This is a genomic window from Amycolatopsis sp. NPDC004368, assembly GCF_053602515.1.
In genome coordinates, this window is record NZ_JBSGDT010000015.1 from 1 (window position 1) to 114,022 (window position 114,022).

Consider the following 114,022-nt stretch of genomic DNA (forward strand, 5'->3'; position numbering starts at 1 on the left):
TCCCCCCCTCCTTTTTTGGGCTCTCGTTCTTGGTCGATCACACCCCCCCCACAACCCGTTTTCCCGCCTCAAACCCCTGGGTTCCCTGACGTTCCGGCGCGGCGGCAGGTGCACCTGCCGCCGCGCCGTCGGTTTGGGGTGCGCTTCATGACTGGACTGGGGCCGGTTGCCTGGCCGCCACGTCGGATCGAGACCGAGCGCCTCGTGCTCCGCGCCGCCGAGGCCGGCGACCGGGCGGCATTCATCGAGTTGTTCAGTTCACCGGAGGTGCACACCTACCTCGGCGGACCGCAGTCACGGGACGAACTCGAACACACCGCCCCCACGGTGCCCGGCCGGCGCCCGGGGGTCTTCGTGGTCGAACTCGACGCCGCGATGATCGGCACCATCACCTTTGACCGGCGCGACGCAAACCGCCCGGGCCACCTCGGCCCCGACGCCCCCGGGATCGAACTCGGCTACCTGCTCCTCCCGCACGCCTGGGGGCGCGGCTACGGCACCGAAGCGTGCACCGCAGCTCTCGACTGGGCCGCCGACGCCTTGCCCGGCGAGCCGGTCGCGCTCTGCACCCAGACCGCCAACGCACCCTCGATGCGCCTCGCCGCGAAGCTGGGCTTCATCGAGGTGGCGCGGTTCGAGGAGTTCGGCGCTGAGCAGTGGTTCGGCGTGCGCTGAGGAACCTTCAGCGAACCGGGCACTCCAGCACCGCGTGCAGCAGCACCGTCAGCTCCGCCTCGAAATTCGGCCGCCCGCTCACCCGCCGCGTCCGCGTGAGGTCGTTGGCGATCGTCAGCGCCGCGTGCACCCGGATCTTCGCCTCGCGCGCGGGCAGGCCAGGCGAGATCGTCGCCAGCAGGGCTACCCACGAGTCCACGTAGTCGCGCTGCACGCGCAGCAGGTCGGCCTTGTCGCGCTCCGGCATGGTGACGCGGTCGGCGGTGAAGGAGACCAGCAGCTCGGGCGTGTGCAGCAGCGTGTGGACATACGACGCCGCCAGCCGGCGCAGGGCGGAGAGTTCGTCCGGAGCCCGCAGGGCCTGCTCGGCGGCCAGCGCGAGCCGGTCCGCCGCGCGGTGGCCGATGGCGACCATCAGCGCCGCCTTGCTGGGGAAGTGCCGGTAGACGCTGGGGCCCGCGATGCCGGCCGCCGCGCCGATGTCCTCCATGCTGACCGCGTGGAAGCCGCGTTTGGCGAACAGCGCCGTGGCCGCCGCCAATACCTGCTCACGGCGGGAAGGCGTGCCCAGACCGTCGGGCATCGGCTCCGCGACGCCGGCCGACGGCAGTGTGGTGTTCAGCACAGCCAGCGCCAGTTCGACGAGCAGCGGGACGAACCGGCGGCGCGCCACCGTCGTGTGGTGCACGGCCACACTGCCGAACACCGACAGCGCGCCCCAGCACAGGAACTCGGCTTCGTCGAAGGTCAGGGACGGGCGGAGTTCCAGCAGGGCCTTCGTCCACGCGTCGAGCACGGCGCCCGAGCGGCGGCGGATCTCGCGGCGCTCGTCGCGGGGCAGGTGGGGGCCTTCCCACCGCCACAGCGCGGCGATCTCGCGCCGCTCCACGGCCTGCGTGGCCAGGCCCGTGAGCAGCACTTCCAGCTGGTCGGGGTCGCCTGACAGCGCCGCCGCGGTCACGGCTTCCATGTCGTCGATCCCGGCGAGCACGACGTAGGCCAGGATCGCCTGCTTGTCCGCGAAGTGCCGGTACAGCGCGGGTCCGGTGACGCCCGCCGCGGCGGCGATGTCGTTGATGCCGACGCCGTGGAAGCCTCGCGCGCGGAACAGCCCGGCCGCGACCGCGGCGAGCTGGGCCTTGCGGTCGCGGGGGCGCGACCCGCGGGCTGGAGTACTCATGGTGAACCGACGATAGCGCCAATGGGAACCGGGGCAACCCATTGACACCATCGGGTTCTGGGGGATTATGTTAATGGGCATTAGCATCACGAGCGTCGTACGATCGAAGACGAGATACACCGAAGTGTCCAACCATGCCGCTTCGCGGAGGAGTGTTCAGTGACTAGCGAGGCCTACATCTACGAGGCGATGCGCACGCCTCGGGGCAAGAACAAGGGCGGTGCCCTCCACGGCACCAAGCCGCTCGACCTCGTGGTCGGGCTGATCGAAGAGCTCAAGGTCCGCCACCCGAACCTCGACCCGCAGGTGATCGACGACGTCATCCTCGGCGTCGTGTCCCCGGTGGGTGAGCAGGGCGCCGACATCGCGCGCACCGCCGCCCTCGTGGCCGGCCTGCCGGAGACCGTCGCGGGCGTGCAGCTCAACCGCTTCTGCGCGTCGGGCCTGGAGGCCACGAACACGGCGGCCCAGAAGATCCGCGCGGGCTGGGACCAGCTGATCATCGCCGGTGGTGTGGAGTCGATGTCGCGCGTGCCGATGGGCTCCGACGGCGGCGCGCTGTTCATGGACCCGACCACGGCCTACGACGAGTACATCGTGCCCCAGGGCATCGGCGCGGACTTGATCGCGACGATGGAGGGCTTCAGCCGCGAAGACGTCGACCGCTTCGCGGTGCGTTCGCAGGAGAAGGCCGAGGCGGCCTGGTCCGGTGGTTACTTCGCGAAGTCCGTGGTGCCGGTGAAGGACATCAACGGCGTGACGATCCTCGACCACGACGAGCACCGCCGTCCCGGCACCACCGTCGAGGGCCTGGCGAAGCTCAAGCCGGCGTTCACCACGATCGGCGACATGGGTGGCTTCGACGCCGTCGCGCTGCAGAAGTACCACCAGGTCGAGAAGATCGACCACGTCCACACGGGGGGCAACTCCTCGGGCATCGTCGACGGCGCGGCCATCGTGCTCGTCGGCAGCGAGCAGGTCGGCAAGACGTTCGGCCTCACGCCGAAGGCGCGCATCGTCGCCACCGCCGCCATCGGCTCGGAGCCCACGATCATGCTCACCGGCCCCACGCCGGCCACGCAGAAGGTGCTCAAGACCGCGGGCCTGACCCCGGACGACATCGACCTGTGGGAGCTCAACGAGGCGTTCGCGTCCGTCGTGCTCAAGTGGCAGAAGGACCTGCACCTGCCGGACGAGAAGGTCAACGTCAACGGCGGCGCCATCGCCATGGGCCACCCGCTCGGCGCCACCGGCGCGATGCTGGTCGGCACCGTGGTCGACGAGCTCGAACGCCGCCAGGCGCGCCGCGCCCTGGTGACCCTGTGCATCGGCGGCGGCATGGGCGTCGCCACCATCATCGAGCGGGTGTGAGGACCTCCTGTGTCTGACGAAAAACTGGCTGAAAGCAAGACCATCCGCTGGGAGAAGGACGCGGACGGCATCGTCACCCTGACGCTCGACGACCCGAACCAGTCGGCGAACACCATGAACGCCGACTTCCGCGAGTCGCTCGGCGTGACCGTCGACCGGCTCGAGGCGGAGAAGGACGACATCGCGGGCGTGGTGATCACGTCGGCCAAGAAGACCTTCTTCGCCGGCGGCGACCTGCGTGACCTGATCAAGGCGACGCCGGAGCAGGCTGAGGCGTTCACCGCGTCGAGCACGCTGATGAAGTCGCAGATGCGCCGCATCGAGCAGCTCGGCAAGCCGGTCGTCGCGGCCATCAACGGCGCCGCGCTGGGCGGTGGCCTGGAAATCGCGCTGGCGACGCACCACCGCATCGCGGCCGACGCCAAGGGCAGCCAGATCGGCCTGCCCGAGGTCACCCTGGGCCTGCTGCCCGGCGGTGGCGGCGTCGTGCGCACCGTGCGGCTGCTCGGCATCCAGAGCGCGCTGCTGAACGTGCTGCTGCAGGGCACGCGCCACAAGCCGCGCAAGGCGCTGGAGCTGGGCTTGGTGCACGAGGTCGTGGACACCGTCGAGGAGCTGGTGCCCGCCGCGAAGGCGTGGATCAAGGCCAACCCCGAGGGCGGCGTGCAGCCGTGGGACGTCAAGGGTTACAAGATCCCGGGCGGCACCCCGTCGAACCCGAGCTTCGCGGCGAACCTGCCCGCGTTCCCGGCGAACCTGCGCAAGCAGCTCAAGGGCGCGCCGATGCCCGCGCCGCGCGCGATCCTGGCCGCGGCCATCGAGGGCGCGCAGGTCGACTTCGACACCGCGATCAAGGTGGAGACGCGCTACTTCGTCAGCCTGGCCACCGGTCAGGTCTCGAAGAACATGACAAAGGCGTTCTTCTTCGACCTGCAGTCGATCAACTCGGGCGGCTCGCGTCCGGACGGCTTCGAGAAGTACACCGCTCGCAAGGTCGGCGTGATCGGCGCCGGGATGATGGGCGCGGCGATCGCGTACGTGTCGGCGAAGGCCGGCATCGACGTCGTGCTCAAGGACGTGTCGCAGGAAGCCGCCGACAAGGGCAAGGGCTACGCGGTCAAGCTCGAGGAGAAGGCTCTTTCGCGGGGCAAGACCACGCAGGAGAAGTCCGACGAGCTGCTCGGCCGCATCAAGGCCACGGCCGACGCCGCCGACTTCGAGGGCGTCGACTTCGTGATCGAGGCCGTGTTCGAGAGCGTGGAGCTCAAGCACAAGGTGTTCGGCGAGATCGAGAGCATCGTAAACTCCGACGCCGTGCTGGGCTCCAACACCTCGACCCTGCCGATCACCACGCTCGCCGAAGGCGTGAAGCGGACCGAGGACTTCATCGGCATCCACTTCTTCTCGCCCGTGGACAAGATGCCGCTCGTCGAGATCATCTGCGGCGAGAAGACTTCGCCCGCGACCCTCGCGAAGGTCTTCGACTACACCCTGCAGATCAAGAAGACCCCGATCGTCGTCAACGACAGCCGCGGCTTCTTCACCTCGCGCGTGATCGGCACGTTCATCAACGAGGCCGTCGCCGCACTGGGCGAGGGCGTGGAGCCGGCGTCGATCGAGCAGGCGGGTTCGCAGGCCGGCTACCCGGCGCCGCCGCTGCAGCTCATGGACGAGCTCACGCTGACGCTGCCGCGCAAGATCCGGCTCGAGACCCGCAACGCGGTCGAGGCGGCCGGCGGCACCTGGACGCCGCACGCGTCGGAAGCTGTCATCGACCGCATGCTCGACGAGTACGACCGCAAGGGCCGCAGCAGCGGCGCGGGCTTCTACGAGTACGACGAGAACGGCAAGCGCACCGGCCTCTGGCCCGGCCTGCGCGACGCCTTCAAGTCCGGCACCGGCGAGGTGCCGTTCGAGGACCTCAAGGAGCGCATGCTCTTCGCCGAGGCGCTCGAAACGGTGAAGTGCTTCGACGAGGGCGTGCTGACCACGGTGGCCGACGCGAACATCGGCTCGATCTTCGGGATCGGGTTCCCGGCGTGGACGGGTGGGGTCATCCAGTACATCAACCAGTACGAGGGTGGGCTGCAGGGGTTCGTCGACCGGTCGCGCGAGCTGGCGGCGCGGTACGGCGACCACTTCCTGCCGCCGGAGTCGTTGGTGGCGAAGGCAGCCAAGGGCGAGATCTACGAATAGGTTCTGAACGCTGATCGAGAGGGGCTCTTTCCCGTATTTTTCGGGGAGGGGCCTCTTTCGTTTCGGCGACGGAGTCATTGCTGGGGACCAAGTCAAGGTGCGCGAGCGGTCAGCAGCTGTCCCGTGCTGCTCGGGAACAGGACCTGAGCTTCCTCGCGGACGTTGCCGCGCGGTGCTCGGCTCCTTCACCGAACAGGTCGGCTCGCATGCCGTCGCCGAGTGAAACATCGAAATGAACGACATGGTCCTCGCCGCCGATCGGTACGAGTTGCCGTACGGATGGCCCGCCGACTGACGATCCCCTGGTGTGACGTCAGAAATACCGGGAGCCCTCCGACCCGTCGCATGTGAAACTGGTTCATGACCACGATCACGTCCGCCGAGGAGCGGCAGGACCCGTTGGCGTTCGCGGGGTCCGACAAGCTGGTGAAGCTCGTCGGGGCGTTGTACCAGCGGCCGCGGGTGGGGGATCTGCCGCGGTCGTTGCACGCGGCGAACGTGGAGTGGGAGGCGGGCTACCAGCAGGAACGCGCGGGCCGCAAGGGTCTGCCGATGGTGTGCCTGGTGGGACCGGACGCGGGCGCGGGCGTGCTCGAAGCGTTCAAGCGCCGGCTGGCCGGCGCGCGGCCCAGCGGGGGCGTCCGCTACGCCTACCTGCCGCTCGATCGGCAGAAAGCCGCGGAAGGCGCCGAGGCGAGTGTGCGCACGATCCGTGATCTCCTCTGGGAGGCGCGCACCGAACTGCTGCGCAGCCCGCGGTCGCGGGGTTCCGGCCTCAGGTTCAACCTCTTCACGCTCGTCGTGCAGCTGATGGCGGAGAAGCTGCCCGCGTCGGATCCGCCGGAGCGGACGTTGCTGCGCAAGCTGCAGGACAACGGGCTGCTGGTGCGGTTCCGCTCGGCGATCGAGAACGTCGGCAAGGAGCTGGTGCCGTCCAACGACGCGTGGAAGTTCCCGTTGCTGGTGCTGCGGTTGCTGACGATGGCGACGTTCCGGCTGGCCGTCACCGGGCGCGTGCCGCTGCTGTCCGGGCGGTACCGGTGGTTCCTGCGCCAGCCGCACCTCGCGCCGGAGATGTCGGGCAGCTTCGTGCGCTTCGCGGTGCGCCTGACCGACGGCGAGTGGCAACAGGAGTCGCCGGAGTTCGTCGCGCGGCTGCTGGTCAACGCGTTCCTCGAGGACCTGCGCCGCGGCTACCGGCTGCAGTTCTTCCGCCGCCGGCGCATGACGTACCCGGTGTTGCTGCTCGACGACGTCACCACCGCCAACGGCGGCTACCGCCTGCTCGAACTGATCAACGACGTCCGCAACCAGACCGGCCTGTTCGACCCGCTGCTGGTGGTCAGCACCAGCGACGCGCCGCCGCCGGACGACCGGCCGAGCGCGGACCGTCCACGGTGGACCGCCGCCGACGCGGGTGACGCGTACCGCTCGTGGCAGCACGAGCTCCTCAGGGACCGCCGCGCCCGCGACGCCGCCGCCTGGTACCTGCCGATCGGCCTCGAACCGGGTTCGCCCGAGCAGCGCAGCAGGGCGCGCAAGCACTTGCAGTCGATGGGGGAGACGTATGTGTTGCGGCGCCGGCAATCCCGCCCGCCGTGGTGGGCGACGCGGTGGATGCGGCTGGGGGTGCCGCTGGTGATCGTCGCGCTGGTGGCGAGTGTCGTCGGCGTGCGGTACCAGGACTACCGGACCAGCCACTGCGGCACGACGAGCGAGTGGCTCACCTGGACGGGTACGGAGTGCGTAGGCGTGTCCGACGGTTCGTTCTCGGTGTATCAGCCCGCCGACGACACGATCCGGCAGGTGCTTTCCGTGGTCACGGACCAGAACCGGCGCGCGGCTGCCCTGCACGAAGCGCATCCGGAACGCCCGTACATCACGCTCGTCGACTTCGAAGCGCTGACCTCGTCCAACGGCACCGCCGACGGCCTCACCGCGGAACGCGAGTCGCTCGAAGGCGTGGCGGTGGCGCAGCTGCGGCAGCTCACCGCGACGGCGTCGGCCGAGCCGATCGTGCGCGTGCTCGTGGCGAACGGCGGGCTCGGGATGCGCCAGGGCGTGGCCGTCGCGCGGCAGCTGAGCCGGATGGCCGAGCAGGACCGCAGCATCGTCGGCGTGGTGGGCCTGGACATGAGCAGCCTGCCGACGCAGCAGACCATCCGCGCGCTCGGCGACGCCGGCCTGCCTGTGGTCGCGTCCACGCTCTCGGCCGACGGCCTGGCCGACCAGAACCCCGTGTACTTCCAGGTGGCGCCGCAGAACCGGCGCGAGGCGGCCGTGGCCGCGGCCTTCGCCGCCACCCGGCCGGGCCCGCGGGCGCTGCGCGTGTACTACTCCGACGACGATTCCGACACCTACAGCACCAACCTGCGCGACGACGTCGTGAAGTCGTTCACGGACAAGGGTTTCACGGTGGACGCCCGGGCGTTTTCCCCGGACGGCGGGCAGCAGGCGACCGCGTCGCACGACCGCTACGGCGAGCGCCTGGTCGGCAACGCCGCCGCCGCGGGCCGGGACACGTGTTCCTACAACGGTTTCGTGCTCTTCGCCGGCCGCGGCGTGCCCGACTTCGGCGATTTCGCCACCGGCGCCGCCCAATGCGGCAGCACCGCCACGATCATCGGCGACGACGACGTGTCCCGCCACGTCGCCGACCAGGTCGCGCGCGAGCAGAACCGCGCCCTGCCGTACTACTACCTGTCCTTCGCGAGCGAGCCGGCCACCGACCCGCAGGGCCTCGCGCGCGACTTCTACACGACGCTCGACCGCACTCTGTTCCCCTTCGAACAAACCGAACGCGGCCGCTCCTTCGACGGCCACGCCGCCCTTTCCTACGACGCGTCCCTCGTGATGATCACGGCCACCGCCTACCTGCGCGAGACATCCGCGAACATCCCGGTCACGCCGGGTGCGGTATGGCGCGAGATCACCGCCATCCACACCTCCCGCCCGGACGACCGCCAGACCAACAAGTACATCGAAGGCGTCAGCGGCACCATCGACTACGGCGGCGACATCGGCCGCCACGTCCCGGAAGCCAAGCCGGTCTCGATCCTCCGCGTCGAGGGCGGCGAGGTGGTGCGTGGCCTGCAGGGCTTCTGCGGGATGGCGGCGGGGCGGACGTCGGACGCGTGGTGCCCGGCGGATTCGTGAGGCTGGATCAACCCGACGGCCAGCGGCGGACGGAAGACTCGGGCAAGGCGGTGCCGCCGCGGAGTTCGAGATCGTGGATGTTCAGGACGGTGCTGCTCAGTCCATAGCCCTCGGTCACCAGGTCGACCGTGTCGAGCACGCAGTCGATGAGCCAGATCATCCGCTCGTGAGCCCAGTACGAGGATATTTCCCAGTGGCACCGGGTGAATCGCACGTCTTCGAAAACGATCCGTGGCCGGCGATCCTTTTCCGACCATGGATCCTCGAGGGAGGCAAAGTCCAAGCGCGTGTCGGTGAACTCGATCTTCTCGAACCGGACGTCACCCGGGTTCAGCCGCATCCCGTCGAAATTCACCAGCTTGCCCAGGAAGCGGCAGCGGAAGAAGTCGATCGGGCGGTCACCGACTTCCCAGCCGGAGCAGTCCAGCTCCGTGCCGGTGAACTCGGTGCCGACGAATTCGGCACCCCCGTCGAACTTCGCTGACCTGAACGTCGAACGGTCGGACTCGAACAAGGTGCCGTGGCAGCTGAGCTTGCCCTCGAAGCGGGTCCGTTCGAAGGTGGTGAGCTCACCGGTGAACTTCGCGCGGTCGAACACCGCCGAGCCTGCGAAGTGCAGATCCGAGAAGTCGGCGTTGTGGAATCGGACGTCGGTGAAATCGAAAGTGAGTGGTTCTTGCCGCCTCCACGTGCCGGCGGCACCCACTCGCTCTCGGAACACCCGCAGGATTGCCCGCAGCACCTCGGCTTCCTCCGTCGAGACCACCTCCGGGGCCAGCCGGAGGTAACCGCACAGGACGTCGACGCACACCTGGCGTTTGTCGAGCCAGTCGTCCGCCAGGCCGGCGAGCGAGTACACACCGGTCAGCCGCACCGCCGGGCTTTCGTGGGCCAACTGCTCGGCCGCTTTGCCGAGGCGTTCGTTGAACCGCTGGACCATCTCGCGTTCGTCCTTGTCCACAGCGAGCTGGTGCTCGTCCTCGGTCACGCGTTGCTTGCGGTAGTTGACCGCCAGCAGCACCACGCCACCGAATCCCGCGACCACCGACAGGGCGATCTTCGTGAGGTCGAGGAACTGGTCGACGCCGAACGCGGACGTGCCCGGCAACCGCGGCCAGCCGAGAAACCACAGCAGACCGCCGAACGTCGCCGCGGCCACGGCGAGCCCGATGACCAGCCACGCGACCACCGACAGCGCGATCCGGCCACGTCCCCGCCTCAGCGACGGCACGAGGAACTCCGCGAACTCCACCAGCGCAGACCGCACTGAGCGGCGGCGGGCGAGAACCGCTGCTCCCACGAGAGCAAGCACGGCGATGAGCGTGTAGCGAAGCCAATCCGGCACAAGGGCCGAGACTAGCCACCACCTCGCGGACTTGCCCCGCTCACCTCACCGGACGGTAAACGAGGTCCACGGCCAGCGCCGGATCATCGTCGTGGACGCGGGCCCAGCGGACGGGTGCCGTGCCCGGGCTGTCGAACACGCGGATGCCCGAGCCGAGCATCACGGGGGCCAGGTGGACGCGGAACTCGTCGAGCAGGCCGCGATCCAGGCATTGCCGGGCGATGTCCTGGCTGTGGATCTCCAGGTCCTTGCCCTTCGCGGCGGCCAGGCCGATCTCGACGGCCTCGGCCAGATCGCAGTCGAGGAAGGTGACGCCGTCGTCCGGGATCGCGTCGGCCGGGTGGTGGGTCAGCACGAACACCGGGCCGTGCCAGGTGCCGCCGTAGGGCTGACGTCCGGCCTGGCCGGGGAAGCGTTGCGCGAGGGCGTCGTAGCCGCGGCGGCCGCCCAGGATCGCGCCGAGGGTGGCGGTGGCTTCCTGGTGGACGTCGGGGCTCACCTTGGTCCCGGCCATCCAGTCCATCGCATGGCCAGGACCGGCCGCGAAGCCGTCGAGCGACATCATGAGGTGCCAGCGCACGTTGCCCATGGGGGTCTCCGATCGTTTTCGGTGTGCTCGTACTGACGGGCGAGCACCCGAAAACTCATCGGTCGACCCGGGTCAACGGTGGTGCGTGGTCGTGGAGTGGTGGCTGGTCGAGTGGGTGTTCGACACCGAATGCGACGACGACCCGGTGCTGTGCCCGCGGATCGCGACGAAGTAGACGATCGCGGCGATCACGATCAGCGCGAGGAGGGCCGCGATGGCGATCTTCGCCTTGCTGTACGGGCGTTCGCCCCGGACTTCGCCGGTGCGGCCGTTGACGAGGATCCGCCAGTTCTTGCCGGCGTAGACGTAGGTGGCGACCCAGACGGGGAGCAGCATCAGCTTGAAGGTGACGTCGCGGTGCTGCGTGTTCATCGACTGCACACGCTGCTCGTCGCCGCCGATGTCGTGGCGGCAGTCGTCCTCGATGACCGTCGCCATGCGGCGTTTGGCCTCCTCGAAGCCGGATTCGGCCTCGATGTCGTAGCGCAGCGCGAAGTGCCCGGCGAGGAACTGCGGCTGGTACGGCTCCGCCTGCTCCAACGGCCACGGGGCGAGCTTGTCGAGCTCCTTCGACGGCAGCTGCGTGCTGCCCGGCACCAGCACGTCGTCGAAGAAGCGGCCCACGCGCCCGCCCGCCGGGTACCAGCGCGTGTGCCGCACGCGGCGGGTTTTCTGCTGCCCGTTGTCGTAGTAGGTCTCGGTGACCCAGTAGTGTTCGCCGCGCTGTCCTGAGTAGACGGTGTCCGTCTGCGAATCGTAGGTCCAGTGCGGGATGTAGGTGGCTTTGGTGGACTCGGCCGTGCCGACCTTCTTCAGGGCGTTGGGCGCGAACCAGCGCGAGTTCGTCCACTTCTTCAGGTGCGTGCTCACCGCGCCCTTGTCGAACTGGAACGGCAGCACGCCTTCGGGCACGAGCTGCCCGGACGCGTGCGCGTCGATCACCAGGGGAGCGCCGCAGAACTGGCACAGGCTGGCTGTTTCGTTCGTCTCGGTGGTGGCGCCGCAGCGCTGGCACTTGAAGACGTACCGGCCGATCGTGGCGATCGGTTTGCGGGCCAGGTTGGTGAGGTCGGCGAAGGCGATCTCGTGGATCTGCCGGTCGCCGGCCGTGATCTCCTGGCGGAACCCGCAGTACGGGCACTGCATCGAGGTCGAACCCGGGGCGAACTCCAGGCGAGCGCCGCAGCCGCCGCACGGGTAGGTGGTCGCGGCCGTGTTCGCCGGTGCGAAGGCGGGTGGCGGGCCGGACTGGACGGGACCGCCGGGCATGGGCGCCCCCGGCATCGGGCCGCCGGGCATGGGCGCGCCCGGCATCGAGCCGCCGGGCATGGGCGCGCCCGGAATGGGCATTCCCGGCATGGGCCCGCCGGGCATGGCGCCGTTCGGCATGGCGCCGCCGGGCATGGGCATTCCTGGCATGGGCACGCCGGGCATGGCGCCGTTCGGCATCGGTGCCCCCGGCATCGGGCCGTGCTGCGGGTAGTTCGGGTTGGTCATGGCGGCTCCCCCTCCGCTGGACGTTTCGGGACGGCTCAGGCCTGCGGCGGCAGCGGCGGCGGGGTCGCGCCGAACAGCGGCGAGACCTCCGGCACCTGCGCGGCCGGCGTCCATTGCGGCATCCCGGACTTCCACACGAGGGTCTCCCGGTTCAGCGTGCCCGAGGAGATCTGCTGCCCGAGCTGGGCCCGGTCGAACGGGCCCAGCTGCTGACCGTTCGCCCCGAGGAACCACTGCTCGGCCTGCGGCAGCGGCGGCGGCATCTGCGGCGTCGGCGCGGACGGCGGCTGCTGCTGGTACTGCTGAGGCTGCTGCTGGTACTGGGGTTGTTGGTACTGCTGCTGGTACTGCTGCGGCGCGCCTTGCTGCCCCGCGGCCCGCTGGCCGAGCGCCATGCCGAGGCCGATGCCCAGGCCTTCGCCCGCGCCGCCCTGGTTGTTCGCGGCCGCCTCGATCGCGTTGGCGGACTGGAACTTGGTGTACTGGTCGAGGTCGCCGACCACGCCCATCTGGGTCCGCTTGTCCATTGCGGCCTCGACCTCGGGCGGGACCGAGATGTTCTCGATGATGAACTTCGAGATCTCGATGCCGTTGCCGTGCAGTTCGAGGGTGAGCGCGTTGGCGATCGCGCCGCCGATGCGGTCCTGCTGGGTGACCAGGTCGAGCATCGGCACCTTGGCCGCGGCGATGGCAGGGCCGAGCTTGCCGATGATCATCTGCCGGAGGTACTCGGAGACCTCCTCCGTGCGGAACTGCGGATCGGTGCCCGCGAGCTCCCTGAGCAGCGCGACCGGCTCGATCACGCGCACCGCGTACCCGCCGAACGCGCGGAGCCGGACCATGCCGAACTCCGGGTCGCGCAGGATGATCGGGTTCTGCGTGCCCCACTTGAGGTCGGTGAACTGCCGGGTGTTGACGAAGTAGACCTCGGCCTTGAACGGCGAGTTGAAGCCGTACTTCCAGCCCTTGAGCGTGGACATGATCGGCATGTTCTGCGTCTGCAGCGTGTGCATGCCCGGCGCGTAGGCGTCGGCAACCTGGCCTTCGTTGACGAACACCGCAACCTGCGACTCACGGACCGTGAGCTTGGCGCCCATCTTGATCTCGTTCTCGTAGCGCGGGAAACGCCACACGATCGTGTCACGGCTGTCATCGGTCCACTCGATGATGTCGATGAACTCGCCGCGGATCTTGTCGAAAATCCCCACCTACCGGCCCCCGTCGCCTCCGTCGGTTCCGAGCTCTCCCCGGCCCGTCGACACAGTACCGTGCGGTCGGTGGGGCCGTGGCCGGAACCGGTCAGCGGCCCAGCATCCATCGGATGAAATCGAAGAACTTCTTGGTATAGAGGTGGGGTTCGTTGGCCACCGCGACGACTTGACGTGGTCGGAGACCCAGCAGGATTGCAAGGGCGAGGTCGCCCGCTTGGTCCTGCACCGCCGAGCCGTGGGGAGAGCTGTTCACGGACGCGCGAGTACACCGCGTCCGCACCGACGAGGCCCTCGCCGTTTCTCGCCGGACGATATGGAACTCCTCGATTGAACGTCTTGCGTGACAAGAATTGTTCGCAAGACCGAGCGCTGCCAACGCGATCGCGCGACACAGTCCTAGTCAGGACGCCGGCGACCGCGGTGCTCATCCCCCCGCACCACGGCGAGGAACCACCACCGACCAACGCGAGGAACTTCCTCCCGACATCGCAACGGGAATTACCAACCGAGGCCGCATGCACCCAGCCCGTTCCCGGCACCCCGATCCGAAGCCTCCTTGCGGCCCACGTCACCGGCCGTCAGCACAATCCAGCTTCGGGGTGCACGCCCAACACAAGCCGCCCTGCGAGGACCGTCTCGATCAAACCCACGCCGCCCCGCGAGGACAGCAGCGCAAAACCCAAGCTCGCCCGCGAGGACAGAACCCCTCCACCGGGCCGGAACCGGATAACCCCGCACGGCACCCCTGTCCGATATGACTGCTCCATTCAGCCCAATCCCCAAAGTCGGATCAATCACGAACCTCCCGTAACGCTCCCCGCACCCGGTACCGTCCCTTCCGGTATCGCGTACGACAAACCGGGGGCGCAGCGTGGCTCAAGCAGGCGGACGGGCGATCGTGGTGGTGCTCGCCTCGTGCGGGCTCGTCGCGTCGTTCATGCAGACGTTGGTGGTGCCGCTGATCCCGGCGTTTCCGCAGCTGCTGCACGCGAATCCGGCCGACGCGTCCTGGGTCGTCACCGTCACCCTGCTCGCGGGCGCGATCATCACGCCGGTCGCGGGGCGGCTCGGTGACCTCTACGGCAAACGCCGCGTCCTGCTCGCCAGCCTGGGCGTGCTGGTCGCCGGCTCGGTCGTCTCGGCTCTGACCAGCGAGCTCGCCCTCATGGTCGTCGGCCGGGGGCTGCAGGGCTGCGCGATGGGCGTGATCCCGCTGGGCATCAGCATCATGCGCGACGAGCTGGCGCCGGAGAAGGTGAGCGGGGCCGTGGCGTTGATGAGTGCGACGCTGGGGGTCGGCGGGGCGATCGGGTTGCCGCTGGCGGCCGTGGTGGCCGAGAACGCCGACTGGCACGTGCTTTTCTGGAGTTCGGCGGCCCTCGGCGTGATCTGCGCAGCCCTGATCCTCCGCTACGTCAGCGAATCGCCACTGCACACACCCGCACCGTTCGACTACCTCGGTGCACTCGGGCTCGTCGTGGGCCTCACCTGCTTGCTGCTGCCCATCGTCAAAGGCTCCGAATGGGGCTGGACCAGCGCAGGCACCCTGACCACCGCAGCGGCGGCGATCGTCGTGCTGCTGGCGTGGGGCTGGTACCAGCTACGCCGCCACGACCCACTGGTCGACCTCCGCGTCTCCGCTCGCCGGCCAGTCCTGTTCACCAACCTGGCGTCGATCCTGGTCGGGTTTTCCATGTACGCCATGGCTTTGTCGTTCCCGCAGCTGCTGCAGGCGCCGTCGGCCACCGGCTACGGGCTGGGCCAGACCATGGTCCAGGCCGGCCTCTGCCTGGCGCCCAACGGCCTTGTCATGATGGCGCTCTCACCCGTCTCCGCGCGCCTGACCAACCGCTACGGCGCCCGCGTGACCCTGATGACCGGCGCAGTCGTGATCGCGGTCGGGTACCTGTTCGCGATCGTCCTGATGGACAACGTCGCCGAGCTGATCACGGCATCGGTCATCATCGGCGCGGGCGTCGGTATCGCCTACGCCGCCATGCCCGCGCTCATCATGGGTTCGGTGCCGGTGACGGAAACCGCGTCCGCCAACGGCCTCAACTCCCTCATGCGCTCGGTCGGCACCTCGACGTCCAGCGCGGTGATGGCCACGCTGCTCGCCAACCTGACCATCACCGTCGGCGCGTTCACGGTCCCCTCGCTCACGGGGTTCCGCACCACGTTCGTGGTGGCGGCCCTCGCCGCGGTGGTCGGGCTGGGCCTCACGGCCCTGGTGCCCCGAGTCCGCGCGAAGACGGCCACGCCGGAGCCCGCCGCGGTCTAGAGCAGGGGCGGCACCGAAGCGTCGATCAGGTGCGGGCCGGGTTCCGCGAGCGCGCGGGAGAACTGCTCGGCCAGCTCCTCGGCCGTCGTCGCGCGGCTGGCCGGCACGCCCATGCCCTCGGAGATCTTCACGAAGTCGAGGTCGGGGCGGCTGAGGTCGAGCAGGTCCTGTGCCTTCGGGCCGCCCGCCTCCGCGCCGACGCGCTGCAGTTCGAGCCGCAGGATCGCGTACGCGTGGTTGTTGAGGATGACGGTGGTGACATCGAGGTTTTCGCGGGCCTGCGTCCACAGCGCGGAAATCGTGTACATCGCGCTGCCGTCGGCCTGGAGGTTGATCACCGGGCGCGACGGCGCGGCGATCGCGGCGCCCGTGGCCACCGGCATACCGTAACCGATGGCGCCGCCGGTGAGGGTGAGCACGTCGTGGCGCGGGGCGCCGGCCGTGGCGCCGGGCAGCAGGAGACCGGACGTGTTGGTCTCGTCGGCGATGACGGCCTGCTCGGGCAGCAGCGCGCCGATCACCTCGACCCAGTTCTGGGCCGTGAGCGGACCGCTCGGCAACGCGGGGCGCGCCGCTTCCTGCAGCACGGGCTCGACGTCCGTCGCGACGATCTCGGCCACGTCGGAAAGGGCCTTCACCACGTCCTGCCCCACGTCGGCGAGCGTGTGCACCTTCGCGCCCTCGGGCACGAGGACACTCGGCTTGCCGGGGTAGGCGAAGAACGACACCGGCGCGCGCGTGCCGGCCACGATCACGTGCTTGATGCCGTCGAGCTGGTACATCGCCTGCTCGGCCAGGTACCCGAGCCGCTCGATGTTCGGCAGGCCGGCGCCGCGTTCCAGCCGCGTCGGGAAGGTCTCGATCAGTGCCTTCGCACCCGTCGCCGCGGCGATGCGGCTGGTGGCCAGCAGCCCGGCCTCGCGGCACGCGGCGCCGCCGATGAGCAGCGCCACCGGTTCGCCGCCGCGCAGCACCTCGGCGATGTTCTTCACCGTCGTCGCGTCCACGGCCTGCGGTGCGCGCGGCGGGATCGGCGCGCAGGTCTCGCCGCCCTCGCCCCACGACGCGTCGGCGGGCAGGATCAGCGTGGCCACCCGGCCCGGGGCATCCTGCGCGGCCGCGACCGCCGCGGCGGCGTCGGCACCGACGTCCTTCGTGTGCGTCGAGCGGCGCACCCAGCCTTCGAGCGAACCCGCGATCGCGTCGATGTCCGACTCGAGCGGCGCGTCGTACTGCTTGTGGTAGGTCGCGTGGTCACCGACGACGTTGACCACCGGCGTGTGCGCGCGGCGCGCGTTGTGCAGGTTGGCCAGGCCGTTGCCCAGACCCGGCCCGAGGTGCAGCAGGGTGGCGGCGGGTTTGTCGGCGATCCGCGCGTACCCGTCGGCCGCGCCGGTCACCACGCCCTCGAACAGCCCGAGCACCCCGCGCATCTCCGGCACGGAGTCGAGCGCGGCGACGAAGTGCATCTCCGACGTGCCGGGGTTCGAGAAGCAGACCTCCACCCCGGCGTCGACGAGGGTGCGGATCAGGGACTGGGCGCCGTTCATGCTGCTCACTTTCTGGCTCAGGCTCAAAGCTTCAAGAGAAGAGGACACCGGGGTTGAGGATTCCGGCGGGATCGAAGCCCTGCTTGATCCGCCGCAGGAGCTCGAGCTTCGCCGGGTCTTCGAGTTCCTTGTGGTACTTGGTTTTCGTGCGGCCGAGGCCGTGCTCGCCCGAGATCGCGCCGCCGAGGTCCATGGCGCAGGTGAAGATGTCGGTGAGCAGCTTCGTGCGGACTTCGGAGTCCTTGCAGAAGATCGCGAGGTGCACATTGCCGTCGCCGGCGTGGCCGCAGCCGATCGCACCGGCACCCGCGGTCTGCGCCAGCTCGCGTGCCTTCGTGAGGAAGGGCGACATCGCCGAGCGCGGCACCACCACGTCGATCACGTCGTCCGCCCCGGCCGATTTCGCCGACCAGAACGCCTTTTCCCGCGCCTCGATGAGCCGGCGCGCGGAACCGCCTTCGAGCACGTACACGTCGATCGCGCCGAGCTCACCCAGCAGTTCGCCGAGCGTCTCCACGTCTTCGGCGAGCCGGCCCGTGTCACGGTTTTCCAGCGCCACCACCAGGTAGGCCTGCACCTTGTCGCGGATCGCGTCGGGCACACCGAGCTCGAGCTTCTCGTTGTAGACGATCGCGGCCATCGTGAGGTTGTCGATGTACTCGAGGATGTGGGGCGCGAGCCCGCTCGTGACGATCTTCGGCACTGCGGCCATCACCTGGTCGAAGTCGTCGAACGGCGCGAGCACGGTGGCGCCGTGGGGCAGCCGCGGGTGCAGCTTCACGGTGACCTCGGTGGCGAGCGCGAGCGTGCCCTCCGAGCCGACGATCAGCTGCGTGAGGTCGTACCCGGTGGAGATCTTCGACGTGCGCCCGCCCGTGCGGATGATCTCGCCGGTCGGCAGCACGGCCTGCAGCCCCAGCACGTTGCTCCGGGTGACGCCGTACTTGATCGCGCGCATGCCACCCGCGTTGGTGCCGACGTTGCCGCCGACGCTCGCGCTCAGCTCACCGGGGTACACCGGGTAGGTGAGTCCCGCCTCGGCCGTGCGCTGGTCCAGCTCCGCCAGCGTGACACCCGGCTGCACCACCGCGACGTGGTTGACGGTGTCGATCTCGAGCACGGAGTTCATCCGCTCGAACGACACGAGCAGGCCGCCCTCGACGGGCCGGGCGGCGGCCGACAACCCGGTGCCGGATCCGCGCGCCGTGACGGGCAGCCTCGCTTCCGACGCCGCCTTGAGCAGCTGCGCGACTTCTTCGGCGCTGTGCGGCTTCGCGACGTACGCCGGCTTCTGCTGCTGCACGCTCAGCGCTTCGTCGTGGGCGTAGTCGTCGGAGATCGCTTCGCCGACCAGCAGGTTTTCCGTCCCCACGATCTCCGCCAACCGTGCCGCGACGGTACCCATCAGCTGCCACTTCCTCACGCGCCGGTGTCTGGTTACCGAAGCGTAGTACGTCGCGTGGAGCGCTCGCTATGGATCTTCTTCACGTTCGCGAGAGGGGTGTCGCGAGAGGACCGTTCGCGCCGTGGGGCGACCGACGGCCGTTGCGGCCAGGTCGCCGTCGTCGCGGAACAAGAAACGGCCATTTCGGCGACGCCCCGCGAGCCGCCGAAAAATGGCCGAAGAATGGAAGAAGGCCACGCCGTGGCCCGTGTTCAGGAAAACGTGGTGGCAATTCTGAGCGAGGGGACCGGCCCGCGCCAACAGGCCGGCCCCCGGTGAAATCTTGCCGCCAGATCAGACAAGCCAGCCGAGCACGTGCGCCAGGTGGGCGAGCAGACCCGTGATCAGGTCGTGGCCGTGGTGCACGTGCTGGGTGAACATCTGCATTGGAGGGGCTCCTTGTTCTGATTTGTGTTCAGTTGTGCTCTCGCGAGGAGCGAACGAAGATTTTCATCGCCCTGGCGTGGTGTCAAAAAGCCATTCGCCGGACCGGGCGGGCGTCACTAATCTTCCCACCATAAACGTGTAAGGCTTTCGTGTTCTTGGGCGGGGTGTCACTGTGGACGGACGGCCACGGTCGGTAGCCGATCGGCAAGTTGATCACTCTCGGTAGCAGACTTCCGTTGCGACAACCGGGCGGCGCCGCTACCCGAACCGGTGATGAGGTCGCCACGAATGGTGAATTTCCGAGGTTCACACGCTCGGGTGACGGCAGGCCGTGTCAAGGCCCGCGACGGTCGCGTCAGGACTTCGTCAACGCCTTGGTTTGCCTGCGCCGGACCGCTTTAGCGTCGCGGCCGAAGGAGGTGTGCCGTGCCTGGACCGCTGCACGTGACCGGTTATCGCAAGGCTGTCGAGGTGATCGACGTGCTCACCGAGGGTGAAACCGCGTTCACCGAGCTGCGCAAACGCACCCGACTGTCGCGTCAATGGCTGGGCCGGGTACTGCGGGTGCTCGCCGCCGAGGGGCTCGTGCGCGGCACCGGTTCGTGGGACACGCGGCCCGCGCCCGGCACGAAGTTCGCGCTGACCACCGAGGGTCGTTGCCTGGCCGACGAGCTGGCCGACCTCGAACTGTGGACGGCGCTGTACGAGAACTACGTCAACGGCGCCAACTGAAGACGGGAGGTCTCCGCGCCCGACCGGGCGGACGCCGGACGCGGAGGCCTCCCGAAGGCGTTTACTCGGCCCGAGCGTAGGTGAGCGTCTCGCCTTCGACGCCCCGCAGCCACAGGTCCTGTGCGGCCGCCGCCATGTCGGCCAGGCCTTCCTCGATCGTGGCGAACACGTTGCCCGGCACCCAGCCGGCGTCGCCGTTGATCAGCAGGTTGTTGCGCCCGTAGAAGATCGCGAGGTCCGTGGCGCCCTGGTCGCCGTGGGCTTCGCTGTCGTCGTCGTAGCCGTACGCGGGGTTGCCGATCTCCCACGCCTCGAACCCGAAGTACACGACATCACCCGGGATCGGTGTGATCGTGGGGTTTTCGCGCCCCGGCTTGGGGTTCGCGAAGGGCGGCACGAGCGTGTAGACCTCGTTGCGCGCGTACTTGGCGTGGTAGGCCGAACCGCTCTGCGGCAGTGCGTCCCACACGGCCTGGCAGGTGCGCGGCGCCTCGGCGTCGAGCAGCCGCGCGCGGCAGGAGACGCCCCGCTTGTCGAGTGTGATCGTGATGTAGCGCGCCATTCCTCAGCTCCCCGCGGTGACGGAAGCGACCACGTCGCCCCAGATCTTCAGTGCGTCGTCGACCTGCTCGGCGTTCACGACGAGCGGCGGGACCATGCGCACCACGTTCGAGTAAGCACCGCAGGTGAGCAGCAGCAGGCCGTTCTTCGCGGCCGTCTGCTGCGCGGCGGCGGCCGTCGCGGTGTCCGGAGTGCCGTCGGCGGCGGTGAACTCCGTGCCCACGAGCAGGCCGAGGCCGCGGACCTCACCGATCCCCGGCGTCTTGTCCGCGATCAGCCGCGCGCCCTCGACCAGCTGACGGCCGCGTTCGGCGGCGTTCTCCACGAGCTTCTCGTCGCGGATCACGTCGAGCGTCGCGACCGCCGCGGCGCACGACACGGCGTTGCCGCCGTACGTGCCGCCCTGCGAACCGGGGTACGCCTTCGCCATCAGCTCCTGCGAAGCGGCGATACCCGAGAGGGGGAAGCCGCTCGCGAGGCCTTTCGCGATGAGCACGACGTCGGGTGTGATGCCGAAGTGGTCGTGGCCCCAGAACTTGCCCGTGCGGCCGAACCCGGCCTGGATCTCGTCGACCACGAGCACGATGCCGTGGCGGTCGGCGCGCTCGCGCAGACCGGCCATGAACTCGCTGTTGGCCGGCACGTAACCGCCCTCGCCGAGGATCGGCTCGACGAAGATCGCGGCCGTCTCGCTCGGCGCGGAGACGGTCTGGAACAGGTAGTCGAGCTCGCGCAGCGCGAACTTCGTGGCGGTCTGCTCGTCCCAGCCGTAGTGGTAGGCGTAGGGGAACGGTGCCACGTGCACGCCGCCCATCAGCGGGCCGATGCCCGTGCTGAAGCGGGTGCCCGACGTGGTCATGGTGGCTGCCGCGACCGTGCGGCCATGGAAGCCGCCCTGGAACACGATCACGTTCGGGCGCTTGGTCGCCTGGCGCGCCAGCCGCAGCGCCGCTTCCACGGCTTCGCTGCCGGAGTTGGCGTAGAACAGCGAGTCGAGACCTGTCGGCAGCACCTCACCGAGGCGGCTCGTGAGCTCCAGCAACGGCTTGTGCATCACGGTCGTGTACTGGCCGTGGATGAGCTTGCCGATCTGGTCGCGCGCGGCCTCGACGACGCGCGGGTGGCAGTGGCCGGTACTGGTCACGCCGATCCCCGCGGTGAAGTCGAGGTGACGTTTCCCGTCGACGTCGTAGAGGTACACCCCTTCACCGTGGTCGACCACGACGGGAGTTGCCTGCTTGAGCAGCGGGGAAAGCTCGGCCATGCGGCGCTCCTGGTTCTTGGTGTGAGGTTCCGCCTTCAGCGGTTGTCGATTGTTGACAATATCCATAGCATGGCCCTCGGGACAACACGGAGGAGCAAGCTGGATGAGCGCGATCACTGAAGCCGGCGTCGTCGGCGCGGTCGACAAGGACCTCTTCATCGGCGGTAAGTGGGTGCCCGCGAAGAGCGGGAAGACCTTCGAGGTGCAGGACCCGTCCACCGGCACCACCCTGTGCGAGGTGGCCGACGCCGGCGCCGAGGACGGCATGGCGGCGCTCGACGCGGCCGTCGCGGCGCAGGCCGGCTGGGCCGCCGTCGCGCCCCGCGAGCGCGGCGAGATCCTCCGCCGCGCCTACGACCTGCTGATCGAGCGCCGCGACGAGCTGGCGTTGCTGATGACGCTCGAGATGGGCAAGCCGCTGGCCGAGGCCGCCGGCGAGATCACCTACGCCGCCGAGTTCTTCCGCTGGTTCGCCGAAGAGGCCGTGCGCATCGACGGCGGCTACGCGGTGGCGCCCAACGGCGTCGGCCGGTTCCTGATCACCAAGCAGCCCGTGGGTCCGACGCTGCTGATCACGCCGTGGAACTTCCCGATGGCGATGGGCACGCGCAAGATCGGCCCGGCCATCGCCGCCGGCTGCACGATGGTGATCAAGCCGGCCGCGCAGACGCCGTTGTCGATGCTCGCGCTGGCCGCGATCCTCGTCGAAGCGGGCTTGCCCGAAGGGGTGCTCAACGTCGTCACGACCACCGACGCGGGTGGCGTGATGGAGCCGCTGATCCGCGACGGACGCGCGCGCAAGCTGTCGTTCACCGGCTCGACCGCGGTCGGGCGCAAGTTGCTGGAGCAGTGCGCGGAGAAGGTCCTGCGCACGTCGATGGAGCTGGGTGGCAACGCGCCGTTCCTGGTCTTCGAAGACGCGGACCTCGACGCCGCCGTCGAGGGCGCGATGCAGGCGAAGATGCGCAACATCGGCGAAGCGTGCACCGCGGCCAACCGGTTCTACGTGCAGCGCGGTGTGGCCGAGGAGTTCTCGCGACGGCTGACCGAGCGCATGCAGGCGCTGGCGATGGGCCGGGGCACCGAGGACGGCGTGGTCGTCGGTCCGCTCATCGACGAAGCCGCCGTGCGCAAGGTGACCGAGCTGGTCAAGGACGCCACCGACCGGGGCGCGCGGGTGCTCACCGGCGGCGGGACCGTCGACGGGCCGGGGCACTTCTACCAGGCCACGGTGCTCACCGACGTGCCCGTGGACGCGCGGATGGCGTCGGAGGAGATCTTCGGCCCGGTCGCGCCGATCACGCCGTTCGACACCGAGGACGAGGTGATCGCGGAGGCCAACAACACGGAGTACGGCCTGGTTTCGTACGTGTTCACCAACGATGTGAAGCGTGCGCTGCGGGTGTCGGAGCGGCTCGAGGCCGGCATGATCGGGCTCAACCAGGGGATCGTGTCGAACCCGGCGGCGCCGTTCGGTGGCGTCAAGCAGTCTGGGCTCGGGCGTGAAGGCGGCACGGTGGGCATCGAGGAGTTCCTCGAGACGAAGTACATCGCGGTGAGCCTGTGAGCGAGTACCGCATCGCGAGCATCCCGGGCGACGGGATCGGCGTCGACGTCACGATCGAGGCGCGCAAGGTCCTGGACGCGGCCGCGGCGAGGCACGGTTTTTCCCTGTCGTGGACCGAGTTCGACTGGAGCTGCGAGCGCTACACCCAGTCCGGCGCGATGATGCCGGACGACGGCGTGGCGCAGCTGGCCGCGTTCGACGGCATCCTGCTGGGTGCCGTCGGGTTCCCGGGCGTGCCGGACCACGTTTCCCTGTGGGGCTTGCTGATCCCGCTGCGGCGCGCGTTCCAGCAGTACGTGAACCTGCGGCCGGTGCGGCTGCTGCCGGGCACCACGTCGGTGCTCGCGGGGCGGTCGGCCGACGAGCTGGAGATGGTGATCGTCCGCGAGAACTCCGAGGGTGAGTACTCGTCGATCGGCGGCCGGCACAACTCCGGCCGGCCGGACGAGTTCGTGCTGCAGGAATCGGTGTTCACGCGGGTCGGTGTGGAGCGGATCATCCGGTACGCCTTCGAGTTGGCGCGCACGCGTTCTTCGCGCGTGACGTCGGCGACGAAGTCCAACGGGCTGATCCACTCGATGCCGTTCTGGGACGAGATCTTCGCCGAGGTCGCGGCGAAGTACCCGGATGTCGAAAGTGGACAGATGCACGTGGACGCGCTCGCGGCGCGGATGGTGCAGGCGCCCGAGAAGCTCGACGTGGTCGTGGGGTCGAACCTCTTCGGCGACATCCTGAGCGACCTGGCGGCCGCCATCACGGGCGGACTGGGCATGGCACCGTCCGGAAACATCAACCCATCGGGTGACTTTCCGTCGATGTTCGAAGCGGTCCACGGCAGTGCTCCGGACATCGCCGGCCAGGGCATCGCCAACCCGGTGGCCCAGATCCTGGCGGGCGCGATGCTGCTCGAACACCTGGGCGAACCCGGTGCCGCGCAAGCGATCCGCACGTCCGTCGACGAGGTTCTCACCGCGGGCGCCGAGCTCACCCCCGACCTCGGCGGCACCGCTACCACAACTCGCCTCGGCACGGCGGTGGCCGAAGCGCTCCGCTGATTTTTCGTCGGTGCTCCCCGCTTCACTTCTCCTCGACCGACCGGCACCCGCCGGTCCGCTTCACGAGGGGGACCACCGATGTGCGAGCAATGCGAAGACAGACCGCGGTACCTGGCGGAGATCATCGACCGGATCGAGGAGTTCGGTTGGTGCGTCCAGGGCGTGCTGGGAACGGGTTCCCGGCCGCCCTGGGCGTACACCGTCGGGCTGACCGCCCACGGGCTGCCGGAACTCGTGGTCACCGGCCTGCCTCCGCACCCGGCCGTCCTGGTGCTGAGCGCGCTCGCCGACCGGTCCTTCGCCTCCGGCCCACCGCATCCCGGTGAGGTCTTTTCCTTGCGGGGCTTGCCTTCCATCGAGGTGGTCGCGCTCACCTCGCCCGCCACGCACCTGTCGATCGCGGCGTCGCTCTACGGTTCGGACGTCCGCGCGCTCCAGCTGGTCCACGCCGACGAGGCCGGCCGGTTCCCGTGGTCACCGTCCTATCGCGACGGTCTCGGTGGGCAGCCGGTGCTGGGGGAGCGGGCCGATGGCTGAACCCTTGTGGCGGCGGGTGGCGTCCCGCCTGCGCCCGCGCTTCGCCTCGCCGGTGTCAGGCCGGTGCCGGCGCTTCGGCCTCGCCCTCCGTCAGGCGGGTTCCCGGCACCAGACGGCCGATCGCGTCGTCCATGTGGGCGTCCAGCAGACGCAGCGCGGCTTCCGCGTCGCCGGTGCGCAGCGCGTCGATGATGCGCGTGTGTTCGTCCACGCGGTCTTCCACGCCCTGGTACGTGCTTTGCAGCAGTGTCAGGCACATGCGCGTCTCGATGAGGAGCGTGCGGGCCATGCGGACGAGCCGTTTGCTGCCGGAGGCGTTGATGAGGGCCTCGTGGAAGGCGAGGTCGGCGGTCGAGAGCGCCGTCGGGTCGTCGTCGTTCGCGGCGGCGGCCATGGCGGCCACGGCCTGCTCCAGCACGTTCGCGATGTGCTCGCGGTCGCCGCGCAGGGCGCACAGCAGGGCGGCGCGCTCGACGGCGGATCGCGCCAGGTAGATGTCGAACACGTCGCTCGGCTCGAGGTCGATCACGAACAGGCCGCGGTGGCGCTCACTGCGCAGCAGGCCTTCCGACACGAGGTGCTGCATCGCTTCGCGGAGGGGGCCGCGCGAGACCTGGAAGCGGGAGGCGAGATCGGTTTCACCGAGCTGGGTGCCGGGAGGCAGCGCGCCGGTCATGATCGCGTCGCGCAGCTGGCGCGCGATCACGGCGGCGGTCGACTCGCGGCTCACGGGTTCGATGTCGGGCAGCACCACCACGGCTCAGCTCCTCACCCGGAACAGCGCGCCCAGCGAACGCACCAGCCGGGTCGTGCCGGTGAGGCGCAGGCCTTCCCAGATCGTCACCTGGTTGGCCGTGAGCACGGGCTTGCCGAGCGCGGTCTCGATGGCGTTGATCTCGCCGAGCGTGCGCATCGCGGTGTCGGGCACGAGCACGGCGTCGGCCTCCGGGTGGTCGTTCTCCACGGCCAGGCGCACCACGGCCTCGGGCTCGAGCCGGCCGACCTCGGCGGCGGTGTCGATGCCCGCGCTGGCCATCGTCAGCACCTCGATGCCGCCGGCCGCGAGGAAGTCCACGAACAGGCGCGCCACGTCGTCGGGATAGCTCGCGGCCACCGCAACCCGCTTCACGCCGAGGGCCTGCGCCGCGTGCACGAAGGCGAACGACGTGCTCGATGCCGGGACCCCGGACACCGCGGCGAGGCGGTCGGCCTGGTCGCGCGCCCCGTCCCAGCCGTACACGAAGCTGCCGGACGTGCAGGCCCAGATCACCGCGTCGGGCTCGTGCTTGGCGAGCAGGGCGGCGCCGTCGGCGAGGCGGGCCTCGCTGCCGAGGTCGAGCAGCTCGGGCACGGCGTGCAGGTCAGTGCCGTAGATGTGCTCGACCGGCAGCCGGATGTCGCCTTCGTCGGTGCCCGAGCCGCCGAGCAGCTGCTCGGCGAGCGGGTAGTCGTCCTCGGCCGCGTGGTCGGGGTAGATGAAGCCGATCGTGGTCACGAAACCTCCGGGATGAGCAGATTGTCGACAATCTTAGCCAGGTGCGTCAAGAGACCTCCCGCAGCCACTTGCCGGGACCGACGATCGGCAGGTTCATGCGGCGCAGGCACGCCCACATGGTCAGCTGGTTGGCCGTGAGCACGGGCTTGCCCAGCGCGGCCTCGAGAGGCTCGATCAAGTCGAACGTGGGGAGGTTGGTGCAGCTGACGAAGATCGCTTCGGCGTCGCTGTGATCGGCGGCGAGGATGCGCTCGGCGATGGTGCGGTAGCTGACTTTCCAGATGCCGCCGCCCAGGCCGAGGTGGTCGCTGGACACCGTGGTCACGCCGAGCTCGGCGAGGAAGTCGTGGAGCTTGCCGGTGAGGTCGGCGTCGTAGGGGGTGAGCACCGAGATCCGGTGCAGGTCGAGCTGCTGCAGCACCTCGGCCAGCGCCCCCGAGGTCGTCACGGCGTCGGGCGCGCCCGCGTCGCAGATCGCCTTGGTGAGGGAGCGTTCGTAGTCGATGCCGTTCACGAAGCTGCCCGACGTGCAGAGGTAGGCGACCACCTCGGGCTCGACGTGCAGCACGTCGCGCGTCGCTGCCGCGAGGTGGCGGCTGTCGCTCACGAGCTGCGCCATCTCCATGCTCACGGGCACGGGCTCGTACGGCGTGCGGGCGAGGTGGAGGGAGACCTCCATCGGCACCCACCGCCAGAGTTCGCGTTCGAGGGCGAGGTCGAACGGTGCGATCACGCCGATGCCGCGCTGGGCTAGCGGGCCCTCGAACGCGAGGATGTCCAGATCCAAGGTTCAGCCTCCGGAATACGCCGGTGCAGATGACACGTCCGGTGCTCCGGGGGTCGTCCTCGGATTGTTGACAATCATACGAGCCACTTTTACGGTGTCAATGTGATCGCCTCGGAATTTCCCGTACTGGCGGTGCTGTGCGGGTCGGCTCCACCACCGGACATGGCCGCTATCGAAAAGGCGGCGGTGGTTCGTTACACCGACGCGGGAGGACTGACCGAAGCGCTTACCGGAGCACAGGGGCTGTTCGTCTACGACTTCCTCTCCACGGCTGTGCCCGGCGCCTGGCACGCGGCCGGTGACCTGCGCTGGCTGCACATTGCGAGCGCGGGCGTCGACCCGGTGCTGTTCCCCGGGCTGATCGAGAGCGACGTGGTGCTCACGAACTCGCGCGGGGTGTTCGACGACGCCATCGCCGAGTACGTACTGGGCGTGGTTCTGGCCTTCGCCAAGGACTTCGCGCGTTCGCTCGACCTGCAGCGCGCCGGCACGTGGCAGCACCGGGAGACCGAACGCGTCGCCGGGCGGGAGGTGCTCGTGGTGGGCACGGGTCCGATCGGCCGGTCGATCGCGCGGCTGCTGAGGGCGGCCGGGCTGCGCGTGTCCGGGGCCGGGCGGCGTCCACGCTCGGGCGACCCCGACTTCGGAGAGGTACACGACTCGGCCCAGCTCGCGAAGCACCTGCCGGCGTTCGACTACGTGGTGGCCGTCGCGCCGCTCACGGAACAGACGAAGGGCATGTTCGACGCGGCGGCGTTCGCGGCGATGAAGCCGTCGGCGCGGTTCGTGAACGTGGGGCGCGGTGAGCTGGTGGTCACGTCGGACCTGGTGGCGGCGTTGCGCGGCGGCGAGATCGCCGGTGCGGCCCTCGACGTGTTCGACACCGAGCCGCTGCCGTCCGACAGTCCACTCTGGACGATGCCGAACGTGCTGCTGTCGCCGCACATGTCGGGGGACTTCCTGGGCTGGCGCACCACTCTGGTAGAGGTGTTCGCGGCGAACTTCCGCCGCTGGGTGGCCGGGGAGCCGTTGCACAACGTCGTGGACAAGCGGCTCGGATACGTGCCGTCGGAATCTCAGTCGGAATCTCAGGGAGCAGCCGGATGAGCCACCGGGAACTGACCGCCAGCGAGCTGGTCGCCGCCTACGCCACCGGTGAGGTCTCGCCGGTGGAGGCGACCGAGGACGCGTTGCAGGCCATCGAGGAACGCGACGGCGACCTCAACGCGTTCTGCCTCGTCGACGCCGACCGCGCGCTGGCACAGGCGAAGGCGGCCGAGCTCCGCTGGCGCGACGGCAACCCGATCGGGTGGCTGGACGGTGTGCCCTCGTCGATCAAGGACATGTTCCTCACGGCCGGCTGGCCCACGCGGCGGGGCTCGACGAGCATCCCGGTGGATCAGCCGTGGGACGTGGACAGTCCCGTGATGGCGCGGATGCGCGAGGCCGGCCTGGTGGTGCTGGGCAAGACCACCACGCCCGAGATCGCGTGGAAGGGCGTGACCGACAGCGAGCTCGTCGGCATCACCCGCAACCCGGTGAACCCGGCGATGACCGCGGGCGGGTCGAGCGGCGGCAGCGCGGCGGCCGTCGCGGCGGACATGGGTGCGCTGTCCGTGGGCACCGACGGCGGTGGTTCGGTGCGGATCCCGGCGTCGTTCTGCGGGATCGTGGGGATGAAGCCGACCCACGGGCGGATTCCGCTGTTCCCGGCGAGCCCGTTCGGCCCGCTTTCGCACGCCGGCCCGATGGCGCGCAGTGTCGACGACACCGCGCTGCTGCTCGACGTGATCGCCACCCCCGACCCGCGCGACCCGGCCGCGCTGGCGCCGCCCGTGTCCACCTTCCGCGAGGCCGTGCGGCGCGACGTGCGCGGGCTGATCGCGGCGTTCTCGCCGACGCTCGGTTACGTGGACGTCGACCCGGAGGTGGCGGCGATCGTCGCGGCCGCCGTGAAGGCGCTCGACGACGCGGGGCTGCAGATCGAGCAGGCCGACCCGGGGTTCGAGGACCCGAAGCCGGCGTTCGACGTGCTGTGGTCCACCGGCGCGGCGAAGCTGCTCGACTCGTTCCCGCCCGGCAGCGAGGACCGCGTGGACCCGGGCCTGCGCCGGGTGTGGGAGAAGGGCAAGACCTTCAGCGCGAGCGACTACCTCGACGCCACCGCGGAACGCGCAGCGCTCGGCATCCGCATGGGCGAGTTCCATACGCGCTACGACGTGCTGATCACCCCGACCATCCCGATCCCGCCGTTCGAGGCCGGGTACGACGTGCCGCCGGGCAGCGGGCTGAGCGAGTGGCCGGAGTGGACGCCGTTCACCTACCCGTTCAACATGACGCAGCAGCCGGCGATCAGCGTCCCGGCGGGGCGGACGTCGTCCGGTTTGCCCGTGGGGCTCCAGATCGTGGGCCCGCGGCACTCCGACGACCTCGTGCTGGCCGTGGCCAAACTGCTCGAAGAGGTCCGCCCCTGGGTGGCGCGCTGACGCGACCCACGTTGGGGTGAACTCCGGCCGCGACCACCGGAAACTGTGCCAGGGTCTCCCGCGTGCATTCCACGGGCTGGCGCTACGAACAGGCGATCCCCACAGTCGACATGACCGGTCAACCCACCCGCGTGATCGTGGGCCTCATCGAGCACGACGACCGTCTCTCGGCCGCCCTCCGCATCGACGACGGCCCCGCGGCGCTGGTCCCACTGGAAACGGGCGGTGAGCTGCTCAAGGCGCTGCGGCAGACCCTCGAGAGCTGGTGGAAGCTCGACGGCCACCGCGACGTCGCGCCCGAGCCGCGCTCACCCGGCCGCTAGCTACCGGAAACCCCAGCGGGCCAAGTGGTCGTGACCGGTTCGGGTGATCCGCAGGGCTCGTCCGGTCGGGCGGCGGCGCAGCCAGCCCGCGTCGAGCAGTCCGCTCAGCAGCGCTGTGCCGAGGGCCCCGGCGAGGTGGACGCTGCCGTGTGACCAGTCGAGGCAGGCGCGGACAGCTGGGGCGCCCGTGGTGCCGGTGATCTCAAGCGCGACGAGCAGCGGATGGCGGAAGGTTCGCACGGCGCCGGTCTCGCCGGGGTCCAGCGTGTCGACAACACCGTCTTCGCGCAGCCGCGTCGCGATGGTGACACCGAGCCGGCCGCCGAGGTGGCCGTAGCAGGCGCGGGCCTCCAACAGCTCGTCCGTCGGCGGTTCGGGCTGCAGCCTCGCCGGCAGTCGGGGCGGGGCGAGCGCGGCGAGCGCTTCCACGAGCTGGGCGACCTGCGGTCCGGCGAGGCGGTGCAGCCGTCGTCGGCCGGACTCCGTCGCTTGCACCAGACCCGCGTCGCACAGCCGGTGAAGGTGTGCGCTGGCTGTGGACGGAGCGATGCCCGCGACGGTCGCGAGGCTGCGAGCCGTGTGGGCGTCGCCGTCCATGAGCTGCAACAACATTGCCGCACGTGCGGGTTCGCCGATCGCCTGCGCGACGAGCGCGATGTCCGGTTCGGCCGCCATCGGCCGAGAATAGCCCGCTGACTGTTCGCTGCGGAGCGAACAGTTGCTGTGGTTAGCTGCCAGCCATGACCGAGTTCACGACGCCGATCGACGACCGCTGGTTCGAGGACTACCCGCAGGGCGCGGTGTACGAGTTCGGCGAGGCGGTGGTCACCGAAGCGGAGATCATCGACTACGCCCGCCGCTTCGATCCGCAGAGCTTCCACACCGACCCGGTGGCGGCGGAGCACGGGCCGTTCGGCGGGCTGGTCGCCAGCGGCTGGCACACCTGCGGCGTGATGATGCGGATGTTCGTGGACCACTTCCTGTCCTCGGTGTCCAGCCTGGGCAGCCCCGGCATGGACGACCTGCGCTGGCCACGGCCCGTCCGGCCCGGGGACAAGCTCCGCGTGCGCGCGACCATCGAGGAGGCGCGGCTGTCGAAGTCCAAGCCGGACCGCGGGCTGCTGCGCACGCACATCGAGCTGATCAACGCCGATGACGAGGTCGTGATGAGTGCGCACGCCGTCAACTTCATGGCAGTGCGCCCGAAGTAGCGGCCACCGGTTCCCGGCGGACCAGGCCACGGATCTGGCGGCTGGTCAACGCGAGCATGGTCGCCACCACGATGAGCACGCCGCACCCCACCAGGACCGGGGTGCGGCCAAGGTGATCGACCAGCGGGCCCGCGGCGATCTGGCCGATCGGCATCGCGGCCAGTGAGCCGAGCATGTCGTAGGAGTACACGCGGGCGAGGCGATCCTCCGGGATGTTCTCCTGCAACGACACGTCCCACACCACGCTGAACTGCTCCAGCGCCACTCCCGACACGATCATCGCGACCATGAACGGCACGACGGCGGGCCAGAGACCGAGGCTGAGCACCGGCATGGCCTCGATGGTCACCAGCACCACGCCGACGAACAACGCGCGCCGCGGCTGCCAGTGGGCGGCGATGACGCCGCCGAGCACGGAGCCGGCCGTGCCGAGGGCGAGGGCAAGGCCCCAGGCGGTGCGGCCGAAAGTCTCGTCGGCGACGACCGGGCCGATCACGGTGAGCGTGCCGAGGCCGGCGGCGTTGACGAAGGCGAACTGCACCACCACGATCCACACCCAGGCGCGCGAGCGGAACTCGTGCCAGCCGGCCACCAGCTCGGCGATCGGGTGGCCGGCGGAAATCCGGGCGCCGCGAGGCAGCCGGATCCCGCGGTAGGCGACCGCGGCCGCCAGGAACAGCAGGGCGTTCACCGCGACCGCCCAGCCCGAGCCGGCCACCGCGACCACGATCCCGGCGACGCCGGCGCCCGCGATGCGGCCGGTGTTGGTGAACAGGCGGATCAAGGCGTTGGCCTGACCGAGCTGCGTCCGCTCGACGGTCTGCGGCGTGATGGCCGCCGCGGCGGGCAGGGAGATGGCGGCGACGGCGCCGTTCACCGCGCTGAGCCCGACGAGGAACGGGATCGAGGCGAATCCACAAAGGACACTCACCGCGAGCACACCCTGCGTGACCCCGGCGGCGACCTCGGTGCCCTGCATGATCACCGAGCGCGGCAGCCGGTCGGCGAGCACACCACCGAACAGCAGCAGCGCGATGTTCGCGATCGAGCGCACGCCCACCACGAGCCCCAGGTCGACGGCCGAGCCGGTGAGGTCGAGCACGGCGAACGCGAGCGCGACCGGGGCGAGGGCGTTGGCGAAGGTCGCGAGGGTCCGGCCGGTGGCGAGGGCGCGGAAACTGCGTCCGCGCAGGGGCTCGAGGAGGCTCACGGCGAGCGAGTATCCGATCATCGGGACACCGCGCACAACTCGATATCCGCTGGCCGGGACGCCCACCTGCGCGGCGGCGGGCCGTGTGTTCTGCTGGGGCTCATGCGGACGACGATCCTGGGCAGGAGCGGTCTCGAGGTGTCGAGGATCGCCTTCGGCACGTGGCAGCTCGGCGGGCAGTGGGGCGCTTTCGACGAGGACACCGCGATCGCGGCGATCCGCCACGCGCGGGAACTCGGCGTGACCCTCTTCGACACCGCGCAGGCCTACGGCGCCGGCAAGTCGGAAGCACTGCTGGGCAAGGCCCTGCGCAGCGCGCTCGACCACGACCGCGACAGCGTCGTCATCGCGACCAAGGGCGGCACGAAACCCCGCGCCGAACGCGCCCGCGACTCACGGCGCGAGTGGCTCACCCGGGGCGTGGACGACAGCCTGCGCCTGCTCGGCGTCGACCACCTCGACCTGTACCAGATCCACTGGCCCGACCCGCTCACGCCCGCAGCCGAGGTCGCCGAGACGCTGCAGGGCTTCGTCGACGCAGGCAAGGTGCGCCACGTCGGCGTCTCGAACTACACCGCTGCCCAGCTCGCGGCGTTCGACGAGACGCGGCCGGCGGAGACACTCCAGCCGCCGTACCACCTGTTCCGCCGGGGCATCGAAACCGACCCGCTGCCGTACGCGCGTGAGCACAACGTCGGCGTGCTCGCCTACAGCCCCCTCGGCAGCGGCCTGCTCACCGGCACCTTCACGGCCGACTCGGTGTTCGAGGAGTCCGACTGGCGCTCCAAGTCCTCGGCCTTCCAGGGCGAGAACCTGCGGCACAACCTGGGGGTCGTCGACCGGCTCGCCAAGTTCGCCGCCGAGCGCGGCGCGTCGGTGAGCCAGCTCGCCATCGCGTGGACGCTCGCGCAGCCCGGCGTCCACGTCGCCATCGTCGGCGCCCGCAACCCCCGCAACATCGAGTCCAGCACAGCGGCGGCCGACCTCGACCTGACGCCCGACGACCTCGCCGAGATCGAGCGGCTCACCGCTGACGCCATCCCGGTCGGCGGCGCGAGCCCCGAAGGCATCGCCTGACGGGAGCCGCGAGGTTGGTGAACCTCGACCGCGGTCAGGCGCCAGCTGCGGTCGAGGTTCCGGGCGGGTGGGAAAAGGGCCGCGCAACTACGTCATTCGGTGAGCGAGGCGTGGTGTCGGTGTCTGCGAATCCCGCAACATCGAGGCCGGCACGGCGGCCGACCGATGGCCGACGCCCGGGGGCTTGGCTGAGATCGAGCGGCTCACCGCCGACGCCATCGAGGTCGGCCGAGCCCCGGACCCATCGCGGGACTACTTGACCCCCGTCGCTCCTTCGAGTTCCGCCAACGCCGTGTCCAGGTGCGTCAGGATCCGCTGCAGGTGCGGCACACTGCGGCGGCACCCGGTGATCCCGAAGTCGAGGTTGTCCCCGTTGCTGGTCAGCGTGATGTTCAGCGCCTGGCCGTCGAGCAGGACCGACGCGGGGTAGATGCCGTCGAGGGCCGCGCCGTTCCAGTACATCTGTTTGCGCGGCCCCGGGACGTTGGAGATCACGAGGTTGAACGGCGGGCGCGTGTTGTTCACGACGCCGGGGATCGGCGACGCGCCCAGCTGCGCGACGTTCACGCCCGAGAGCAGCAGCGTCTGCAACGGCGTGAGCTCCGAGAAGAGCTTCTTGCCGTTGGTCATCGACGTGTGGATCGCGGCCAGGCGCAGCGCCGGGTCGGGCAGGTCGGTGCCGAGGTTGCACAGCAGGGCGCCGATGTTGTTGCCGCTGGCCTCGCCGGCGTCGGCCTTGCGCCGCAGTGACACGGGGACCATCGCGATCAGGGGCGCGTCGGGCAGGGCGCTCTGCTCGATGAGGTAGTCGCGCAGGGCGCCGGAGCACATGGCGAGCACCACGTCGTTGCGGGAGACGCCGGCGGCGGTCGCGACGGCGCGCACGCGGTCGAGCGACCACGACTGCGCGGCGAAGCGGCGGGCGCCGCCGATGGGCACGTTGAGCATCGTCTTCGGCGCCTGCATCGGCAGCGTCAGCGTGTGCTCGCGGAACGCCTCGCGCGCCACCTTCGCGGCGGCCGGCGCGATGCCCGCGACCTGGTCGAACGTCTTGCCCGCGAGGCTGAACAGCGACGGCGGGGCGTGGCCGTTGCCGTTGGTGCCGTTGCTCCGGCTGCCCCAGGGCGGCGGGCAGTCGAGGTCGTTCGGGTCGTCGGACAGCGTGCCCTGCAGGTGGCGAAGCGCGGAGACGCCGTCCATCAGCGAGTGGTGGATCTTCGAGTACATCGCGAACCGGCCGTCCTGCAGGCCCTCGATGAGGTGGATCTCCCACAGTGGCCGGTGGCGGTCGAGCAGCGTGCTGTGCCAGCGCGACGTGACCTCGAGCAGCTCGCGGATGCGGCCCGGCTGCGGTAGCGCCGAGTGGCGGAAGTGGTAGTCGAGCTCGAGCTCGCCCTCGGTGGCCCAGCGGACGTACCCGGCGGTGTTCACGGGACGGCTGGGGCGGCGCCGGAAGACGCTGCGCATGTTGTCCGTGGCGAGCATCTTCTGGCGAAGGTCGCTGAGGTAGTTCTCGCCCGCGCTCTCCGGTTTGCGGAACAGCTGCAGGCCGCCGACGTGCATGGGGTGTTCGCGGGTCTCGACCATCAGGAACATCGAGTCGGTCACGGGCATCAACGGCATTTTCCGACCACCTTCCGCCACGCCGGGGGCATCGGCGCTCCCCGGAGCCCGAGTCTACGCACGATGCGCCGTTCTCTGCCCGGCACCACATAATTGCTGGTGACAAACGGTGTCCGGTGACGACCGTGCGGTGCTTTCCGCGCGGTGGATACAGTGACAGCCGTGGCAGGACGGACTGGTGCTCAGCATCTGGGCGACGCGCTGAAGGCACTCGGGACCGAAGTCGTGTTCGGGCTCCCGGGTGTGCACAACCTGCCGCTGTGGGAGGCGTTGGCGGAAACGGGAATCCGGATCGTCGGTGTCCGGCACGAACAGACCGCCGGCTACGCGGCCGACGGTTATGCCCGCGCCACGGGAAAACTCGGGGTCGCGCTCGTCACGACCGGGCCGGGCGCGGCCAACACACTCGGCGCCGTCGGCGAGGCGATGGCCTCGGCCGCGCCGATCATGGTGGTCGCCACCGACATCCCGTCCACGCTCAAGCGCCCCGGTGTGGTGCGCGGTGTACTGCACGAAACCTCGGACCAGCAGGCGATGTTCGCGCCCGTGACCAAGGCCGGGTTCACGGTGCACCGCGCCGACCAGATCGGCACCACCGTGCACCGCGCGTCGCGGCTCGCGCTGATGCCGCAGACGGGCCCGGTGTACCTCGGCATCCCGACCGACTACCTGCGCGAGACCTCGGAGCCGAGCGGGCCGCCGAAGCCGCTGGCCGAGCGGGTGCTCGACCTGCCGGACCTGGCCCGCGCGGCCGAGTTGCTGGGCAACGCCCGGCGTCCGCTGATCTGGGCCGGTGGTGGTGCGCTGCGGTCGGAGGCGGGCGAGGCCATCGGCAACCTGGCCGAGCGCCTGGCCGCGCCGGTGATCACCACGTTCGCCGCGCGCGGGCTGCTGCCGCTCGATCACCCTTGCCTGGCCCCGAATCCCGTCCACGCGCCGGAAGTCGGCGAGCTGTGGGACGAGGCCGACGTGGTGCTCGCCATCGGCACCGACTTCGACGGCCTGATGACGCAGAACTGGCTGATGCCCGCGCCGCGCAAGCTCATCGCCGTGAACGTGGACGCCTTCGACGCGGCGAAGAACTACAAACCGGACATCACGTTGGTGGGTGATGCCCGCCGGGTCGTCGAGTCGCTCAAGCCCGCGAGTCGTTCCGGCCTCGACGAGCTGACCGTGCGGCTCGCGTCGATCGGCCGCCGCGTGCGCCAGCGCGTGCGCACCGAGGAGCCGCAGGCCGCCGATTTCCTGTCCACTTTGGAGGAAGTGCTCCCGGAGACTTCGATGCTGGTCACCGACATGTGCGTGGCCGGGTACTGGGTCGGCGGGTTCCACCGGGTGCGCGCGCCGCGCAAGCTCGCCTACCCCATGGGCTGGGGCACGCTCGGCTACGGCTTCCCCGCGTCGCTCGGCGCCGCCGCCGGCGGGAACGGCCGGATCGTCTGCGTGACCGGCGACGGCGGTTTCCTCTACGGCGTGGGTGATCTCGCCACACTCGCCGAGGAGCAGCTGCCCGTGACGGTCGTGGTCGTCGACGACGGCGGGTACGGCATGCTGCGCTACGACCAGGGCCAGGAAGGTCTGCCGCACCGCGGGGTCGACTGGGACAGCCCGGATTTCGTCGGGCTGGCGCGGTCGTTCGGGGTGCATGCCGACCGCGTGTCCGGTTTCGGGCGGGCGTTCCGGCGGCTGCTGAGCGAGTTCATCGAGTCCGGCGAGCCCAACGTGCTGGTGGTGCGCGCGAAGCTGAAACCGCCGGTCAACACCTCGCCCCGGTGGCCGCGCAAGCCTCGCTGAGGGGCCGCCGGCGGATCACGCCGAAGGGACCGTCTACACCGGACTGGAGCGAGGCCTACGGCGCTCGCCACGGCCGCGAGCTCGACGCCGTGGCGGTTCGACGGGCGCGGTGCTGTCGAACCACCTGGGCATCCGCTGAACCTCACGCCGGCGGCTTGATCGCCGGTCCTCCGTCGCCGAGCTTCTTCCTCCGGGCGAACCAGCCGTCGCGCAGCTCGCCGGTGAGTTCCTCGTGCCGGGTTACCAGCACCCGCACAGCCTCCTCGTCGGGAACGTCGTAGGGCGCGATCTTGTACAGGTACGCCGTCGCGTCGCGTTCCAGGGAGAAGCGCAGGCGCACGTACTCGATCCAGTCGTCGTGGAAGCCCAGCACCGTGCGGATCGTCGTCGCGATCAGGACCAGCGCGCCGGCGATCGCGCTGAACGCCACGTCCCACCGCAGCGCCGCGAACACCGGCACCGCCGCGGCGCAGGCCACGCCGACGAACTCCGTGGTCACGTAGTGGATGCGGCTGCGGCGGGCGTGGTCGCAGAACCACACCCACCGCCGCACCACCACTTCCGGCAGCGGTTTCCCGTTGCGGGTCGCGGTGATCATCCAGTGTTCGGCCGGCAGGGCCTCCGTCGACGCCATGCCGTATTCTCCCGCGACGGCGTGGCGCGGGGGAATGGTTCGGACCGAGTCAGCACGTCACCGTCGCGTCGGCCCAGTCGGCGTGGTCGGTGTTGTTCCCGTCGCCACCATCGGTGACCACGAGGTCCAGCGCCTGTACCCCGTTCACCGGCACGTCGAGCGGCTGCGCGGCGGTGCCGTGGCGGAAGACGTCGGTAGTGGACAGCGTCTTTCCGTCACCGCGCACCTCGAACGTCACGCTGCCGGTGGCGAATTCGTCGTCGAGGCCCACCACGGCGTGGAACGTCTGGCATCCGCCACCCAGGTACACCCGGACCAGCGACGGCGCGTGCGCCCCGAGCCCATCCGCATACACCTGCCCGTTGATCGTGATCGGGTTGCCGTCACCCGCCTGGTTCTCGCCGTTGCTGGTGCCGCGCTCCACCGGCCCCCAGCCGTTTTCGGTCAGCAGGAACGGTGCCTTCGACATCGGCGTCACCCCCGGCGCGAACGGCGTCACGACCGGTCCGCTCGCGCCGGCCGACAAGGTGCGCCGGCCCCAGCCCGTGAAGTACGTGGCTGTCGCCGACATCGCGACCTGCGCACCCGGCTTCACGGGCTTCACCGTCACCGACTTTTCCCACGCCTTACCAGGTGCGACCGCAGGCACACTCACGTCGCCACGCCCTTCGAGCTGCCACCCCGAAGGTGCCGACACCGTGACGTGTGCCGCAACCAGGGGCGTGCTTCCGTCGTTGGTCAGGCGCAGCTTCGCCGTGAACGGCTTGCCTGCTGGAAAGTAGGAGCCGGCGTCGAGCGACAGCGTCGCCGCGGGCGCCGCGGCCGGGAACTTCGCGGGCCACACCCGGAACACGGCCGACCCGTGGCTCGGCACGGTCGCGCGCAGCGTCCCGGCACTCTCCGTCTCCGCACCCGTCCACAGGTCCCGCACCCGGAAATCCCGTCCGGACAACCCGATCTCCGCCGCGCTGCTCGCCATCGTCGCCGCGGAGATGCCCCGGTTGAACAGCACCACGGCGGCCGAACCGTCGGACATCGGCTTGGTCCACACCTCGGTGTCGCCGTCGTCGCGGACCTTGTGGCCCTGCACGCCGGCCCAGTCCTGGTCGAGGGCGATGATGTCCTTGTTCGCCAGGATCTGCTTCGTCGCGGCCGGCATCGAGCGCACGTCGTTGCCCGCCAGCAGCGGCGCGTTCATCAGCGACCAGAGCGCGAAGTGCGAGCGGTACTCGGCGTCGGTCATGCCGCCGTTGCCGATCTCGAGCATGTCGGGGTCGTTCCAGCCGCCGGGCCCGGAATACTTCTCGAGCCCCACCTGCTGGTCGAGGATGCCGGTCATGCTGGTCCAGTTGTCGCTGATGTCGCCGGTGGTGCGCCACAGCTGCGCGCCCGACGTCTTACCCCACAGCCACGGCTGGTTCTCGCCCCACTCGCACAGCGCGTAGATCATCGAACGGCCGGTTTTCTTGATCGCTTCGCCCATCTTCGTGTAGCGCTCGATGGCGGGGCGGCCCTCGTTGTTGCAGTTGTCGTACTTGAGGTAGTCGACGCCCCAATCGGCGAAGGTCTGCGCGTCGACGTCCTCGTGATCGAGAGCGCCGGGCATGGTCTTCGCGCAGGTCTGGGTGCCGGCGCTGGTGTAGATGCCGAGCTTGAGGCCCTTGGCGTGCACGTAGTCGGCCAGTGCCTTGATGCCGCTGGGAAAGCGTTCGTGGTTGGGCTCGAACTTGCCCTCGGCGTTGCGGTTCTGCTCGGCCCAGCAGTCGTCGATGTTCACGTACTGGTAGCCGGCGTCCTTGAGCCCGGTGGCCACGATCGCGTCGGCGGTCTCGCGGATGAGCTCTTCGTTGATGTCGCAGCCGAACTTGTTCCAGCTGTTCCAGCCCATCGGCGGCAGTGTGCCGGACTCCTGCTGGGCGGCGAACGGGCTGGGCGCCGCTTCGGCGCTCGCGGTGGTGAGGACGGTGGCCAGGCCGGTGGTCAGACAGGCTGCCGCCAGCAGGCTCACAAGACGACGCATGGATTCCTCCTGAACTACTCAAAGCAGCACAGATTTACTCAGAAATCAACAGGAGTGAACGCTTCACGTCAATGGGCCGTTGGTAGGTAATCCATTGGCCGGGAGGTAGAAAGGGAGGCGTAGGTCCGCGACGACGCCCCGAGGAGCCGCCCATGCCCGAGGTCCGCCCGCTCGACGGTCTCAAGGTCGTCGACTTGTCCCGGATCCTGGCGGGGCCGTACTGCACGCAGTACCTCGGCGAGATGGGTGCCGACGTCGTCAAGGTCGAGCCGCCCGGCCACGGTGACGACACGCGCCTGTGGGGCCCGCCGTTCGTCGGCGACGAGGCCGTGTACTTCCTGGCGGCCAACCGCAACAAGCGCGGGATCGTGCTCGACCTCAAGTCCGAGCGCGGCCGCGAGGCGGTGCGCCGGCTGGTGGCCAACGCGGACGTGCTGGTCGAGAACTTCCGCCCGGGCACGCTGGAGAAGTGGGGCCTGTCGTACGCCTCGCTGTCCGAGCTGAACCCGCGGCTGATCCACGTGTCGATCACGGGCTTCGGCCAGACAGGCCCCTACCGCGACCGGCCGGGGTACGACCTCGTCGCGCAGGCGCTCGGCGGCGTGATGGGGCTGACCGGCGAGCCGGACGGCGCGCCCGCCAAGGTGGGCCTGCCCGTGGCGGATCTGAACGCCGGCACGTGGGCGATCATCGGCGTGCTCATGGCGCTGCAGGCCCGGCACACGACCGGGCGCGGCCAGTACCTCGACGTTTCGCTGCTCGACGCGCAGCTCGCCTGGCACAGCTACGCCGCCGGCGCGCACTTCTACGACAAGCCGCGGCCGCGCCGGATGGGTTCGGCGCACCCGAGCATCGTGCCGTACCAGGCCTATCACGTGTCGGACGGCTGGCTCGTGATCGCCGTCGGCAGCGAGAAGCTGTGGCGGGCGTTCTGCGGTGTGGTGGGGCTCGACATCGCTTCGGACCCGCGCTTCGTGACGAACGCCGCCCGCGCCGCGCACCGGGACGAGCTCAACGCGTTGCTGGAAGAAGTGCTGATCACGCGCACGGTCGACGACTGGATGAAAGCGCTCGACGCGGCGAGCATCCCGGCCGCGCCGATCAACGACATCGACGACGTGTACGCCGACCCGTGGACCGCCGCGCGCGACCAGGTCGTGCGGCTACCGCACCCGACCATCGGCACCTACCTCGGCACCGGCTTCCCGGTGAAGGCCTCGGACACGCAGCCGCGGCCGACGTCGGCACCGCCGGTGCTCGGCCAGCACACCGCCGAGGTGCTGGCGGAACTCGGTTACTCGGAAGCCGAGATCGCGGAATTTTCGTCGTGACAAGGAGGATTCGCATGGAAAACCCGCTGTGGCACCCGTTCGCGGACATGGGCGCCGTGGACGGCGACCGCTTCGTGATCACGCGCGGCTCGGGCTCCTACGTGTGGGACGACGCCGGCCGCCGCTACTTCGACGCCACGGCCTCGCTCTGGTACGCGAACTTCGGCCACGGGCGGCCCGAGATCACCCAGGCCGTGACAGCGCAGCTGGAAAAACTGGACTCCTACAACCTGTTCGGCTACTACGCGAACGAGCCGGCGCTGGAGCTCGCGGCCCGGCTGTCGTCGCTCGCGCCCGTGCCCGGCTCGAAGATCTTCCTCGGCTCCGGCGGCGGTGACGTCGTTGATACGGCGGTGAAGATCGCCCGCGCCCACTTCGCCCACACCGGACGCCCGGAGAAGACCCACATCATCGGCCGCACGCAGGGCTACCACGGCACGCACGGTTTCGGCACCGCGGTCGGCGGGATCGCCGTGAACGCCGAAGGCTTCGGGCCGCTGGCGCCGGGCTTCTCGCACGTAGCCTACGACAGCGTCGCTGACCTGGAAGCCGAGATCCTGCGCGTCGGCGCCGATCGGGTCGCCGCCTTCTTCTGCGAACCGGTGATCGGCGCGGGCGGCGTGCTGCTCCCGCCGCCCGGCTACCTGGAAGGTGCGGCGGAGGTCTGCCGGCGCCACGGCGTGCTCTTCGTCGCCGATTGCGTGATCGCCGCGTTCGGCCGCCTCGGCACCTGGTTCGGCATCGACCGCTGGGACGTCCGGCCGGACATGGTCACCACCGCCAAGGGCCTCACCGGCGGCACGATTCCCTTGGCCGCGCTGCTGGTCTCGCCGGAGGTCGCGGCGCCCTTCTTCACCGGCTCGCCGGGCGCGCCGGTGCTTCGGCACGGAGCCACGTATGCCGGGCACCCCGTCGCGTGCGCCGCGGCACTGGCCACTTTGGACATCTACGAGAAGGACGCCCTCATCCTGCGCGGGCAGGAACTGGAGAAGCCCCTGGCGGACGCGCTGGCGGAGGCGGCTTCGCACCCGTTGGTGGGGGAGGTCCGAGCCGGCCTCGGGTTCCTGGCGGCGGTGGAGCTTTCGGCCGACCTGTTGGCTGTTGACCCGGGTGCGCCCGGGCGATTGCAGCGGCTGGTGCGCGAAGAGGGTGTCTTGGTGCGGCCGGTGGCGAAGGGGATCGTGGTGTCTCCGCCGTTGGTCGCGGAGTCGGCGGAACTCGATCTCCTGGCGGCGGCGGTTCCCGCGGCGCTGGCTCGGTTGCGGGGCTGAGGGTTCGGTTGCGGCGGTCTCGGTCACCTTGTCGAGGTGCCCCAGACCGTGCGGGCCGATGGGTGCGGCTTCCGTCATGGCCGGGCGGTCAGGTACAGGACGGCGTAGCAGGCCGGCCAATGCTCGACCAGGTAGTCGCTCCCACTGACGTGGTCGAGCTCCGGCGTGGCGTGGGTTTCCGCGGCGGCGCGCATGAGCGGCACCCGTGGGTCCTGCGCGGGCAGACTGTCGGCGAGCCGCAGCCAACACCAGGCGCGGCTGAGGTTGAGGCCGTGCAGGTGGGCGAGCTGGCCGTCGCTGTCGTCGGAGGTGGTGGCGGGGGTGAGGAGCGCGTCGGGGAGATCGGGAAGGAACCGGTCGAACCAGGCGACGAACTCGGCCGGCTGCAGCAGGGCCGCCTGCAGCTCGGCTTCGGTGAGGGCGGCCGACAGGAAATCGGCGCCGGAGGGTTCCCACTGCCCGGGGTAGTCGGCGTCGCTGCTGAACCACCGCTCGGCCGCGTCCCCGATGGCGGCCAGCAACTTGCCGTCGCCCGCTTCGGCGCGGCTTCTGGCGTAAGGCAACGCGCGCGAGAGGCCGAAGGCACTGTTGTTGTGCGCGCCGGTCCGCACCGGGTAGATCTGGTTGGGCAACCAGCGCAGGAAGGCCTCGGTGACCGCTTCGGACAACGGTTCGAGGTTCGCCGCCCACGATCGAGCGGCAGGGTCGTCCCAGGTTGCGATTTCGTGGTGCAGCATCAGGGCCCAGCCCCAACCGTACGGCCGGGCCCGCGATCCGTGGGTACGAAACGATTCCGCCTCGCCCGCCAGCGCTTCGGCGGTGAGGTGCTCGTCGAGCGCGGCGGTGATGTCGCCTGCGGGGATGGCGTCCGGGGTGGTGCGGAGCAGGCGGACCAGGAGCCAGTGCATCTCCACGCAGGAATGCCAGTCGTAGCAACCGTGGAAGGCGGGGTACAGGTCCCTCGGGCGGTTCGGGAAGTCCCCGGGAAAGCGCATCGTGGTGCGGATGTCGCTGGGGAACTCGGTTTTGATGGTGCGCAGTGCCACAGCACTGAACTCGCCGGCTCGGGAATTCAGCTGGGTCGCTCGCGTGGACGTCATGCCGTACGGTCCCTCCCACCACCGGACAGATCGCACCGGCGATCACCGGCCGACCTCACGCATCCCCCCACACCCACCTCCAGGACGGCAAGTGAGTTCTCGCCGCGACGGGCCATCGCCTTGCATGGCCTCACGTGACAAGACGCCGACGCGATTGGCAAGATCCCGCACTCACTGGCATGGCCCGAACGTGACCGGCAAGATCCCGCTACGAGTGGCAGGTTTTTCGCACTCCTCGCATGAAACTTGCCGCCCTTGTGGGCAAGACTCAGTTCCGAGTGGCAAGACTTCGACTTCAGCGGCAAGCCGAGCTCTTGGCCGGCAGGATCCCAACGTGCCTGGCAAGACCCAACGCATCTGGCAAGACCCAACGCACCTGGCCACACCGCCAACTCGCCTGCCGTAACACCGATGTGCCTGGCATGACGCCGACCCGAGTGGCAAGGCGCCACTCGGCGTGGCAAGTCGCGTCGCGCGACGGCAAGGTCGGGTGCGGAGTGGCAAGTCTCGGCGTCGCCAGCCATCCCGATGTTGCCCCCGGCCTCGGCCCCGAGGGGGTGACGGTCAGCCCGCGGTGGCAAACCAACCGGCCCAGCCCCGTCACCCGATGCAGAACTCGTTCCCCTCCGGATCCGCCAGCGTGATCCACCGGTTCGGTCCCTGCGACCCCCGGTGCAGGAACGTCGCACCCCGGGCCTGGAGTTTGGCGAACTCCTCCTCCATGTTCTCCGCCCCGCCCACGCGGACGTCGAAGTGGAGGCGGTTCTTCACCGTCTTCCCCTCCGGCACCTCCTGGAACAGCACGCGCCGCGAAGTCTCCGGGTGGGAGATCGCGGCGCCCGAGCGCCAGACCAGGGTGCCGCGGTGCACGGTGGTGTCGTCCTCCGACGCGTAGCCCTTCGCGATCATCTCGCGGATGAAGGCCTCGTCGCTGGGCTCGACGGTCCAGCCGAGGGTCTCGGCCCACCAATCGGCCTGGGTGTGCGGTTCCGCGGAGTCCACGGTCACCTGGAAGTCATACGCCATACCGGCACGTTAACCACCGACCCCGACATTTTCGGCAACCCAGGCAGCCCAGGCACCCCAGGCAGCCCAGGCACCCCGGACTCGCCCGTGACATCGGTGAACGCCCACTTGTCGACGCCGCCGCCCATGATTTCGGCGTAGCGGCGGGCGCCGTCGGCGTTGGCGAAGCGCACCTGCTGGCCGTTGGTGAGGTGGGTGATCTTGACTGCCACGCGTGCCTCCATAACGCAGAAAACCCCTGGTGCCGGCCCGCGGAGCTTCCCCCTCCGGGGCCGGCCCGACCAGTAGAACACGTGTTCGAAGCCGCCCGCAAATCGGGTCCCCCTGCTGGGCGACGCAAGTCCCCCGGAGGGGTAACGGCGCTGGTCAGCGGATCATCGCGACGCGCGGCCAGCGGTCCAGCCCGCGGGCCGCTTCGGCGGCGCGGATGGCCCGCAACGACGGTCCCCACGCCGCCGCCGGTAGCTCCCGGAAGCCGAGTCGCTCGTAGTACGGCGCGTTCCACGGCACGTTGCGGAAGGTCGTCAACGTGACCGCCGGCAGGCCCCTCGCCGAGGCCCACGACCCGGCCACCGCCAGCAGCTCCCGACCCAGCCCGCGCCGCGCGAAGGACGGCAGCACCGACACCTGCTCGACGTGCGCGTTGCCGTCCACGACGTCCGCGATCAGGTACGCCACCACGAAGCCGAGCGAGACCACCCAGCACCGCCCGTCGGCCTGGTACGGCTCCAGCTCAGCCACCGAAAACGGTTCGTCATCGGCGACCGGCGCCATCCCGATGTCCCGGAACGGCTCCCCGGCGGCGACCTCGATCGCACCGAGCACGGACAGATCCTCGGGCCGGGCGAGTCTGATCATCCGCCATTCCTACCCGCTACACCGAATACGACGAAACTGCTTTCTGGATACGCTCCGCATACACCTGCAACGCACTGATCGCCTCGGCTCGCGCCGCGTCGCTGATGCGCGCGGCAGGCCCGACGAGCGACAGCACGCTCGGCCGCGCCCGCCCCGTTTCCACGGGAACCGAACACGCCCACACGCCGTCTTCGATCTCGCCCCAGCTCTGCGTGTAGCGGTTCGCCAGCGCGAGCTTCAGCTCCTCCCGCACCTCGATCCCGTGTTCGCGCGCGATCTCCGCGACGCGCTGCTCGCGTTCGACGTCGGGCAGCAGGGCGAGCAGCATCTTGCCGGTCGCGCCCGCGCCGAGGGGGATGGAGTGCCCGGGCTGGAACGTGAAGCGCATCGCGCGGTCGCACTCGACCCGGTCGGTGCACACGGCCAGGTCGCCGAAGTGCTGGAACAGCAGGATCGTCTCGCCGAGCTCGCGCGAGGCCTCCTCCATGGTCGGGCGGGCGATCCGGGCGACGTCGTTGGCCAGCCGCGCGGCGCGCGCGAGCGGCATGACCTGGCTGGTGACGTGGTAGCGGCCTGAGCGAGCCTCTTCGAGCAGCTGCAGTTCCTTGAGGAGCTGCACGTACCGATAAGTGGTGGCGACCGGGCTGCCGATCACCTCGGCCAGTTCGGCGACGCTCGCTTCCCACCGGTGCTCGGAAAACGCGAGCAGCACTTGCAGAACCTTGCGCGAACTACTCGTGCCTGCCGTTCGGCGAGGCCCGGCCGAGCTTTCTTCCGACGGCGGCATTCGAAATCCTCTTCGTGGTCTGCGACCCGACTCGCGAACACGACAAGTCAGCAAATTACCACAGCGCCACAACAATCGCCCGCGCTCAATTCACCGCGGGTGATCGGCACCTTTCGCGACCAGGAACGGCGTGAGCAGTCCCGGCACGGTCGCGTCGACGAGCGCGAGGCCGTCGCTCTCGCCGACGTCCACCACGTGGTAGCGCCCGCGGCCCGCCGCGATGGGCGCCACCACCGTGACGAGCCCGGCGCGCCGCTGGAACCACGAGCGGGACACGACGATCCCGGTGAGCCCGTCGCGCCGCACGGCCACCGTCGTGCGCGCCAGCGAGCCCGAACGCGTGACGAGGTAGCGGCCGGTCAGCGCGTGGCCCAGCGTGCGGTAACGATCCCAGCCCACCAGCACCGCGAACGGCACCAGCACCAGCGCCAGCTGCCACGGCCAGTCCGGCAGCGCCCCGGCCCACGCCAGCAGGAACAGCGCCGCCGCCGGCACCAGCACGCTCGTCAACGCCCGCGTCACCCGTCGGTTCAACGCCTGCCTCGGGTGCCGCACGAGCGCCGCGCCCGCCACGTCCTCGCCCAGCACCTCACCCGCGACCTCACGCACGCGGGCCACCGGCGCGGGCGGCAGCAACAGCCCGCCACCCTTGTCGGCGCCCTTGCCCTCGCGCAGGCCGGCGGCCACCGCCACGCACTTCGCGCCCCCGGCCAGCCGCAACGGCAGCGGCTCCTTCAGCTCGACGCCCCGCAGCCGGTCCTCCTCGATCGACACCGACCGCGTGGTCACGAGCCCACGCCGGATGTGCAGCGTGCCGCCCGGTTCACGGGTGAGCCGGAAGTTCCAGAACGACAGCACGTAACCGCCGACTGACAGCACCGACACGAGCACCAGCAGCCCGATCGCGGCCGAAAGCACCGTGAGCCACAGCGGCTCCTGGGCCACGCGGTCGGCGAGGTCGCGCAGCGGTCCGTAGCGCACCGGGTCGAGGTTCAGCTCGTGCGCGAAGTGGTAGACGGTGCCGAGCATCGCGCCCACCACCGCGATCCCGGACAGCGTGAACGGCGCGTACCGCAGCCACTTCCGGTCCACCGCTGCGACGAGCTGCTCCGGCGGGGCGGCGACGTCGGGCGTTTTCCGGTGCAGCAACAGTGTGCGCAACCGTTGCGCTTCCTCGCGCCGGACCGCGTCGAGCACCAGCTCGTCCTTGCCCGGCCCCTTGCCCTGCGAATGCCGGCCGGTGCCGATCCGCACCGCGGCCAGGGAGAACAGCCGGTGCTTCGGTTCCGAGACCACGTCGACGGTGCGGATCCGGTCGCGCGGCACGGCCCGTTGCTTGCGCAGCAGCAGCCCGGTGCGCCATTCCACCTGCGTCGCGGTGACGCGATAGCGCGAGGTGAGGCAGTGCGAGATGCCGGCGGCGATCGTCAGAGCGGTGAACCCCAGCCCGATCCACTGCCAGCTGTTGCCCGAGCCCAGCACGAGCGCGCCGACGAGCACGGGCAGCGACCGCACCAGGTCGAGCACCGGCCGGATCAGCAGCATCCGCAGGTCGAGCCGGTGCCACGGGGCTTCGGCCGTGCCCTCCGCGGAGTCCTCGGTGAGCGGCAACGCCGTGCTCACGTCGCATCACCACGCACGGCCTGCGTGGTGCGCGTGAGCTCGTCGGCCAGCGCCACGGCCCGGTCGTGGTCGAGGCCGGAAATCCGCAGCGGCCCGGCGGCCGACGCCGTGGTCACGGTGATCCGGGCCAGCCCGAACAGCTGCTCCAGCGGGCCGCGTTCGATGTCCACGGTCTGGATCCGCGAGATCGGCGCGATCCGCCACTCCTGTTTCAGCCAGCCGGCCTGCGTGTACACGGCGTCGGCGGTGACCTCCCACCGGTGCACGCGGTAGCGCCACTGCGGCATCACGAGCAGGTGCAGCGGCCCGAGCACGCAGCAGACCACGAACGTCACGGAGAGCCACGACGGCGGGTCGTCGCTCGTCGCCACCACCACGGTGTGCACGCCGATCACCACGAGCCAGCCGATCGCGGCCGACGCCGTCCAGTGGCCGATGGCCTTGCGGCTCACCCGGTGCTCGGGTGGCCGAAGGCTCAGGCTCAGCGCGGTCCGTTCTTCTGCGGTCACCTGCTCAGCGTGCCCGAACCGCCGTGATCCTGGCCACGACAGGTGTCACTGCGCCCCGATCCGGGTCCCCGGTGAGTGCGGGAGCGTTACCAACCGGCCAGAAGCAGGCCGGCCCCCACACGACACGTAACCGTTGCCGCGAAGCCAATCGGCCGTGGCTGTGGTCGGTTGGTAACGATCGGCACAGTACTATTTCGGCCGCGGGCGGGATGGATTCACGGCAGTGCCGCGTTCCACCTGAGGAGGCCTGTGCACGACAGCTATCAGCAGGAGGATCCGGTGGGATTCGATCCCGAGGAACTGTACGAGGTGGACTCGGACGTCCCCGACCTGGACGGAGCCGTGCTCCTGCACTTCTTCGACGGTTTCATGGATGCGGGCTCCACCGGCAGGCTCGTCGCCGACCACCTGACCAGCGAGGTCGAGAACCGCGTCATCGCGCGCTTCGACGTCGACCGCCTCATCGACTACCGCTCCCGCCGCCCGCCGATGACCTACGCGGTGGACCACTGGGAAGACTACGAGGCTCCTGAGCTGGCCGTTCGCCTCCTCCACGACACCGACGGCATCCCGTTCCTGCTGCTGTCCGGCCCCGAGCCCGACCACGAGTGGGAGCGTTTCGCCACCGCCGTGAAAAGCCTGGTCGAGCGCTGGGGTGTGCGGCTGACCGTCGGTTTCCACGGCATCCCGATGGGCGCCCCGCACACACGCCCGCTCGGCGTCACCGCCCACGCCACGCGCGAAAGCCTCATCGGCGGCGACCACCAGCCGCTGCCCAACCGCATGCAGGTGCCCGGGAGCGTTTCCGCGCTGCTGGAGTACCGCCTCGGCGAATGGGGCCACGACGCGATGGGCTTCGCCGCCCACGTGCCGCACTACCTCGCGCAGTCGGCCTACCCGTCGGCGGCGCTGCTCGTGCTCGAGTCCGTGGAGCGCGCCACCGGCCTGCACCTGCCGGACGGCGAGCTGCGCGTGGCCGCCCAGGTCGCCACGGCCGAGATCGACCGCCAGGTCGCCGAGTCCGACGAGGTCGCCGACGTCGTGCGGGCGCTGGAGCGCCAGTACGACACGTTCGTCGAGGCCTCGGGCCGCGACAGCCTGCTGGCCGAGTCGCAGGAGCACATGCCGACGGCCGAGGAGCTCGGCTCGCAGTTCGAACGTTTCCTGGCCGAGCAGGGCGGCGGGGACTCACCGGAGCGCTGAGCCTCGGGGTGGGTCAGTCGTGGGCCCGCCTGCGCCCGGTGCGGTACGCGATCGCGGCCGAGCGGACCGTCTGCCAGGCCCACCACATTCGGTTCGTCATGGTCGCCACCATCCCATGGTCGGGTCCGGGGGTTTCGGGCAAGCTGCCAACCGGGGTGCGGCGGGTGACGTTCGGAGCACGGGCAGCCACCAGTCCGCTCATCGGTACACAGTGGACGCTTGCCGTTACCCGCCGGTAAACCCGTCGGGTCGTTGTGGTGCCCGGTTGACGTATATCGTCCCGGGATGACCCAGCCGCACGAAGATCGTTTCACGGCAAGGACTCTGGGCGAGGCTCTGCGGCGGAGAGCCGCTCTGGTGCTGCGCCGGGTCGCCACCCGTCTGCACGACCCCTACACCGATCAGCTGAACCGGATGCGCGACGAGCTTCGCGAGGAGATCGTCCGCCAGGGTGACCGATTGCTCGATCGGGTGGTGGAATTCGAAATCCGCAGCCGCCGCGACATCGTGTACGCCGGCGACCAGGACGCGGCGCTCGAGAGCAACGTGTTCGCCCGCGAGAACCTCATCGGCGCTCGACATTTCGGCAGCCCGCCCGAGACGCTCAAATTCGCGTTGTCGCTGGCTCCGACCGGTGGCATGGCGCTGGAGTTCGGCGTCGCGTCGGGCAACACGCTGCGCACCATCGCGGCCGCCCGCGGCGGTGTCGAGGTCTACGGCTTCGACTCGTTCGAAGGCCTGCCCGAGGCGTGGCTCAACGGCATGCCCGCCGGCGCCTTCGCCCGCGACGACCTGCCCGACGTGCCGGGCGCGGAACTCGTCGTCGGCCTCTTCAACGACAGCCTGCCGGGATTCCTGGAAAAGCACCCGGGCCACGTCGATTTCCTGCACGTGGACGGCGATCTCTACAGCTCCGCGAAAACGGTGCTCGAAAACGTCGGCCCGCGCCTGCGTCCGGGCAGCATCGTGCACTTCGACGAGTTCTTCAACTTCCCCGGCTGGAAGCGCCACGAGTACCGCGCGTGGATGGAACACGTCGAGAAGACGGGCGTCGAGTTCACCTACGAGGCCTACACCTACAACGACAACCAGGTGACCGTGCGCATCACCGGGGTGCCGGGGTACCAGGCGCCTTAACGCGAAAAACAGCCGTCCTCGTTCACGGGCCCGATCGAGGGCAGGACCAGACCGCACAGGTACCCGTCGACCCAGTGGCCGTTGCCGGTGAGGTTCGTGCCGAGCCGCAGGAGCGGCGCGAGCGCTTTCACCCCGCGGGCGAGGGAATCCTGGTTGCGCTGCAACAAGGACGTGAGCCGGTCGAGGTCGGCCAGCGTGGGACCGAGTGTGCGGTCGTTGTCGGCGACGAGGCCGGAGAGCTCGGTGGCGAGGCGCCGCGAGCCGTCGAGCAGGGTGGAGATGGCGGACTCGCGTCGGGACACCTCGGCGAGCAGGCGGTTGCCGTCGGCGAAGAGCCGTTGTACTTCGGCGTCGCGGTCGGCCAGGGTCGAGGAGACGGTGCGGGTGTTGGCCAGCAGCGACGTCAGCTGCGCGTCGCGAGAGGCGAGGGTGTCGGACAGGCGCGAGAGGCCGCTGAGCGCCACGCGGACGTCGGCGGGGGTGTCGGCGAAGGTGGTGGCGAGGGCGTCGAAACTGTGCGCCAGCTGCGCCGTGTTGATGCCGTCGACGGTGGCGGAGAGCTCGCGGAACGCGTCGAGCACGTCGTAGGGCACGGTGGTGCGCGAGCTCGGGATCGGCACGTCCGGGTCGAGCGAGCCGGTGCCCGCGGGGTCGAGCGCGAGGTACTTCTGGCCCAGCACGGTCTTCAGCTTGATGGCCGCGGTGGTGGCGTCGCCGAGCCAAGCGTGACTGACTTCGAAGGCCACGCGCACGCGGGCGCCGTCGAGCGTCACCGCCGACACGCGACCGACCTCGACGCCGGCGATGCGCACGTCGTTGCCCTCGCGCAGCCCGGCGGCCTCGGTGAACTCGGCCGCGTAGGTGGTGCCGTCGCCGAGCACCGGCAGGTTCCGGGCGTTGAGCGCGGTGACGACGCCGAGGGTCAGCACCGTGAGCCCCACCAGCGCGGTGCGGACGGGGTGGTGGGCGTGCATGGGTGCACCGTGCCGCAGACCGCGGGGTGAGGCCAGTCACACAACACCATCGGCGGACGCGGGGTGGGTTCGGCCGGGAACGGCGGCGGGTACTTTTCGGCGGAACGTTCGAACCCCGGCGGAAGGTGGCACGACGTGGCGCACACGCGGGTCTACCGCGAAGGCGTGCTGGTCGACGAGGACTTCCCGGTGGAGGAGATCTCCGACCACCTGCGGGACCCGGCCACCACCGTCTGGCTCGACTTCTGCGAGCCGACCGAAAGCGATCTCGAGGCGATCAGGGACGAGCTCGGCCTGCACGCGCTGGCCATGGAGGACGCGGCCGAGGAGCACCAGCGGCCCAAGTTCGACCGCTACGACACGCATTCCTTCCTCATCGCGTACTCGGCGCACTTCGACGTGGACACCGGCGTCGTCACGAAGTCGGAGCTCGCCGCGTTCGTCACGAAGCAGGCGCTCGTGACCGTGCGCAAGGACGACGGGTTCGACATCGATGCCGTGGCCCAGCGCTGGGACTCCTCGGCCGACCTCGCGAAGTCGGGCGTCGCGTTCCTGCTGCACGGCCTGCTCGACTACATCGTCGACGGGCACTTCGACAGCGTGCAGGCGCTCGACGAACAGATCGAAGCGCTCGAGGACCTCGTGTTCGCCGAGCGCCCCGACCAGCGCGAGCTGCAGCGCCGCTCGTTCCTGCTGCGCAAGAGCCTCACGGCGCTGCGCCGGGTGGTGCTGCCCATGCGCGAGGTCGTGAACACGGTGATGCGGCGTGACCAGCACCTGGTCGACAGTGTCATGATGCCGTACTTCCAGGACGTCTACGACCACGTGCTGCGTGCGTCGGAGTGGACCGAGTCGTTGCGCGATCTGGTGGCGACCGTGCGCGAGACGCAGCTGAACCTGCAGGGCAACCGGCTCAACACGATCATGAAGAAGGTGACCAGCTGGGCCGCGATCATCGCGGTGCCCACGGCGGTGACCGGGTTCTACGGGCAGAACGTGCCGTACCCGGGGTTCCAGACCAGTTCGGGGTTCTGGGTGTCCACAGTGGCCATCGTGCTGCTCTCGGTGGGTCTCTACGCCTCGTTCAAGCGCCGCGATTGGCTGTGATGGCGTTTGGCCCCGCGCGCACCCGGGTAGATCGGGACCGGAAGGGAAATTCACCCGGCTGGGAGGGAAGGCATGCGTGATCTCGGCGCCGGACTGCACCCGGCGGCAGACCTCTTGACCGACGAAAGCGTTGCGCAGCACGAAGAAACTCGGCGCAAGGCGGCTCTCGCCGTCGCGTCGAATGCCCGGGACACCGACGACTGCGCGCTGCTGCTGGAGATGCTGGGGCTGCACGAGGCGAAGAGCCGGCGAGTGGCCTGAGCTCAGCGAGCGGACAGCTTCTGGGCGGCGGCTTCCTGGTCCCGACACAACGTGCACACGAGCTTGCGGCCGATGCACTGGCCTTCGGGGGTCACGAGATGGGCGACGTGCAACGTGGGGTAGCCGCACGTCTCGCACGGGATCGCGGCACTCTCGTGGCTGATCAGTACGCGGATCGGCATCGGGCTCTCCTCTGGCGGAGTCGGGTGGCGTTCGGCTAACCCGTTCGGCCGCACCTCAGTCCTGACAACGCCCGATGTCACCCGTTCGGCCGACAAGATTTCACCCTGGGTGGTCGGCACCTTCGGCTGTCGGTGTCAGGTCCGATACACCTCGACGCCGTCCGCATAGGTGCGCACCACCCGCGTCTCGCCGATTTCCCGGCGCGGGCCGTCGAACGGGTCGCGGTCGAGCACGACCAGGTCGGCGGCGAGGCCGACGGTGAGGGAACCGGTGGTGTCGTCGAGGTGGTTCACAGCGGCGCTGCCCGCGGTGTAGGCGCGCAGGGCCGTCGCAAGCGGCAGCGCTTGGTCCGGCCCGAGCGGCGGCGTCCGCGCGCCGGGCAGGACGCGGTTCACCGCGACGTGGATGGCGGCGAGCGGGTCGGGGCTGCTCACCGGCCAGTCGCTGCCCATCGCGAGTGCGGCGCCGGTCCGCAGCAGATCGCCGAACGGGTACTGCCAGCCGGCGCGCGGAGAGCCGAGGAAGGGCAGCGTGAGCTCGTCCATCTGCGGTTCGTGCGCGGCCCACAGCGCCTGGAGGTTGGCCGTGGCGCCGAGGCGGTGGAAGCGCGGGACGTCGGCCGGGTGCACCACCTGCAGGTGGGCCAAGTGGTGGCGGTGGTCCGAGGCGCCGTTCACGGCGGCGGCGGCTTCGAGTGCGTCGAGCACTTCGCGCACCGCCCGGTCGCCGATCGCGTGGTAGTGGATCTGGAAGCCGGCGGCGTCGAGGGCCTGGGTGACGTCGCGCAGCAGCTCGGGGTCGAGGAAGCCGAGGCCGCGGTTGCCGGTGGGGTGGCCGTGCGCGTCGAGGTAGGGCTCGAGCATGGCGGCGGTGAACGTCTCGACCACGCCGTCCTGCATCACCTTCACCGAGGGTGTGCGGTAGGTGCGGCACTGCTCGGCGGTGGCGGCGCGGATCGCGGTCAGGCTCGCGACCTGGTCTGCCACGCCTTCGGGCGGGCACGAGCGGTCCCACCACAACGCGCCGGTGACTTTCGCGGTGAGCGTGCCGGCGCGGTCGGCGCGCAGGTAGGACGTGTGGGCGTTCGGCCCGGCGCCCGGCACCGCGACCCAGGCGTCCTGCCAGTTCGTGATCCCGTGGGAGTGCAGGTGGCGCTGGGCTTCGGCGAGGGCGGCGTCGAGGTCCTCCTGCGTGTCCGCCGAGGCGAAGCGGGCCACGAGATCGGCGGCACCTTCGTGGAGCAGGCCAGTGGGCTCGCCCTCGGCGTCGCGCTCGATGCGACCGTCGGCCGGGTCGGGGGTGTCGCGGCCGATGCCGGCGAGCGTGAGGGCGGCGGTGCTGACCCAGCTGGAGTGGTGGTCGCGGTTGGGTAGCAGCACGGGGCGATCACCGACGACGGCGTCGAGCGCGGCGCGGTGCGGGCGTCCGCCGGGGAAGGCTTCCATCGCCCAGCCACCGCCGAGGATCCACTCACGGTCGGGGTGCGCCCGGGCGTACTCGCCGATGATGCGCGCGTACGCCTCCGCGGTCTCGGCGCCGGAGAGGTCGCAGCGGATCCGTTCGAGCCCGCCCAGCACGGGGTGCACGTGGGCGTCGCCGAACCCGGGCAGCAGAAGTGCGCCGGCGAGATCCACCACTTCGTCGGCTTTGCGCAGGAACGGCTCCACCGCCCTATCGCCGCCGACGGCCGCGATCCGGCCGCCGGACACGGCGAGGGCCGAGCAGATCGTGCCTGCCGCGTCGGCGGTGAAGACGCGGCCTCCGTGGAACACCGTGGTCGTCATTGCCGAACGGTAATCGTGGTCATCGGTGTGTGCTTGCGTGCCGACCGGTCGTTACGGGAACCGGCGTTGCCCTGCCGAACCAACGTTTACCAAAAGGTGGACGGACCTGGAGAACTGACCAGCGCCGTGACCACATGGGCGAGGGTGGACGTTTTGTCCGAGCTGCTGTCTGGCGTGTCGTCGATCTTGCCCGAAGGTACTCCGTTCGGCCGGTTGGACGGGCAAGATTGCCGTTCTGTGAGCACACTTCGTGACTATCAAACTTCTAACGGAGGAAGGGGTTGGGGCATTCGATGTATCTGGCCTTCGGTCGTAACATCCTGTGTAGCGGAGCAGTCGGGTGAAAACCCGGCTGAGGGGAGGGGTTTCGGTGAATGTGAACACGATTCATTTGCAGAACGACTACCTCACGAGCCAGCGGCGGGCGCTGGCCGAGGCGGTGGAGTCCGACGGTGGCGCCGGCGAGGGAGGCCGCAGCTTCCGGATCGCCGAGCACCTCGCGGCCGAGGGTGGGGTGCACCGCTCCGACGTGCTGGCCGCGACGGCGCTTTTCCTGGCCTACACGGCGTTTCGCGAGGGCAACCTCGACGCGGCGCAGGGTTTCGCCCGGCGGTTGCGTGGCCTGGACCCGAGCAGCGTGGAACTCGTGATCCACCTGATGCGGCTCGAGGTCGGGCGTGAGCAGGGGTGGCTGCCCCGCGCCCAGTACGACGACCTGCTGGCCTACGCGTGGCGCGAGGACCGCTTCGACATCGCCCAGCGCGCCGGCGACATCCAGGCCCGCGACATCGACCCCGGCGCCGCACCGGTCGGCTCGTGGGCCGAGCTCGAGCGCACGCTCTGCCCGCTGCTGGCGTAACGCGTTTTCTCTTGCTCAGCGCGGCTTTTCCGGCGCGTTGCGCGCCATGAACGTGCCGGCGTCGCCCTGTGCCGGGTCCACGAAGACCACGTCGTCGGGGCGGCGCCGCGGCACGTCCACCGACAGCACCACGAGCGGGTGCTCGCCGATGCGCGGAAAACCGTGGACCTTCGTTTTCTCGAAGTGCAACAGCAGGCCCGGCCGGGCTTCGAACTCTTCCCCGTCGAGGTGGAACGTGCCGCGGCCGCTGAGGATGTACAGGTGCTCGTCGCACTCCGTGTGGTAGTGCAACGGCAGTTCGCGGTAGATGCGGAAGATGCGCGCGCTGGCCGTGGGTTTGTCCACAAAGTACTCGTCGACCAGCATCGTGTCGGCTGATTCGGGCAGCCGCTCAAGGGCGGCGAGGACGTCGAAAACGTTTTCCATGGCTCAGCTCCAATCGATGCGGTCGAAGAGCTCCTTCAGCTTGGCACCTCGGTGGGCGCTCGTCGCGGCGATCCAGGCGATGCGGCCGCGCAGGTGCGCCCGGAAATCGGGGTGGCCGGCGTGGTTTTGCGCTCGCGGGCCGGTGGTGGCGCAGTTGTGCAGGGTGGCGCGCAGGTCGTCGTAGCGCGTTCTCGGTGCTGCGGTTTTGGCGTTGACGACCAGGCCGGCCACTCGCTGCTGCTGGTGCCTTGCGGCGATGGAGGTTTTGTTGTCCCTCAGGCGGAATCCTTCGTCGGTGACGATGCGGCGGACGCCGGGCAGCAGGCGGTGGAGGATCGCGTTGCCGGAGAAGGCCAGGTCGTCGGCGTAGCGGGTGTAGTTGAGGCCGAGTTTTGCGGCCAGCCCGGTGAGGCGCCGGTCGAGGCGGTTGGTGACCGCGTTGGCGATCGCCGGTGACGACGGTGCGCCCTGGGGGAGGTGCGGCTTGTTCAGTTGCTCGCGCATTTCGCGGGGCGCGTCGCGGAGGACGTCCGGTGGGGTCGTCGTGGTGAGAATCCCGGCCAGCGCCTGGGCAACGGCGGGTGGGTAGCCCGCCAGTTCGAGCAGTGAACCGATGCGTCTGGCGGAGATCGTCGTGAAGAAGTGCTGCAGGTCCATCCGGACGACCACGTTTTGGCCGAGGTGGGGTTCGGCGCAGGTGATGATCGAGCGGCCGGGGTGGAAGCCGTGGGCGGCGTCGTGCACCGGGAGGGCGGTGAGGACGTGCCGGCGGATTCTGCGTTGTAGCTCGGCCAGGCGGGGTTTGGGGCGTTCGATCAGGCGGATGCTGCCGGATTTGGTGGGGATCCAGTGGTGTTCGTAGTGACGCAGGGGTGGGCGGGCGCGGTCGTTCCAGTGGCGGGCGTCAGCGAACCAGGCGAGTTCGCCGGGGGTGAGGTCGAGGGCTTGAGCGGTGGCTTCGAAGGTGGCCCAGCGGGGGACGGGCCAGCGCCAGACCGGCGGGAGGGGATCGAGCGGGGCTGGGTCTCGCGGTTGTTGCGGCTTGAGTGGCGACGCGGGGGTGACTCTTTCTCCGTTCATCCGCGCGGTCTTGTACGCGCAGCGTGCCGCCCTCGCGTGGGGCGCCGTGATCGGGTGATGTGGTGCGTTCCGGGGTTGCCCCGGAAGGGGTGGTTCTCCACCGGGCTCACCTCCGCGTCGCCTGGGGGTGAGTCCAAGGGGTTGGTGGCTCGGCGTGCTGCGCACACCATTGCGCTTGGGGGTGTGGGGTGGGCACCCCGATTGTTGATTGTGACGACGGTGGGGAAAAGAATCGGAGGCCGGCCGGGGGAAGGGTGCGGGGATGGTTGGTACGGGGTTCGTTTGGTTCGCCGGGTGGGAGTTGGTTCGTGGGGCGCGCCGGTTGGGTGCCGTGCTGGGTGGTGTGGGCGGCTGAGGGTTTGGTGGGTGGGGCGCGGCGCGTTGGATGTGTGGCTGGGTGGTGTGGGCGGTTGGTGAGTGGTGGGTGCGGGTGAAGCGGGCCGCGGAGAAGATGGCTGACCTGGGCCGCGGCTGGGGCGACGGGCGAGGATGGCCGCATGGTCGAAGTCCGTGTCGCTACTGGAGCCGGTGATCGCGATGGGGCGCGGGAGTGCTGGCGTGTGGCCAATGTGGCGCGGGGCAAAGTGCCGGGTTCCGAGCGGGTGGCCAGGGTCGGGGTGAAGCTGGCCGAACCCGGGGCGCTCCTGGTGGTGGCCGTGGTCCGTGACCGGGTGGTCGGGATGGCGCTTGCCGAGGCCGGTCGTGCGGACGATGGTCGAGGACCGGTGCTGCCTGGTCTGTGCCACCTCTCGATGGTCTTCGTGCGCCCGGAGTGCTGGGGCGCCGGCGTTGGAACGGCGCTGCTCGCCGAGATCGGGCGGCAGGCGGTGAGCCGCGGCCAAGTTCGGGTGCAGGTCTGGACGGGTGCCGCCAATGAGAGGGCGCTCGCGTTCTACCGGCGAGTGGGGTTCAGGCCGACCGGACGGCGGCACGACATACCCGGTGTCGGCCCGGTTGTGCATCTCGAACGGTGCCCCGGGTGACACCGGCCACGGAGCCATTGACCCCAAGACCTTGCTTATAGCAAGTTTTGCCCTGTGCAAGACTCCGAGCTCGACCGCCTCGAGCGGCTGACCCGGGTGCTCGTGGCGGTGGCGTGGGACAGCGCCCACGCGGCGCCGCGAGGGGTGACGTTTCCGCAGGTGCGCCTGTTGGTCGTGTTGGCGAGCCTGGGGTGTGTGCCGTGTTCGCGGTTGGCGGGGGCGATGGGTGTGAACGCGTCGTCGGTGACGCGGTTGGCGGACAAGCTCGAGGCGCACGGCTACGTGCGCCGCGGGGAGGACGAGCATCGGCGGACGGTGGTGACGGTCGAGGTCACCCGGGCGGGACAGGCGGTGGTGGACGACGTGATCGAGCGCAGGCACGAGGCGCTGGGTGCGCTGCTCGGACAGCTGAGCCCGGAGAACCGGCAGCAGGCGGCAACCGCCGTCGAGAATCTGCTGGCGGCGGCGGAGCAGGCGCCGCTGGTGCCGTCGGCCGGGCCGGGGCGGCTGTGAACGCGCCGGGGCGGGCGGCGCACCTGGGTGACTTCAGTGTGCGGCCGCGGATGTTGCTGATCACGGCGTTCGCGCTGTTCGTGGGGGCGGCGAGTGCGGTCGCGGCCTTCGCGTTGCTGAAGCTGATCGGCCTGATCACGAATCTCGTGTTCTACCAACGCGTTGCGACGGATCTGGTGGCGCCGGGCGCGGTGCACCACCCGTGGTGGCTCGTGCTGGTCGCGCCTGTGGTCGGTGGCCTGGTGATCGGAGTGATGGCGCGGTACGGCTCGGAGAAGATCCGCGGCCACGGCATGCCCGAGGCCATCGAGGCGATCCTCACCGGCGAGAGCCGCGTGGCGCCGCGGGTGGCGGTGCTCAAGCCCGTGTCGGCGGCCGTGAGCATCGGGACGGGCGGACCGTTCGGGGCCGAGGGGCCGATCATCATGACCGGCGGCGCCGTCGGGTCGATTCTGGCGCAGCTGCTGAAACTGAGCGCCGACGAGCGCAAGACGTTGCTCGTCGCGGGATCCGCGGGTGGCATGGCGGCGACGTTCAACGCGCCGCTCGCCGCGATCCTGCTGGCGGTGGAACTGCTGCTGTTCGAATGGCGCCCGCGCAGCCTCGTGCCGGTGGTGGCGGCCGTCGCGGTGAGCACCGTGCTGCGCGGTTACCTGCTCGGCAACGGGCCCGTCTTCGGAGTGCCCGCCGTGCCGGACCCGGGCCCGCTGGCCGACGGTCTGGCGCTCATCCCCGGTATCACCGGCGGTCTGCTGGCGATCGGCGCGACCGCGCTGGTCTACTTCGCCGAAGACCTCTTCGCCCGCGTTCCCGTGCACTGGATGTGGTGGCCCGCGATCGGCGGCCTGATCATCGGCGCCGGCGGCCTGATCGAGCCCCACGCCCTGGGCGTCGGCTACGACGTGATCGACCAGTTGCTCACGGGCCAGGCCACCACACAGCTGATCGTGGGCATCCTCGTGGTCAAGACGTTGATCTGGGCGCTGTCACTCGGCTCCGGCACCTCGGGTGGCGTGCTCGCGCCGGTGTTCATGATCGGCGCCGCGCTCGGGGCCGCGGAAGGAGCGCTGCTGCCGCACTTCGCGGCCGGGTTCTGGGCGACGTGCGGGCTCGCGGCGGTGGTCGGTGGCGTGATGCGCTCACCGCTGACCGGCATCGTCTTCACGCTCGAGCTCACCCACGCGTGGAGCTACCTGCTGCCGCTCGTGGTCGCGTCGGTGTCGGCGTACGCGTTGTCCGTGTTGCTGCTCAAGCGTTCCGTGCTCACGGAGAAGATCGCGCGGCGGCGCCTGCACCTCACCCGCGAGTACACGACCGACCCGCTCGAAACGTTCTTCGTCCACGAGGTCATGACGCCCGGGGAGACCGCGCCCGGGCCCGTCACCGCATTCCCCGACGAGACGCTGCGCGAGGTCGCGAACAAGCTCGCGCTGGGCCACGTCACCCGCGCCCGCGTGGTGAGCCGGGAGGAGCCGGACGAAGTGCTCGGCGTCGTCACGCTCGCGCAGCTGCTGCACGCCCGGCGGCGTGACCTGCACGAGGAGCACCACCGAGAGCGCGTGCTGCCCATGAAGGTCACGGTGCCCGACTGACGGCCCCACGCGCGTGCAGATCTTGACGGTGGGAAAATGATAGGCGTGGATTCGCAATCGCGGCGGCGCTGGTCGCCCGGGTGGATCGTGTTCACCATCGTCCTGGTGCTGATCGCCGTGCCGGCGAGCGTGGTCGGGTACAACACGCTCACGGCCGGGGCGCACGAGGAGGAGCACACCGTCTCGCCCGCTTACTTCGCCGACGTCTCGGCGCTGCCCGTCGCGCCGCCCGCGCCCGCGGTGCAGCCCGGCGGCTCGGCCGGCACGTGGCGCATCGACTGCGGCCGCGATGAGGAAGGCCGCCACAACTCCGACAACGTCGTGATCAGCCCGGGCGTCGCCGGCGGCGCCCACCACCTGCACGACTACGTCGGAAATGACTCGACGACCGCGTTCTCCACCGACGCGTCGCTCGCCGCCGCCGGTACCACGTGCCAGGCGGGCGACAAGTCGACTTACTACTGGCCCGTGCTGCGCCTGCCCCGCGGCGACGCGCGCCAGACCGTGTTCGGCCGCATCCTCGTGCCCGACTCGGTGCTGATCGAGTACCAGGGCAACCCGGCCACCAACGTCGTGCCCATGCCGCGCTTCCTGCGCGCCAACACCGGAAACCCGCACGGCTACACCCAGGGCGGCGTCGCCACCGACCACGTGCAGTGGACGTGCTCCGGCAGCCGTGACCACGTCGGGCGCCAGTACCCGCGCTGCCCGGCCGGGCAGCAGGTCGTGCGGCTCTTCGACTTCCCGAGCTGCTGGAACGGGCGCACCACCGACAGCCCCAACCACAAGTCGCACCTGGTGTTCCCCGCCGCGAACGGCGCGTGCCAGGCCGGCACGTTCGCCGTGCCGCGCCTGCACCTGGAGATCTCCTACACCGTGCCCACCGGCGCGGAGTACGCGATCGACTCGTTCCCCGAAGAGCTCAACAACCCCGTCTCCGACCACGCGGACTTCATCGACGTGATGCCGGATGCCCTGATGGACACCGTCGTCGGGTGCGTGAACTCCGGAAACCGCTGTTCGGCCTGAGCTCGGACGATCAAGAACCGAATGTGGCGTTCGTCACGGTTCGGTATCCGCTGAACTGAACCCGCCTCGCCATCCGTGTGCCCCTCGTGGAGGTGAGGAGATCCCGCACGTTGCGGGACTCGGGAGGGTGGTAGCGGATGGCCGGGTTGAGAACCCGTCATCGCCAGCAGGTCGCCGACGAGGCGCTCGTGCGCTCGCTGTTCGAGGAGCACGGCAAGGCGATGCTGGCGTACGCCACAAGGCTGCTCGGTGATCGGGCGGCGGCGGAAGACGTCGTGCAGGAGGCACTGGTGCGCGCTTGGCGACACCCCGACAGCCTGGTCAACGGCAAGGGCTCGGTGCGGGGCTGGCTGCTGACCGTGGTGCGGAACCTGGTCACGGACAAGATCCGGGCCCGGGCCGCACGGCCCACGGAGGTGGCGGAGTCGCCCACCACCGTGCCGGTGGCGCGGGACCACTCCGACCAGGTCGTGGACTCGATGGTGGTGCTGGCCGCGCTGGACGACCTGTCCGCCGAGCACCGCGAAGTCCTGGAACACGTGTACCTGCACGGGCGGACGGTCGGCGAGACCGCCGAAAGACTGGGCATACCACCGGGCACGGTGAAGTCGCGCTCCTACTACGGGTTGCGCGCTTTGCGTGAGCAGTTCCGGTCGCAGCGACTGGGAGTGGGGGCCGCGTGATGAGCACGTCGCACAGCGACCGGTTCGACCTCGAGGCCTACGTGGCCGGCGAGGCGGGCACGACCGACCAGCGGGACGTCGAGCAGCACCTGACGACCTGCGCGGAGTGCCGGGAGGAGGTGGAGTCATTGCGTGAGATGCAGGCGTTCCTGGGTGCGCTGCCGCCCGAGGCGTTGCTCGACGGGCCGCCCGACGACGCGGACCTGTTGCTGCAGCGCACGTTGCGCCAGATCAGGAGCGAATCGTCGAGTGCCCGTGGCCGGGGCAGGTTCCTGGCCGCGTCGGCGGCAGTTGTCGTCGCCGCGGCGGCGCTCGGTGCGGGCGTGCTCGTCGGCAAGGCGGGTGAGAGCGGGACCGGCCCGGCCGTCGCCGCGCCGCCGGTGTCCGCGCCGGCCACTGTGGCACCAGGAACCCGCGTCGCGATCGGCGAATCCGCCTCGGGGGCGAGGCTCAACGTGGCCATGACCCCGGCAGTCGGCTGGGTCAAGCTCAACGCGTCCGTCACCGGCATTCCCGCGGGGCAGAAGTGCCGGCTCGTGGTGGTCGGCAAGGACGGCAGCCGTGAGATCGCCGGCAACTGGCTGGTGTCGGACAAGGCCGAGAACGAAGGCGTGAACCTCGACGGTTCGGCGCTCGTCGATCCGGCGAACGTCGCGTCGGTGCTCGTGGAGAACACCGACGGGCACCAGTTCGTGTCGGCTTCGCTGTAGCTCGCGAACGCGAGGGCGCTGCCCGTTCGTCCGGTGTGGACCGGACGAACGGGCAGCGCCCTTTTGCTTTCCTGACAAGGAATCGGCTTCGCCGCTGATTGTGATCGGGGTCACGAAACCTCGGTGAACCCTCACGGGGACCACATCCGTGTACCGGTCATCAAAGGCTCGCCGATTCCGGTGGCCGGTTCTGACAGGGAGAAACCCGAAATGTTGCGTACTCGAGTTGCGATGCTCGCCGCCCTCGTGGCGACGGGTGTGGCGGCCCTGACGGCGTGTGGTGGCGGTACCACCGGCACGCCGAGTGCCGCCCCCGCGGGAGGGGCCGACGCGGCCTCTTCGGTCAGCTTCCTCACCGGAACCGCTCAGCAGAACGGCGCGCCGACCAACACCGGCGACTTCGCGGACGCGTCCGACACCCAGGCCGCCGAGCAGTGGGTGGAGCTCGACGCCGGCTCGGCCGGCAACCTGAACCCGGTGGTGCTGAACGGAAAGGGCTTCCTGCTCTACCGCTTCGACAAGGACAGCCCGAAGCCCCCGACGTCCACCTGCACCGCGGACCCGTGCGCCAAGACGTGGCCCGCGGTCACGGTGAAGCCGGGCGGCAAGGTGTTCCTCAACGGGGTCGACCGCAACGACGTCGGCTTCATCAAGCGCCCGGACGGCTCGCTGCAGGTGACGATCGGCAACTGGCCGGTCTACCGCTTCAGCGGCGACGCGCAGGCCGGCGACACCAAGGGCCAGGGCGTGCAGGGCACGTGGTTCGGCGTGACGCCGGAAGGCGGCAAGGCGCAGGCGTCCAAGGAGGGCACGGACCCGACGACCGGCGTCGACTACAAGACCGGCACCGCCAAGGAAAACGGCGCCGACATGACCCAGGGCGACGCCTACCCGGGCCCGCGCAACGACGAGCCCGCGATGAAGTGGATCCAGCTCACCCGAGGTTCGGCCGGTGGCCTGAACCCGATCGTCCACGACGGTGCGGGCCGGACGCTCTACCGCTTCGACAAGGACACCCCGAAGCCGCCGACGTCCAACTGCAACGGTGACTGCAAGGTGAAGTGGCCGCCGGTGCTCGTGAAGCCGGGTTCGCGCATCTTCGTCAACGGTGTCGCCGCCGCCAAGATCGGCATCATCACCCGCTCCGACGGCGGCCGCCAGGTGACGCTCAACGGCTGGCCGCTCTACACCTTCTCCGGCGACAAGAAGCCGGGCGACATCAACGGTGAAGGCGTGCAGGGCACCTGGTTCGCCATCTCGCCGACCGGTGGCAAGGTCCTGCCGAAGGGCGGCGCTTCCGCCACCACCGGCCAGTCGGTCCCGCCCGCGTCCTCTTCCACCAACCCGCCCGCTTCGACGACGAGTGCTCCGCCGAGCACCGTGACTCTGGGCAACGGCAGCGCGATCCTCGACACCGGTCTCAACCTCTCCGAGCCGCAGGGTTCGTTCGGGGTCTCCGGCCCGGGCTGTGTCGCGAACCCGCAGCCGACGCTGGTCCGCTCGATCCAGCTCAGCGGTGGTCCGGTGAAGCTCTGGAAGGGCCCGAACTGCACCGGCCAGTCGACGATCATCACGGGTAACGTCAACGACCTCGGCACGATCGGGTTCGACAAGCAGGTCACCTCGATCCGCTTCGGCGACAAGTGAAGTAACTGAAAGCCGAAGAGCCGGCGTGCGCACCGACGGGGGGTGCACACGCCGGCTCTTCCTTCTGCGCGGCTAGGCGATGTGGCGCGGATGGCCGGCCCAGAACGGTTCGGCCAGTTTTCGCTTGTCCACTTTGCCCACCGGGGTCAAGGGCAGTTCGCCGGTGAAGTCCACCTTGTCCGGTACGAAGTGGGCACCGCCCAGTTCCTGGTGGACGTGGGCGCGGAGTTGTTCTTGCGTGAGGCGCGTGTTGGACACGACCACCGCGTGCACCCGCTCGCCTTCCCCGCCCGGGCCGGGCACCGCGAACACGGCCGCGGCGGCGACACCCGGGTGGGCCAGCAGCGCGTGCTCGACGGCGACCGAAGCGACCTTGGTGCCGTGGTCGCCGGTGACGATCACGTCGGCGATGCGGTCGTGGAGGTAGAGGTAACCCTCGTCGTCGAAGTGGCCGAGGTCGCCGGTGCGCAGCCAGCCGTCGCCGATCGGGGGCTCGCCGAGGTAACCGTCCATCATGGACAGCCCGCGCACGAGGATCTCCCCTTCGTCGACGCGCGCCTCCATCCCCGGCACGACCCGCCCGACGGATCCCAGGCGGTGCTCGGCGGTCAGCTCCTGCGCGGAGATGCTCGCGACCATCGGGGCCTCGGTGAGCCCGTACCCTTGGCCGACCTTCGGGCCGAACGCGTCGATCGCCTGCGCCAACCGCCGCGGCGACAAGGGCGCGGCTCCCAGTGACAGTGACTTCAGGCTCGAGGTGTCGGTGCGGGCCAGGGCCGGGCTGTCCAGCACCGCGGCCAACCTCGGCGGCGTGAGCGACAAGCTGGTGACGCGGTGGGTCTCGACGTCGGCCAGCAGCTCTTCGGCGTCGAAGTGCGAGCGGAGCACGATCTTGCTGCCGGACAGCAGGGCGCCGAGGGCGGCGGCGTTTCCGGTCATGTGCGTCAGCGGAGCGGTGATGAGGACGGTTTGGGTGCTGTCCGGGGTGAAGATGTGGGCCATGCCGTCGTAGATGCCGCGGTGGCGGATCAGCTTGGGAGTGCCGGTGGTCCCGCCGGTGGGGAAGATCGCGGAGACCCGCGCTGGGAGAGCGTCCGGAGTGGACGGTTCGTGCTCGATGAGCGCGTCGAGGTCGAGCAGTGTGGCCGCGGTCTGGTCCAGGGCTCGTTTCCGCGCCGGCCTGCTCGCCGATGTCGGAACCAGGAGCACTTCCAGCCCCCGCACCTGCGCGGCCACCTGCGCGAGCACGACTTCCGGCCGGTTGCCGTGCTCGATCGCGACGATGTTCTTCGTGCCACCGAGCCCGGAGTGGATGCGCCTGACGATGTCGGCCGCCACGCGGTAGGTGGTTTCGCGCCCTTCGTGGTGGAAGAGGACGGCGTCGCCGCCTCGGTCGAGCATGGCGAGGACGCGGGTCAGGAAGAAGCTCACTCGGCGCACGGTAGCCGGTGGGTTGTCCACACCGTGGCCGAGTTGTGGATAACTCGGCCTGCGGCGAGGATTCGGACGGGTTTTGTCGGGGTGGCCGATAGAATGGACGTGGGCACGCCCCCCTTGGAAGGGCCTTGGACGGGCTTTGGAAGGGCCTTGGAAGGGCGGGGGTTTGGTGAGTCCGGTCGGTCGATTCCGGGTTGCGAATTGGCCGAAGCAGATCCGGACATCACTCACGCTTCGGTCGGAAGTTTTCGCCTCTCACTCCCAGGCGTTACCGTGGTCGCCACTGGAGGGAGTGCCATGAAGCGTGTCGTGCAGGTCGTGGCCGCTGTCGCGGTGGCCGTGGTGACGGTGGGGGCGGTGCCGGGGGCGGCGGGCGGGCGGGAGCTGAGCCCGAGGCAACTCGCGGGGCAGCGGGTCATCTACTCGTACGCCGGGTTGACACCGCCGCAGCAGTTGCTGCAGCGGATCCGCGCCGGTGAGGCCGGGGGTGTGATCTTCTTCGGCGAGAACATTTCCTCGAGCAGCCAGATCGCGGGCGTGGTGAGACAACTGCGTGACGCGTCGGCGCAGAGCCCCGTGCGCGAGCCGTTGCTGCTGATGACCGACCAGGAAGGCGGGCAGGTCCGGCGGCTGCCGGGCGAGCCGACGTTGTCGCAGAAGCAAGTGGGCCAGACGGCGGATCCCGAGGCGGCGGCAAAGGCGGCCGGCACGGGTGCGGGGAACAACCTCGCGAGCGTCGGCATGAACGTGAACCTGTCGCCGGTACTCGACGTCTACCGGCAGGCCGGGAACTTCATCGACGAGTACGGCCGTTCGTACTCGAGCGACGCCGCCACGGCGGGCGCGCTGGGCCGCGCTTTCGTCGCCGCGCAGCAGGCCACGGGTGTGGCCTCGACGGCGAAGCACTTTCCCGGGCTGGGGGCGGCGCCGGCGGGGAGCAACACGGACGTGGCGCCGGTGACGTTGGACGTGCCGTTGCCGGAGTTGCGCGCGAAGGACGAAGCGCCGTACGCGGGCACGGCGGCCAAGCTCGTGATGCTGTCGTGGGCCGTCTACCCGGCGCTCGACGCGAGCCGCCCCGCGGGGCTCTCCCCGGCCGCGGTGCAGGAGTTGCGGCAGCGGGACGGGTTCGGCGGCGTGACGATCACCGACGCCCTCGAAGCGGGTGCGCTGCAGGACTTCGGCGATACCGGCAACCGCGCGGTGCTCGCGGCGAAGGCGGGCGTCGACCTGATCCTCGCGTCGGGCCGGGACGTCAGCCAGGGCGACGCGGCGGCCGACGCGCTCGCGAAGGCCGAAGGTTCGCTGCCGGGCTTCAGTGAGTCGGTCGATCGGATTTCGGTGCTGCGCAAGGGCTTGTCCTGAACGGTCTCGACGCGGCGACGCCCGCGACCGCGGCCACGCACAGCAGGCCGCCGCTGACCAGGGCGACCAAAGCAGACGTCGGTGCGGCCACCAGGCCCGCGCGCAGGTTGCCGAGGTTCGGGCCGGCCTGCCCGACGATCTGCTCCGCGGCGGCGACCCGCCCGAGCAGCTCGTCGGGTGTGTTGAGCTGGACGACGGTGCTGCGCGACACCACGGACACGGTGTCCGCCGCGCCCGCGAGCACGAGGAAGCCGAGGCCGGCCCACGCGCTGGCGGTGAGCCCGAACAGCGTCAGCGCGAGCCCCCACGCACCCGCGCCCGCCAGCATGACCGGACCCGGCCGTGGCAGGCGGGTGAAGGCACCCGAGAACACCGAGGCCGTGACGCCCCCGACGGCGATCGCGGTCAGGAACAACCCGAGCGTGCGGGGGTTGTCGCCGAAGCGTTCGGCGTTGATCAAGGGAAACAGGCTCGTCGGCATCGACAGCACGGTGGCGGCGAGGTCGGTGAGCAGTGCGCCGCGCACCGCGGGGTGGTGCACGAGGAACGCGAGGCCGTCGGCGATGCCGCGCAAGCCCGGGCGAGCGGACTCACCGTCGGGCCGCATCGCGGGCAGGCCGAAGGCGCCGTAGAAGGCGCAGGCGAACGTGACGGCGTCGACCGCGTAACAGCCGGTCACGCCGACCCAGCCGATGAGCAGCCCGCCGAGCGCGGGGCCGATGAGAAGGCCGCCCTGGAAGGAGATCCCGTTGAGGGCGAGCCCGGCCGAGAGCTGGTCGCGCGGCAGCAGCCGGGGGATGAACGTGCGCGACGCGGGTCCGCTGCCCGCGGCGAAACACGATTGCACCGCGAGGATCGCCAGCACCCCGCCGACGGGGAACCCCGGCACCACGCTCTGCGCGACCAGCAACAGCGAGCATCCGGCCTGGCCCACCGTCATCACGAGGTAGAACCGCCGCCGGTCGACCCGGTCCACCAGGGACCCCGCGAACAGGCCGATCGCGATGATCGGCACCGCCTGCGCCAGCCCGACCGCGCCCGTCCAGATGGTGCTGCCCGTGCGGTCCCACACCTGGAACAACACGGCGACGGCCGTGAGCTGCCCGCCGAGCACCGAGCACGTGCGACCGACCCAGAGTCGCCGAACCCCGGCGAGGTGCGCAGCGGCGTCACGTCGAGCAGGTGCACCCTCATCGCCAGTCCGGGTCGGCTTCGAGCTTCTCGGCGATGCGGTCGTGGAAGCTCTTGCGCCGCAAAGCTTTCTCGATGTCGACGACCACCTTGCTCAATGCGTACGGGATCTCGGCCTCGAGGTCGTTCAGCGCGGCTTCGGTCGCCCGCCATTCCGCGGCGAGGCGGCCGACGATCTCCTCGGCCTTGGCGGTGAGCACCACCTTCTTGCTGCGTGCGTCGTCGCCCGCGGTGGTCGTGACCAGCCCCGCCTTGCGCATGGCGGCGACCTTCTGGCTCAACGCCGAGTGCGTGCGCTCGACCGACGCGGCCAGCTCGGTGATGGTCATCGGCCCACGCGCGTGCAGGCGCAGGAGTTCCATGACGAAGCTCGGTTTGAGGCCGTCGATGCCGCGCTCGGTGTAGAGGCGGCCGATGTCGTCGTCCATCGCGTGCTGGAGCAGGCGCATCGGGCGCCAGAGGCTCTGTTCGGTGGGGTCGGGAAACGGCTCGTCAGGCACGGCGGAGATTGTAACAGTCCTTATGTAAGTACTGTCAAGTTTCGATGATCGGGAAACCGGCTGGTCGAATCGTTGTGGAACAAGGGAAATCGGGTGGCCGGAGACCGGTTCGGGAGTCGATCACGGGGGTACTTTTCCCGTGCCGGCAGGGGAAATCCCGTCGCCGCCGGGCTGGGAGGGTGCATGCGGTTCGAGGCGAAATTCACCCGTCGAGCGGTACTCACGGTGGCCTTGGCGGGGGTGGTGAGCGCGTGCGGAGCGGTACCGCGACGAGTGCCGGCCCAAGCGCCCGCGGTACTTCCCACGTCACCGCCGCCCACCTCGACCCCGACGTCGTCCACCCCGCCGAAGCCGCCACCGAACGCGCTGGCCACGAGCCTGCTCGTCGGCTACTGCGGTGCGCCGCACGCCGAGGCCCTCGGCCGGATGACCGGTGATCTCGCTGCAGCTGGGCGTGCGCTCGTGCGGCAGGCGGGTGCGTATCGGCAGGCGGTGACCCCGGTCGTCGAGCTCATCGCGACGGCCGCCCACCGCACCCCCGGCCCCGACGGGATGTACCGCACCCGCGCGTCCGACGCCACGATCGCCGGCTACCTCGCCGAAGCGCGGGCGCTCGAGGGCGTGCTGCTGCTCAACATCCAGCCCGGCCGCGCCGATTTCCTGCCGGAGGTGCGGGCGTACGAGCGGTGGCTGGCGGAGCCGGATGTCGGCATCGCCCTGGACCCGGAGTGGGCCGTCGAGCCGGGGGTGGTGCCCGGCGAGAAGTTCGGGCGCACCACCGGTGCGGAACTCGACGGCGTCGCCGCGTACCTCGCTCAGCTCGCGAACGACCGGCGCCTGCCCAACAAGATCTTGGCGTACCACCAGGTCGCGGCTTCCATCGTGCGCGACGAGGAGGCGTTGCGGGCGCATCCGGGCGTGTCGATCGTGAAGGTCGTGGACGGCATCGGCAGTGCGGGCGCGAAGAAAGCGACCTGGCGCACGCTCATGGCCGCCAAGCCGGACCACGTGCTGGCGGGCTTCAAGCTCTTCTACGAAGAGGACACCCGCCGCGGCGCCGCGTTGATGACCCCGTCCGAGGTTCTCGCGCTGACGCCGAAGCCCGCGTATGTCGTGTATGAGTGAGCGTTCCCGATCCGGGTGACACCCACGCGTGTGGTCATCCGTTCACCGCCGCGAGGAGCGGGCACTCTGGCCTGCGGACCCTCCACGACGGGAGCAGCGCGCATGCAGGCCTGGTGGCCCCTCGCGACGGTCGCCGCGGTGTTCGCGGCGCTCGCCCTGGCGTACCTGCGCCGCGCTGCCCGGCCGCGCGCGACCGGGCGGCCGGCCTCAGCGCCGTCGACACGACGGTTGCTGTCCCCCGAACCTGAGCGCGCCCGCCATCGCGCGGATCCGCGGCGCGACGCCGATCCCTTGGCCCGCTACCCCGTCGCGCGGCAGCGTCCGGTGCCCAACGCCCGGCGCCTCGGTGGTCCGGGTTCGACGCCGACACAACCGTTCGCGCTGCCGCAACCCCGAAGCCGCGACGCCGGCCACGAGACCTGGCCCGCCGCGGCCCCGCTCCGGCCGACCCCGCCCAGCCGCGGTCGGAAGCGTCCCGGCAAGATCATCACCGAACCGGCCTGGCCGGGTTCCCCGATCTCCCGGTCCCGCCCGGCGGTTCCCGATCCGTCCGGACGGGACCGGGGTCCGCTCGGTTGCGGGAATCACCGTCACCCGGACGATTGATCGGCGGCGCGGTCGGGTACGTAAGAAGTAGCCCGCCGCTGTGGTCCCTCCCCCCACCTCTGCGGCGGCGGGCGCGGGCCGGGCCCCGCGGGAGACCGCCGGGCCCGGCCCTGCCAGCACTTCAGTCCGATGTGGACGTGATCACCGGCTCCCCGGCGCAGCTGCCCGTGGTGGTGCGGCCGGTGTCGAAGAACTCGACGGCTTTCGAGCCGCACGCCACGAGGTCGAGCGAGCCGTGGGCGCCGTTGTCGATCGTGAGCAGCGAGCCGCCGATCCGGCGTTGCATGGCCTGGGCCCAGACGAGCGGGGTCGTCGTTTCCGTGCGGTGGCCCACCAGTTGCAACGGGCTGGTGCCGCCCGTCAGGTGCCACGGTTGTTTCGGCAACGGCCAGCCGGCGCACCAGTGCTGGTAGCCGGCCAGGCCGTGGAACAGCGGCGAGGACGCTTGCCGTTGCCGCTCTTCGCGCCACATCGCGGGTTCACTCGGGTCGGCGCCCTGGTCGTTGCACAGCACGGAAATCTGCATGAGCAGGCCGGCAAGCGGGCTGTCCTCGAGGCCGAACCCGGTGAACTCGGGTTCGTCGCCGACGAGGGGCGGATCGGTGCCGTCGCGCAGGGCGGTGAGGGTGTCGGCCACGGCGGGCCAGTGGGCCGGCTGGTAGGTCAGCACTGTGCGGAGGTTGCCGCCGGCGAAGGTGAGCGGCTTGCCGCCGGCCGTGACCTGGCGGGGGTGGGCGTCGAGGTCGGCGGCGAGAGCGGTGACGTTTGCGCGGATCGCGCGGGCGTCGGTGCCGAGGTGGTACTGGCCGTCGCGCGCGGCGAGCCACGCGGCGAATCGGTCGAAGCCGGCTTCGGCGGCGGCGATGGGCCCATCGTTCATGGTGCGGAGGCTGAAGTCGGGTGGCATCACGGAGTCGAGCAGCATGCGGTCGACGTGCTGGTCGTAGCGGCTCCGGTACACCGCACCGAGTGCCGTGCCCCACGAGACGCCGTAGAAGCTGATCTTCTCCTCGCCCAACGCGATCCGGATCCGATCGAGGTCGTGCGCGACGACGTCGGTGGAGAAGCTCGCGATGAGCTCGGGGTCGTAGCCGGTGCAGCGGGCGTTCTGCTTGGCCGTCTGCTCGTAGCCCTGCCGGTACTGCTCGGCGGGCGCCGCGTGCGGGTCGGGGTCCGGGCCGTCCTCGGGCGCGAGGTCGCACCGCTTGCCGCCGCTGAAGCCGACGCCGCGCGGGTCGAAGCCCACCACGTCGTGGTCCGCGCCCATGCCCGCGACGGTGGTCTGGCTCAGGGTGAGCGGCATGCCAAGGCCGGAGTTGCCCGGTCCGCCGGGATTCACCACGATCACGCCCTTCTTCGCCTGCGTCGCCCTGAGGCGGCTCACCATCAGGTCGAGGCGGCGGCCGTCGGGGTGGGCGTAGTCGACCGGGACGGAGACCTTGGTGCACTCGGTGCGGGCGTCGGTCTGGTCCCACTCTTTGATCAGGGTGCGGCACGGGGTCCAGGCGAGCGCGGCGTGCGCGGGTGTGGCCGCGACGAGCGAGGGCAGCGCCACGGCGACCGCCAGCAGGGGGACGAGCTTCTTCATGATCATGATCATGGGGTTGTTCTCGTGGTGGCGCCTCGGGCGAACGGGTCACAAACCCGGCCGATCGGCTGATGTTCCGGCCGGGGGTTAGCCTGGCGCGACGGTTGCCGGTGAAAGGAATTCGATGCTCCCGCTGTCCGGAATCACGGTGGTTTCCCTAGAACAAGCGGTGGCGGCACCGTTCGCGACGCGGCAGCTGGGGGACCTCGGCGCGCGTGTGATCAAGGTCGAGCGCCCGGGTTCGGGGGATTTCGCGCGGTCGTACGACACCACCGTGCGCGGGCTGTCGAGCCATTTCGTGTGGCTGAACCGGAACAAGGAATCGATTGCGCTGGACCTGAAGCAGCCGGCGCAGCGGCGGGTGCTCGACGCGATGCTGGAGCGCGCGGACGTGTTCGTGCAGAACCTCGCGCCCGGCGCGGCCGCGCGGCTCGGGCTCGGGCCGGACGAGCTGCTGGCACGCCACCCGCGGCTGATCGTGTGCGGGATCTCCGGCTACGGCACCGACGGACCGTACCGCGACAAGAAGGCCTACGACCTGTTGGTGCAGTGCGAAACCGGCGTGCCCGCGCTCACCGGCACGCCCGAGGAACCGGCGAAGACGGGCATCCCCGTCGCGGATCTGGCCGGCGGGATGTACGCGTACAGCGGGGTGCTGTCGGCGCTGTACGAGCGCGACCGGACCGGTCGCGGGCAGGCGTTCGAGGTGTCGCTGTTCGACGCGCTCACCGAGTGGGTGGGTTTTCCGTTGTACTACACGGTTTACGGCGGCACGCAGCCCGCGCGCACGGGCCTCTCGCACGCCGCGATCGCCCCCTACGGCCCGTACACCTGCGGCGACGGCGAGACGGTGTTCCTCGCGGTGCAGAACGACCGCGAATGGCGGCGGCTCTGTGCCGACGTGCTGGGCCGGGCCTCGGTCGCGGATTCCTTTGCCACCAACGACGAGCGCTCGGCTCGGCGTGACGAGTTGCGGGTGGTGATCGAGGAGGCCTTCGCGCCACTGGACTCCGCGACGGTACTCGCCCGCCTGGACGCGGCGGGGATCGCCAACGCGCGGCTGCGATCCGTTGCCCAGCTGGCTTCGCACCCGCAGCTCGTCGAACGGGGGAGGTGGGGTTCGGTGGAGTCGCCGGTGGGGCCGGTGCAGGCTTTGGTGCCGCCGGTGACCGTTGCGGGGCGCGAGCCGCGGTTCGAGGCGATTCCGGAGGTGGGGGAGCACACGGACGCGTTGTTGGCGGAGCTGGGTTTCGAGGGGATGCCTGACTGAGCCGTTGCCGTGGCGACGGGATGGGCGGGGTTGTGTCGTTTATGTCGGGGCGGCCTGGTCTGTTCGGCGGGATGACCGGCTGAACTCCGGCTGAGCCGTTTTGTCGGTGGTCGCTGGCATGCTCGCGCCATGGTTCCCGTACTGCTCCTGATCGACGTCCAGCACAACATGCTCCTGCCGCCCGAACCGGTGCCCGCCGCGGACCGCGTCGCGCCGGCGATCGCTGCGGTGCTGGCCCGCGCGCGTGCGGCCGGGGCGCCGGTGGTGCACGTGCGCAACAACGGCACCGGCGACGACCCCGACGTTCCCGGCAGCCCGGGTTGGGCGTTGGTGCACGACGTGCTGCGGGGTGAGTCCGTGGTGGACAAAACCACGCCCGACTCGTTCGCCGGCACCCCGCTGGCCGACTTCCTGCCCGCGGGCGCGCCGCTGGTCATCGCGGGCATGCAAAGTGACTTCTGCGTCCGCGAAACCACGCTGGCCGCCCTGCGGCGCGGCCACCCGGTCACGTTGGTCACTGATGCCCACGCCACTTACGACGGTTCGGTCTCGGCTGTGGAGGCTTCCGCGGCGGTTGCTGCTGAGCTTGCCGCGGCGGGTGCGTCTCTGGCCTCGAGTGAGGTGGTGCTGTTCGGCTGACGGATGTGACAGCACTCTTGCGGCGCGGCCATTCGGTCAGGTTGGTCACTGATGCCCACGTCACTTACGACGGTTCTGTCTCCGCTGTGGAGGCAGCCTTGGTGGCTGCTGAGCTTGCCGCGGCGAGTGCCTCCCTGGCCTCAAGCGTGGTGGCGCTGTTCGCCTGACGGAGATCACAGCACCCTCCAGGACTCCTGGGGCGTAGGGTAAGTCATCAGGCGATGACATCAACCGATGACCGAGGTGTGACGCGATGTCCGGCGTGGGTGAGACGGGGGAGCTGCGCGGTCGGGAGACGACCCAGTGCGGTCCGGGTGAGGTGGTCGGGCTCGGCCTTCCCGTCGGAAGTCCTGGTGAGGCGGGGCGCGGTGTGCTTCGTGTACCCCGTGAGACCCTGCGAGGCCTGGTCCCCACGCTGATCTTCCTCGGCCTCGTCGTCGCGGTGATCAGCAGCCTCGGGGCGCCGCTGATTCCGGCGGTGGCGCGGGTGCACGGGGTGTCGCTGGGGGATGCGCAGTGGTCGTTGACGGTGACGTTGGTGGTCGGCGCCATGGTGACGCCCGTGATGGGGCGGTTGGGGGACGGGCCCGCGCGCCGGGGCGTCATGCTGGCCGCGCTCGGGCTGGTGGTGGCGGGGTGCGTGCTGGCGGCGTTGCCGGCCGGGTTCCCGGCGTTGCTGGTGGGGCGGGGGCTTCAAGGCGCGGGCCTCGGGCTCACGCCGCTGGCGATCGCGACGGCGCGGGAAGCGCTGGAGCCCGCGCGGGCCCGGTCGGCGATGGCCATCCTGTCGATCACGACGGTCGCCGGGGTCGGCCTGGGATATCCGGTGACCGGGCTGGTCACGGAGCTGGGCGGGTTGGGCGCGGCGTACTGGTTCGGGGCGGCGGTCGCGGCGGGCGGGCTGGTGGCGGCGGTCAAGGTGTTGCCGCGCCACAAGGACGCGCGGGCCAAACGCCTGGACGTGCCGGGGGCGGTACTGCTGGGTGCGGGGCTCGGGGCGTTGCTGTTGTGGATCAGCAAGAGTGAGGAGTGGGGCTGGGGTTCGGGGAAAGCGACGGTGACCATCGCAACGGCCGTGGTCGCGTTGGCGCTGTGGGTGTGGCACGAGGGGCGCAGCGACCACCCGCTGGTGGAGCTGCGCCTGCTCAAGCTGCCGGGCGTGCTCGCGGCCGACGTCGCGGCGCTCTTGTCCGGCACGGCGATGTACCTGCTCACGTCGTTGATGGTGCAGTTCGTGCAGACGCCGCCGGACGGGGGCGGGCTCGGCGGGTCCGTGGTGGCGGCGGGGCTGGTGTTGCTGCCGTTCTCGGTCGGGAGCCTGCTGGCGAGCCGGATCGCGCAGCCGGTGATCCGGCGAGGGTGGGGACGGGCGTTGATTCCGGCGGCATCGGTGGTCGGGCTGCTGAGCGTCGGCGTGTTCGGCTTCGTGCGGCACGACTACGTGGTGCTCACGCTCGTGATGGCCGCCACCGGGCTGGCCGTCGGCACGGTGTTCGCCGTGCTGCCCGGCATGATCACGCGTGGCGCGCCCCCGCACGAGACCGGCAGTGCGATGAGCTTCAACCAGGTGCTGCGCTACGTCGGCTACTCCACCGGCAGCGCGCTGAGCGCCACGATCCTCGTGGGTCACACGCCGGCCGGGGAGCACTTCCCGAGCGCTCTCGGCTACACCGTCGCGGCGTTCGCCGGGGTGGCGGTGTGGGTGCTGGCCGCGGTGTTCGGCATGCTGCTGCCAGGAAGGACGACCGAAGGAGCCCGCGGATGACCGCCGCCGCCCAGCCCAGCCCCCGCCGCCGCGACGCCGGGCGCACGCGGGCCGCGCTGCTCGCCGCCGCGGCCGAACTCTTCGCCGAACGCGGCTACGCCCAGGCCACGATCCGCGACATCGGCGAACGCGCGGGCACCGATCCGGCCATGATCGCGCGCTACTTCGGCGGCAAAGCCCAGCTCTACATCGCCATGCTGCAAGCCGAAACCGGCGACGACGAACTCGCCGACCTCGGCGACGCCGAGCGCCTGAGCGGCCTCGTCGGCCGCGCCGTGCGCCAGGGCCCCGGCCCGGTCCACCAGGTCGCCCTCCAGCCACACGCCGACGCCCAGGCCACGGCGGTCTCACGCGAAGAGCTGCACCGCCGCATCGTCACGCCCCTCGCCCGCCGCTTCACCACCGACGGCGTCGACCTGCCCCAGGCCCGCGCCGAACTGCTCACGGCCGCGTTCGCGGGGGTGCTGATCGGCCGGACGTCCGGCGCGTTGCCCGCGCTCGCGGCGCTCGACGCGGAGACTTTGACGGCGCTGGTTGCCCAGCTTGTGTCCGCTATGGAGTGAATGCGGCTCGGCGGCGGGTGTGTTGTCCGAGTCTGCGGTCTGTGGTGTGGGGGTTGTGGCGGTGCTGATTGCGGGCGTGCGTCAGCTTCGTTTTGAATCTGGTTCGGTAGTGGGTGTGTTGTTCCAGTCGCGACCTCCGGAGTGGGGCTGGGGCGGCGCTGGTTGGAGGCGTGCGCGGGGCCTGCTGTGAAACCGGTTTGGTTGCTGTTGCGCGGCCTGCGTCGGCGCCGTTGTGATTCGTTTCGGCAGCGGAGCGTTGTTCGAGTTTGCTGCCATCGGTGCGACGACTGTGGCGGCGCTGGTTGCGAGGGCATGCGCAAGCCCCCTGTGACCCCGATCTGGTGGTTGGCCTGTTGTTCGAGTCTGCGGCGCTGGTGTGGAGGCCGTGGTGGGGCTGGTTTCGGGGCGTGTGTCGCCCCCCTGAATCCGTTTCGGTTAGTGAGGGCGTTGTTCGAGTTCGCTGCCTCAGGTGCGGCGACAGCGGCGGCGCTGGTTGCGCGGTCTGTGTCGGCCGGGCTGTGAACCCGATTCGGTGAAGCCATATTGTCCGTGCTCGCGGGAGGGAAGGTCGGCGATATCGCCTGCGAAGAGCAGGGTGAGTGCGCGAGACGCGTCCTTCCGCTGCCGGTGGAGTCTATTGTGGACTGAAATGGCCGCCGACCTGGGCCGTATTCCGACACGCGATGTCGGCCTCGCACGTCGTCGGGCGAGGGCTGATCCGACGCGGGCAGGCGCCGCGGAGCGTGAGGAGCGGCCGCCCGGGCCGGTGAGGTGCCCCATTGTCCCTCGCTGTTCGTGACGTGCGTCGCAAGTTGGGGGCGTGGGTGGGGAAGCCGGTGAGGCTGGGAGGGGGAGGTCGAACGCGAAAGGCGATGCGGATGCGTCCTCCCCAGTCTGCGGCGTCGGAGTCGCTGAGTCCGGCCGAGGTCGCGGGGCTCGTGAGGCGGCTGGCCGGTCCTGTGGTGCTGCCCGGGACCGCGGGGTTCGACGCCGAGTGCGCGACGTTCAACCTGCACACGCCCGTGCACCCGGCCGTCGCGATCGGAGCGGTCACCGTCGCCGATGTGCGGGAGGCGGTGTGGTTCGCCGCGGAGCGTGCGTTGCCGATTGCCGTGTTGAGTACTGGGCATCAGGTTGCGAACCGAGCGCGGGGTGCGGTGCTGATCACCTTGTCGCGTATGGCCCGCGTCGAGGTCGACGCCGTCAAGGGGACCGCGCGTGTGGCCGGTGGAGCACGTTGGGGCGAGGTGGACGAGTGGGCCGGCGAACGCGGTTTCGCGGCGCTGAGCGGTGCGTCGGCCTCGATCGGGGTGATCGGGTATCACCTGGGTGGCGGCCACAGCCCGGTTCTCGGGCGCACGCACGGTTACGCCGCCGACCACGTCCGCGCGTTGCGGCTCGTGACCGCCGACGGCTCCCTGCGCGAGGTGACCGCCGAAGCCGAACCCGAGCTGTTCTGGGCCCTGCGCGGCGGGAAGGGCAACTTCGGGGTGGTCACGTCGATGGAGTTCGCGCTGTTCCCCGTGTCGACCTTCTACGGAGGCGGCCTGTTCTTCGCGGGCGAGCACGCAGCCCACGTGCTGCACGCGTGGCGCGAGTGGGCGCCGGCGCTGCCGCGGGCCATGTCGTCCTCGATCGCTTTCCTGCGCGAGCCCCGGTTCGTCGTCCACGTGCGGTTCGCGGCCACCGGCTCGCGCGCCGAGGCCGACGCCGCGCTCGCGCCATTGCGGGGCGTCGCTCCGACGGAACGCGACACCATCGGCCGCACCGCCTACTGCGACGGCCGTCGGCTGCACCTGGCCGCGTCGGCGCCGGTCGGGTGGGCCGAGCGCGCGACGGCGTTGCGCGCGTTCCCGGCCGAAGCCGCCGACTTGCTGCTGGCCGCCGCGGATTCGGCCACCGACGTGGATTTCATCGAGCTGCGTGCGCTCGGCGGGGCGCTCGCCGACGAACCCGCGGTGCCGAACGCCGTCGCCGGCCGTGGTGCGCCGTGGGCCTTCGTCGCGTCCGGCAGCCGGGTGCCGGAGGTGTGCGCGCAGCTGGCCGCCCTCGTCGAGGCGCTTGCGCCGTGGTCGCCCCGCGAGCTGAACGCCAACCTCTTCACCGAAGCCACCACCCCGGACGACGTCCGCACCGCATACGGCCCGGCGCGCTACGCCCGCCTCGCCGCGACCAAACCCCGCCACGACCCGCAGAACCTGTTCCGCGCCAACCACAACATCGCACCCCGGTAGGGCCCTCATCCGCGCCCCATCCGCCACCACATACCGGAACCTCCCCCGAACCCGGACCACCTGCCGGCTTCGGAGAGCTCACTTCGCAGCCTGCTCCGCCTGTCGGGTTTCGGGGTCTCACCGGGAGCCCGGGCCGCCTGTCGGGGTTCGGGACCGCACTCGCAATCCGGACCACTACTTTCCGCTGACACAGCTCGGCCCGAGTCCGGTCTTGGGACGTGCACTCGCAGCCCAGGTCATCTCTCGGGTTCCGGGACCTCGCTGGCAGCCCAGGCCGCCTGCCGGGTTTCGGAACCTCACTCGCAATCCGGACCACCAACCGGATTCGTGTGCCTCCCTCAGAGTCCGGACCACCTGTGGGGTAGGACCCCACCCGCAGCCCGGGCCCGAGGGAACCATCCGGTCAACGGGAAGCCCCACTGCCAACGCAACCACCACCGGGGGTCCGGGGGCGAAGCCCTCCGGGCGGGGTTTGGGGGTTGCACCCCCAAAACACAAACGGAGCGAGCCGGTCAGCGCCTTCCGCTGACACGGCTCGCCCCGAGTGACGTGGGCGATACTGGGATCGAACCAGTGACCTCTTCGGTGTGAACGAAGCGCTCTCCCCCTGAGCTAATCGCCCTTCAGGTGAGTCCACATCGGACTGCGTGCGCGATACTGGGATTGAACCAGTGACCTCTTCCGTGTCAGGGAAGCGCTCTCCCGCTGAGCTAATCGCGCGCTGCGGAAACAAAGCTTAGCGAACCCCCGGCAGGTCCCTTCAAGGGGTCCACCTTTCCGAACGCACAGTGTCGTAGATCACGCAGCGCTACGACACCCTGGCAAAGTATCGATATTTTGTTACTCTGACGATGGACCGACGACCCAGGAGAGAAAGGCAGAGCCGATGCCGCTGCATCGTTTGACGTCGATCACGCTGGGGGTGCCCAACGTGGCCGAGACCGCTGGTTACTACGAGGACTTCGGCCTCACCCGGGTCGGCGAAAAAGCAGAGAACCGCTTCGCCACGGTCGACGGTGGTGAGCAGCTGAAGATCACCCACTCCCGGCTGCGGCGGCTGGTCGAGCTGGGTGTGGGGGTCGACGACCCGGACGACCTCGACCGCATCGAGGCGAACCTCGCCAAGCTCGACGTGGTGGGCGAGCGCGACGAGACGTCGCTGCGGGTGCTGGACCCGAACTCCAACGCGCAGGTGGTGCTGGAGATCGCGCCGCACCTCGGGCAGGCGCCGGTGGCGCAGGTGCCTTACAACGGCCCCGGCCGGATTTCGCGCCCCGACACCCGCGCGCCCGGCGTCGAGCGGACGAACAAGGTGCGGCCGAAGAAGCTGGGCCACGTCGTGATCGGGTCGAAGGACCAGGACGCGTCGCAGCGGTTCTTCACCGAGGGGCTGGGGTTCAAGGCGTCCGACCACGTCCCGAGCCTCGCGAGCTTCCTGCGGTGCTCGACCGACCACCACAACCTGCTGATCCAGAAGGCGCCCGTCGACTTCCTGCACCACACCGCGTGGGAGGTCGACGACGTCGACGAGGTCGGCCGCGGCGCCACCGAAATGCTCGAAGGCAACCCCGAACGGCACGTGTGGGGCCTGGGCCGCCACCACATCGGCTCGAACTTCTTCTGGTACCTCAAGGATCCCGCCGGCAACTTCTCCGAGTACTACAGCGACCTCGACTGCGTGGTCGACGACGCCCTGTGGAAGCCCGCCGTGGTCGAAGGCTCGCGTGGCATCTACAACTGGGGCCCGCCGCTGCCGCCGTCGTTCATCACGCCCGAAGACCTCGCCGCGCTCATGACCGGCGCGCACAGCCCCCGCTGACCTTCTCCCAGACAAGGAAAACCGCCATGCGTTACGGAAACATCAACGGTCGCCTCGCCCTGCTCGACGGCGATCGCGCCCTCGACGTCGAGAAGGCCAGCGACGGCCGCTTCGGCCCGGACCCCGACTCCGTCTACGCGAGCTGGACCGAGTTCGCCGACTGGGCACGGCAGCAGTCGTTCGACGGCGCGGTGCCCTTCACCGACGCCGAGGTCGGCGCGCCGGTGCTGCGTCCGGCGCAGATCTTCGGCATCGGCCTCAACTACGCCGAACACGCGTCGGAAGCCGGGCTGGCCGCTTCGGCGACGCGCCCCGCGGTGTTCACCAAGTTCGTCACGAGCATCACCGGCCCCTACGACGCGGTGCGGCTGCCCAGTGAATCGGTCGACTGGGAGGTGGAGCTCGTGGCCGTGATCGGCAAGCGGGCCGAGCACGTCGCGAAAGAGCAGGGCTGGGACTACGTCGCCGGCCTCACGGTGGGGCAGGACCTGTCCGAGCGCGAGGTCCAGATGGCCGGTTCGGTGCCGCAGTTCTCGCTCGGCAAGTCCTACCCCGGGTTCAGTCCGATCGGTCCGGCGATCGTGACGCCCGACGAGTTCGCCGACCGGGACGACCTCGCGCTGCGCTGTTCCGTGGGCGACGAGGTGCTGCAGGACGGCCGCACCAGCGACCTCATCTTCTCGGTGCCGGCGCTGGTTTCCTACCTGTCGTCGATCCTGCCGCTGCTGCCGGGCGACGTGATCTTCACCGGCACGCCCGCGGGCGTCGGCATGGCCCGCGACCCGAAGCGCTACCTCGCCACCGGCACCACGCTGGTGAGCGAGATCGAGGGCATCGGCCGGCTCCGTAACGACCTCATCGCCTGAGTGCCACGTGCGATCCCGGCCGATCATGGCCGGGACCGTAAAATATCGATTTTACGGTAGAATGTTCGAGTGGTGACGAAACCTACTGCCAGCCGGACCGAGGAAGTTTTCGAGACCCTGCGGGCCGAGCTGCTTGGTGGCCGCTTCGAGCCGGGGCAGCGTATGAAGTCCCAGGAGCTGAGCACGCGGTTCGGCGTGAGCATGTCCGTGGTGCGCGAGGCGCTGACGCGGCTGGCCGAGCAGGGGCTGCTGGTGGCCACGCCCCAGCGCGGATTCACCGTGCGGCCCCTCTCAGTCGACGATCTGGCCGACCTCACGAAGGTGCGCGTGCAGATCGAGTCGCTGGCGCTGCGGCAGTCGTTCGAGCTGGGCGACCTCGGCTGGGAGACGTTGGTGCTCGGCACCCACCACGCGCTCGAACGCACCCCCGTGATCCTCGGAGACGGCTCCTACAACGAGGACTGGACCGCCGCCCACCGCGCCTTCCACCGCGCCCTGCTGGCCGGCTGCGCCAGCCCGCGGCTCGAGGCCATCGCGACCTCCCTGCGCGACAGCGCCGAGCTCTACCGCCGCTGGTACTGGGCCCTGACCGACGACCACCAGCGCGACATCGCCGGCGAACACCGCCGCCTCAAGGACTACGCCCTCGACCGCGACGCGGACCACGCCGTGGGCCTGCTCGCCGCGCACATCGAACGTGTGCCGAAGGCGCTGATCGAGTACGCGAAGGAGAACGGTCTGGACTCGACGTTCGCCTGAGCGGGAACCGTTGCACCGACCGAGATACCCGGCCGCCGCGGAAAGTCGCTCGACGCGCACCGGAAAGCAATCGACGGCTGGTGTGCCGCTGACCGGGCAGAACACCCGTCCGCCAGCACGCGTTCTCGCATCATGTCAATCCTTGACATGATGCGACCACAACCTTAACGTTTCCTTTCGCCGCCGGGTTTCCGAACATTATTCACATATCTGAATAAATGGCACAGAGGTCCCCACCGTGCGAAAGGAAACTGCGATGCGCATGCGCGCCGCGCTCGTCGTGCTGGCTATTCCCGCTTTTATGGCTGCCACCGCGTTGTCGGCGGAAGCCGCACCGGCCACCGGGCAGTCCGTTCTGGGCAATCCGTCCGTGGCCCCGGGCGGAAACTTCGACCTGTCCACCTGGCAGCTGCAGGAGCCGGTCGGCTCACCGGGCTCGCCGACCACCATCTCGTCGTCCCGGCTGCAGGGACCGAACGGCTTTCAGGACAGCTACTTCTACACCGACACGCGCGATGGCGCGATGACGTTCTGGGCGCCGGAAAAGGGCGTCACCACACCGAACTCGAACTACGCGCGGTCCGAGCTGCGGGAGATGAACCGCAGCGGATCGGCGGCCGACTGGTCGCTGAGCGGGTCGCACAAGCTCAGCGCCACCCTGCGCGTGGTGTCGGTGACGTCGAACGTGTGCGTCGGCCAGGTGCACCTCGGCTCGGGCGGCTCGTCGACGAAACCGTTGCTGGAGCTGTACTACCGCTCGAGCGGCGACATCGTGCTCGGCACGGAGAACTCGCCCGACGGCGGCCAGACCCTGCACACTGTCGGCCACGTCTCGGTGGGCAAGACCTGGTCCTACACGATCGGGATCTCCGGCGGCAACACCATCGACCTGACCGTGAACGGCAGCACGACGCACTACGGCATCCCGTCGTCGTTCAAGCAGTACAAGCAGTACTTCAAGGCCGGTTCGTACAACCAGTCTTCGTCGAGCAGCACGACGAAGGGTGCTCGCGTCGCCTTCTACGGGCTGACGGTTTCCCACAGCTGAGCGGCACATCGCCGGGCCGGGACCGAACCCGGCCCGGCGGTCATCCACTGTGGACCTTCTCCGGAACGCCCAGCACCGCGGCCAGCTGTGCGAGCAGCACCGCGCGAAACCCCTCCGATGCCCCGGAGGCGTGCTGGGCGCCGAACACGATCACCCCGGCCAGGGCCGTCAGCACCAGGCCCACCACATCCTCGGCCGGATGCGTGAGTGTGAACCCGCCGTCGCGCACCGCGGCCGAGAACGGCGCCCGGTAGCCCGCCAACACGTCCGTGACCGACGCGAGGTTCGCGGCCGCCAGCACACCGATGGTGTCGGCCAGCACCGGCGCGGCCGCGCGCAGCGGCGCGATGAGGTCGGCGCCTTCGGCCGCGCAACCCTGGAACGTGAAGCGCACCGACACGGTGAGCGTGCCGCGCAGAAACTCCGAGACGAAGGGCAGATCGGGCGCAGGAAGAACACCGAGGTAGCCAGCTCGTCGGCGCCTTCTCCGCGAACTGCTGGTACGCCTCGAGAACGGCGCGTGCGTCGGCGCCGGAGTAGTGCAGCGCGCCCGCGTACAGCTTGGTCACGGGAAGAGGTCGAACGCGCCACCCATCGTGTACCCCGACCGTGCCGATCGCCGGCGACGACCGCGCCGACGACCACGTGGGGTTCGTGGCGCACGACCGGGTTGAACACCGCGACCTCGTCGGCGAACCCGTCGTCCGCCGGCCTCAGCACCGGTCCCTTGACCAGGGTGCGCGAAGTGGACAGCTCGTGGGACATGGCGACACCCTTTACCGGGGAGACGGCCATGTCGCTCGCCGTCGGTACGCCGATACCCTATTTCGGTACCGCCAAACGGACGCAACAGCAGAGCTGAACGGGCACCATCGTGCCCGTTCAGCCCTCAAGATCGTGTTGCCGCAGCTCAGAGGCGCTGTTGGCGACCGCTCAATCCAGCGCGGGAATGATCTCCCGGGCGATCAGCTCGGCGTGCTCGGCCTGGTCGTAGAGCGGGGTGAACAGCACGAGCTCGGCCCCGGCGTCGATCACCTCGCGCACCGCGCGCACGCAGTCGTCGGGTGTTCCGGCGATGGCGGCAGCCGCGATGGCCGGCGGCAGGCCGCCGTAGAGGGCGGTCAGCTCGGCGTTGGTGCGCTCGCGGGCACGGTCGGCGTCGGCGTCGATCGCGAGGTACACGCGCTTCGCGATCTCGAAGTCCGGCCGTGGGTTCTGCGCCCGCAGGAACCGCACCTGCTCGGCGAACGCGGCCGTCGGCGTGGAGCCCGCGCCGAAGAAACCGGTGCCGTGGTCGACGGCGAGCTGCAACGCCTTCGGGCCGCTGCCGCCGAACCACAGCGGCGGGTGAGGTTTCTGGAACGGGCGCGGCGTGATGGTGGCGCCCGACAGCTGCCAGAACTCGCCGTCGTGGTCCACGGTGTCCTGCGTCCAGAGCTTCTTGACCAGCTCGACGCCCTCGGCGAACCGCGAGAGGTGCCGCTCGGGCGACAGGCCGAACGCCGCCCACGGCCGGTTCTTGCCACCCGACCCGACGCCGACCTCCAGCCGTCCGCACGAAAGCTGGTCGAGGCTGCTGGTGCTCTTCGCCAGCTGCGCCGGGATGTGCAGGGTGGACACGAACACCGTGCACCCCAGCCGCAACGTGTCGGTGCACGCGGCGGCGAACGTCATCGCCTCCAGCGGGCTCAGCGAGGGGCGCCGGCCGAACACGGCCTCCTGCGTCCACGCGCTGTGGTAGCCCGCTTCCTCCGCGCGAACCAGGTAGTCGCGGAACTCGCCCGGGTCGAACGAACCGTCCGAATAGAACTGCGGAATCGCGATCGCATACCTCACCCCGCGAATCCTAGGGTCGCGAGAGTCAGCACACGAGCCGGAAGAACCCGCGCACCTGTGCCACCAGCGACTCCGGTTCCTCCATCGCCGCGAAGTGCCCGCCGTGCGGCAGTTGTTCGAACCAGCGCAGATCGGTGAACCGCAGCTCGGCCTCGCGGCGCGAGGGACGTGTGATCTCCTTGGGGTACGAGGAGATTCCCGACGGCGCGGTCACCTTGCCGCGAAACCCGCTGCCGAAGCTCTCCCAGTACAGCCGCGCCGACGACGTGGCCGACGCCGTGAACCAGTACACCGAGATCGCGTCGAGGATCTGCCGGCGCGTCAAGGCGTCTTCCGGATGACCGTTGTTGTCGGTCCAGGCCCAGAACTTCTCCGCGATCCAGGCGGCCTGGCCGGCGGGGGAGTCGGTCAGGCCGTAGCCCAGCGTCTGCGGGCGGGTGGACTGCTGGCCGGAGTACCCGCGGCCCGTGCGCCCGAACTCCTTCCCCGCGGCGAGCGCGGCCTGCTCCTCGGGCGTCGGGTCGTCGAACTGCCCCAGCGGCGCCGCCGCCATGTTCACGTGGACGCCCGCCACCCGTCCCGGCGCCACCTCGCCGAGTGCCCCGGACACGGCCGAGCCCCAGTCGCCGCCCTGCGCGCCGTAGCGCTCGTAGCCCAGCGAGGCCATCAGGGTGTCCCAAGCGCGCGCCGTGCGCTCCACGCCCCAACCGGTGCGGGTCGGCTTGTCGCTCCACCCGTACCCGGGCAGCGACGGCGCGACCACGTGGAACGCGTCCGCCGGGTCACCCCCGTGGGCCCGCGGGTCGGTCAGCGGGCCCAGCACGTCGAGGAACTCGAGCACCGACCCGGGCCACCCGTGTGTGATGACCAGCGGGAACGCGTCCGGCTCGGGCGAGCGGACGTGCAGGAAGTGGATCCCCAGGCCGTCGACGGTGTCGCGGAACTGCGGGAACGCGTTCAACCGGTCGGCGAACCCGAAGTCGTACTCCTCGGCCCAGCTGCGGCAGAGCTCCTGCGCGTAGGCGAGCGGCAGGCCCTGCGACCAGTCGTCGACGGGCTCGGCCTCGGGCCAGCGCGTGCGCCGCAACCGTTCCCGCAGGTCCGCGATGTCGGCTTCGCTCACGTGCGCCTCGAACGGTTCCGCTGCCACCCGTGCTCCCTCCGTCGGCAAGATCGAAACTATCAGCTTCGGGCGAGTAGGTGACCCCCTGCGGAACACCGGTCGAACCCGGATGCGCTAAGCTCTCCGCATCGCCCTTGTAGCTCAGGGGATAGAGCACTGCCCTCCGGAGGCAGGTGTCGCAGGTTCGAATCCTGCCAAGGGCACAGGCGGTTGGGTGGTTCCTGTTCACGGAAAGCGTGAACGGGGACCGCCTTTTTGTGTTTTCTGGGGGCCGAGCCCCCAGACCCCCGCCGGGGGCGAGCCCCCGGACCCCCGCCGTGGTGAGGCCCCGGACCCCGCCGTGGTGAGACCGCGGGGCCCCGCCGGGGGTGAGGGCCCGGGTCCCCGGTGTGGTTGCGGTTCGCGGATGCTGGGGTCAGAGCCAGCCGCGTCGTTCGGCGAGGCAGCCCGCCTGGAAACGGCTCGACGCGCCCAGGTCCGTCATCAAGCGTTGCAGCCGGCGGTACGTCGTGCGGGTGCTCCAGCCGTTCACGCGCGCGATGGCCGTGTCGGTGAGGCCCGCCATCATCATGGCCAGCAGGGAGCGCGTTTCGTCGTCCGGGCCGGGAACGCCGGTGGCGCCGGTGTAGTCCGCGGGCGTCGGGGCGGTCGGATCGAGGGGGACGGCCTGGGCCCACTCGCCCTCGAACAACGCCTCCAGCGCGGTCAGCAGCGGCGAGCGGCGCACGAGGTAGGCCACCTGAAGGCCGCTGCGGGACAGGTCGAACGGGATGAGGGCGTCCTGGTCGTCGCGGATGATCAGCTTGATGGGGAGGCTGCGGCGGGTGCGGGCGACCTCACCGCCGCGGGCGGCCGGGAGGATGTCGGTTTCCAGCTTCCGCGGCCAGGTCAGGGCGTCGAGGCTGTAGATCACGCGGTGTTCCACGCCGTCGTTCTGGTGGCGGGCGATCTGCGCCTGCGTGTTGCGGGCCGCGCCCTCGCCGCCGGGTCGTTCGTAGTACGGCGGGGTGTCGAACACGCGGACCTGGCGGCGCGCTTCGGACTCCATGTGGGCCACGGCCGTGGCGATCGTCTCCCGGTCGGTGAGCTGCTCGATCACGAGCTCGGGGCTCGTGCGGTGCGCGCTGCGGTGGATCTCGGACAGCGAGTGCACCTTCGCGCGCGCCGCGCTCAGCTCGCGTTCGCGCAGCTGCACGAGCTGGTTGATCGCGATGTCCGGCGGCGCCGCCAGGTAGCGCGGGGGCGTGCCGCTGCCGCTCACGAGGTGCTTCGCGACGAGCGCAGCGAGTGCCGGCTCCAGTGAGGCCGCCGGGGTCGCGAGCTGCTCGGCGAGCGCGTCGACCGTCGACCCCGGAAGCGCGACCAGTGCTTCGTAGACCCGCTCTTCGTCGGCGGACAACCCCAGGACCCCGAGTTCCATGCGAACGGTCTACCGGATGTGTCGGGATTGTGCCAAGTGGCAGGGAGCAGACAGGCGCGGATCTTGTGCCGGGTGGTGCCGCCTGGCACTGTTCGGCCATTCCGGCGAGGTAGTGGTGCCGGTTTCCCTTGCGCCGAAAGGACTCCCGCGTTGAGAACCTCACGCAAGAGCCGGGCTGCCGCGACGGTCGCGTGCCTCGCGCCGTTGCTCACCTCACTGGTGGTCGTCGGTCCGGCGTCCGCCGCCGAAGCAGTGGTACAGACCGGCACCACGCCGGGCGCCCACACGGTCACGCTGATCACCGGTGACGTCGTCACCGTGAACCCGACCGGCGACGGCACCGACGGCGGCACGATCTCGGTCAAGGGCCCCGACGGCGGACCCGCCGACGCGCGGATCCTCGAATCGGCCGGCGACGTCTACGTCTTCCCGAACTCGGCCGCGGCCTACCTCGCGAAGGGCACGCTCGACCGGCGCCTGTTCAACGTCACCGACCTCATCGCCGACGGCTACGACGACGCTCACCGCGACAACCTGCCGCTGATCGTCTCCTACTCGACGCCGACGGCCGGGCTGCGCGCGAACACCTCGCCCCGCGGATCGGCGCTGGTCCGGCCGCTCCGAAGCGTCGACGGCGCGGCCGTGACCGAGAAGCACGCGCAGGCCGAGGACTTCTGGACGAGCGTCACCGCCGGCGCGCCCGCGTCGTTCGGGGCCGCGACCCGCGGCTTCGCTGACGGCATCAAGCAGATCTGGCTCGACGGCAAGGTGTACGCGGACCTGGCCGAGTCCGTCGCGCAGATCGGCGCCCCCGGCGCCTGGGCCGACGGTGACACCGGGGAGGGCGTCGACGTCGCGGTGCTCGACACCGGCGTCGACGAGACCCACCCGGACCTCGCGGGCCGCATCGTCGACACCCGAAGCTTCGTCGCGGGCGAGGACGTCAAGGACCTCCACGGACACGGCACCCACGTCGCCTCGACCATCGCCGGCACGGGCGCCGCGTCCGGTGGCACGGAGAAGGGCGTGGCGCCGGGCGCGCGCCTGCACATCGGCAAGGTGCTCTCCAACGCCGGCTCCGGAGCCGACTCCGACATCCTCGCCGGCATGGAGTGGGCCGCGGTCGACGAGCACGCCAAGGTCGTCAACATGAGCCTCGGCTCCCTCGACCCCTCCGACGGCACGGACCCGATGTCGCAGGCCGTGAACCGGCTCAGCGCGCAGACCGGTGCCCTGTTCGTGATCGCGGCGGGCAACACCACGGGCGCCGGCACGGTCGCCTCGCCCGGTGCCGCCGACGCGGCGCTGACCGTCGGCGCGGTCGACGGCACCGACCACCTCGCCGAGTTCTCCAGCCAGGGCCCGCGCGTGGGCGACGGTGCGCTGAAGCCGGAAATCACCGCACCTGGCGTCGACATCCTGGCCGCGCGTTCGCAGTACACCAGCGAAGGTTCGGGCTTCTACCAGACGATGAGCGGTACTTCGATGTCCACGCCGCACGTGGTCGGCGCCGCCGCGCTGCTCGCCGCGAAGCACCCCGAGCTCACCGGTGCCCAGCTGAAGGACCTGCTCACCAGCACCTCGAAGCAGACACCCGGCTACACCGCCTTCCAGGCCGGCAGCGGCCGCGTGGACGTCGGCGCCGCCACGCACGCCGGGGTCTTCGCCACGGCTACCGCGTACGCCGCGCAGGACGCGCACGGCGCCGTGCAGCGACCGGTCACCTACACCAATCTCGGTGCCACGCCGGTGACCCTGACGCTGTCGGTCTCCGCGCCCGGCGTGCCGGCGGGGATGTTCAAGCTCTCGGCCGGCCGCGTCACCGTACCCGCGAACGGCACCGCCAACGTCACCGTGACCATCGACCCGCACGCCGCGCCCGGCAAGTCCGACGGCTTCAGCGCCCAGGTCCTCGCCAAGACGGCGGACGGCGGCCTCGCCGCGCACACCGCGGTGTCGCTCGGTGCCCTGTCGCACCTGATGACCGTGAACGTCAAGGACGCCGCCGGCAAGCCCGCGTCCGCCCTCGTGGTCGTGCTCCGCGCCGGAGACCCGAACCCGGGGCTGTTCGCGGTCGACGGCAGCGCGAGCTTCTACACGCCCGACGACCAGTACTCCGTGCTCGGCTACCTGAACGTGCCCGGCACGCACGGCCCGCGTTCGCAGGGGCTGGCACTGCTCGGTGACCCCGACGTCGACTTCACCGGCGACCGCACGATCACCCTCGACGGTGGCCACGTGCGGCTGGTCGACGAGACCACACCTCAGCCCGGCGCGCCCACGTACCTGCGGCTCGAGTACTCCCGCACGCTCAACAAGGACGGCCGTTTCCACGACTTCGGGCTCGCCGACGCCACCTTCGACAGCCTCTGGGTGCAGCCGCAGGAGAAGGTGACCCACGGCGACTTCACCCTCGGTGCCCGCTGGCGCAAGGAGCAGCCGGGGCTGACGTTGTCCGTGCGCGGCACCGACTTCACCGACGTCCTGCGCCAGAACGGCGTCACCCCGCTGCCCGCCGGAACTCGCGACCTCTCGCTCGTCTACGCCGCTGACGGCGCCCCTGCGGACTTCACGGGTGCCGGGGCCCGTGGCAAGGCCGTGGTCGCGCGCCTCAGTGACGCGGTGGCCCCGGTCGAGCTCGCCCAGGCGGCGGCCGCCGCCGGAGCCAAGCTGCTGCTCGTGGTCAACGACCAGCTCGGGCGCCGGCAGCTGTCCTTCGCGACCGACTCGCTGCACCCGAGCCCGATCGACGTCGCGCTGCTCGGCCAGGACGAGGGCGAGAAGCTCATCAACCAGGCCCGTCAGCACAACGCGCAGGTGCGCACTGAGTCGCACCCGGTGGCGTCCTATGTGTACGACCTCGTGCACACCTGGCACAACGACCTGCCGCGGGACATGATCGCCCACGCGACGGGCAAGAACCTCGCGCGCATCGACGAGACGTTCGCGGGGTCCGTGCCGAAGACCGGTGCCGAAGAATGGCGTTACGACTTCCCGGCGTACACGGAGTGGGGGATCGGCAACTACGTCCCGATGGCGCCCAGCAGCCACCGCACCGACTGGGTCACCACCGACGGCGCCAACCGCTGGGGCCACGAGGTCACCGACGGCGTGTTCAACGCCTGGGGCGTCCGTCGCAGCTACACGCCCGGCAGTGTCACGAGTGACGACTGGTTCACCCCCGTGCAGCGCCCGTACCTGAGCAACAACTACCTCGGGCCGACGCGCACGGACAACTCGCTGCGCGTCGACGTGCCCGGCTACGGCAACGCCGACCACACCGGTTCGCTGCAGGACTTCCAGTTCGCGAACCAGACCACCACGCTGTACCAGGGCGACAAGCAGCTGGGCACCGCGTCGAACGGGCTGATCATGTACGCCACCGTGCCCGCCCAGCGCCGGCAGTATCGCCTGGTCGTGGCCAACCAGCACGCGTCGTCGGTGAACCCGCACTCGACGTCGACCACGACGGCGTGGACGTTCTCGTCCGCGGCGCCGACGGTCGCCGGGGAGCAGGATCTGTTGCCCCTGCTGCAGATCCGCTACGGCCTGCAGGCCGACGGCTCGGGTTCCGTGTCCCGGGACGCGAAGTTCGCCATCACGGCCGAGCAGCGTTCGCCGGTCTCGGTCGGGTTGACCGACGTGGCGGTGGCGGGCGCCGGTTCCGCCCGCACCTCGCGCGTCGAGGTGTCCTACGACGACGGCGCCACCTGGACGCGGCTGTCCACCGACCGCCGCGGTTCCTACGAACTCGACGCGCCGCGGAAGGCGAAGTTCGCCTCCCTGCGGGTGACCGCGAACGACTCGGCGGGCAACTCGGTGGAGCAGACGGTGATCCGGGCGGTCGGCCTGCGCTGACCGGAGCTGCGAAAACCAGCAGGGCTCCTGCCGCGGCAGGAGCCCTGCTGTTGCGCGTGGCGGATCCCAGTACGCGAGAGTGCTCGACCGGGGGATGGGTATCCGGCAGTGTCGCCGATTACAGTGAACTTAGGCTTACCTGTATTGCACATATGCGCATGCGACTATATATTTCGGACAGGGCAGGAAGACCGGCTCGGCGCCGATGATGACCTGGGGAAACGACGGGAGGCGAGAGCATGGGCCACGGACACGGCCATGGGCACACCGCCGCCCCGGCGAGCGCGTCCGGCCGGTACCTGCGGGCCCTGCTGATCGCCCTCGTGATCGGCGCGGCCTTCATGGTGCTCGAGTTCGTGGTGGGGTTCACCACCGGTTCGCTGGCCCTGATCTCCGACGCCGCCCACATGTTCACCGACGTCCTCGGGGTCGGCATGGCGCTCGCCGCGATCGTGCTCGCGTGCCGCAGCGGACCCACGGCGAGCCGCACGTTCGGGATGTACCGCGCCGAGGTGCTGGCCGCGCTCGGCAACGCGGTGCTGCTGTTCGGCGTGGCCGCGTACGTGCTGGTGGAGGCCGTCGGGCGCATCACGGACCCGCCCGAGGTGGCGGGCCTGCCGGTGCTGCTGGCCGCGGGCGCCGGCCTGATCGCCAACGTCGTGTCGTTCTTCGTGCTGCGCTCGGGCGCGCGCGAAAGCCTCAACGTGCGCGGCGCGTACCTCGAGGTGCTCGCCGACCTGATCGGCTCGGTGGGCGTGCTGCTCAGTGGCGCCATCACCCTCACCACGGGCTGGCGCTACGCCGACCCGATCATCGGTGTCGCGATCGGCCTGTTCGTGCTGCCCCGCACGTGGACGCTGGCCCGCCGCGCACTGCGGATCCTGTTCCAGCACGCCCCGACCGGCGTCGACGTCGGGGAGATCAGCACCGAGCTCGCCGCCCTGCCGGGTGTCTCCGACGTCCACGACCTGCACGTCTGGACGCTCACCTCCGGCATGGAGGTCGCGTCCGCGCACCTCACGATGAGCGAGGAGGCCGAGCAGTCCGCCGTGCTCACCGAGGCGCAGGACCTGCTTTCGATCCGGTACTCGATCAACCACGCGACGCTGCAGGTCGAGGGTTCGTCATGTGCCCGCCGGTGTCAGGAACTCTCCTGGTAGGAGGCGTTTCGCCCCTGTTGGGCGGCCCTCCCGTCACCCTGAGCCGAATCCGGTGAGATCTGAGACGCTCACCGCTGGCCGGTTCCCCGCTTCGGGGGCAGTGTTCAGTTCGGCGCACGGGATGGACCGGCGCGCCTGGAGACCGATCACCAAGGGGATTGCTCGTGAGTGAGCGCATCAGTTCGCAGAGGCTGGAATTCGGGATCGGCGTGATCGGGGGCCCGACCACCGTCGTGGACATCGCGGGCTTGCGGATCGTCGTGGACCCGACGTTCGACGAGCCGGGCCCGCACGCCTACCTGACCAAGCTCGACGGCCCGGCCGTCGACGAAGCCGGCCTCGGCGACGTCGACCTCGTGCTCGTCAGCCACGCCGCCCACCCCGACAACCTGGACGTCAAGGGCAAGGCATACGCCTTGGCCGCCAAGCTGCTCGTGACCGGCGTCAACTCCGCGAAGCTGCTCGGCGCCAACGCCAAGGGCCTCGAAGCCTGGGAGACGATGACCATCCCCCGCGGCGACGGGGCCGGCGAACTGACCCTGCAGGCGGTACCCGCCGAGCACGGCCCCGCGGACGGCGACCGCGACGACACCGGGTACATCAACTCCCAGGTCGTCGGCTTCGTGCTCTCCGGCACGGATCTCCCGACGGTGTACATCAGCGGCGACAACGCGTCGGTGCGCGTGGCGGCCGAGATCGCGAACAAGGTCGGCCCCATCGACTTCGCGGTCCTCTTCGCCGGCGCCGCCCGCGTCGCGGCGAAGTTCGACGGCCGGCCCCTCACGCTGACCTCCGAGCGCGCTGCCGCCGTGGCCTCGGTGCTCGGCGCGAAGACCGTGCTGCCCGCCCACATCCAGGGCTGGGCCCACTTCTCCGAGGGCATCGAAACCTTCGAGCCCGCCTTCGACGACGCCGGTCTCAAGCACGTCCTGGCGCTGGCCGCGCCGGGCGAGTGGAACGTCACGCAGAAGTAGTCCTGACGGCTGTGGTCCCCGGGCGCATCGGGGACCACAGCCGTGATCACCCGGGCCAGGCGCGCCGCAGGCGGTCGATCAGCTTGGTGGGTGTGAGCTCCCGTTCGAGGCGGAACAGGTAGCCCGCCGGGCATTCGCGGACGGCGGCTCGCCGCTGCCGGCGCCACTGCACCGGGGCGGCCAGCACACAGGCGGCAGCCGAGGCGGTGCCGGCGATCGTCGGCGACAGCCCGACGGTGTCGGCCGCCATCGTGACCAGTGCGGGCGGGGCCACGGACTTCACGTTGACCACCCCGCGCACGGACTCCAGGCCGACGCTGCGCAGGCGATCGCGCAGCTGCTTCAGCTGCTTCGTCACCGCTTGGTCGACCTCGGTGCGAAGGTACTGCTGGAACACGTCGAGATCACGCACGTCCTCCAGCTGCGTGAGCTGCTCCGACTTCTCGGTCACGTACCGGCGGAAGGCGTCGAGTTCGGTCCCGAACTTCTCGCGGACCTCGATGATCTTCTCCACCGGCACGTTGTCGAGGCCGGCGGGCACGACGGTCTCGAAAGCCGCGAACACGAAGGCGTCTTCGGCGTCCGCGTGGCCCGTGGACGTGGGTGCCGAGCCGAGGAGAGCCTCGGCGAGGCGGTCGAGCGTCCAGCCGGATGCAGCCGAGTGGGAGAGCTCCTGGTCGGTCACGGGGTGCAGACGGTTTTCGGTGGCGATGCGCTCGACCAGCGCGCAGTTGTACACCGCGGCCAGGTCCGGGTGCATGCCCAGCCAGATTCCACCGCGGCCGCTGTACGGCTCGGCCAGCCCGGCGGCAACCGCGGAGGTGGCGAAGTCGGCCGAGACCTTGTCGAGGTGCACGTAGTCGAGCCACTCCGGGAGATCCCGTCCGGCCGACCTGGCAGAGACGGCCTGCTGGTACGACCGCCGGGGCGAGACGGATCGGTGCCGGATCGGTGGCGTGGACGGGTCCTGGGGCCGGTCGAGCGCATACCGCTTGCGCAGGTCGCGGGCGTGTGCGTCGACGAGATCGAGGAACGGTCGCCCAACGTCGTCCGCCGCCCATTGCGGGGGCGTGATGTCCACGAGCCATTCGGCTTCCGTGCGCAGGGCGCGGGAAACCGGTGAATCGTCGGTCGGGTAACCGCGCGGACGCAGCCGGCCGAGCTTGGGCCAGTACAGCGCGGCGTACTTGAGCCACCGATCGTCGCGGACGTGGATGTACGGGTAGTACAAGGCGATCGGATCCACGCGGCCCCCTCATTGATCGGCGTTCGGCAGCCTAGCGCCGACCTGGTAGACCGGGCCCCATGCGCAAGGACTTCGACCCCGCCGGCATCGCGCCGTTCTCCTTCTACCGTCTGCTGACCGCGACCGTGGTGCCGCGGCCGATCGCCTGGGTGTCGAGCACCTCGGCCGACGGCGTGGACAACCTGGCGCCGCACTCGTTCTTCACGGTCGCGTCGGCGGCGCCGCCCGTGCTGCAGTTCACGTCGGTGGGGCGCAAGGACACGCTGCGCAACATCGAGGCCACCGGGCAGTTCGTGGTGAACCTGGCGCCCGAGCACCTCTTCGAGAAGATCAACGACACCGGCACCGACTTCCCGCCCGACCACAGCGAGTTCGACGCCACCGGCCTGTCCCGCGAGCCCAGCGTGAAGGTCAAGCCGCCGCGGGTGGCGCAGTCGCCGGTGGCGTTCGAGTGCGAGCTGCACAGCACGGTCGGGTTCGGCACGTCGACGGTGGTGTTCGGCCGGGTCGTGCACGCGGCCGTGTCCGCCGACGTGCTCGACGGCGACCACCCCCTGATCGAGCGGCTGCGCCCGCTGGCCCGCCTCGGGCGCGACGAGTGGGGCACCCTCGGCGAGATCAAGGAAATCCCGCGCATCCGCTTCGCGGACTGGCCTCGAACGTGAAAGAGAGGGCCGCCCCCAGCCGGGAGCGGCCCTCTCCTTCACCACGAACTCAGGATCCCGGAAGCGGTGCTGCCCCGCGTGCGGTCAGCATCAGCTTCATCTGGGTGATCTCCGCGCCCTGCGACACGATGATGCTGCGGCACAACGCTTTCACCGCCGGCAGGTTCGAGTGGTCCTGCGCGTACTCCGCCATCGCCGTGCCGCCTTGGTGGTGGCGCAGCATGAGCTGCAGGAAGTCGACGTCCATCGCGCGGCCCGTGAGCGTGCGCAGTTTCGCGATCTCGGCGTCGGTGGCCATGCCGGGCATCGGCGCGCCACCGGCCGGGGAGCTGGTGGGCATCTGCATGCCCGCGTGGCCCATCGGCTCGGTCATCCACGTCATGTACGCGCCGGGCGCCTGCTCGGGCTGGTCCCACAGCATGAGCCAGCCCTTCATGCGCCCGACCTGCTCGGTCTGCGACGACTCGATGTCGAACGCGAGCTGCCTCACCTCGGGGTCCGTGCTGTGGTCACGGGCCCAGTTGGCCATGGTCACGGCCTGCAGGTGGTGCGTCGACATGTCCTGCGCGAAGCCGACCTCGACGGACCCGGCGCCCGGGACCGCCGGCGCCGCGTCGCCGCCGTCGGTGAGCCGCGCGGCGAACACGCCGATCGCGACGCCGATGAGCAGCACGGCGAGCAGCGACCCGCCGATGACGACCCAACGGGACCACGTGGGGCGCTCGTCGGGCTCGTGAACGTCGGGTTCGAGGTCGGCTTCGGTGCTCACTGCGAAATCCTCACCACCGAGGTCACTGGCTCGCCGGCGGAGCCGCCGGCGACGAGACGGGCGCGCTGGGCTGGCCGGGGGCACCCGGCTGACCCGGCTGCATGCCACCCTCCGGCACCGCGCCGGAGCTGCCGCCGTAGTTCATCGGCTTGGCGTCGGGGCCCGGCTTGCTCGGGTCGAACGGCGGCGGGTTGCTCGGATCGAACTGGCCCGGGCCGAGCGCGTCGCACGAGGCGCCGATCTCGGGGTACACGCCGTTGGGGTTGGTCCGCAGCGCGGCGATGAACTCGTCGATGCGCGGGTCGTCGGCCTTGTCCAGCTTCAGCTGGTGGCCCCACGACTGCAGCGAGATCGGCTTGTCGAGGCCGGGGTAGGGCGACATCGAGATGTAGGTCTTGCCCTTGACGCGAGCGGCCAGCAGGTCCACCTGGTCACCCTTGACGAGGTCCGGGTTGTAGGCGATCCAGATGGCGCCGTGCTCGAGCGTGTGGACCATGTTCTCCGTGCGCACCGCGGTCGGGTAGACGACGCCGTTGCAGGCCGCCCAGTTGCCGTCGTGCGGGCCGCCGAAGGGCGGGCTGTGGTCGTACGCCACGCGCTCGGTGGGCAGCACGTGCACCGAACCGGTGTAGGTCGCGGTGATCACGCCCGGGATCTTCTTGGACGGATCGGGGTTGGACGCCGTCGGAGCGAACGACGCGGCCGCCTCCTCGCGGGACTTCTGGTCGCGCTGCGGAGCGGATTTCACCATGTAGTAGGTGACGACGCTGGCCAGGAGGGCCACCACCACGACGACACCGATGATGGTGCCCCACGGAGTGCCCTTCTTGGTGACGACGGACTTGCCGCGCGCGGCCTTCACCGCGTTGGCGGACTTGCCGCGCGAGCCACCCGGCGTCCCCTTCTTACTGGTTGTCCCTTTCGCCATGGTCTGCCGCGATCTCCTCGTGAGATGATGGAGGGATCCGGACGGACCCTGCCCGTCGGCCAGTGTAGAGACCGGACGTCTGATCACCGTGAACACCTCTCGCGATCACCGCGGGTGTGACGCGGGCCAACCGCAGGTCGGACCGGCGTAAGCGGCCTACCTGGGCACACCTAGAATTCGGCGAGTGACTCCCGCCGCTCTCGCCGACCTGGTCCGCGCCTCCGCCGTGCAGGTGCTCGACGCCCGAGGCGTCGACGCCGCCGTGCTGCCGGAGCAGGTGACCATCGAACGCCCGCGCAACCCCGACCACGGCGACTATGCGACCAACCTCGCCCTCCAGGTCGCCAAGAAGGCCGGGCTGCAGCCGCGGGAGTTCGCCGAGGCGCTGGCCGAGGTCGTGGCGGCGGCCGACGGCGTGGCCGCGGCCGAGGTCGCCGGCCCGGGTTTCCTCAACTTCCGCCTCGCCGCCGACGCGCAGGGCGACATCGTGCGCCAGGTCCTCGACGCGGGGGAGGCCTACGGCCGCGGCGACGCGCTCGCGGGCCGCCGGATCAACCTCGAGTTCGTGTCGGCCAACCCGACCGGCCCGATCCACCTCGGCGGCACGCGCTGGGCCGCGGTCGGCGACGCGCTCGGTCGCGTGCTGGCCGCGCAGGGCGGCGACGTCACGCGCGAGTACTACTTCAACGACGCCGGTGCCCAGATCGACCGGTTCGTCCGATCCCTCATCGCCGCCGCGAAGGGCGAGCCCGCGCCGGAGGACGGCTACGCGGGCGGCTACATCAACGACATCGCCGCCGAGGTCCTCAAGCAGGAGCCGAGCGCGCTGTCGCTGCCCGAGGCCGAGCGGCACGAGACGTTCCGCCGGGTGGGCATCGAGCTGATGTTCACCGAGATCAAGCAGAGCCTGCACGAGTTCGGCACCGACTTCGACGTGTACTTCCACGAGAACTCGCTGCACCAGTCCGGCGCCGTCGACGCCGCCGTGCAGCAGCTGAAGGACTCGGGCAACCTCTACTTCGCCGACGGCGCGTGGTGGCTCAAGTCGAGCGAGTACGGCGACGACAAGGACCGCGTCGTCATCAAGAAGGACGGCAACCCGGCCTACATCGCCGGCGACCTGGCCTACTTCAAGGACAAGCGCAACCGCGGCTTCGACCTGTGCATCTACATGCTCGGCGCCGACCACCACGGGTACATCGCGCGCCTCAAGGCCGCCGCGGCCGCGTTCGGCGACGACCCCGACACCGTCGAGGTCCTCATCGGCCAGATGGTGAACCTCGTGAGCGAGGGCAAGCCGGTGCGCATGTCCAAGCGCGCGGGCACCGTGATCACGATGGAGGACCTCGTGGAGGCCGTGGGCGTCGATCCGGCGCGCTACGAGCTCATCCGCTACTCCGTCGACTCCACTTTGGACGTCGACCTCGACCTGCTGCGCAAGCACAGCAACGACAACCCGGTCTACTACGTGCAGTATGCGCACGCCCGGCTGTCTTCCCTGCAGCGCAACGCCGCAGACCTCGGGCTGAAGTCCGAAGAGTCCACAGTGGACGTCGACTTCGGACTCCTCACGCTCCCCGCCGAAGGTGACCTCATCCGCACCATCGGCGAGTTCCCCGCCACCGTCCGCCGCGCCGCCGAGATGCGGGAACCGCACCGCATCGCCCGCTACCTCGAGGAGCTGGCCGGCGCGTACCACAAGTTCTACACGGTGGGCCGGGTGCTGCCGCAGGGCGACGAAGAGGCCACCCCTCTGACGTTCGCCCGGCTCGCCCTGTGCGAGGCCGCTCGCCAGGTGCTGGCGAACGGCCTGTCCTTGCTCGGTGTCTCAGCTCCTGAACGGATGTAAGAAATGGCGCACCCCGCGGGCCCCCGCCACGCCGACGTCTACCCCCATGCCGACGCCTCCGGGTTCCCGCCCGCGAGCGCCGAAGAGCTCGACAAGCTGCCCGCGAAAGTGTGGCCGCGCAACACCTACCGGGCCGGCGACGGCATCGTGCGCATCGCCGGGATGGACGTGCGCGACCTCGCCGAGACCTACGGCACGCCGCTGTTCGTGGTCGACGAGGCCGACTTCAAGTCCCGCTGCGCCGACTACGCCGAGGCGTTCGACGACCCGGCGCTGGTGCACTACGCGTCGAAGGCGTTCCTCTCGATCGAGATCGCCAAGTGGGTGGCCGAACAGGGCCTGAGCCTCGACGTCTGCAGCGGCGGCGAGCTCGCCGTGGCACAGCGCGCGAACTTCCCCGCCGAGCGGATCACTTTCCACGGCAACAACAAGTCGATCGCCGAGCTCGAGATGGCCGTGGAGGCCGGCGTCGGCACGGTCGTGGTGGACTCCTACCACGAGATCGCGCGCCTCGCCGACATCGCCGCGCGCCGCGAGGTCGTGCAGCCGGTGCTCGTGCGCGTGACGGTCGGCGTCGAGGCCCACACGCACGAGTTCATCGCCACCGCGCACGAGGACCAGAAGTTCGGCTTCTCGCTGGCGTCGGGCGACGCGGCCGAGGCCGTGCGCCGCGTGCTCAACACGGCTTCGCTCAAGCTCGTGGGCCTGCACAGCCACATCGGCTCGCAGATCTTCGACGCCGACGGCTTCGAGGTCGCCGCGCGCCGCGTGGTCGGGCTGCTGGCCGAGCTGGCCAAGGAGCACGGCCGTGAGCTGCTCGACCAGCTCAACCTCGTGGACCTCGGCGGCGGGTTCGGCATCGCGTACACCGAAAAGGACAATCCGCCGCCGCCGGCGCAGATGATCACCCAGATCCGCGAGATCGTGCGCAAGGAATGCGCGTACGCCGACCTGCCCGTGCCGCGCATCGCGGGCGAGCCGGGCCGCGCGATCGCCGGACCGGGCACCATCACGCTGTACGAGGTCGGCACCATCAAGGACGTCGCGCTCGGCGACAACACCACCCGCCGCTACGTGAGCGTCGACGGCGGCATGAGCGACAACATCCGCACGGCGCTCTACGACGCCGTGTACGACTGCCGGGTGGTTTCGCGCTCCGCCAGTGACACTGCCGACGGGGACGACCCCGTGATCGCCACCTTGTCCCGAGTCGTGGGAAAACACTGTGAATCCGGCGACATCGTCGTCCGAGACTGCTGGCTACCCGACACTCTTGCTCCCGGCGACCTGCTGGCCGTCGCGGCGACCGGTGCCTACTGCTACTCGATGGCGAGTGGGTACAACCGGCAGCCGCGCCCGGCCGTGGTGGCCGTGCGCAACGGCAGCGCCCGGGTGCTGCTGCGGCGGGAGACGACGGACGACATGCTGCGCCTGGAGGTTTGAGAAGTGTCCACAGTGTCTCCATCAGACCGGCCGGCCATCAGGGTCGCCCTGCTCGGCTGCGGCACGGTGGGCAGCGAGGTCGTGCGGCTGCTCACGGAGCAGGCCGACGAGCTGGCCGCACGCGCCGGTGCCGCCGTGGAGCTGGCGGGCATCGCGGTGCGCCGCCCGGACAAGCACCCCGAGCTGCCGGCGGACCTGGTCACCGACGACGCGGCCGCCCTCGTGGTGCGCGACGACGTCGACGTGGTCGTGGAGCTGGTCGGCGGCATCGAGCCCGTGCGCGACTGGCTGCTCGCCGCGCTGGGTGCCGGGAAGTCCGTGGTCACGGCCAACAAGGCGCTGCTCGCCGAGCACTCGGCCGACCTGTTCGAGGCCGCCGACGCCGCGGGTGTCGACCTGTACTTCGAGGCCGCCGTGGCCGGCGCCATCCCGCTGCTGCGCCCGCTGCGCGAGTCGATGGCGGGTGACCGCATCACGCGCGTGATGGGCATCGTCAACGGCACCACCAACTACATCCTCTCCGCCATGGACACCACGGGCGCGGGCTACGCCGAGACGCTCGACGAGGCCGGCCGCCTCGGGTACGCCGAGGCCGACCCGACCGCCGACGTCGACGGCTACGACGCCGCGTCGAAGGCCGCGATCCTCGCCTCGCTCGCGTTCCACACGCGCGTGACCGCGAAGGACGTGCACCGCGAGGGCATCGCCGACGTCACGGCGGCCGACCTGGTCGCCGCGCGCGTGCTGGGCCGCACGGTGAAGCTGCTGGCCATCTGCGAACGCGTGACGGCCGACGACGGCACCGAGTCCGTCTCGGCCCGCGTGCACCCGGTGATGATCCCGCGCAGCCACCAGCTCGCGGGCGTCGGCGGCGCGTTCAACGCCGTGTACGTGGAGGCCGACGCGGCCGGTGAGCTGATGTTCTACGGCCAGGGCGCGGGTGGCGCGCCGACCGCGAGCGCGGTGCTCGGCGACCTCGTCGCCGTGGCGCGCAACCGCGTGGTCGGCGGACGTGGGCCGCGCGAGTCCGCGCACGCCGCGCTGCCGGTGCGCCCGATGGGCCAGACGCCCACGCGCTACCACGTGAGCCTCGACGTCGCCGACCGCGCGGGTGTGCTCGCCCAGGTGGCGCAGGCGTTCGCGGGCCACGGCGTGAGCATCGCCGCCGTGCGCCAGCGCGACGCCAACGACACGGCGAGCCTCGTGGTGGTCACCCACCTGGCGCCCGACGCGGCGCTTCAGTCCACTGTGGACGAGATCGCGAAACTCGATGTGGTTCACCAAGTCGTGAGTGTCATGCGGGTGGAAGGCGAAGACCAGTGAGCGCAGCTTGCAAGCGAATCATCGCTGTTCATGGCGCCACCTCACCGGTGACGAGCGTGGAACTCCGAATTGAGGTGGCGGCATGAGTGCAGTCGGAACCAGCGCGTGGCCGGGAATCATCGAGGCGTACCGCGACCGCGTCCCCGTGCCGGACGGAGCGCAGGTGGTGACGCTCGGCGAGGGCAACACCCCGCTGCTGCCGGCCGCGCACCTGTCCGAGCTCACCGGCTGCACGGTGCACCTCAAGGTGGAGGGCGCGAACCCCACCGGTTCGTTCAAGGACCGCGGCATGACCGTGGCCATCACCCACGCGCTGGCGAGCGGGCTCAAGGCCGTGATCTGCGCGTCGACGGGCAACACCTCGGCCTCGGCCGCCGCCTACGCCGCACGCGCCGGGCTCACCTGCGCGGTACTGGTGCCCCAGGGCAAGATCGCGATGGGCAAGCTCGCGCAGGCCGTGCTGCACGGCGCGCGGATCCTGCAGGTCGACGGCAACTTCGACGACTGCCTCGAGCTCGCGCGCAAGACCGCGGCCGACTACCCGGTGACGCTGGTGAACTCCGTGAACCCGGTGCGCATCGCGGGCCAGAAGACCGCCGCGTTCGAGGTGTGCGACGCGCTGGGCCAGGCGCCCGACATCCACTGCCTGCCGGTGGGCAACGCGGGCAACATCACCGCCTACTGGGCCGGGTATTCGGAGTACGCGGCCGACGGTGTGGTGAAGAACACGCCGCGCATGTTCGGCTTCCAGGCCGCCGGTGCCGCGCCGCTCGTGCGGGGCGAACCGGTGTCCGACCCGGACACCATCGCCACCGCGATCCGCATCGGCAGCCCCGCTTCGTGGGGGAGCGCCGTGAAGGCCAAGGAGGAGTCCGACGGCCTGTTCGAGGCCATCACCGACGAGAAGATCCTCGAGGCCTACCGGCTGCTCGCTCAGCGTGAGGGCGTGTTCGTGGAGCCGGCCTCGGCCACCAGCGTCGCCGGCCTGCTCGCCACCGCCGCCGACGGCCGCCTGCCGAGGGGCACCACGGTCGTGTGCACGGTCACCGGCCACGGCCTCAAGGACCCCGCGACCGCGCTCGAGGGCAACGTCGAGGTCGAGCCGCTCGCCGTCGACCCCACCGCGGTCGCCGCGGCGCTGGACCTGCGATGACCGGCTCCTCGGGCCTGCCGGTGGGCTCGTCGTTCCGGGCCACCGTGCCGGGTTCGACGGCCAACCTCGGCCCGGGTTTCGACGCGCTGGGCATGGCGCTGGCGCGCCACGACGTCGTCGAGCTGCAAGTGACCGAGGACGGGCTCAAGGTCGAGGTGGTCGACGCCGGCGCCGGCGGCGTCGCCGACGTGCCCACCGACGAAACGCACCTCGTGGTGCGGGCGATCCGCCGCACGTGCGCGCACCTCGACGTGCGCCCGCCGGGGCTGCACCTGCGGTGTTTCAACAACATCCCGCACGCGCGCGGACTCGGTTCCTCGGCCGCCGCCGTGGTGTCCGGAGTGGCGCTGGGTTACGCGATCGCGGGCGTTGCGCTCGACGACGAGGCGTTGCAGCTCGCGGCGGAGTTCGAGGGCCACGCGGACAACGCGGCCGCCAGTCTGCTCGGCGGGTTCGTGGTGGCGTGGTCGGAAAATGGCCGGTTCCACGCTGAACGCGTGGAGCCCAGCACCAAGATCCGTCCTGTGGTGGCGATTCCGGCGCTGAAGTCCTCCACGGACGCGACGCGCGGCCTGCTGCCGCAGCACGTTCCGCACGCCGACGCGGCGCACAGCGCGGGCCGCACCGCGCTTTCCGTGCTCGCGATCACCACGAAACCCGAGCTGCTGCTCGCGGCCACGGAAGACCGGCTGCACCAGGAGTACCGGGCGAGCGCGTACCCCGCGAGCTCCGAGCTGGTGCGCACGCTCCGTGCCCGGGGCGTCGCCGCGACGATCTCCGGAGCCGGTCCCACAGTGCTCGCGCTCACCACGACGGGAATATTGCCGCCGGAGGTGGACGTTGAAGGGTTCGACGTCGCCGAGCTGGGCGTGGACCTGACGGGTGTTCAGGTTGCGGCTCAGTAAAGCCCCGGTCACGTGGCGGGCGGAACGTGCGCCACGCGGGGGGTGGTTGTTGCACCGGCCCACCGGGCGGTCTACCCTCGGGGGCGTTCGATCACCGTGCGTTTCCGCACCCGATGCCGGTCCTTTCGCTCCTTGTGAGCCTCCGGTCCGCATCCTTCGTCGATCCGCCAGTCCGCACCGCATGAGCTGCGGGAGCGGAGGGACGCAGGCGGGTTTCCGGTCTCGGCGGTGCCGAATTCCGTTTCCTCCGTTTGGGGGAGGCAAACACCCCTGTGCTGGCGACGCTCTCGCTGTGTTCCGCACGGCTAGGCGCGACTCGCCCGCATCGGAAGCAAATGCCGTTTCGCGATCAGACGCGATCGGCGGCAGTCCGCTGATCCACCTGGAGGCGTGGATCGGTCAGGAAGGACATGTGTGAGCAACACCGATCTGTTGAGCGGCGACGTGGAGACCCCCGCCGCGGCCGCTGAGACGAATGGGGCTGCGGCCGCTCCGAAGCGCCGCACCGGGGGCTTGTCGGGGATGGTCATCGCCGAGCTCCGCCAGCTGGCGGGCGAACTGGGTGTGGGCGAGACCACGGGGATGCGCAAGGGTGACCTGATCGCCGCGATTCGCGAGCGCCAGGGCAAGACCAAGAAGCGCACCGCCACGGCGGAGACCCTCCCGCTCGACGGCGTCGGCGACGCTCCGGCTCCCAAGGCCGCGAAGCCCGCGAAGACCGAAGAGCCGGCTCGGGTCGAGAAGAAGCGCGAGGAGACCCCGGCCGCCGAGGCGGCGCCGGCTCCGAAGGCCGAGACCAACGGTTCGGCCCCCGAGGCGCCGGCCGAGAAGCCCGCGCAGAACGACCAGGGTGGCCAGCAGAACGGCGAGGGGCAGCAGGAGGAAGGCGGCCGCGGCCGTCGCCGCCGCGGCTCCAACCGCGCCGCGGGCGCGCCCGACGGCCAGCGCGATGGTGGCCAGCGTGACGGTGGTCAGCGCGAGCAGCGTGACGGCGGTCAGCGCAACGACCGCAACGACCGTGGTGAGCGCAACGACCGCGGTGACCGTGGCGAGCGCCAGGGCGGCCGCGACAACAACCGCGGCGGCTCCGACAACCGTGGTGACCGCGACAACCGCCAGCGCAACAACCAGCAGGACGGCGGCAACCGCGGCCAGCAGGACAACCGGTCGCAGGGCCCGGAGGACGACGAAGAGGGCGGCCGTCGCGGCCGTCGCTTCCGCGACCGCCGGCGCCGGGGCAGCGGGGGCGGCCAGCGCGAAGGCGGCTCGCCGGACACCGAGATCCGCGAGGACGACGTCCTGCTGCCGGTCGCCGGCATCCTCGACGTGCTCGACAACTACGCGTTCGTGCGCACCTCGGGTTACCTGGCGGGGCCGAACGACGTGTACGTGTCGCTCTCGCTGGTGCGCAAGTACGGCCTGCGCCGCGGTGACGCCATCACCGGTGTCGTGCGCCAGCCGCGCGACGGCGAGCAGCAGCGGCAGAAGTTCAACCCGCTGGTGCGCGTCGACTCGATCAACGGCCTGGAGCCGGACGAGGCCAAGCGCCGCCCCGACTTCACGAAGCTGACCCCGCTCTACCCCAACGAGCGCCTGCGCCTCGAGACCGAGTCGCACAAGCTCACGACCCGCGTGATCGACCTGATCATGCCGGTCGGCAAGGGGCAGCGTGCCCTGATCGTGTCGCCGCCGAAGGCCGGTAAGACCACGATCATGCAGGACATCGCCAACGCGATCACCACGAACAACCCCGAGGCCCACCTGATGGTCGTGCTCGTCGACGAGCGGCCGGAAGAGGTCACGGACATGCAGCGGTCCGTGAAGGGCGAGGTCATCGCCTCGACCTTCGACCGCCCGCCGGCCGACCACACCTCGGTCGCGGAGCTCTCGATCGAGCGCGCCAAGCGCCTGGTCGAGATGGGCCACGACGTGGTGGTGCTGCTCGACTCGATCACCCGCCTCGGCCGCGCCTACAACCTGGCCGCGCCGGCGTCGGGCCGCATCCTGTCCGGTGGTGTCGACTCGACCGCGCTGTACCCGCCCAAGCGCTTCCTGGGTGCCGCGCGCAACATCGAGAACGGCGGCTCGCTCACCATCTTCGCCACGGCGATGGTGGAGACGGGCTCCACGATGGACACGGTGATCTTCGAGGAGTTCAAGGGCACCGGCAACGCGGAGCTCAAACTCGACCGCAAGATCTCCGAGCGCCGCGTGTTCCCGGCGGTCGACGTCAACCCGTCCGGCACCCGCAAGGAAGAGCTGCTGCTCTCGCCGGACGAGCTCGCCGTCACGCACAAGCTGCACCGCGTGCTCCACGCGCTGGACTCGCAGCAGGCCATCGACCTGCTGATCTCGCGCCTGCGCAAGACGAAGACCAACATCGAGTTCCTCATGCAGGTCTCGAAGACGGCCCTCGGCGCCAACGACGAGGACTGACCCCCCGGTCGGCACCACGTTCCGTGAAGGGCCTCGCGCGGGAATCCGTTCCCGAGCGAGGCCCTTCACGGCGTTCGGCCCCGGTCGTCGGGGGCGTGGAATACCAGGCCAGGAGGGTCTGTTACAGACACTGTCAGCACGTCTGGCAGAATGACCCGCTGAAGTCCGGCACCGGTTCACCCCATTCCTGGGGACCCGGGGCCAACGAGAGAGGACACCATGAAGAGCGGTATTCACCCTGAGTACGTGACCACTCAGGTCACCTGCAACTGCGGGAACAGCTTCACCACCCGCAGCACCAAGGACTCGGGCGCTATCCACGTCGAGATCTGCTCCAACTGCCACCCGTTCTACACCGGTAAGCAGAAGATCATGGACACCGGTGGCCGGGTTGCGCGCTTCGAGAAGCGCTACGGCAAGCGGCAGAAGAACGACGCCAAGTAGCTTCGCCCACGGCGCCCACTCGCACGCGCGAGTGGGCGCCGTTTGCTGTCTGTCGGGGTTGGTTCGGTAGTTGTCGTTCGGTCGGGAAGAAGGCACGGAAGTGGATTCGAGTTCGCTCAAGGGGTTGCTCGCGGAGCACGCCCAGCTGGAAGAGCAGCTGGCGGACCCGGCCGTGCACGCCGACCAGGCCAAGGCCCGCAAGCTGGGCCGCCGCTACGCGGAGCTGAGCCCGGTCGTGCGCGCGGTGCGTGAGCTCGACCAGACCCGCGACGACCTCGCCGCGGCCAAGGAGCTCGCCGCGGAGGACGCCGCGTTCGCCGAAGAGGCCGAAGAGCTCGCCGCGAAGATCCCCGACCTCGAGGCGAAGCTCACCGAGCTCCTGCTGCCGCGCGACCCGTACGACAGTTCCGACGTGGTCATGGAGATCAAGTCCGGTGAGGGCGGCGAGGAGTCCGCGCTGTTCGCCGGCGACCTGCTGCGCATGTACCTGCGCTACGCCGAGCGCCACGGCTGGAAGGCCGAGGTGCTCGACTCGACCGACTCCGACCTCGGTGGCTTCAAGGACGTCACGCTCTCGGTGAAGAGCAAGACCGCCGACGCCGACGGCGTCTGGTCGCGCCTGAAGTTCGAGGGCGGGGTGCACCGCGTGCAGCGCGTGCCGGCGACCGAGTCGCAGGGCCGCATCCACACGTCCGCCGCCGGCGTGCTGCTCTACCCCGAACCCGAAGAGGTCGAGGTCGAGATCGACCCGAACGACCTGCGCATCGACGTCTTCCGCTCGTCGGGCCCCGGCGGCCAGAGCGTGAACACGACCGACTCGGCCGTGCGCATCACGCACCTGCCGACCGGCATCGTAGTGTCGTGCCAGAACGAGAAGTCGCAGATCCAGAACCGCGCCCGCGCTCTGCTGGTCCTGCAGGCGCGCCTGCAGGCCATCGCCGAGGAAGAGGCCGCCGCGAAGGCGTCGGACGCCCGGCGTTCGCAGGTCCGCACCGTGGACCGGTCCGAGCGCGTGCGCACGTACAACTTCCCCGAGAACCGCATCTCGGACCACCGCGTGAACTACAAGGCCTACAACCTCGACCAGGTCCTCGACGGCGACCTCGACGGCGTGCTCGACGCCCTGGCGACGGCCGACCGCGAGGAGCGCCTCGCCGCCCAGTCCGGCTGAGCGCGGCCGCAACGGGGTCTCAGGCGACGGCCGCGATCTCCTCGGCCAGCGGCTCGTCGTCTTCACGCGGCTCCGCCTGTTCCAGCGGATTGAGCGGCTCTTCGGCCTTCGACAGCAGGCTGAGGACCCCGAACGCGACCGCGAGGACTGTCGGGAAGAGCGTCAGCAGCTGGTGCTTCACGCCTTCCACGCCTTCGCCGAGCGCGGACAGCCCGAGCTGACCGACGGCGAACACCGTCAGCAGCAGCACGACCAGGCCGTACTCACGCCGCTTCCGCCGGAACGCGCGGATGGCCGCCCAGGCCAGCAGCAGCCACACGGGGATCAGCACGAACAGGCCCGCGGGCGCGGCCAGCGCCGCGAGGCCGGAGAACACCGGTACGCGGTACTCCTTCGACAACCGCGGCTGGCCGGATAGCTCACCGAAGCTGCCGAGGTTGTCGGGCCGCGCCGTGAGCGTGTTCACCCCGCCCTGCTGCAGGATCTGCGTGACCCGCACGGGGTGCGACTCGTAGTACGCGAGCACGTTGCGGCGGCTGATCTTGTCGCGGTACTGGGGGTAGAGCGGGTCGGTCCACGCGGCACCAGGGCTCCACCAGCCGGTGCCGATGTACTTCGCGAACGACGGTGGCAGGCCGAGCGCCGCCAGGTCGGCGTTCGTGTCGTGCTTGCCGTCCACAATGGAGTCGAAGATCGCGTTGTACATGTTGGCCTCGCGGTATTCTGCGTTGGCCGGGTCGCCCTGCGACTGCATGGCGAGCGTCCCCCCGCCCACGAGCACGAGCACTGCCAGCGGCAGTGCCCAACGGGCCTTGCCACGCGCGCCCTGGGGCTTCACGAGCAGCACGGCGATCACGAAAACGGGGATGAGCAGCAAGGTCTGCGACTTGGCGTTGATGCCGATCAGTCCACCGAGGACGGTGACCGTCGCGCCCGCGTAGCGCAGTTCGCGGCGCCGGTGCATGAGCAGGAGGCCACCGGCGATCAGCAGCATGCCGAGGAACGCGGCGCCCTCGCTGAGGCTCGATGCGAAGTATCCGAAGAACGCGGAGTCACCCATCACGAGCAGCAGCAGCGCCGTGGCGACGATCCGGCCGCGACGGCCAAGGTCGAGTCCGAGCACCGCGGCGGTGATGCCGATCGCGATGAGCACGCAGGTGCCGACACCGAGGATCAACAGGTTGAGGATCGCGTCGGAGCCGAAGACGTGGCCGATCTTGGCGGCGAGCCAGTCGAGCCAGCTCTGGCTCGAGACGTAGTCGCTCGTGCACGGCACACCGGCGCCGTAGCTGAACCGGACGAACCCTTCGGACGGGCGGTCGAGCTGCTTGCCGCCGAGCTTGCAGAGCAGCCGCCAGCCATCTCCGTTGTCCGCCATGCCGATCGGCCGGGGGACCAGGAACCGGACCAGGAGAAGAGTCAGCGAAGCGAGGAAGACTGCGAGACCGAAGCGGAGTTCCCTGGTACGCACCGGCTGATTGTAGGTTGTGGCGTTCCGTGGTGGATCGGGACCGTCGTTCGCGCGGGCCCCGTTCGGTTCGGCCCGGCGCGGCCCGCTGCGGTCGCGGTGTCGATACGCTGGGCACCAGGCTCGACGACGTGAAGGACGACTAGTGAATCGGCAGCCGCTGCGCCTGGCCATCATGGAGGCCACCCGGATCCTCACCGAGGCGGGCGTGGAGTCGCCGCGGACGGACGCGGACCTGATCGCCGCGCACGTGCTCGGCGTCGATCGCGGGCGGCTGCCGATGGTGCCGCTGGTCGACCCGCCCGTGATCGAGGCGATCGGGCAGCTCGTGGCCCAGCGCGCGAAGCGCATCCCGCTGCAGTACCTCACCGGGTGGGCGGCGCTGGGCAACATCACCGTGAACGTGGGCCCCGGCGTCTTCGTGCCGCGACCGGAGACCGAGCTGCTGCTGGACTGGGGCCTGAAGTTCCTGCACGGGCGCGAGTACCCCGTGGTGGTCGACCTGTGCACCGGCTCCGGCGCGCTCGCCCTGGCCGTGGCCCACGAGCGCCCGGACGCCGTGGTCTACGCCGTCGACGTCGACCCGCAGGCGCTCGCGTGGGCCCGCCACAACGCCGACGTGCACTCCGACGCCGGTGACACCCCCGTGCGCCTGTACTCGGGCGACATCGCCGACCCGACGATGTTCGCCGAGCTCGACGGCCTCGTCGACCTGGTGCTCTGCAACCCGCCGTACGTGCCCGAGGGCACCCCCGTGCCCCCGGAGGTCGCCGAACACGACCCGGCTCGCGCCGTGTTCGCCGAGGAGAGCGGCCTGGCGGTGATCCGCCACGCCATCGCGGCCGGTGCCCGCCTGCTGCGTCCCGGTGGCGGCCTCGCCATCGAACACGACGACACCCACGGCTCCGCCGTCCCGGCCCTGGTGCGGGCCCGGCGCGTGCTCACCGGGGTGGAGGACCACCCGGACTTCACGGGCCGGGCCCGGTTCGTGACCGCGCGGCGTTTGGGCTGAAACGCACCTAGGCTCGGTCCATGGCCTGCCGGATCACCGAACTCGTCCTCGATTGCGCCGACCAGCAACGTCTGGCCGACTTCTGGTGCGAAGTCCTCGGCTACGTCGAACTCGGCCGGGACGACGACGGCGACCTGGAAATCGGCCCGCCGAGCGGCTTCGGCGGCCCGCAGCCGACGCTCGTCCTGAGTCGCAGCACCGAGTCGAAACGCGGGAAACTGCCGCTGCACCTCGACGTGAACCCGACCGACCGCGACCAGGACGCGGAGCTCGAGCGGCTGCTCGCGGCCGGCGCGCGCAAAGTCGACGTCGGTCAGACGGGCGAGGAGAGCTGGCACGTGCTGGCCGATCCGGAGGGCAACGAGTTCTGCCTGCTCCGCCGTCGCGTCGACCCGGTCGACGAGCCGAGCTGAGGCTGCCCGGCTCGTCCCCCTGTGCCCCTTCGGCCACCCCGTCATCCCGTTACCGCCCCGTTGTCCGACTTTCGTCGTGAGGCAATGGGGCGGACTTCGTTCGCAACCCTAACGATTCGCGGTCGACTGAATACCGTCGATCACCGGGCCGCCCGCCCCGGGGCAGCCCGATCGTGAAGGGGAGTGTGGATGAGACCCTCCTGGATCCCGGCCCAGCGCATCTCGAAGGCGGCGGCCGTGGTTGCCGCCGTCGCGTTGCTGCCCGGGCTGACGGCCGGCACGGCGAGCGCCGACACGTTCACCAGCGGCTGGCCCGCGGCGCTCGACTCGGCGCACTGGGCCGACCAAGCGGCCATGACGTGGAACGACTACCGCAAGGTCCCGGGCACGAACTGGGCCGACCCGTCGCTCAAGCCGACCGAGCGCACCTTCAAGGGCGCCGTCGTCCTCGCGGACTACCCGAACGAGGACTTCGTGGTCACGCAGCCACCGCATTCGACGGTGTTCGGCAACCCCGCACCGTCGGCGAGCAACCTCAAGCGCGAGGACGTGGCGCAGTACTACCAGGACTTCCTCAACAAACCCGAGCCGCTCAACCACGGCCACACCATCAACGAGTACTGGATGGAGGACTCGGGCGGCCGCTTCGGCGTGGACCTCACCGCGTTCGGGCCGTACCGCATGCCGGGCAAGTCCTACGAGTACGGCATGGAGTTCCAGGAGGGCGCCTGCCCCGCCGGCGACACGTGCGACCGCGACCTGCGCACCGACGCGCGCGCCGCGTGGCGGGCCGACGTCGGCGCGCTGGCCGACCAGTTCGACTTCGTCTTCTTCCTCTCCGCGGGCCAGGACGAGAGCTCGACGTGGCAGGAATTCGGCGAGATGAAGTTCGGCAGCCAGGACGCGGTGCCGGACGAGTTCGGGCCGCCCGACCCGGCCCTGCCGAACTACGCCGACACGCGGTACGTGCCGTGGACGTCGTGGGCCTCGGCGTCGTCGATCTGGCCCAACGCCGCCAACGGCTCCTCGACGCAGGCCGAATCGTCGGGCCAGGGCACCTACGCCCACGAGTTCAGCCACATCCTGGGCATCGGCGACAACTACAACAACCCGTTCGGAGTGCCGCCCCAGCGCGCGTACACCGGGCCGTGGGAAATGCTGTCGCGCGGCAGCTTCAACGGCCCCGGCGGACCGCACACCCGCTGGCAGATCCCGGCCACCGAGGGCGGCTCGATGGGCGCGCACCACATGCTGCGCAACAAGCTCAAGCTCGGCATCGTCGACCCCGCCGACGTGCTGCAGCTCGACCGCGACCAGCTCGCGAAGACCGGCCCCGTGACCGCTCGCGTCACCGCGCGCGAGGCGGCGCCGCAACCGGGGGCGTACACGGGCCTGAACATCGCGTTGACCGGTGGCGACAAGTCCCCGAAGTGCGATCGCAACACCAACCCGCTGTGCGACGGCGGCGGCTACGACAACTACACGCTCGAGGTCGTCGACCGGATGGGCTCGGACTCGTTCGCACCCGACTCCGGCGTGCTGCTGGCCAAGACGAAGAACAAGGACGCGGCGCCGTTCGAGTGGGTCGTGGACGCGAACCCGCAGGACATCGGCCTCACCGACTACGTGAAGCCGGACGGCACGCCGGTCAAGATCACCGTCGGCGACTACCGGCAGCTCAACGACGCGGCGTTCAAGGCCGGCACGGGCTCTTCGGGGGCGTACGAGTACACCGACGAGGCCAACCGGTTGCACTTCCTCGTCACCGACCTCGCCCGCGATCGCACGGGCGTCCTGTCCTACACGGTCACCGTCGCCTCGCTCGACGGCTCGGGCCCGCAGGCCCGCGGCGCGCACCTGTGGCCGGCGTTGCCCGCGTTCACCAAGGGCGGCCTGGCCACGTGCGACTTCCGGCTGCTGAACACCGGGTCCGCGCGCGGGGCGAAGGCGCCGTACGACACCGACACCTACCGGCTGAGCGCGACCACGGACGCGAAGGGCTGGGAGGTCCGGCTGCCCAACGAGCTGGCGACGGCGAAGTTCGGGCAGACCGCCCAGATCGCCGCGTACGCGAAACGGGCACCGGGCGCGCCGTACACGGCACGCGTGAAGCTCACGGCCACGTCGGTGAGCGATTCGGCGAAGACGAGCACCACCACCTGCACGGCCATCGGGTTCTGACCCGGCGTCCCCGGCACCTGACCACCGCATTCGGGTGCCGGGGACGAGGGCTAGGCTTCGGCTCATGAGCGCGGTGTACGACTGCAGCAAACGCGAGACCCGGGCCGAAGGGCTGGCCGCCGCGGCGACCGCCGTGAGGTCGAGCCGGCTGGTGGTCCTGCCCACCGACACCGTCTACGGCATCGGTGCCGACGCCTTCGACGCGGGCGCCGTGCAGGCGCTGCTGCGCGCGAAGAACCGCGGCCCGGACATGCCCGTGGGCGTGCTCGTCGGTTCGTGGTCCACAGTGGACGGTCTCGTGCTCGGCCTGCCCCCGCAGGCGCGGGCGCTCGTGGAGGCGTTCTGGCCGGGCGACCTGTCGATCGTGCTGCCGCACGCGCCGAGCCTGCAGTGGGACCTCGGGCAGTCGCGCGGCACCGTGATGCTGCGGATGCCGCTGCACCCGGTGGCACTGGAGCTGCTGCGCGACGTCGGCCCGATGGCCGTGTCGAGCGCGAACGTGTCCGGCCGCCCGCCCGCATCCACCGCGGCCGAGGCCAAGGACCAGCTCGGCGACTCGGTGTCGGTGTACCTCGACGGCGGGTCGAGCGGCGAGGCCGTGGCGTCGTCGATCGTCGACCTCACGGGTGAGAACCCGGTGGTGCTGCGCGAAGGCGCGGTCTCGCGCGCGGCGATCGCCGAGGTCATGGGCGTGCCACTCGAGTCGCTCGCCTGAGCGGTCCACAGTGGTCGCGCGCCGGGAGGCTCCGTTGAACCGGGTGACACCCGGTCGCGGTAGCGTGACGCGGTGACTCGGACCCCCCGGCAGGCGTGACGCGGTCATGCCCCCTGTGCAAGGACTTCTCCCGATCCGGGAGTACCTCCTCGTCGCTCTCACGGCGACGGCGGTGACGTATCTGCTCACCGGCGTCGTCCGCCGGGTCGCGATCCGCATCGGCGCGATCGCCAACCCGCGGGCGCGCGACGTCCACGTGACGCCGATTCCGCGCATGGGCGGTGTCGGCATCTACCTGGGCGTGGCCGCGGCGATGGGCCTGGCGCACCAGCTGCCCGCGCTGAGCCACGGTTTCGACGCCTCGCTCGACTCCGTGGGCGTGCTGCTCGCGGCCGGCGTCATCTCCCTGATCGGCGCGTTGGACGACCGGTTCGAGCTCGACGCGTGGACGAAGCTCGCCGGCCAGGTCATGTGCGCGGGCATCCTCGTGCTCTTCGGCGTGCAGTGGGTGTCGTTCTGGGTGCCGTGGGGCGGCACCGGCGACTCGTTCGGGTCCGTGCTGGTGCTGGACAAGAACCAGGGCGCGCTGCTCACCGTGGTGATGGTCGTGGTGATGGTGAACGCCATGAACTTCGTCGACGGCCTCGACGGCCTCGCGGGCGGCCTCGGCTTCATCGCTGCCACCGCCACGTGCGCCTTCTCGCTCGGCCTGCTCGACAGCACGGGCGGCGACTTCGGCACCTACCCGCCGGCCCTCATCGCCGCCACCCTCGCGGGCGCCTGTCTGGGCTTCCTGCCGTACAACTTCCAACCGGCCAAGA

At 70.3% G+C, this 114,022-nt stretch carries 100 protein-coding genes and 3 tRNA genes (1 of these 103 cut by a window edge); 59 read left to right on the plus strand and 44 right to left on the minus strand.

The window, feature by feature from the left end:
* The first annotated feature begins 147 nt into the window (after nt 1–147).
* Nucleotides 148–675 (plus strand): GNAT family N-acetyltransferase, encoded by a 528-nt coding sequence (locus ACWEOE_RS21320; RefSeq protein ID WP_452011725.1) that lies wholly within the window; start codon nt 148–150, stop codon nt 673–675.
* A gap of 7 nt (nt 676–682) precedes the next feature.
* Here ACWEOE_RS21320 and ACWEOE_RS21325 read toward each other — a convergent pair whose 3' ends face one another.
* Entirely contained in the window at nt 683–1,855 is a 1,173-nt protein-coding gene (locus ACWEOE_RS21325) for a TetR/AcrR family transcriptional regulator (RefSeq protein WP_452011728.1), read from the minus strand.
* Between the two features lie 159 nt (nt 1,856–2,014).
* Here ACWEOE_RS21325 and ACWEOE_RS21330 point away from each other — a divergent pair, with 159 nt between their 5' ends.
* From ACWEOE_RS21330 to ACWEOE_RS21340, 3 genes are all read left to right on the plus strand, one after another.
* A complete protein-coding gene (locus ACWEOE_RS21330; RefSeq protein WP_452011730.1) occupies nt 2,015–3,226 on the plus strand; it encodes an acetyl-CoA C-acetyltransferase in 1,212 nt (403 codons plus the stop codon).
* A gap of 24 nt (nt 3,227–3,250) precedes the next feature.
* Nucleotides 3,251–5,422 carry a 3-hydroxyacyl-CoA dehydrogenase NAD-binding domain-containing protein gene (locus tag ACWEOE_RS21335; protein WP_452012152.1) on the plus strand — a complete coding sequence of 724 codons (2,172 nt, stop codon included), beginning with the start codon at nt 3,251–3,253 and terminating at the stop codon, nt 5,420–5,422.
* A gap of 360 nt (nt 5,423–5,782) precedes the next feature.
* Nucleotides 5,783–8,578 (plus strand): hypothetical protein, encoded by a 2,796-nt coding sequence (locus tag ACWEOE_RS21340; protein WP_452011733.1) that lies wholly within the window; start codon nt 5,783–5,785, stop codon nt 8,576–8,578.
* A 7-nt stretch (nt 8,579–8,585) separates the two neighbouring features.
* On the opposite strand, the gene ACWEOE_RS21345 is transcribed toward ACWEOE_RS21340, so the two are convergent.
* From ACWEOE_RS21345 to ACWEOE_RS21355, 3 genes are all read right to left on the minus strand, one after another.
* A complete protein-coding gene (locus ACWEOE_RS21345; RefSeq protein ID WP_452011736.1) occupies nt 8,586–9,923 on the minus strand; it encodes a hypothetical protein in 1,338 nt (445 codons plus the stop codon).
* A gap of 40 nt (nt 9,924–9,963) precedes the next feature.
* A complete protein-coding gene (locus tag ACWEOE_RS21350; protein WP_452011738.1) occupies nt 9,964–10,512 on the minus strand; it encodes a dihydrofolate reductase family protein in 549 nt (182 codons plus the stop codon).
* A 72-nt stretch (nt 10,513–10,584) separates the two neighbouring features.
* Nucleotides 10,585–11,658 carry a hypothetical protein gene (locus ACWEOE_RS21355; protein ID WP_452011741.1) on the minus strand — a complete coding sequence of 358 codons (1,074 nt, stop codon included), beginning with the start codon at nt 11,656–11,658 and terminating at the stop codon, nt 10,585–10,587.
* Between the two features lie 67 nt (nt 11,659–11,725).
* On the opposite strand from ACWEOE_RS21355, the gene ACWEOE_RS21360 reads away from it, so the two are divergent.
* Entirely contained in the window at nt 11,726–11,995 is a 270-nt protein-coding gene (locus ACWEOE_RS21360; protein WP_452011743.1) for a hypothetical protein, read from the plus strand.
* A gap of 49 nt (nt 11,996–12,044) precedes the next feature.
* Here the strand turns inward: ACWEOE_RS21360 and ACWEOE_RS21365 are convergent, their stop codons facing one another.
* Both ACWEOE_RS21365 and ACWEOE_RS21370 read right to left on the minus strand, forming a co-directional pair.
* Nucleotides 12,045–13,217, minus strand: coding sequence for an SPFH domain-containing protein (locus tag ACWEOE_RS21365; RefSeq protein ID WP_452011745.1), 1,173 nt, complete (start codon nt 13,215–13,217; stop codon nt 12,045–12,047).
* 91 nt (nt 13,218–13,308) lie between these two features.
* Nucleotides 13,309–13,473, minus strand: coding sequence for a hypothetical protein (locus ACWEOE_RS21370; protein WP_452011747.1), 165 nt, complete (start codon nt 13,471–13,473; stop codon nt 13,309–13,311).
* A 618-nt stretch (nt 13,474–14,091) separates the two neighbouring features.
* Here ACWEOE_RS21370 and ACWEOE_RS21375 point away from each other — a divergent pair.
* Nucleotides 14,092–15,501 carry an MFS transporter gene (locus ACWEOE_RS21375; RefSeq protein ID WP_452011750.1) on the plus strand — a complete coding sequence of 470 codons (1,410 nt, stop codon included), beginning with the start codon at nt 14,092–14,094 and terminating at the stop codon, nt 15,499–15,501.
* Here ACWEOE_RS21375 and ACWEOE_RS21380 read toward each other — a convergent pair.
* Both ACWEOE_RS21380 and ACWEOE_RS21385 read right to left on the minus strand, forming a co-directional pair.
* Complete coding sequence (locus tag ACWEOE_RS21380; RefSeq protein WP_452011752.1) at nt 15,498–17,051, minus strand: acetolactate synthase large subunit; 1,554 nt, start codon at nt 17,049–17,051, stop codon at nt 15,498–15,500. The genes ACWEOE_RS21375 and ACWEOE_RS21380 overlap by 4 nt on opposite strands.
* Before the next feature lie 31 nt (nt 17,052–17,082).
* Nucleotides 17,083–18,456, minus strand: a complete 1,374-nt coding sequence (locus ACWEOE_RS21385; RefSeq protein WP_452011755.1) for an FAD-binding oxidoreductase — start codon at nt 18,454–18,456, stop codon at nt 17,083–17,085.
* A gap of 852 nt (nt 18,457–19,308) precedes the next feature.
* On the opposite strand from ACWEOE_RS21385, the gene ACWEOE_RS21390 reads away from it, so the two are divergent.
* Nucleotides 19,309–19,614 (plus strand): winged helix-turn-helix transcriptional regulator, encoded by a 306-nt coding sequence (locus ACWEOE_RS21390; protein ID WP_452011756.1) that lies wholly within the window; start codon nt 19,309–19,311, stop codon nt 19,612–19,614.
* 61 nt (nt 19,615–19,675) lie between these two features.
* Here ACWEOE_RS21390 and ACWEOE_RS21395 read toward each other — a convergent pair whose 3' ends face one another.
* A complete protein-coding gene (locus ACWEOE_RS21395; RefSeq protein WP_452011758.1) occupies nt 19,676–20,176 on the minus strand; it encodes a DUF3830 family protein in 501 nt (166 codons plus the stop codon).
* 3 nt (nt 20,177–20,179) lie between these two features.
* Nucleotides 20,180–21,439 carry an aspartate aminotransferase family protein gene (locus ACWEOE_RS21400; protein WP_452011760.1) on the minus strand — a complete coding sequence of 420 codons (1,260 nt, stop codon included), beginning with the start codon at nt 21,437–21,439 and terminating at the stop codon, nt 20,180–20,182.
* A gap of 103 nt (nt 21,440–21,542) precedes the next feature.
* On the opposite strand from ACWEOE_RS21400, the gene ACWEOE_RS21405 reads away from it, so the two are divergent.
* The 3 genes from ACWEOE_RS21405 (at nt 21,543) to ACWEOE_RS21415 (ending at nt 24,598) form a co-directional block, all read left to right on the plus strand.
* A complete protein-coding gene (locus ACWEOE_RS21405; protein WP_452011762.1) occupies nt 21,543–23,006 on the plus strand; it encodes an NAD-dependent succinate-semialdehyde dehydrogenase in 1,464 nt (487 codons plus the stop codon).
* A complete protein-coding gene (locus ACWEOE_RS21410; RefSeq protein ID WP_452011765.1) occupies nt 23,003–24,061 on the plus strand; it encodes a tartrate dehydrogenase in 1,059 nt (352 codons plus the stop codon). The genes ACWEOE_RS21405 and ACWEOE_RS21410 overlap by 4 nt, the downstream gene beginning before the upstream one ends.
* 78 nt (nt 24,062–24,139) lie before the next feature.
* On the plus strand, nt 24,140–24,598 hold the full coding sequence (locus tag ACWEOE_RS21415; protein WP_452011768.1) for a DUF4262 domain-containing protein: 459 nt from the start codon (nt 24,140–24,142) through the stop codon (nt 24,596–24,598).
* A 55-nt stretch (nt 24,599–24,653) separates the two neighbouring features.
* Here ACWEOE_RS21415 and ACWEOE_RS21420 read toward each other — a convergent pair whose 3' ends face one another.
* From ACWEOE_RS21420 to ACWEOE_RS21430, 3 genes are read right to left on the minus strand one after another with little or no spacing between them, the layout of a single operon-like run.
* The gene (locus ACWEOE_RS21420) at nt 24,654–25,349 is read right to left on the minus strand and encodes a GntR family transcriptional regulator (RefSeq protein WP_452012154.1); all 696 of its coding nucleotides are present in this window, start codon (nt 25,347–25,349) and stop codon (nt 24,654–24,656) included.
* A 9-nt stretch (nt 25,350–25,358) separates the two neighbouring features.
* On the minus strand, nt 25,359–26,093 hold the full coding sequence (locus ACWEOE_RS21425) for a maleate cis-trans isomerase family protein (protein ID WP_452011770.1): 735 nt from the start codon (nt 26,091–26,093) through the stop codon (nt 25,359–25,361).
* A 46-nt stretch (nt 26,094–26,139) separates the two neighbouring features.
* Nucleotides 26,140–26,880, minus strand: coding sequence for a maleate cis-trans isomerase family protein (locus ACWEOE_RS21430; RefSeq protein ID WP_452011772.1), 741 nt, complete (start codon nt 26,878–26,880; stop codon nt 26,140–26,142).
* Between the two features lie 162 nt (nt 26,881–27,042).
* Here ACWEOE_RS21430 and ACWEOE_RS21435 point away from each other — a divergent pair, with 162 nt between their 5' ends.
* The 3 genes from ACWEOE_RS21435 (at nt 27,043) to ACWEOE_RS21445 (ending at nt 29,689) form a co-directional block, all read left to right on the plus strand.
* The gene (locus tag ACWEOE_RS21435; protein WP_452011774.1) at nt 27,043–27,987 is read left to right on the plus strand and encodes a D-2-hydroxyacid dehydrogenase; all 945 of its coding nucleotides are present in this window, start codon (nt 27,043–27,045) and stop codon (nt 27,985–27,987) included.
* The gene (locus ACWEOE_RS21440; RefSeq protein WP_452011776.1) at nt 27,984–29,366 is read left to right on the plus strand and encodes an amidase; all 1,383 of its coding nucleotides are present in this window, start codon (nt 27,984–27,986) and stop codon (nt 29,364–29,366) included. Before ACWEOE_RS21435 ends, ACWEOE_RS21440 begins: the two co-directional genes overlap by 4 nt.
* Nucleotides 29,367–29,476: 110 nt before the next feature.
* On the plus strand, nt 29,477–29,689 hold the full coding sequence (locus ACWEOE_RS21445; protein WP_326565849.1) for a hypothetical protein: 213 nt from the start codon (nt 29,477–29,479) through the stop codon (nt 29,687–29,689).
* On the opposite strand, the gene ACWEOE_RS21450 is transcribed toward ACWEOE_RS21445, so the two are convergent.
* Nucleotides 29,690–30,364, minus strand: a complete 675-nt coding sequence (locus ACWEOE_RS21450; protein ID WP_452011779.1) for an ArsR/SmtB family transcription factor — start codon at nt 30,362–30,364, stop codon at nt 29,690–29,692.
* Nucleotides 30,365–30,429: 65 nt separating this feature from the next.
* On the opposite strand from ACWEOE_RS21450, the gene ACWEOE_RS21455 reads away from it, so the two are divergent.
* Complete coding sequence (locus ACWEOE_RS21455) at nt 30,430–30,900, plus strand: MaoC family dehydratase (protein WP_452011782.1); 471 nt, start codon at nt 30,430–30,432, stop codon at nt 30,898–30,900.
* Here ACWEOE_RS21455 and ACWEOE_RS21460 read toward each other — a convergent pair.
* Complete coding sequence (locus ACWEOE_RS21460) at nt 30,878–32,131, minus strand: MFS transporter (protein WP_452011784.1); 1,254 nt, start codon at nt 32,129–32,131, stop codon at nt 30,878–30,880. The genes ACWEOE_RS21455 and ACWEOE_RS21460 overlap by 23 nt on opposite strands.
* A gap of 81 nt (nt 32,132–32,212) precedes the next feature.
* On the opposite strand from ACWEOE_RS21460, the gene ACWEOE_RS21465 reads away from it, so the two are divergent.
* Nucleotides 32,213–33,187, plus strand: a complete 975-nt coding sequence (locus tag ACWEOE_RS21465; RefSeq protein ID WP_452011786.1) for an aldo/keto reductase — start codon at nt 32,213–32,215, stop codon at nt 33,185–33,187.
* A 252-nt stretch (nt 33,188–33,439) separates the two neighbouring features.
* Here ACWEOE_RS21465 and ACWEOE_RS21470 read toward each other — a convergent pair whose 3' ends face one another.
* Nucleotides 33,440–34,810, minus strand: a complete 1,371-nt coding sequence (locus ACWEOE_RS21470; RefSeq protein ID WP_452011788.1) for a WS/DGAT/MGAT family O-acyltransferase — start codon at nt 34,808–34,810, stop codon at nt 33,440–33,442.
* Nucleotides 34,811–34,972: 162 nt separating this feature from the next.
* Between ACWEOE_RS21470 and ACWEOE_RS21475 the strand changes: the two genes are divergently transcribed.
* Nucleotides 34,973–36,604: a thiamine pyrophosphate-binding protein gene (locus tag ACWEOE_RS21475; protein ID WP_452011790.1), complete on the plus strand. Its 1,632-nt coding sequence runs from the start codon at nt 34,973–34,975 to the stop codon at nt 36,602–36,604.
* 142 nt (nt 36,605–36,746) lie between these two features.
* On the opposite strand, the gene ACWEOE_RS21480 is transcribed toward ACWEOE_RS21475, so the two are convergent.
* On the minus strand, nt 36,747–37,238 hold the full coding sequence (locus ACWEOE_RS21480; protein WP_452011792.1) for a DUF4231 domain-containing protein: 492 nt from the start codon (nt 37,236–37,238) through the stop codon (nt 36,747–36,749).
* A gap of 49 nt (nt 37,239–37,287) precedes the next feature.
* The gene (locus ACWEOE_RS21485) at nt 37,288–39,258 is read right to left on the minus strand and encodes an NPCBM/NEW2 domain-containing protein (RefSeq protein WP_452011794.1); all 1,971 of its coding nucleotides are present in this window, start codon (nt 39,256–39,258) and stop codon (nt 37,288–37,290) included.
* A 152-nt stretch (nt 39,259–39,410) separates the two neighbouring features.
* Here ACWEOE_RS21485 and ACWEOE_RS21490 point away from each other — a divergent pair, with 152 nt between their 5' ends.
* Complete coding sequence (locus ACWEOE_RS21490) at nt 39,411–40,589, plus strand: CaiB/BaiF CoA transferase family protein (protein WP_452011796.1); 1,179 nt, start codon at nt 39,411–39,413, stop codon at nt 40,587–40,589.
* 14 nt (nt 40,590–40,603) lie between these two features.
* Nucleotides 40,604–41,860 carry an aminotransferase family protein gene (locus ACWEOE_RS21495; RefSeq protein ID WP_452011798.1) on the plus strand — a complete coding sequence of 419 codons (1,257 nt, stop codon included), beginning with the start codon at nt 40,604–40,606 and terminating at the stop codon, nt 41,858–41,860.
* 74 nt (nt 41,861–41,934) lie between these two features.
* Here ACWEOE_RS21495 and ACWEOE_RS21500 read toward each other — a convergent pair whose 3' ends face one another.
* From ACWEOE_RS21500 to ACWEOE_RS21530, 7 genes are all read right to left on the minus strand, one after another.
* A complete protein-coding gene (locus ACWEOE_RS21500; protein ID WP_452011801.1) occupies nt 41,935–42,960 on the minus strand; it encodes a DUF2891 domain-containing protein in 1,026 nt (341 codons plus the stop codon).
* A gap of 600 nt (nt 42,961–43,560) precedes the next feature.
* Entirely contained in the window at nt 43,561–43,986 is a 426-nt protein-coding gene (locus tag ACWEOE_RS21505) for a VOC family protein (RefSeq protein WP_452011803.1), read from the minus strand.
* A complete protein-coding gene (locus tag ACWEOE_RS21510) occupies nt 43,965–44,198 on the minus strand; it encodes a hypothetical protein (RefSeq protein WP_452011805.1) in 234 nt (77 codons plus the stop codon). The genes ACWEOE_RS21505 and ACWEOE_RS21510 overlap by 22 nt, the downstream gene beginning before the upstream one ends.
* Nucleotides 44,199–44,352: 154 nt before the next feature.
* Complete coding sequence (locus tag ACWEOE_RS21515; protein WP_452011807.1) at nt 44,353–44,844, minus strand: GNAT family N-acetyltransferase; 492 nt, start codon at nt 44,842–44,844, stop codon at nt 44,353–44,355.
* Nucleotides 44,845–44,860: 16 nt separating this feature from the next.
* On the minus strand, nt 44,861–45,556 hold the full coding sequence (locus ACWEOE_RS21520; protein WP_452011809.1) for an IclR family transcriptional regulator: 696 nt from the start codon (nt 45,554–45,556) through the stop codon (nt 44,861–44,863).
* Between the two features lie 165 nt (nt 45,557–45,721).
* Nucleotides 45,722–47,176, minus strand: coding sequence for a PH domain-containing protein (locus ACWEOE_RS21525; RefSeq protein WP_452012155.1), 1,455 nt, complete (start codon nt 47,174–47,176; stop codon nt 45,722–45,724).
* 74 nt (nt 47,177–47,250) lie between these two features.
* On the minus strand, nt 47,251–47,763 hold the full coding sequence (locus ACWEOE_RS21530; RefSeq protein ID WP_452011811.1) for a PH domain-containing protein: 513 nt from the start codon (nt 47,761–47,763) through the stop codon (nt 47,251–47,253).
* A gap of 279 nt (nt 47,764–48,042) precedes the next feature.
* Here ACWEOE_RS21530 and ACWEOE_RS21535 point away from each other — a divergent pair, with 279 nt between their 5' ends.
* Both ACWEOE_RS21535 and ACWEOE_RS21540 read left to right on the plus strand, forming a co-directional pair.
* The gene (locus tag ACWEOE_RS21535) at nt 48,043–48,966 is read left to right on the plus strand and encodes a proteasome assembly chaperone family protein (RefSeq protein WP_452011813.1); all 924 of its coding nucleotides are present in this window, start codon (nt 48,043–48,045) and stop codon (nt 48,964–48,966) included.
* A gap of 285 nt (nt 48,967–49,251) precedes the next feature.
* Nucleotides 49,252–50,103 carry a class I SAM-dependent methyltransferase gene (locus ACWEOE_RS21540; protein ID WP_452011815.1) on the plus strand — a complete coding sequence of 284 codons (852 nt, stop codon included), beginning with the start codon at nt 49,252–49,254 and terminating at the stop codon, nt 50,101–50,103.
* Here the strand turns inward: ACWEOE_RS21540 and ACWEOE_RS21545 are convergent.
* Nucleotides 50,100–51,077 (minus strand): MCE family protein, encoded by a 978-nt coding sequence (locus tag ACWEOE_RS21545; protein WP_452011818.1) that lies wholly within the window; start codon nt 51,075–51,077, stop codon nt 50,100–50,102. The two genes, ACWEOE_RS21540 and ACWEOE_RS21545, sit on opposite strands and share 4 nt — an antisense overlap.
* 135 nt (nt 51,078–51,212) lie before the next feature.
* Here ACWEOE_RS21545 and ACWEOE_RS21550 point away from each other — a divergent pair, with 135 nt between their 5' ends.
* Both ACWEOE_RS21550 and ACWEOE_RS21555 read left to right on the plus strand, forming a co-directional pair.
* Nucleotides 51,213–52,184, plus strand: a complete 972-nt coding sequence (locus ACWEOE_RS21550; protein ID WP_452011820.1) for a magnesium transporter CorA family protein — start codon at nt 51,213–51,215, stop codon at nt 52,182–52,184.
* A 72-nt stretch (nt 52,185–52,256) separates the two neighbouring features.
* Nucleotides 52,257–52,445, plus strand: coding sequence for a hypothetical protein (locus ACWEOE_RS21555; RefSeq protein ID WP_452011823.1), 189 nt, complete (start codon nt 52,257–52,259; stop codon nt 52,443–52,445).
* Nucleotides 52,446–52,447: 2 nt separating this feature from the next.
* Here ACWEOE_RS21555 and ACWEOE_RS21560 read toward each other — a convergent pair whose 3' ends face one another.
* Both ACWEOE_RS21560 and ACWEOE_RS21565 read right to left on the minus strand, forming a co-directional pair.
* Nucleotides 52,448–52,627 (minus strand): hypothetical protein, encoded by a 180-nt coding sequence (locus tag ACWEOE_RS21560; protein ID WP_452011826.1) that lies wholly within the window; start codon nt 52,625–52,627, stop codon nt 52,448–52,450.
* 135 nt (nt 52,628–52,762) lie between these two features.
* Nucleotides 52,763–54,412: an amidohydrolase gene (locus ACWEOE_RS21565; protein ID WP_452011828.1), complete on the minus strand. Its 1,650-nt coding sequence runs from the start codon at nt 54,410–54,412 to the stop codon at nt 52,763–52,765.
* Between the two features lie 370 nt (nt 54,413–54,782).
* Here ACWEOE_RS21565 and ACWEOE_RS21570 point away from each other — a divergent pair, with 370 nt between their 5' ends.
* Nucleotides 54,783–55,271, plus strand: a complete 489-nt coding sequence (locus ACWEOE_RS21570) for a hypothetical protein (protein WP_452011830.1) — start codon at nt 54,783–54,785, stop codon at nt 55,269–55,271.
* A gap of 15 nt (nt 55,272–55,286) precedes the next feature.
* On the opposite strand, the gene ACWEOE_RS21575 is transcribed toward ACWEOE_RS21570, so the two are convergent.
* Both ACWEOE_RS21575 and ACWEOE_RS21580 read right to left on the minus strand, forming a co-directional pair.
* On the minus strand, nt 55,287–55,697 hold the full coding sequence (locus ACWEOE_RS21575; RefSeq protein WP_452011833.1) for a cupin domain-containing protein: 411 nt from the start codon (nt 55,695–55,697) through the stop codon (nt 55,287–55,289).
* 3 nt (nt 55,698–55,700) lie between these two features.
* A complete protein-coding gene (locus ACWEOE_RS21580; RefSeq protein ID WP_452011835.1) occupies nt 55,701–56,777 on the minus strand; it encodes a reverse transcriptase family protein in 1,077 nt (358 codons plus the stop codon).
* A gap of 497 nt (nt 56,778–57,274) precedes the next feature.
* Here ACWEOE_RS21580 and ACWEOE_RS21585 point away from each other — a divergent pair, with 497 nt between their 5' ends.
* From ACWEOE_RS21585 to ACWEOE_RS21615, 7 genes are all read left to right on the plus strand, one after another.
* A complete protein-coding gene (locus tag ACWEOE_RS21585) occupies nt 57,275–57,760 on the plus strand; it encodes a GNAT family N-acetyltransferase (protein WP_452011838.1) in 486 nt (161 codons plus the stop codon).
* Between the two features lie 54 nt (nt 57,761–57,814).
* Nucleotides 57,815–58,273: a MarR family winged helix-turn-helix transcriptional regulator gene (locus tag ACWEOE_RS21590; protein ID WP_452011841.1), complete on the plus strand. Its 459-nt coding sequence runs from the start codon at nt 57,815–57,817 to the stop codon at nt 58,271–58,273.
* Nucleotides 58,274–58,323: 50 nt separating this feature from the next.
* Complete coding sequence (locus ACWEOE_RS21595; RefSeq protein WP_452011844.1) at nt 58,324–59,865, plus strand: chloride channel protein; 1,542 nt, start codon at nt 58,324–58,326, stop codon at nt 59,863–59,865.
* 45 nt (nt 59,866–59,910) lie between these two features.
* Nucleotides 59,911–60,894: a DUF1996 domain-containing protein gene (locus tag ACWEOE_RS21600; RefSeq protein ID WP_452011847.1), complete on the plus strand. Its 984-nt coding sequence runs from the start codon at nt 59,911–59,913 to the stop codon at nt 60,892–60,894.
* 137 nt (nt 60,895–61,031) lie between these two features.
* Entirely contained in the window at nt 61,032–61,577 is a 546-nt protein-coding gene (locus tag ACWEOE_RS21605) for a sigma-70 family RNA polymerase sigma factor (protein WP_452011850.1), read from the plus strand.
* On the plus strand, nt 61,577–62,287 hold the full coding sequence (locus ACWEOE_RS21610) for an anti-sigma factor family protein (protein WP_452011853.1): 711 nt from the start codon (nt 61,577–61,579) through the stop codon (nt 62,285–62,287). The genes ACWEOE_RS21605 and ACWEOE_RS21610 overlap by 1 nt, the downstream gene beginning before the upstream one ends.
* Nucleotides 62,288–62,497: 210 nt before the next feature.
* The gene (locus ACWEOE_RS21615; protein WP_452011856.1) at nt 62,498–63,934 is read left to right on the plus strand and encodes a hypothetical protein; all 1,437 of its coding nucleotides are present in this window, start codon (nt 62,498–62,500) and stop codon (nt 63,932–63,934) included.
* A 72-nt stretch (nt 63,935–64,006) separates the two neighbouring features.
* Here ACWEOE_RS21615 and ACWEOE_RS21620 read toward each other — a convergent pair whose 3' ends face one another.
* Nucleotides 64,007–65,365 carry a class I adenylate-forming enzyme family protein gene (locus ACWEOE_RS21620; protein ID WP_452011859.1) on the minus strand — a complete coding sequence of 453 codons (1,359 nt, stop codon included), beginning with the start codon at nt 65,363–65,365 and terminating at the stop codon, nt 64,007–64,009.
* A gap of 303 nt (nt 65,366–65,668) precedes the next feature.
* Between ACWEOE_RS21620 and ACWEOE_RS21625 the strand changes: the two genes are divergently transcribed.
* Nucleotides 65,669–66,736 carry a glycoside hydrolase family 3 N-terminal domain-containing protein gene (locus ACWEOE_RS21625; protein ID WP_452011862.1) on the plus strand — a complete coding sequence of 356 codons (1,068 nt, stop codon included), beginning with the start codon at nt 65,669–65,671 and terminating at the stop codon, nt 66,734–66,736.
* On the opposite strand, the gene ACWEOE_RS21630 is transcribed toward ACWEOE_RS21625, so the two are convergent.
* The gene (locus ACWEOE_RS21630) at nt 66,687–67,850 is read right to left on the minus strand and encodes an MFS transporter (RefSeq protein WP_452011865.1); all 1,164 of its coding nucleotides are present in this window, start codon (nt 67,848–67,850) and stop codon (nt 66,687–66,689) included. The two genes, ACWEOE_RS21625 and ACWEOE_RS21630, sit on opposite strands and share 50 nt — an antisense overlap.
* 76 nt (nt 67,851–67,926) lie before the next feature.
* A complete protein-coding gene (locus ACWEOE_RS21635) occupies nt 67,927–68,427 on the minus strand; it encodes a MarR family winged helix-turn-helix transcriptional regulator (RefSeq protein WP_452011868.1) in 501 nt (166 codons plus the stop codon).
* Between the two features lie 273 nt (nt 68,428–68,700).
* Here ACWEOE_RS21635 and ACWEOE_RS21640 point away from each other — a divergent pair, with 273 nt between their 5' ends.
* Nucleotides 68,701–69,552: a hypothetical protein gene (locus ACWEOE_RS21640; RefSeq protein ID WP_452011871.1), complete on the plus strand. Its 852-nt coding sequence runs from the start codon at nt 68,701–68,703 to the stop codon at nt 69,550–69,552.
* A 727-nt stretch (nt 69,553–70,279) separates the two neighbouring features.
* Here the strand turns inward: ACWEOE_RS21640 and ACWEOE_RS21645 are convergent.
* Nucleotides 70,280–71,746, minus strand: a complete 1,467-nt coding sequence (locus tag ACWEOE_RS21645) for an alpha/beta fold hydrolase (RefSeq protein WP_452011874.1) — start codon at nt 71,744–71,746, stop codon at nt 70,280–70,282.
* 124 nt (nt 71,747–71,870) lie between these two features.
* On the opposite strand from ACWEOE_RS21645, the gene ACWEOE_RS21650 reads away from it, so the two are divergent.
* From ACWEOE_RS21650 to ACWEOE_RS21670, 5 genes are all read left to right on the plus strand, one after another.
* Entirely contained in the window at nt 71,871–73,016 is a 1,146-nt protein-coding gene (locus ACWEOE_RS21650) for a CaiB/BaiF CoA transferase family protein (protein WP_452011877.1), read from the plus strand.
* Nucleotides 73,017–73,145: 129 nt separating this feature from the next.
* On the plus strand, nt 73,146–73,655 hold the full coding sequence (locus tag ACWEOE_RS21655; protein WP_452011880.1) for an isochorismatase family protein: 510 nt from the start codon (nt 73,146–73,148) through the stop codon (nt 73,653–73,655).
* A gap of 253 nt (nt 73,656–73,908) precedes the next feature.
* Nucleotides 73,909–75,420 (plus strand): MFS transporter, encoded by a 1,512-nt coding sequence (locus ACWEOE_RS21660; protein ID WP_452011883.1) that lies wholly within the window; start codon nt 73,909–73,911, stop codon nt 75,418–75,420.
* Complete coding sequence (locus tag ACWEOE_RS21665) at nt 75,417–75,983, plus strand: TetR family transcriptional regulator (RefSeq protein WP_452011886.1); 567 nt, start codon at nt 75,417–75,419, stop codon at nt 75,981–75,983. The genes ACWEOE_RS21660 and ACWEOE_RS21665 overlap by 4 nt, the downstream gene beginning before the upstream one ends.
* 878 nt (nt 75,984–76,861) lie before the next feature.
* Nucleotides 76,862–78,217, plus strand: a complete 1,356-nt coding sequence (locus ACWEOE_RS21670; protein ID WP_452011889.1) for an FAD-binding oxidoreductase — start codon at nt 76,862–76,864, stop codon at nt 78,215–78,217.
* Nucleotides 78,218–78,767: 550 nt separating this feature from the next.
* Here ACWEOE_RS21670 and ACWEOE_RS21675 read toward each other — a convergent pair.
* Both ACWEOE_RS21675 and ACWEOE_RS21680 read right to left on the minus strand, forming a co-directional pair.
* Nucleotides 78,768–78,839 (minus strand) — tRNA-Val (locus ACWEOE_RS21675).
* A gap of 26 nt (nt 78,840–78,865) precedes the next feature.
* Nucleotides 78,866–78,937 (minus strand) — tRNA-Val (locus ACWEOE_RS21680).
* 166 nt (nt 78,938–79,103) lie between these two features.
* Between ACWEOE_RS21680 and ACWEOE_RS21685 the strand changes: the two genes are divergently transcribed.
* From ACWEOE_RS21685 to ACWEOE_RS21700, 4 genes are all read left to right on the plus strand, one after another.
* Nucleotides 79,104–80,036, plus strand: coding sequence for a VOC family protein (locus tag ACWEOE_RS21685; protein WP_452011892.1), 933 nt, complete (start codon nt 79,104–79,106; stop codon nt 80,034–80,036).
* Nucleotides 80,037–80,062: 26 nt separating this feature from the next.
* Nucleotides 80,063–80,902 (plus strand): fumarylacetoacetate hydrolase family protein, encoded by an 840-nt coding sequence (locus ACWEOE_RS21690; RefSeq protein ID WP_452011895.1) that lies wholly within the window; start codon nt 80,063–80,065, stop codon nt 80,900–80,902.
* A 72-nt stretch (nt 80,903–80,974) separates the two neighbouring features.
* On the plus strand, nt 80,975–81,661 hold the full coding sequence (locus tag ACWEOE_RS21695; protein ID WP_452011898.1) for a GntR family transcriptional regulator: 687 nt from the start codon (nt 80,975–80,977) through the stop codon (nt 81,659–81,661).
* 238 nt (nt 81,662–81,899) lie between these two features.
* Nucleotides 81,900–82,709: a polysaccharide lyase family 7 protein gene (locus tag ACWEOE_RS21700; protein WP_452011901.1), complete on the plus strand. Its 810-nt coding sequence runs from the start codon at nt 81,900–81,902 to the stop codon at nt 82,707–82,709.
* Between the two features lie 40 nt (nt 82,710–82,749).
* Here the strand turns inward: ACWEOE_RS21700 and ACWEOE_RS21705 are convergent, their stop codons facing one another.
* From ACWEOE_RS21705 to ACWEOE_RS21715, 3 genes are all read right to left on the minus strand, one after another.
* A complete protein-coding gene (locus ACWEOE_RS21705) occupies nt 82,750–83,109 on the minus strand; it encodes a hypothetical protein (protein ID WP_452011904.1) in 360 nt (119 codons plus the stop codon).
* A 533-nt stretch (nt 83,110–83,642) separates the two neighbouring features.
* On the minus strand, nt 83,643–84,545 hold the full coding sequence (locus ACWEOE_RS21710; RefSeq protein WP_452011907.1) for an LLM class flavin-dependent oxidoreductase: 903 nt from the start codon (nt 84,543–84,545) through the stop codon (nt 83,643–83,645).
* A gap of 25 nt (nt 84,546–84,570) precedes the next feature.
* The gene (locus tag ACWEOE_RS21715; protein WP_452011910.1) at nt 84,571–85,695 is read right to left on the minus strand and encodes an epoxide hydrolase family protein; all 1,125 of its coding nucleotides are present in this window, start codon (nt 85,693–85,695) and stop codon (nt 84,571–84,573) included.
* Nucleotides 85,696–85,798: 103 nt separating this feature from the next.
* Between ACWEOE_RS21715 and ACWEOE_RS21720 the strand changes: the two genes are divergently transcribed.
* Nucleotides 85,799–85,871: transfer RNA gene (locus tag ACWEOE_RS21720), tRNA-Arg, on the plus strand.
* Between the two features lie 212 nt (nt 85,872–86,083).
* Here the strand turns inward: ACWEOE_RS21720 and ACWEOE_RS21725 are convergent.
* Nucleotides 86,084–87,088, minus strand: a complete 1,005-nt coding sequence (locus tag ACWEOE_RS21725; RefSeq protein WP_452011913.1) for a helix-turn-helix domain-containing protein — start codon at nt 87,086–87,088, stop codon at nt 86,084–86,086.
* Between the two features lie 150 nt (nt 87,089–87,238).
* Between ACWEOE_RS21725 and ACWEOE_RS21730 the strand changes: the two genes are divergently transcribed.
* From ACWEOE_RS21730 to ACWEOE_RS21740, 3 genes are all read left to right on the plus strand, one after another.
* Nucleotides 87,239–90,946 carry a S8 family serine peptidase gene (locus tag ACWEOE_RS21730; protein ID WP_452011916.1) on the plus strand — a complete coding sequence of 1,236 codons (3,708 nt, stop codon included), beginning with the start codon at nt 87,239–87,241 and terminating at the stop codon, nt 90,944–90,946.
* Between the two features lie 239 nt (nt 90,947–91,185).
* On the plus strand, nt 91,186–92,106 hold the full coding sequence (locus ACWEOE_RS21735; RefSeq protein ID WP_452011918.1) for a cation diffusion facilitator family transporter: 921 nt from the start codon (nt 91,186–91,188) through the stop codon (nt 92,104–92,106).
* A gap of 164 nt (nt 92,107–92,270) precedes the next feature.
* Nucleotides 92,271–93,080 (plus strand): MBL fold metallo-hydrolase, encoded by an 810-nt coding sequence (locus ACWEOE_RS21740; RefSeq protein WP_452011921.1) that lies wholly within the window; start codon nt 92,271–92,273, stop codon nt 93,078–93,080.
* A gap of 46 nt (nt 93,081–93,126) precedes the next feature.
* Here ACWEOE_RS21740 and ACWEOE_RS21745 read toward each other — a convergent pair whose 3' ends face one another.
* The gene (locus ACWEOE_RS21745) at nt 93,127–94,326 is read right to left on the minus strand and encodes a DUF6236 family protein (protein ID WP_452011924.1); all 1,200 of its coding nucleotides are present in this window, start codon (nt 94,324–94,326) and stop codon (nt 93,127–93,129) included.
* A gap of 59 nt (nt 94,327–94,385) precedes the next feature.
* Between ACWEOE_RS21745 and ACWEOE_RS21750 the strand changes: the two genes are divergently transcribed.
* Entirely contained in the window at nt 94,386–94,991 is a 606-nt protein-coding gene (locus ACWEOE_RS21750; protein ID WP_452011927.1) for a flavin reductase family protein, read from the plus strand.
* Nucleotides 94,992–95,040: 49 nt separating this feature from the next.
* On the opposite strand, the gene ACWEOE_RS21755 is transcribed toward ACWEOE_RS21750, so the two are convergent.
* Nucleotides 95,041–95,760 (minus strand): DUF305 domain-containing protein, encoded by a 720-nt coding sequence (locus ACWEOE_RS21755; protein ID WP_452011929.1) that lies wholly within the window; start codon nt 95,758–95,760, stop codon nt 95,041–95,043.
* Nucleotides 95,761–95,782: 22 nt separating this feature from the next.
* Complete coding sequence (locus ACWEOE_RS21760) at nt 95,783–96,622, minus strand: DUF3105 domain-containing protein (RefSeq protein ID WP_452012156.1); 840 nt, start codon at nt 96,620–96,622, stop codon at nt 95,783–95,785.
* Nucleotides 96,623–96,872: 250 nt separating this feature from the next.
* On the opposite strand from ACWEOE_RS21760, the gene argS reads away from it, so the two are divergent.
* From argS to prfA, 8 genes are all read left to right on the plus strand, one after another.
* Entirely contained in the window at nt 96,873–98,537 is a 1,665-nt protein-coding gene (argS, locus tag ACWEOE_RS21765; RefSeq protein WP_452011932.1) for an arginine--tRNA ligase, read from the plus strand.
* A gap of 3 nt (nt 98,538–98,540) precedes the next feature.
* Complete coding sequence (gene lysA / locus ACWEOE_RS21770; protein WP_452011935.1) at nt 98,541–99,980, plus strand: diaminopimelate decarboxylase; 1,440 nt, start codon at nt 98,541–98,543, stop codon at nt 99,978–99,980.
* Between the two features lie 3 nt (nt 99,981–99,983).
* Nucleotides 99,984–101,303 carry a homoserine dehydrogenase gene (locus ACWEOE_RS21775; RefSeq protein WP_452011938.1) on the plus strand — a complete coding sequence of 440 codons (1,320 nt, stop codon included), beginning with the start codon at nt 99,984–99,986 and terminating at the stop codon, nt 101,301–101,303.
* A gap of 82 nt (nt 101,304–101,385) precedes the next feature.
* Entirely contained in the window at nt 101,386–102,456 is a 1,071-nt protein-coding gene (thrC, locus tag ACWEOE_RS21780; RefSeq protein ID WP_452011941.1) for a threonine synthase, read from the plus strand.
* Nucleotides 102,453–103,361, plus strand: a complete 909-nt coding sequence (gene thrB, locus ACWEOE_RS21785) for a homoserine kinase (RefSeq protein ID WP_452011944.1) — start codon at nt 102,453–102,455, stop codon at nt 103,359–103,361. The genes thrC and thrB overlap by 4 nt, the downstream gene beginning before the upstream one ends.
* A gap of 414 nt (nt 103,362–103,775) precedes the next feature.
* The gene (gene rho / locus ACWEOE_RS21790) at nt 103,776–105,797 is read left to right on the plus strand and encodes a transcription termination factor Rho (RefSeq protein ID WP_452011947.1); all 2,022 of its coding nucleotides are present in this window, start codon (nt 103,776–103,778) and stop codon (nt 105,795–105,797) included.
* A 219-nt stretch (nt 105,798–106,016) separates the two neighbouring features.
* Nucleotides 106,017–106,241 carry a 50S ribosomal protein L31 gene (gene rpmE / locus ACWEOE_RS21795; RefSeq protein WP_220243829.1) on the plus strand — a complete coding sequence of 75 codons (225 nt, stop codon included), beginning with the start codon at nt 106,017–106,019 and terminating at the stop codon, nt 106,239–106,241.
* A gap of 100 nt (nt 106,242–106,341) precedes the next feature.
* Complete coding sequence (prfA, locus tag ACWEOE_RS21800) at nt 106,342–107,412, plus strand: peptide chain release factor 1 (RefSeq protein ID WP_452011951.1); 1,071 nt, start codon at nt 106,342–106,344, stop codon at nt 107,410–107,412.
* A gap of 19 nt (nt 107,413–107,431) precedes the next feature.
* On the opposite strand, the gene wsfD is transcribed toward prfA, so the two are convergent.
* Nucleotides 107,432–108,883: a glycan biosynthesis hexose transferase WsfD gene (wsfD, locus tag ACWEOE_RS21805; RefSeq protein WP_452011954.1), complete on the minus strand. Its 1,452-nt coding sequence runs from the start codon at nt 108,881–108,883 to the stop codon at nt 107,432–107,434.
* Between the two features lie 142 nt (nt 108,884–109,025).
* Here wsfD and prmC point away from each other — a divergent pair, with 142 nt between their 5' ends.
* The 5 genes from prmC to ACWEOE_RS21830 all read left to right on the plus strand — a co-directional run.
* Nucleotides 109,026–109,892 (plus strand): peptide chain release factor N(5)-glutamine methyltransferase, encoded by an 867-nt coding sequence (gene prmC / locus ACWEOE_RS21810; protein WP_452011957.1) that lies wholly within the window; start codon nt 109,026–109,028, stop codon nt 109,890–109,892.
* A gap of 20 nt (nt 109,893–109,912) precedes the next feature.
* Complete coding sequence (locus ACWEOE_RS21815) at nt 109,913–110,305, plus strand: VOC family protein (protein WP_452011960.1); 393 nt, start codon at nt 109,913–109,915, stop codon at nt 110,303–110,305.
* Between the two features lie 189 nt (nt 110,306–110,494).
* Entirely contained in the window at nt 110,495–112,486 is a 1,992-nt protein-coding gene (locus tag ACWEOE_RS21820) for a M6 family metalloprotease domain-containing protein (protein WP_452011963.1), read from the plus strand.
* Between the two features lie 64 nt (nt 112,487–112,550).
* Entirely contained in the window at nt 112,551–113,201 is a 651-nt protein-coding gene (locus ACWEOE_RS21825) for an L-threonylcarbamoyladenylate synthase (RefSeq protein WP_452011967.1), read from the plus strand.
* A gap of 106 nt (nt 113,202–113,307) precedes the next feature.
* On the plus strand, nt 113,308–114,022 hold the 5' portion of the coding sequence (locus ACWEOE_RS21830; RefSeq protein WP_452011970.1) for a glycosyltransferase family 4 protein. 440 nt of this gene lie beyond the right edge of the window; the window shows 715 of its 1,155 coding nt (coding positions 1–715); it begins with the start codon at nt 113,308–113,310; its stop codon lies off the right edge, out of view.

Coding starts and splice junctions, on each gene's coding strand:
- ACWEOE_RS21320 (WP_452011725.1), top strand. CDS start 148: ATGACTGGACTGGGGCCGGTTGCCTGGCCGCCACGTCGGATCGAGACC.
- ACWEOE_RS21325 (WP_452011728.1), bottom strand. CDS start 1,855: ATGAGTACTCCAGCCCGCGGGTCGCGCCCCCGCGACCGCAAGGCCCAG.
- ACWEOE_RS21340 (WP_452011733.1), top strand. CDS start 5,783: ATGACCACGATCACGTCCGCCGAGGAGCGGCAGGACCCGTTGGCGTTC.
- ACWEOE_RS21350 (WP_452011738.1), bottom strand. CDS start 10,512: ATGGGCAACGTGCGCTGGCACCTCATGATGTCGCTCGACGGCTTCGCG.
- ACWEOE_RS21355 (WP_452011741.1), bottom strand. CDS start 11,658: ATGCAGTGCCCGTACTGCGGGTTCCGCCAGGAGATCACGGCCGGCGAC.
- ACWEOE_RS21380 (WP_452011752.1), bottom strand. CDS start 17,051: ATGAACGGCGCCCAGTCCCTGATCCGCACCCTCGTCGACGCCGGGGTG.
- ACWEOE_RS21385 (WP_452011755.1), bottom strand. CDS start 18,456: ATGGGTACCGTCGCGGCACGGTTGGCGGAGATCGTGGGGACGGAAAAC.
- ACWEOE_RS21395 (WP_452011758.1), bottom strand. CDS start 20,176: ATGGCGCGCTACATCACGATCACACTCGACAAGCGGGGCGTCTCCTGC.
- ACWEOE_RS21400 (WP_452011760.1), bottom strand. CDS start 21,439: ATGGCCGAGCTTTCCCCGCTGCTCAAGCAGGCAACTCCCGTCGTGGTC.
- ACWEOE_RS21405 (WP_452011762.1), top strand. CDS start 21,543: ATGAGCGCGATCACTGAAGCCGGCGTCGTCGGCGCGGTCGACAAGGAC.
- ACWEOE_RS21415 (WP_452011768.1), top strand. CDS start 24,140: ATGTGCGAGCAATGCGAAGACAGACCGCGGTACCTGGCGGAGATCATC.
- ACWEOE_RS21435 (WP_452011774.1), top strand. CDS start 27,043: ATGGCCGCTATCGAAAAGGCGGCGGTGGTTCGTTACACCGACGCGGGA.
- ACWEOE_RS21440 (WP_452011776.1), top strand. CDS start 27,984: ATGAGCCACCGGGAACTGACCGCCAGCGAGCTGGTCGCCGCCTACGCC.
- ACWEOE_RS21445 (WP_326565849.1), top strand. CDS start 29,477: ATGACCGGTCAACCCACCCGCGTGATCGTGGGCCTCATCGAGCACGAC.
- ACWEOE_RS21450 (WP_452011779.1), bottom strand. CDS start 30,364: ATGGCGGCCGAACCGGACATCGCGCTCGTCGCGCAGGCGATCGGCGAA.
- ACWEOE_RS21455 (WP_452011782.1), top strand. CDS start 30,430: ATGACCGAGTTCACGACGCCGATCGACGACCGCTGGTTCGAGGACTAC.
- ACWEOE_RS21460 (WP_452011784.1), bottom strand. CDS start 32,131: ATGATCGGATACTCGCTCGCCGTGAGCCTCCTCGAGCCCCTGCGCGGA.
- ACWEOE_RS21465 (WP_452011786.1), top strand. CDS start 32,213: ATGCGGACGACGATCCTGGGCAGGAGCGGTCTCGAGGTGTCGAGGATC.
- ACWEOE_RS21470 (WP_452011788.1), bottom strand. CDS start 34,810: ATGCCGTTGATGCCCGTGACCGACTCGATGTTCCTGATGGTCGAGACC.
- ACWEOE_RS21480 (WP_452011792.1), bottom strand. CDS start 37,238: ATGGCGTCGACGGAGGCCCTGCCGGCCGAACACTGGATGATCACCGCG.
- ACWEOE_RS21485 (WP_452011794.1), bottom strand. CDS start 39,258: ATGCGTCGTCTTGTGAGCCTGCTGGCGGCAGCCTGTCTGACCACCGGC.
- ACWEOE_RS21490 (WP_452011796.1), top strand. CDS start 39,411: ATGCCCGAGGTCCGCCCGCTCGACGGTCTCAAGGTCGTCGACTTGTCC.
- ACWEOE_RS21495 (WP_452011798.1), top strand. CDS start 40,604: ATGGAAAACCCGCTGTGGCACCCGTTCGCGGACATGGGCGCCGTGGAC.
- ACWEOE_RS21500 (WP_452011801.1), bottom strand. CDS start 42,960: ATGACGTCCACGCGAGCGACCCAGCTGAATTCCCGAGCCGGCGAGTTC.
- ACWEOE_RS21505 (WP_452011803.1), bottom strand. CDS start 43,986: ATGGCGTATGACTTCCAGGTGACCGTGGACTCCGCGGAACCGCACACC.
- ACWEOE_RS21515 (WP_452011807.1), bottom strand. CDS start 44,844: ATGATCAGACTCGCCCGGCCCGAGGATCTGTCCGTGCTCGGTGCGATC.
- ACWEOE_RS21525 (WP_452012155.1), bottom strand. CDS start 47,176: ATGCTGCTGATCCGGCCGGTGCTCGACCTGGTGCGGTCGCTGCCCGTG.
- ACWEOE_RS21540 (WP_452011815.1), top strand. CDS start 49,252: ATGACCCAGCCGCACGAAGATCGTTTCACGGCAAGGACTCTGGGCGAG.
- ACWEOE_RS21545 (WP_452011818.1), bottom strand. CDS start 51,077: ATGCACGCCCACCACCCCGTCCGCACCGCGCTGGTGGGGCTCACGGTG.
- ACWEOE_RS21555 (WP_452011823.1), top strand. CDS start 52,257: ATGCGTGATCTCGGCGCCGGACTGCACCCGGCGGCAGACCTCTTGACC.
- ACWEOE_RS21560 (WP_452011826.1), bottom strand. CDS start 52,627: ATGCCGATCCGCGTACTGATCAGCCACGAGAGTGCCGCGATCCCGTGC.
- ACWEOE_RS21565 (WP_452011828.1), bottom strand. CDS start 54,412: ATGACGACCACGGTGTTCCACGGAGGCCGCGTCTTCACCGCCGACGCG.
- ACWEOE_RS21575 (WP_452011833.1), bottom strand. CDS start 55,697: ATGGAAAACGTTTTCGACGTCCTCGCCGCCCTTGAGCGGCTGCCCGAA.
- ACWEOE_RS21580 (WP_452011835.1), bottom strand. CDS start 56,777: ATGAACGGAGAAAGAGTCACCCCCGCGTCGCCACTCAAGCCGCAACAA.
- ACWEOE_RS21585 (WP_452011838.1), top strand. CDS start 57,275: ATGGTCGAAGTCCGTGTCGCTACTGGAGCCGGTGATCGCGATGGGGCG.
- ACWEOE_RS21595 (WP_452011844.1), top strand. CDS start 58,324: ATGTTGCTGATCACGGCGTTCGCGCTGTTCGTGGGGGCGGCGAGTGCG.
- ACWEOE_RS21605 (WP_452011850.1), top strand. CDS start 61,032: ATGGCCGGGTTGAGAACCCGTCATCGCCAGCAGGTCGCCGACGAGGCG.
- ACWEOE_RS21610 (WP_452011853.1), top strand. CDS start 61,577: ATGAGCACGTCGCACAGCGACCGGTTCGACCTCGAGGCCTACGTGGCC.
- ACWEOE_RS21615 (WP_452011856.1), top strand. CDS start 62,498: ATGTTGCGTACTCGAGTTGCGATGCTCGCCGCCCTCGTGGCGACGGGT.
- ACWEOE_RS21625 (WP_452011862.1), top strand. CDS start 65,669: ATGAAGCGTGTCGTGCAGGTCGTGGCCGCTGTCGCGGTGGCCGTGGTG.
- ACWEOE_RS21645 (WP_452011874.1), bottom strand. CDS start 71,746: ATGAAGAAGCTCGTCCCCCTGCTGGCGGTCGCCGTGGCGCTGCCCTCG.
- ACWEOE_RS21650 (WP_452011877.1), top strand. CDS start 71,871: ATGCTCCCGCTGTCCGGAATCACGGTGGTTTCCCTAGAACAAGCGGTG.
- ACWEOE_RS21655 (WP_452011880.1), top strand. CDS start 73,146: ATGGTTCCCGTACTGCTCCTGATCGACGTCCAGCACAACATGCTCCTG.
- ACWEOE_RS21660 (WP_452011883.1), top strand. CDS start 73,909: ATGTCCGGCGTGGGTGAGACGGGGGAGCTGCGCGGTCGGGAGACGACC.
- ACWEOE_RS21665 (WP_452011886.1), top strand. CDS start 75,417: ATGACCGCCGCCGCCCAGCCCAGCCCCCGCCGCCGCGACGCCGGGCGC.
- ACWEOE_RS21670 (WP_452011889.1), top strand. CDS start 76,862: ATGCGTCCTCCCCAGTCTGCGGCGTCGGAGTCGCTGAGTCCGGCCGAG.
- ACWEOE_RS21685 (WP_452011892.1), top strand. CDS start 79,104: ATGCCGCTGCATCGTTTGACGTCGATCACGCTGGGGGTGCCCAACGTG.
- ACWEOE_RS21690 (WP_452011895.1), top strand. CDS start 80,063: ATGCGTTACGGAAACATCAACGGTCGCCTCGCCCTGCTCGACGGCGAT.
- ACWEOE_RS21725 (WP_452011913.1), bottom strand. CDS start 87,088: ATGGAACTCGGGGTCCTGGGGTTGTCCGCCGACGAAGAGCGGGTCTAC.
- ACWEOE_RS21735 (WP_452011918.1), top strand. CDS start 91,186: ATGGGCCACGGACACGGCCATGGGCACACCGCCGCCCCGGCGAGCGCG.
- ACWEOE_RS21750 (WP_452011927.1), top strand. CDS start 94,386: ATGCGCAAGGACTTCGACCCCGCCGGCATCGCGCCGTTCTCCTTCTAC.
- lysA (WP_452011935.1), top strand. CDS start 98,541: ATGGCGCACCCCGCGGGCCCCCGCCACGCCGACGTCTACCCCCATGCC.
- thrC (WP_452011941.1), top strand. CDS start 101,386: ATGAGTGCAGTCGGAACCAGCGCGTGGCCGGGAATCATCGAGGCGTAC.
- thrB (WP_452011944.1), top strand. CDS start 102,453: ATGACCGGCTCCTCGGGCCTGCCGGTGGGCTCGTCGTTCCGGGCCACC.
- rpmE (WP_220243829.1), top strand. CDS start 106,017: ATGAAGAGCGGTATTCACCCTGAGTACGTGACCACTCAGGTCACCTGC.
- ACWEOE_RS21815 (WP_452011960.1), top strand. CDS start 109,913: ATGGCCTGCCGGATCACCGAACTCGTCCTCGATTGCGCCGACCAGCAA.
- ACWEOE_RS21820 (WP_452011963.1), top strand. CDS start 110,495: ATGAGACCCTCCTGGATCCCGGCCCAGCGCATCTCGAAGGCGGCGGCC.
- ACWEOE_RS21825 (WP_452011967.1), top strand. CDS start 112,551: ATGAGCGCGGTGTACGACTGCAGCAAACGCGAGACCCGGGCCGAAGGG.